The organism is Methylobacterium gossipiicola (assembly GCF_900113485.1).
Taxonomy (GTDB): Bacteria; Pseudomonadota; Alphaproteobacteria; order Rhizobiales; family Beijerinckiaceae; genus Methylobacterium; species Methylobacterium gossipiicola.
The window spans coordinates 1-92,655 of record NZ_FOPM01000017.1; the positions used below are offsets into that span (position 1 = coordinate 1).

Genomic DNA, 92,655 nt, shown 5'->3' on the forward strand with positions numbered 1-92,655 from the left:
TTGCCGACGCTGTAGCCGAGGTTGGACACCAGGGCGGTGGCGGTGGAGCCGTTGCCGAGGGTGATGCCGGTGCTCGAATCGGCGGCCGTGAAGTTGAACTTCCGGTTCGTCGCGTCGAACGTGGCCGAGACCGTGCCGTTGGTGGCGACGGTGACCTTCTGGGCGAGCGAGGTCAGGGTCTCGCCGGCGGCCACGCTCACCGACTGGCCGTTCACCGTGAAGCTGTCGCCGGCGGTGAAGCCGAGGGAGATCGCCAGGGTGGTGTCCGTCGGGTGGAAGGTTCCGGGGCTGTTGGAGATAAGGTTGGCGAAGCCGGCCTGGTTGCCCGTGCCGCTCCTGAGGGTGAGTTTACCGCCGTCGGCGGGGCCCGTCAGGCGGATGCTGTTACCGGCATTCGTCGCCGTGACGCCGGTGATCGAGGTGTAAGCGTTGATGGCGGCCATGGCCTGGGCCATGGTCGAGCCGGTGGCGATGGCGATGTCGGTGCCGTTGATGGTGACGTTGGTGGAAGCGGCACCGGCGCCATTGTCCGTGAGGTTCGTCGCGGGGTTGAAGCCCGTCTCAGTGCTGGAGGCGCTGTAGGTGAACTGAGCGCCGTCGTTGCCGCCCGTCAGGGTGATCCTGTTGCCGGCGTACGATGCGGTCACGCCGGTGATGGCGCTCTGCTGGTTGATCTTGCCCACGGCCACGTCGATCGTATCCCCGCCGGCGAGGTTGATGACCTTGCCGTTGAGCGTCACCGTCCGGTCGACTGTCAGGGTTGTGAAGGTGCCCGGAGCGGTCGCACTCGCAACGCCATTGCCATAAGCGGGGCCGGCCTGGGCTACCGCGGCGACGGCGGTCCCGGCGACGCCGAGAGCGGTGTCGGAAACGGCCTGGGTCGGGCCGGTGGAGAGCAGGTTGGAGGCGGTGGCGCCGGTCAGGGCGACGGAGGTGTTGGTCGCCTTGGTGGAGAAGGCGTTCGCGGAGGACAGGGCCTGCTGGGCGACGGACTTCAGCTGGTCGGTGAGACCCTGCAGCTTGGTCAGGCCGGTGTTGGCGGTCTGGATCGCCTGGATGCCGTTGGAGATGCCGTCGAGCAGCTTCGAGAGGCCGGCCGAGCGGCTCGACAGGCTGTCGGCCGTAAAGAAGTTGGTCGGGTTGTCGAGGGCCGAGTTGACCTTCTTGTTGGTGGCGAGGCGGTTCTGGGTCGTGGCGAGGAGGTCGGCCGTGCCCTGCAGCGAGAGCAGGTTCGCGCGGGTGGCGGCCGAGAGGGTGATGCCGGTGGACATAGTGCTCGATCCGTTCTGATCGTTACGCTCCGTTTTTGGAGCGCACGGACATTACACGTCGTTCAGTCAAGAAAAAGTTAGACGGAATGTCCGACTTGGCGGCTGTTGCTTTAATCTATATCCCAATTTGGGACAGAGAATCCTTCGCGTCTCTTGTTGTTGGCTGTCATAGATTTGTTATGATTGCAGTTTCCAGTCTCAATCGTGTGTTATGCGCCTCGAGGGTTGGTAAAAATAGGCTTTAAGTTATGATTTCGGCGTGCTTTCTCGTGACAGGATTTCACTATTCTGAAGAGATCTACGTTCTGGATTGGATAGGCTAGTCCGCCTTTCGCGGGATGCCGATCTGCGGCGAGCGGCTCATGCAATCGCCTCGTCTTCCCAGAGAAAGGGCCGGACTTGCGACGGGCTGCCCCGATCCACGGCGTCCGCTTGATGAAGGCGGGCACTGGATCAGCCCGCGCGGCGCATGCGCGAAGCCGAACGCCGCCATTCCGAAAGCATCAAACGAAGTTCGGATGCGAGCCTCGCGACTGCGACCGGTGCCGTTTCGGCTTCCCAGCGCGCGGAACGGTCGATCCCCCCTTCGCATCCCCGTGCCGCGGCGGTGGATCGACCGTTCGCAGGCCCCGATTCGGACCCGGCCTCACACGTCCTTCGGCATCGCCGACTGGATCAGGCGATCGGAGGACAGGTCCTCCTCGTCGTAGCCCAGGAGCTCGGCCAAGCGCCCGCGAGCGCGGCTGACGCGGCTCTTCACCGTGCCGACCTTGCAGCCCATGATGGAGGCGGCCTCCTCGTAGGACACCCCCTCGGCGCCCACGAGGATCAGGGCCTCGCGCTGGTCCGGCGGGAGCTTGGCCAGAGCCGTCTGCAAATCCTCGACGTCGAGGCGGTCGCCCTGATGCGGGGCCGTGGCGAGGCGGGCGGCATAGGAGCCGTCCTGGTCCTCGACCTCGCGCACGCGCTTGCGGTGGTCCGAGTAGAAGATGTTGCGCAGGATCGTGAACAGCCACGCATTGAGGTTGGTGCCCGGCTGGAACCGGGCGCGGTGCTGCCAGCCCTTCAGCAGCGTATCCTGCACCAGATCGTCGGAACGGGCCGGATTGCTCGTCAGGGATAGGGCGAAGGCGCGCAGGGACGGCACGGCGGCCAGCAGACCGTTGCGGAACTCGGGCTCGATGGCCTCGCCGCGCGCCTTCAGGGCCGCTTCGAGTTGCGCGATGAGTTCGGCGAAGCGGCTCGGCTGCTCCTCCGTGGGCAGGCGGTCGTAGACCGTGCGCAGGTGCTCGCCCAGATGCGTCCGGATGTTGGACGACAGGTTGGGCCTCGCATCCGCCGGTGCGTCGAGGGTGGGGGCAGTCTCGGTCGCGTCGCGGGTCATGGCTCTCGGTGGTCTGATCGATCGCGGGGGGGCATCCGGCGCGGGGCGGCGCGCGACACCCATCTTGGTCCGCCTTGTAGCGCATCCCGACCGGGCACGCATCCCGGCCCAGGTTTCCGTAAGGATTTCGTGAAACGATCCCAAGAAAACGGGCCTCGAACGGCGGGCCTTGGAGAGGATGCCGGGCGCCGCCCGCCCCCCGCCGAAGGAAACCCCTCGGAATCCCGGATCAGCCCTCGCAGGGAGGCGCCACCTTCCGGCCGGTGGGCGTGAGGACGTGCACGGCGCCGTCCCGCAGGACCAGGACGTGCCCGCGCTCCACGTCGGTCCAGCACTCGTCGCGGGTCAGCGCCTTGGTGGCGATCACCGTCACCACGTCGTCGGCGCCCGTCTCCTGGGCGAAATCCACCCGCCAATCCTCGTCCACCAGGGTGGCGGTGCCGAAGGGCGCGCGGCGGGTGAGGTAGCACAGGCGCTTACCGCAATGGGCGTAGAGGGTGCGGCTGTCCGAGAGCAGCATGTTGAACACCCCCAGGGTGTTGAGTTCGGCGCACAGATCCGCCACCGCCCGGTCGAGGCGGGTCGGGCTCGGCAGGTCGCGCCAGCGCTCCTGCAACTGGTCGAGCATCCAGCAGAAGGCGTGCTCGCTGTCCGTGGAGCCCACCGGCTTGAACCAGGCCAGCGGCCACTTCTTCACGCCCTTGAGTTGGCCATTGTGCGCGAAGGTCCAGCGCCGGCCCCACAATTCCCGGCTGAACGGGTGGGTGTTCTCGAGGTTGACCCGGCCGCGATTGGCCTTGCGCACATGCGCGATGACGATGCGGCTCTTGATCGGCATCCGCCGCAGGAGACGGGCCAGCTCCGACTGGGCGCTCGGCTCCGGCTCGTGGAAGGCGCGCGCGCCCCGGCCCTCGTAGAAGGCGATGCCCCAGCCGTCGGCGTGCGGGCCGGTCTCGCCGCCGCGCCGCGCCAGGGCGGCGAAGGAGAACCGGATGTCGGTGGGCACGTTCGCGCTCATGCCGAGCAGTTCGCACATGGATGTTTTGGGCTTCTTGCGGACGGGGTGGGCGGGAAACCCGTCGTGGCGCGAACCGGTTGCGCGGTCCAGCCCCTTTCGGTCGGCACGGGCTTTGCCGGTGGCTTCCCGAATGGCAGAACCGGGGTTTCCCATCCCGCGCGCACGGACCCCTGTAACGGACCCTCGGAACGGACCCTTGGCATGACGGTGTCGAACGACGACGACTTGGCGGCCCTGAAGCGCATCGGCCGCATCGTCGCCGAAACCCTGGAGGCCATGGGCCGGGCCATCGAGCCCGGCATGACCACCCGCGAACTCGACGGGATCGGCCGCGCCCACCTCGATGCCGCCGGGGCCCGCCCGGCCCCGGAACTCGCCTACAATTTTCCCGGCGCCACCTGCATCAGCATCAACGAGGAGATCGCCCACGGAATTCCGGGGGACCGCCGCATCCGGCCCGGCGACCTCGTCAACATCGACGTCTCGGCCGAGAAGGACGGGTTCTTCTCCGATACCGGCGCGTCGTTTCCCGTGCCGCCGGTGACGCGGGCCGTGGCGCGCCTGTGCCGCGACGGGCGCCGCGCCCTGTGGGTGGGCCTGCGCGAGGTCGGCGCGGACCGGCCGCTCTCCGGCATCGGCCGGGCGGTGGGCGCCTTCGCGAAAAAGAACGGCTACACCCTCGTGCGCAACCTCGCGAGCCACGGCGTCGGCCTGTCCCTGCACGAGGAGCCGAAGGAGATCGCCACCTGGCCCGACGCCTCCGAGCGCCGGATCATGCGGGAGGGGCTGGTCTTCACCGTCGAGCCGTTCCTGTCGCTCGGCGCCGATTTCGCCGACGACGGCGACGACCCCTGGACCCTCTACAGCCGCCCCCGCGCCCTCACGGTGCAGTACGAGCACACCATCGTGGCCACCCGCAACGGCCCCCTGATTCTCTCGACGGCGGGGTGAGGGCAAGACCTCCAGAAGAAGACCTCCGGATCCAGGGGCGAATGCCCCTATTGCGGCCCCAATGCCGTGCGATACCCATGACCACGCTCGCACTCGCACGGCATCCGCGCCGGACGGGGTGCCCTTTCCAGGCCCGCATGGTCTCGTCCCTCCGCACCCACCTCCTGGCCGTTCTCCTCGCGGGCGGCCTCGCCGCGCCCGTGCGCGCCGAGGCGGGCAAGGCCCTCGCGCCGATCCCGGCCGCCACCCTGGCCCTGATGCACGCCAAGGGCACCACGGCCGCGGCACCGGTGCTGTTTCGCGCCTACAAGAAGGAGAGCGAGATCGAGGTGTGGAAGCGGGCCGCCTCCGGCCGCTTCGTCCACGTGAAGACGTTCCCGATCTGCCGCTGGTCGGGCCAGCTCGGGCCGAAGAAGAAGACCGGCGACCGCCAGACCCCGGAGGGATTCTACACCGTCGCCCGGCGGCAGATGAACCCGAATTCGAGCTATTACCTCTCGTTCGACGTCGGCTACCCCAACGCCTACGACCGCGCCCACGGCTCCACCGGCTCGGCCGTGATGGTGCACGGCGTGTGCTCGTCCATGGGCTGCTTCGCCATGACCGATGCCGTGGTGGGCGAGATCTACGCCATCGCCCGTGAGGCCTTCGCCGGGGGGCAGGCGGCGTTCCAGTTCCAATCCTACCCGTTCCGGATGACGGCTCAGAACATGGCCCGCCACCGCACCGACCCGAACATCGACTTCTGGCGCCAGTTGAAAGCCGGCTCCGACCGGTTCGAGGCGTTGGGCGAGGAGCCCGTGGTGAGCGTGGTCGCGGGCCGCTACAGTTTCGCGCCGGACAAGGACCCCGCCCGCGAGGCCCGCGTCGCCGCCTACCGGGCCGACGAGGAGGCCAAGATCGCGCAGGCGGTGGAGTACGGGAGTGCCGCCGTGCGCACCACCTATTCCGATGGCGGCCAGCACGCCTTCTGGGCCGCCTTCGCGGCCAAGGGCGGGTCGCTCGGCGAGGTCAGCCGGCCCGAGGCCCTGGCCTATGCGGGGCAGGAGGTGGTGGTAATTCCGGCCCGGCCCCGGCCGCTCCCCGTCGCCGAGGCCGTGTGGTCGCGCTGGGTCGGGCCGGAGCTACGCCTCGCCTTCGCGCGCTCGGCCCATCTGTCGCAGGCGCCCGACACCCGCTTCGCCCCGCTGCTGACCGCCTATGCCGACAGCCTGCCGCGCCTCGTCCGCGCCGAACTCACCCAGGCCCCGTCGCGCCTCCCCATCGGCGAGGAGCCGGCCTTGGCGGCGGAGGCCGGTCGTCTCGCCCATCGATGACCCGGGGACGGGACGCCCGGGGCCGTGACCACGCCGAGCGTTCCCACGAGACCATGTGCGGCCCCGCACATCGGTGGCGGGAGGGGCTGACTACCTCAGACTCGTTCAAGACAATTCCTGTCACACTGCCGGCCGCCGGTGCGACCGAAAGCGGATGCGCGCGGCGAGAGGCCCCGGACCCCACGGAGGCCGGGCCGATTGGTAAGCGAACCATGACACTCCCGATCCGGTCGCCCGATGCCCTCACCCTCCGCTTCTGGGGCGTGCGCGGCTCCACTCCGGTCAGCGGACCGGACTACGTCGAGTTCGGCGGCGCGACCCCCTGCATGGAAATCCGCTGCGGCGGACGGTTGTTCCTCCTCGATGCGGGCTCGGGCCTCAATGCCTGCGGCCGGCACCACCGGGAGGCTTCGCCCCAGGGGTGCCTCACCCAGGATGGCCTGCCCCAGGACATCGACCTGCTGCTGAGCCACCTCCACCTCGATCACACCGCCGGCCTGCCGTTCTTCAAACCCGTGGTGCTCGACCCCAAACGCACCATCAACACCTGGTGCGGCAACCTCGACGGGCAAAGCGCCGAAGCCGCCTTCGACCGATTGTTCTCGCCGCCCCTGTTTCCCGTCAGCCTCGACGTCCTGCCCTGCAGCCTCGTCCACCACGGCTTCCGGGCCGGCGAGACCCTGACCTTCGCCGACGGCGTGCGGGTCGACACCATCCTGCTCAATCACCCCCAGGGTTCGGTGGGCTACCGCTTCGACCATGCCGGCCGGCGCCTGTGCGTGATCAGCGACATCGAGCATTCCGATCCCTGGCCCGATCCGGCCCTCCGCGACTTCGTGCGCGGCGCCGACCTCATGGTCTATGACGGCATGTTCACGGAGGGCGAGTATCCGGTCTGCCGGGGCTGGGGCCACTCGACCTGGCAGAAGGGCGTGGAACTCGCCGAGGCCGCCGGCGTCGCCGCCCTGGCGATCACCCATCTCCATCCCTGCCACACGGACGACACCCTGCGCCGGATCGAGGGCGAGATGCAGGCGCGGATGCCGGCGGCCTACATCGCCCGCGAGCGCCAGGAGGTCGTCCTCGCCCCCCGCCCGGCCCGCGGCGGCCACGCCCGCACCGCGCCCCTTCCGGCCCTGGCCCTTCCCTGAACCCTCCGTCGCTTTGCCCGCAAAACTTGGCGCGCAAAACTTGGCGGAAAGGGGTTGCCAGCCCGAAACGGACCTTTTAGACACCTGCTCACGGCCGGCGCGTCTCACCGAGACATCCGGCCCGGCACGCGCCCGTAGCTCAGCTGGATAGAGCATCAGACTACGAATCTGAGGGTCAGAGGTTCGAATCCTTTCGGGCGCGCCATTCCAACCACCTCATCCGCCATCACAGGTGGGTCAGGTGTCATACATCCACGCCTGCATGGCGGTGGATCGGCGCCCGTAGCTCAGCTGGATAGAGCATCAGACTACGAATCTGAGGGTCAGAGGTTCGAATCCTTTCGGGCGCGCCATTCGGTTCAGGAAACCGACCCCTTCACCGGTCGCGGTGACGGTCCCCCCTTCGACATTTTCAGCGATATTGGCCCGCTTCGGCGGTCGTGAGGGCTTGTCCCCATCCTCGAATGCCTGCTGCGGCTCTTCGCCCCGAGTGTGGGCGAGCGGCCGATCTCAGGATCGGGGCGGACGCTTGTCGCCCGTCGCGTGGCGGGGGCGCGCCTTGGCGTGCTGCTTCGTCCGGATCGCGGGGGCGACGGCACCGCCGCGTTGCGTCCAGTAGTCGTTCCCCGTGAGGCCGAAGGACCCGCCCTGCACCACGCCGGGGGCGTCGGGGATGCCGCCGAAGAGATCGAGCGGTCCCGCCGAAGCGGCGGTCGCGGAGGAGAGCAGGACGGCAACGAGCAGGGAGCGCATGGGGCCAGTCTATCCGCCCCATGCTGGACGGAAGCTTAACGCCCCCGTGGCCCGTGCCGTCGCTCCGAGGCCGGGCCGGGCATTGGACCACCGCCACGAAGGCTCGCGGCGGCGGTCCCTGGCTTCTCACGCGCACCGATCCGGGGTGGGAGCCGTCGGGTCGGTGTGCGTGTCTCTCGCGAACCCCCCCCCGCCGCGCCGTCGTCTTCCGGGCGAGGGTCCTCCAGGGGCGGGGGGCGCGAGAGGCGCGCTTACTCCGGCAGGGCGAAGACGGTGAGCTGGCCGCCGAGGTTGGTGTATTGCGACAGGGCCGTGTAGCCGCCGACGGCGCCGAGACCGGCATTCGGGTCGGTCAGGCCGGCCGCGAGGCCGATGCCGGCCCAGCCGCCGACACCCGACAGGACGCCCACGTATTGCTTGCCCTTGTGCTGGTAGGTCATCACGTTGCCGATGATGCCCGACGGGGTCTTGAACTTGTAGAGTTCCTTGCCGGTCTTGGCATCGACGGCCTTCAGGTAACCTTCGAGGGTGCCGTAGAACACCACGTCGCCGGCGGTGGCCAGCGCCCCCGACCACACCGAGAACTGCTCGGGGTTCGACCAGACGATCTTGCCCTTGAGGTTGTCCCAGGCCGTGAACTGGCCCATGCCGCCGTGGCTGTAGGGGGCCGGGTACATGGCCAGGGTCGCGCCGACATAGGGCTGTCCCGTCGTGTAGGACACCCGGAACGGCTCGTAATCCATGCAGACGTGGTTGCCCGGGACATAGAACAGGCCGGTCCTCGGTGAGAACGCCGCAGGCTGCTGGTCCTTGCTGCCGAGGGAGGCCGGACAGATGCCCTTGGAGTTCGTGTCCTCGCCGTTCTGCTCGGTCGAATAGCGCTCGACGACCATCGGGCGACCGTAGGTCTTCGAGCCCTTGTCCATGTCGATCTTGGAGGCCCAGTTCACCACGGGATCGTACTTCTCGGCGACCAGAAGCTCGCCGGTGGCGCGATCGAGGGTGTAGGCGAAGCCGTTGCGGTCGAAGTGGGTCAGGAGCGCACGCTCCTTGCCGTCGACCTTCTGATCCGTGAGGATCATCTCGTTAATGCCGTCGTAATCCCACTCGTCGTGGGGGGTCATCTGGTAGACCCACTTGGCCATGCCGGTGTCGGGGTTACGCGCCCAGATGGTCATGGACCACTTGTTGTCGCCCGGCCGCTGAACCGGGTTCCAGGTCGAGGGGTTGCCCGAGCCGTAATACATCAGGTCGAGTTTGGGATCGTAGGAGAACCAGCCCCAGGTGCAGCCGCCACCGGTCTTCCACTGGTCGCCTTCCCAGGTCTTGATCGAGGAATCCTTGCCGATCGGCTTGCCGAGGGCCGTGGTCTGTTCCGGATCGACCAGCAGGTCCTTGTCGGGGCCGACGGAGTAGCCGCGCCACACCTTCTTGCCGGTCTTGGAATCGTAGGCGGTCACGTGGCAGCGGGCACCGTATTCGCCGCCCGCGACGCCGACGACGATCTTGTCCTTCACGGGCAGGACGGTGGCGGTGTTGGTCTCGCCCGCCTTGGGGTCGCCGTTGACGACGGACCAGTTCACCTTGCCCGACTTGGCGTCGAGGGAGACGACGGTGGTGTCGGCCTGGTGGAGGATGATGGCGCCGTCGGCATAGGCGAGGCCACGGTTGACCGTGTCGCAGCACATGACCGGGATCACCGACGGGTCCTGCTTCGGCTCGTACTTCCAGACGATCACGCCGTCCTTGTCGAGGTCGAGGGCGTAGACGATGTTCGGGAAGGGGGTGTGGACGTACATCATGTTGCCGACGACGAGGGGCGACCCCTCGTGACCGCGCAGAACGCCCGTCGAGAACGTCCAGGCCACCTGAAGCTGCTTGACGTTGCCGGCGTTGATCTGGTCCAGCTTGGAATAGCGGGTGTTGCCGTAATCGACGGTCTGGAGCACCTGCTCGGCCGGGTTGGCCGTGTGCTGCAGGACATCGTCATTGGCCTGGACGGCCGTCGGGCCGAGCAGGGACAGGCCCCCCATGATGGGACCAAGGACGTAGGCTGACTTCATCGCTCACTTCTCGCAGTCAGGTTGGGCGCCCGGAGCGTCGTCCAACCGAAGACAGCCTATGCTATCGGTCGATCCGTGAAGATATCCTCAATGAATATTTATAAAAAAGGAAATCAAGTACCTATTCGACCAAAAACCAACGACTAGTTCGAATGATGATTTGTATTATAATGCCTGACCGCCCCGATGATTGAATAAGGAGAGCGCCCCGGTGGTCGACCGGGCCGTTCCCGTCGTCACGGCAACGCCTCGTCCGGAGCCCCGGGCCGGCGCGCCCGGTGGTGGAGGAGGTTGAGGACGAGGGCGGTCCAGCCGGTCTGGTGCGAGGCGCCGAGACCCCGGCCGGTGTCGCCGTCGAAGAACTCGTGGAACAGCAGGGCGTCGTCCTCGCCCGGCGCCGTGGGGATCGGTTCGCGGGTCCCGAAGATCGGGCGGCGCCCATCCGCGTCCTTGGCGAACAGCCCGATGAGGCGGTCTTCCAGGGCATCGGCGATGGCCGCCAGCGTCAGGGAGGTGCCCGAACCCGTGGGATACTCCACCACGAAGTCGTCGCCGTAATAGGTGTGGAAGCGGCGAAGCGCCTCGACGATGAGGTAGTTCAGCGGCATCCACACGGGGCCGCGCCAGTTCGAATTGCCGCCGAACATGTTCGAGGTCGAATCCGCCGGGTCGTAGCGCACGGTGAACCGGGCGCCGAACTCGTCGAGCGCGTAGGGGTGCTCCAGATGCGCCCGGGACAGGGAGCGGATGCCGTGGTCGGAGAGGAACTCGGCCTCGTCGAGCATCCGCCGCAGCAGCGCCTTCATGCGGTGGCCGCGCAGGAGCGACAGGAGCTTGCGGTCGCCCACCCCGCCCTCGGTCCAGCGCGAGACGAGGCAGGCCAGATGCGGCCGGTGCTCCAGCACCCAGTTCATCCGCCGGGAGAAATCGGGCAGACGCTGGAGCACGGAGGGCTCGATCACCTCCACGGCGAAGAGCGGCACGAGGCCGACGACGGAGCGCACCCGTAACGGGAGCATGCCGCCGCCCGGAATATCGACCTCGTCGTAGTAGAACTCGTCCTCCTCGTCCCAGAGGCCGAAGCCCTCGCCGCCGCCCTCGCCGCCCATGTCGGTCATGGCCTCGGCGATGAGGAGGAAATGCTCGAAGAACTTCGAGGCGGTGCTCTCGTAGACGTCGTTGTGCAACGCCAGTTCGAGGGCGATGCGCATCATGTTGAGGGCGTACATCGCCATCCAGGCGGTGCCGTCGGCCTGGTGGATGCGGCCGAAGCCCGGGGGCGGGCGCGAGCGGTCGAACACCCCGACATTGTCGAGGCCGAGGAAGCCGCCCTGGAACACGTTGCGGCCGTCGGCGTCCTTGCGGTTCACCCACCAGGTGAAGTTGATGAGGAGCTTGTGAAACACGCCCTCCAGGAAGGCGAGGTCGCCGCGCCCGCCGCGCCGGTCGCGGTCGATCTCGAACACCCGGTAGGCCGCCCAGGCATGGACCGGCGGGTTGGCGTCGCCGAACTCCCACTCGTAGGCGGGCAGCTGGCCGTTGGGGTGCATGTACCATTCGCGGGTGAGCAGCAGCAGCTGGCGTTTCGCAAAATCCGGATCCAGGAGGGCGAGCGGCAGGCACTGGAACGCGAGATCCCAGGCGGCGAACCAGGGATATTCCCAGGTGTCCGGCATGGAGAGCACGTCGGCCGCCGCGAAGTGGCGCCATTGGGTGTTGCGGCCGCCGTCGCGCTCCCCCGGCGGCGTCGGCTGCAGGGGATCGCCCTTGAGCCACAGGCGCACGTCGTAGGTGTAGAGTTGCTTCGACCAGATCAGCCCGGCGGCGGCCTGCCGGAAGATCGACCGCGCGTCCGGATCGCGGATGCCGTCCTGGAGGCCGTCGTAGAAGGCGTTCGCCTCGGCGATGCGGCGGTGCAGGATGGCGCCCTCGCGGTCGACGGGGCGCGGGCGCCGGCCGGCGGCGAGGCGTAGGGAAACGCGGCGGGTCTCGCCGGGGGCGAGGCGGCAGGCATAGTGCAGGCCGAGCTTGGTGCCGCCGTCGCGCCGGATGGCGGATTCGTCGCCGTTCACGATGGCCGCGTGGAGACCGTCCTTGAACGGACCGGGCGCTTCGGGCTGCCAGCCGTGCAGGCGCAGATTGGTGTCGTTCTCGCAGAACAGCACCTCGGGCGCCCCGTCGAAGGTGAGGCGGTAGGGGCCGAGGCGCGGATGCGCGCAGGCGACGGCGCCGTCGTCGCCGATCTCCAGGCGCGGGCGCTCCGTCTCCTTCCACGACCAGGTGTTGCGGAACCAGAGTTGCGGCACGAGGTGGAGATCGGCCGCCTCGGGGCCGCGATTCACCGCCGTGATGGTGGCGTGGATGTCGTCGGCATCCTCCTTGGCGTATTCCACCGTGATGTCGAAGAACCGCATCCCGTCGAAGACGCCCGTGTCCTCGATCTCGTATTCGGGCTCGTCGCGGCCCCGGCGGCGGCCCTCCGCCACGAGCTCCGCATAGGGAAACGCCGCCTGCGGATAGCGGTAGAGCATCTTGAGGTAGGCGTGGCTCGGGACCGCGTCGAGGTAGTGGTAGACCTCCTTCACGTCCTCGCCGTGGTTGCCCTCCGCGTTGGTGAGGCCGAACAGGCGCTCCTTCAGGATGTGGTCGCGCCCGTTCCACAGGGCCAGCGACAGGCACAGGTGTCCGCGCTCGTCGCAGAGTCCGGCCAGCCCATCCTCGCCCCAGCGATAGGCGCGCGAGCGAGCCTCGTCATGGGGCAGGGAGCGCCACGCATCGCCGTCGCGGCTGTAATCCTCGCGCACGGTGCCCCATTGCCGCTCGGCGAGATACGGCCCCCACAGGGACCAGGGCCGCTCGCCCCGCGCCTGCTCGGCGAGGCGCCGGCGCTCGGCCCAGTCGTCGAGTTCGCTCACCGCTGCGCCCCGCATGGCGGGGTCGCCCCGCGCAGCGACATGGCCGTCCGGGCGGGGCGGCGGGGGGCCGGGCGGGTCGGGTGAGGATCGGTCATGGGCGGTGCGGACCGGCGATCGGGGAGCGGGTTGGGAAAGGATGCACGATCGGCGCCAAGCCGGGCCGTCCGCGACGGCCACGCTTGGTGCGGTCCCATGCGCTTCTCCCGAAATGGCGGGCGATTGCAAGGCGGGCCGCCGGGACGACACGCGCGCGCGCCGCGCATGGGTCGGGGCCGGGCCGCCGCCGTCAGGCGGCACCGAAACCTTGTTCCGGCTCAGTCCAAAAATATCGTCGGGAGCCGATGCATTCGGGCGACGTTCTCTGCCCGAACGGCCCGAGGAAGACGCTGGATGGAAAGACTTTCCGGCGCCGATCGCTCGGAAAATCACTCGATTTTCTTAACCTGTATTGGATTTTACGTTCCGTAAAATCTCTTGAAGACGAGGCGTGACCATGGCTGCCGAGACGAAGACGCTGAACGACGCCTTCTACGAGACCCTGAAGGACGTCTATTACGCCGAGAAGCAATCCGTGAAGGCTCTGAAAAAGGCGGCGAAATCCGCCGAGAACGACGAGTTGCGCCAGGCCTTCGAGACCCATGCGGAGGAGAGCGCCGGACAGGTCGAGCGCCTGACGCAGGTGTTCGAGATCATCGGCAAGCCGGCCCGGGCCAAGACCTGCGAGGCGATGCAGGGCATCGTGTCGGAGATGGAGGAGGATCTCGAGGACTTCGCCGGAAGCCCCGCCGCCGACGCGGTGCTCGCCGCCTGCGCCCAGGCCGTCGAGCATTACGAGATCGCCCGCTACGGCACCCTGAAGACCTGGGCCGGGCAGCTCGGCTACGAGGAGGCCGTGGCGCTCCTCGACGAGACCCTCGAAGAGGAGAAGAAGACCGACGCCCTGCTGTCGAAGATCGCCGAGACCCTCAATTCCGAGGCCGACCAGGCGGGCGAGGACGACGCGGACGCAGACGAGACGGACGAGGGCGACGACGCGGACGAGGGCAAGACCGCCTCGAAGGGGCGGACGGGCGCCAAGGCCAAGGGCACCCGCAAGGCCGCGTGAGAGGGGCTCCGGCCGCGTCTCGGATCGGTCGGACGCGACGGGTCCCCTCTTCGGATAGGGGAGGGGACCGGCTTTCGCCTCGAACCGGGAGGCTCGCGGATCAGGCCGCCTTCACCTCGGCGAGGAAGCGCCTCACCTCGTGGCCGAGGCTCTCGGAATGCCGCGCCAGTTCCTTGGCGGCGCCGAGCACCTGGGTGGCGGCGGCCCCCGTCGTTCCGGCCCCGGCGCGGAGATGCTCGATATTGCCCGTGACGCCGCGGGTGCCCGTGGCGGCCTCCTGGGTATTGCGGGCGATTTCCTGGGTCGCGGCGCTCTGCTCCTCCATGGCGGCGGCGATGCCGGAGGAGAAGGCGGACATCTCGGCGATGGTCTTGCCGATGCGGCCGATATCGCCGACGACCTCGCCGGTGACGGCCTGGATCTCGTCGATCTTGTGGCGGATGTCCTCGGTGGCCCGCGCCGTCTGGCCGGCCAGTTCCTTCACCTCGGTGGCGACGACGGCGAAGCCCCGGCCCGCCTCGCCGGCCCGCGCGGCCTCGATGGTGGCGTTGAGGGCGAGCAGGTTCGTCTGGCCCGCGATGGTCTGAATCATGCCGACCACCTCGGTGATGCTGTCGGCGACTTCGGAGAGCTTCTGGGCGGCGGTTTCCGTCCGCCGCGTGTCGTCGACGGCCCGGCTGGCGAAGGTGGAGGATTGGCCGACCTGGGAGACGATCTCCTGGATCGAGGCCGACATCTCTTCACTGGCGGCCGCCACCGTCTGGACGTTGCCGGAGGTTCGACCCGCCATCGCGGCCACGGACGTCACCTGCTGAATCGCCTGCTCGGCGGTGGCGGACATGGATTGGGCGGTGGCCTCCATCTCGGTCGCCGCGCCGGCCAGCCCCTGGGTCAGGGCCGAGACGTTGGATTCGAAGCGCCTGGTCAGGCCGTCGAGCACCTCGGCGCGGCGCATCTTGGCCTCGCTCTCCACCTGCTGCTCGGCGGCGAGGCGGCGGGCCGTCACGGCGTTGTCCCGGAACACCCGCAGGGAGCGGGCCAGCAGCCCCACCTCGTCCCGGCGCTCGATGCCCTCCGTGGGGATGTCGAGGTCGCCTCGCGCGAGGCGATCCATGGAGGTCGCCATGCGGGTGATCGGCCGCGCGACCCCGAGCACGACGATGGCGGCGGCGAGGGCCAGGGCGGCCAGGAGGCCAACGGTCGTCGCCACCATGAGGAGGGTGGTCGTCGAGGCCGCGAGGGCCTCGGCCTCGTCCGATGCCGTCTTGAGCTGCGCCTCGATGACGGCCGCCCGGCGTTCGGTCTCGGCACGCAGCTTCGCGCGGCGGGGGGCCGCCTGCTCCTGGGCGACTTTCATGGCCTCGACGGCTTCACCCTTCAGGCCGAGGGCGGTCGACCGTTCGGCGAGGCGGTAATACTCATCCAGGGCCGCCCGGATCTGTTGATTGGCCGCCGTCCGCTCGGCGGAATCCTCGAGGGCCACGAGACGGTCCAGCGCGGCGTAGCTCGCCTGGATCGCCTTGGCTTGCTTGGCCTGAAAGCCGCTCATCTTGGCGGGGTCGGTCTCGATCAGGATGTTGCGGTTCTGGACCGTGGCTTCCGTCACGGCGATCTGCAGGTTGAGGATGTGAGCCTGCCGCGCCGCCTGCTTCTGCGTGATCGCGCGGGTCCCGTGGGCGAGATCGGTCAGTGCCGACCGGGCGTAGGCGACGAGTCCGACGGACACCAGGGTCGTGACGATCAGCGGAATGGCGATCTTGACCAGTAGGCTGAGGTTGCCGAGGGCTTTCATGGAGGCGCCACTTTCCGGAGGACTGGAACTGGATTGTAACGAAATCATCACAAAATGATTATAGATTTACTAATCATGTTAAGACTTGATGCGGCACTGGAAAGCTCATCCGACGTCTGGTGCGATCTCCGTTCGATCGCCTTGGATCAGCGAGACGCAACCGGCTCTCGCTCCTGAGACGAGAGGGGCCCGCGCCTGCCGGAGACCGAATGAATCGGCCAGACATGGTTTGCCTTCGAGCGTCTCGATACGCGATCGAGATGTGGCGTTTCTTGATGTGATCTTGCGGATCTGTTCGATTGTTGCCGATGCTCTCAGGTCTGGATCGTCCGAAGACTGTCATCGGCGCGCTGATCCGGATGGCAAGTCCGGTGAGTGTCTTTGAAGTCCTGCCGTGCCGACGCGGCAGGGGCGGGCGCCGTCGGGCGCCGGCCTACCGATAATCCGTCGGCGTCAGGCCGTGGCGGGCGATCTTGTCGTAGAGGGTCTTGCGCGGGGTGCCGAGGGATTCGGCGGCCAGCCGCACGTCGCCGCCGGCCATGAACAGCTCCTCGCGGATGAGGCCGCGCTCGAACCGGTCGACCTGTTCGGCCAGGGTTCCGGCGGTGGCGGCTTCCGGTGGGGCGGACTCGGAGCGGGCAAAGCCGAGGGCGTGGCGTTCGGCGAAGTGGCCGAGTTCACGCACGTTGCCGGGCCAGTCGTGGCGGCGCAGGTGATCGCGCACGGCCGGGGTGATGGGGGGCGCCTCGCGGCCGAAGCGGGCGGCGGCCCGGGTCAGGAATTCCTGGAACAGCAGCATCACGTCCTCGCGCCGGTCCCGCAGGGGCGGGATCGGAATCGTGATGACGTTGAGGCGGTGATAGAGGTCGTCGCGAAACGTGCCCTGCGCCGATGCCTGACCGAGATCGACCTTGGTGGCCGCTACCACCCGCATGTCGATGGTGCGGATCTCGTTGGTGCCCAGGGGCTCGACGGAGCGCTCCTGCAACACGCGCAGGAACTTCACTTGAAGGGTGAGCGGCATGCTCTCGATCTCGTCGAGGAACAGGGTGCCGCCCTGGGCGTGCTCGATGCGCCCGACCCGGCGCTTGAGGGCGCCCGTGAAGGCCCCGGCCTCGTGGCCGAACAGCTCGCTCTCGACGACGCTGTCGGGCAGCGCCCCGCAATTCATGGCGACGAAGTTGCGTCGCGCCCGCCGGCTCCAGCGGTGCAGGGCGCTCGCCACCACCTCCTTACCCGACCCCGTCTCGCCGAACACCAGCACGTCGACATCCGCCTGCGCCACCTCGCGCACGAGGCCGCGCAGGCGCACCATCTCGGGCGAGACCCCGAGGAAGGCCGGGTCCTCCTCCACGGCCGCCGCGAGGGAGGCGCGCAGGGCGCGGTTCTCCAGGACGAGGCGGCGGCGCTCCAGGGCGCGCCGGGCCGAGGCCATGAGGCTTTCGGCCGGATAGGGCTTGGCGAGGAAGTCGTAGGCGCCGTCGCGCATGGCGCTCACCGCCATGCGGATGTCGCCATGGCCGGTGATGAGGATGACGGGCAGGTCCGGATCGAGGGCGCGCAGGCGCGCGAACAGGGCCACCCCGTCGAGGTCGGGCAGGCGCACGTCGGTGACGACGAGGCCGGGCGGATCGGCCATGATGGCGGCGAGGGCGGGACCCGCGGCCCCGAACGCCTCGACGGTGAAGCCGTCGAGTTCGAGGCTCTGGCAATTGGCCCGGCGGACCTCCTCCTCGTCGTCGATGAACACCACCCGTTCGGGCGAGGGCCGCCCGTCGTCCCGTTCGCTCACGCCTCTGCCTCCTCGTGCCCGGCCACCGCCGGGTGCCCGGCCGGGGCCGACCCGTTTTCCCGGGGGGCCTGGGCGAGGTCCAGCCGGAATTCCGCCCCGCCCGCCGGATCGTCCGCTGCCGTCAGGGTTCCCCCGCAATCCTCGACGATGCCGCGCGCGATGGCGAGGCCGAGGCCGAGGCCGTCCGCCTTCGTGGTGAAGAACGCATCGAACACCTGGGCCCGGATCGCCTCCGGCAGGCCGGGGCCGGTGTCCCGCACCGCGAGGATCACCCGGTCGCCCGCCCGCGCCACCTGCACGGTGACTTGCGCGTCGGGGCGGCCCGCCACGGCGTCGAGGGCGTTCTGCAGCAGGTTGACGAGCACCTGTTCGAGGCGCGGCCCGTCGCCGAGCACGTGGAGCCCCTCCGCCGCCTCGACGACGAGGGGGATGCCGGCGGCCCGTGCCCGGCCCTCGACCAGTTCGAGGCTGTTGCGCAGGATCGCGTCGAGGGCCACGGGTTCGCGCCGAACCGAGGCCCGCCGCGCGAAGCCCTTGAGCTGGCGGGTGAGGCCGCCGATGCGGTCCGTGAGGCGGCCGATGGCCACGGTGTTCTCGGCGGCCTCCGCGTTGCGCCCGCGCTGCATGAGGATCGCGGCGTTGTCGGCATAGGAGCGGATGGCGGCGAGCGGCTGGTTGATCTCGTGGGCCATGCTGGCGGCGAACTGGCCGAGCGCCGCGAGGCGCCCGGCCTGGGCGAGTTCGCGCCCGAGGCGCTCGCGCTCGGCTTCCGCCCGCTGGCGCTCGGCCTCCACGCGCTCGCGTTCCTCGATTTCGAGGCGCAGCAACCGGTTGGCGTCCGTGAGGGCGAGGGTCCGTTCCGCCACGCGGCCTTCGAGTTCGTTGCGGCGGGCCGCGGCCTCGGCGAGGCTCCTGCGCTGCTGCCGACGCCGTTCCACCAGGGTCGCGAGGCCGAGGCAGGCCGAGCCGGTGACGAGGGCGGCGATGATCCAGGCCTGCGCCCGCTCGCGCTCAACGGCGCCGCCCGTGGGCGTCAGGGTGTGGAGGCGCCATTCCGTGCCGGGGATCGGCGCGTCGAGGGCCAGCGCCGTGCGGGCCGGTATCGCCCCCCGGCCGACCCGCACGAGGTCGGCGGCGCCGGGAACGGGATGGAGCGGCATCTCCGTGAGGGGCGCCGCGCCGAATTCGAGGGCCTCGCGGATGCGCCGGCGCTCGGCCTCGTCGAGGGGCCGCAGGGTGGAAAACCGCCACGCCGGATCGCTCGCCACGAGGACGATGCCCCGGGCATCGGCCGCGAACACGCCGTCGCCCCCGGCCCGCCACGCGGCCTCGACGCCGTCGAACTCGATCTTGACCACCACGACGCCGCCGGTGCCGCCGATCCGCCGGGCGAGGTAGAGCCCGGCCCGGCCGCTGACGGTGCCCAGGGCGAATTGCGATCCCGACCCCGTCGCCACGGCCTGACGGAAATACGGGCGGAAGGCATAGTCGCGGCCGACGAAGCTGCGCTCCTCCTCCGCGTTGCTCGCCGCCACGGTGATACCGTCCGGGCGGATCACGTAGATCACCGCCGCCCCCGTATCCCGCGCCACTTCGGCCAGACGCCGGTTCACCCGCGCCACGAGGTCCTGCGACAGGGACAACCCCGCCACCGCCGCGATCTCGGGGTCCGCCGCGAGCGCCAGGGGGAGGGAAGCCTGCCGCTGCATCTCGGCATGGAGCGCCGAGACCTGGAGCGCCAGGGTGGCGCGGGCGGTGCGGCGCAGGTCGGCCAGCGCCCAGCGCTCGGCCATGCGCCCGGCGATCCAGGCGGCGAACAGCATGGCGACGAGGCTCAGGCCCCAGGCGAGGCCGCGCCGTCGCGCCGCCGCGCGTTCGATGGGATCGGGCCGCGTCACGGCCGGGCGCAACGGCGTGCGAAAACCCGCACGGCTTTGCCGAACCCCGTGCGGGTTTTCGGATCGGACTCCGGACGGCTCACGCGCGGCATCGAAAAAACAAGCCTCGAATCAACGTGTTAACGAAAGGTTCCCCGGCTTCCCACTCTGGCACGGCGGTTGCCATTCTCTTGGCGAAACACAGCCCTGCAGCCAATGCGGGGCTCGAGGCCGGGGTGTCCCTCCGGTCGAAATCAGAGCCGGACGGAGCGGGGCATCCCGCTCCCAACCGGCTTTTCTCAACGCTCAACCGGGAGAACGCCCATGGCCGCCGTACCGTCACCCCTCACCGCCCCGCACGCTCCGCCCAAGCCGAAGCCCATCTACCGCACCCTGTATTTCCAGGTTCTCGTGGCGGTGGCCATCGGCATCGCGCTCGGCCACTTCTATCCGCAGATCGGCGCGGACATGAAGCCGCTCGGCGACGCCTTCATCAAGCTCGTCAAGATGATCATCGCGCCGGTGATCTTCCTCACCGTGGTCTCCGGCATCGCCGGCATGACCAACCTCGAGAAGGTCGGCCGCGTCGGCGGCAAGGCGCTCCTCTACTTCCTCACCTTCTCGACCCTGGCGCTCATCGTCGGGTTGATCGTGGCGAACCTCGTGCAGCCGGGCTCGGGCATGCACATCGATCCGAAGTCCTTGGACCCGAAGGCGATCGCCCTCTACGCCGAGAAGGCGAAGACGCAGACGATCACCGACTTCCTCATGAACATCATCCCGTCGACGGCGGTGGGGGCGTTCGCGGGCGGCGAGATCCTGCAGGTGCTGTTCTTCTCGGTGCTGTTCGGCTTCGGCCTCGCCTTCCTGGGTGATCGCGGCAAGCCGGTGCTCGACTTCATCAAGATCCTGTCGGAAGCCGTGTTCGGCGTCGTCCACATCATCATGAAGGTCGCCCCCATCGGCGCCTTCGGCGCCATGGCCTTCACCATCGGCAAGTACGGCATCTCTTCGCTCGCCAACCTCGCCTACCTGGTGGGCGCCTTCTACCTCACCTCGGCGATCTTCGTGCTGGGCGTGCTCGGTCTCGTCGCCCGCTACAACGGCTTCTCGATCCTCAAGCTCATCCGCTACATCAAGGAGGAGCTGCTCCTCGTGCTCGGCACCTCGTCGTCCGAGTCCGCCCTGCCGTCGCTCCTCGAGAAGATGGAGCGTGCCGGCTGCTCGAAGCCCGTCGTCGGCCTCGTGGTCCCCACCGGCTACTCGTTCAACCTCGACGGCACCAACATCTACATGACCATGGCGGCCCTGTTCATCGCCCAGGCCACCGACACCCCGCTGACCTACGGCGAGCAGGCCCTGCTGCTCCTCGTGGCGATGCTGTCCTCGAAGGGCGCCGCCGGCGTCACGGGCTCGGGCTTCATCACCCTGGCGGCGACCCTCGCGGTGGTCCCCTCGGTGCCGGTGGTCGGCATGGCCCTCATCCTCGGCGTCGACCGCTTCATGTCTGAGTGCCGCGCGCTCACCAACTTCATCGGCAACGCCGTGGCCTGCATCGTCGTCGCCCGCTGGGAGGGCGAGGTCGACGAGGCCAAGCTCGCGGCGGCCTTGGGCGGCAACCCGATGCCGCTGGCCTCCGAGCTGCCGCTGGCGCCCACGATGCCGGTGATGCACGCGGCCGAATGAGGCGCCTTGCATAGCCTGACGACGAATCCCTCCGGTGTCCCACCGGAGGGTTTTTTGTGCCCGCCGCCCCGACGGAGCATCGGTTCAGAACCGCGTCGTCAGGGCCGTGAGCCAGTCGGGCGAAGCCGCGACCAGGGCCGTCTCCAGGGCCTTGTCGAGGCCCGTCAGGATGGCGAGGCCCGTCGCGGCGAGGATCAGCCCGAAGGCCGCCTTGAGTCCCCGGCCGAGGCGCATCATCCGATCGCGCCAACCCAGCAGCGTCGTCCGCGACAGGGCGCCGAGGAGGGCGAGCGGCAGGCCGGCGCCCAATCCGAACAGGATCATGGTGAGCGCCACCGTCGGGAGGTCCCGGCCCCGTGCGGCGAGGAGGGCGGCGGCTCCGAGGGTCGGGCCGACGCAGGGACTCCAGACGGCGCCGAGCAGCAGGCCGACGCCGAACTGGCCGCCGAGGCCGGCGGTGGAGAGGCCGCCGAACCGGGCCTGCGCCCGATCCGCCAGGGGGCCGGCGGCGGCGGCGAACCGGGTCTGCGCGGCGGGGATCAGCAGAACGAGGCCCAGCGCCACGAGAAGCAGGGCGGCGATTTTTCGAAACACATCGGTGTCGAGGCCGATGGAAAACCCGATGGTGGCGACGAACAGACCGATGGCCACGAAGGCCAGCGCGAGGCCCCCGGCGAGGGCCACCGGCCCGAACCGATGCTCGGAGACCGCCGCGCCCAGCACGAGGGGCAGCAGCGGCAGCACGCAGGGCGACAGCACCGACAGCAGCCCGGCGAGGAAGGCGAGGCCGAGGGAGGCGGCCACGGCGTCAGAGCGTCTTTTCGAGAAGCCCCTCGATCCATTCCGGCTGGGTCTCCCCCACGGAGCGACCCGTCTCGGCGGCGCCCTTGAAGGCGATGAGCGTGCTCTGCATGCGGGCGTCGAGGCGGCGCAGCACATCCTTGCGGCTGTCGAAATCGACGTCGAAGATCACGAGGTCCTTGAAGCGCGGCTCCGCCGCGAGCCGGGCCAGGATCGGCTTCTGCGTCTTGCAGATCGGACACCACGGGGCGCTGACCTCGACGAGGATCGGCCGCCCCGCCGCCTGCGCCGCCGCGAAGGCTTCGGCCTCGAACGGCACCACCTCCCCGGCGCGGGCGGGGGCCGTGAGAATGGGAGCGAGGATGGCGGCGAGGAGGAAGGAGCGGCGCAGCATACGGGACCCTCTGCCGGCGCCCCGTCCGGCCGGCACGACTCTGAAGCGGTCGTCATCCGGGCGCGGGAGGCCCGATCGACGCGATCTAGGGCGGTGGGGCGCCTTTGTCCGTAAGGCCCCGTGCCGCCCCCGAAAACGTGATCTTGCGGTCTGCCGCGATCCGGGTCGCTCGGGGGCGGGGTGTTTCCCGTGAAACACCCCGTTAACCGCGCTGGCGTTTTCAGAACGACAGCTTCATGCCGGCCACCACGGTGCGGGGCGCGCCCGCGTAGATCGAGCCCGTGACGTTGGCGAGGGACGCCGCCGTGGTGGGCAGACCCGTGGTGGCGCCGAGGCCGTTGGCGAGGTTCTGCACCGAGGCGGCGTAGGTCCGGTCGAACAGGTTGCGGCACTCGACATAGAGGTTGAGGCGCTTGGCATAGCCGCCCGGAAGGTCGGTGACGTAGTGGACGTTGGCGTTGACGAGGGCGTAGCCCGGCGCCTTCAGGCTGTTGGCGTTGTCGATGAAGAAGCCGTCCTGCGCCACCACCTCGACGAAGCCGCCGACACCGGACAGAGGACCGCCGACCTGCTCGTAGCCGAGGCGGGCGAGGAGTTGATGCGCGGGCACGCCCGGCAGCGCCTTGCCGGCCCGGTCGAACCGCGCGGTGAAGCGCCCGGCGCTCAGTTGCTCGACGTAGCGGGTGTAGACCTGATCGTCGAACGTATAGGCGAGCGTCGCGCGCCAGCCCGGGCCGAACGCCCAATCGGCCGCCACCTCGATGCCGCGATGCTCGGAGGCCGGGGCGTTGAAGGTGTAGGACGGGAGCCCGGCGCCGGGGCTCTGCGACACGAGCTCGTTGCGAAAGAACTCGTAGAAGCCGGTGACGGACAGGCGCAGAGTCTCCCACGGCGTCCAGTCGGTACCGAGGTCGAAGCCGAGATTCTCCTGGGTCCGCAGTTGGGTGTTGTTGCCCGGCACGCCCGCCGGGGTGACGAACAGGTTGCCGACGGCGGGCGTGGTGTAGCCCGTGGCCGCCCGGCCCCGGAACGCCCATTCGGTGTTCGGGCGATACACCAGGGCGAGTTCGGGCGCGACGTTGAGGAAGCTGCGGTCGGCCAGGGCCTGCGTGACCGTGCGGCCGGCGGCGGAATACGCGTAGGCGCGGTTCTCGCCCGTGATGGTGGTGTTCTCGGCGCTGATGCCGAGCACCCCGGTCCAGTCCGGCGACAGGGCGAGTTCGGTCCGGGCGCGGCCGCCGAGATTGGTCTGCACGGCGGTCTGATCGCCGATGAGGGCGCCCAGCGCCGGACCGGCCAGGGGCCGCAGGTTGAAGGTGGTGGCGTGGGCGTCGAGGGCGCTGAAGCTAAGGGCCGCGTAGCTCACCGCCGGCAGCCCGAAGATCTCCGAGCGGTGGGTGATGTCGCTGAGGACGTTGTAGGACGGCAGGCTGCCGCGCCCCGCGCTGGTGTAGAACGGCTGGTCGTAGTTGCGCTCGTCGAACCCGACTTGGCTACGCCAGGTGGTCCGGGCGTCGATGTCGTGCTCCCAGCGCAGGGCCACGATGGTGCGGCGGTCGTCCCGGCGCAGGCCGACTTCGCCCGCCGTCACGGGCGTCGTCGCCCCGAAGGCGCCGTTGTTGGCGAAGGTGTAGACGACGCAGCCGGGTGCCGCCGTGGCGGCCGAGGCGCAGCCGCGCTGGTAGGGGTTGATGCGGTACTGGTTCAGGGAGGCCCGCGCCGGGATGTTGGCCTGGAGGTCGTTGTTGATCACCTTGAGAGTGAAGCGATTGTCGGGGGTCGGCGTGTAGCTCGCCAGCAGGTTCACCGTCTGGGTGTTGTAGGACGAGTGGTCCTGGTAGCCGTTGGCGCGGACATCGCTCGCGAACAGGCTGATCTCCATGGGGCCGCTGACGCCGCCGACGGTGAAATAGTTGCTGAGGTAGCCGAAGCTGCCCGCGTCGGTGCCGATCTCGTACCCGTCGATCTCCCGGCCCATGCGGGTGCGGAAGGCGATCGCCCCGCCCGTCGCGTAATTGCCGAACAGGGCCGATTGCGGCCCCCGGAACACGTCGATGCGCGAATAGGCGCGCGGGTCGACGAGGTCGAACCGTGCCGCGCCGTCGGGCTGGGTCAGCACGAAGCCGTCCTCCAGCACGACGGTGTTCTTGGTCACGCCCGTGGAGCGGGCGTTGTTGCCGCGAATCGAGATGACGACGTCGCGCGCGCCGTTGCCCTGGCGCACGGTGACGCCGGGGGAATCGAGCAGCACGGAGCCGATGCTCGTCGCCGGGCGGTTGGCGATGGTGGTTTCGCGGCTGATCGGCGTGACGATCTGGCCGACCGGGTTCTCGATGACGCTCGGGGCCGAGCCGGGCGGTGATGTGACGCCGAAACCACCGCGACCGGGGGGGGCACCGGTGCCGTCGCCCACCACGGAGACCTCATCGAGGGTGACGGTGTTCTGGGCTTGGGCCGGAAGGCTCAGGCCGGGGAGGGTGAGGAGGGCGCCGAGGCGCAGGGTTCTGGAAACGGGAAGCATGACGGGTCCGATCGATCGGTGAGGGGCATGGGGTGGGATCGGACGCGACGGGGTGGGGCGCGGGGCTGGCCGGGCGGACGGGGCCGGCGCAGGGATCGGCACGGGGGCGGCGTCGCCCAGGCCACGGCGTGCCAGCGCGTGCGGCGGGGAAGCGCGGGGCCGGTCGGAACCAAGGGCGCGGTGGCGATGCCGGCGCAGAACGGGCAGGCGGGGCAGGCGGCCGGCGCCTCGTCCTCCGACGCGACGGCGCGGGCGTCCGTGTGGCCGCAGAGGATCGCCCCGGCGAGGGGGTCGGGCGCGAGCCGGGCGAGGGCCAGGCCCGGCGCCAGGGCCTGGAGCCATACGCCGAGGACGAGCAGGAGGGCGCCGAGGCGGTGCCTGAGGGAGGGGGAGAACACGGGCGCCGCGCCCGGAGGCCGCTTCGCTGTCAGGCTTTGCGCCGCGCCGCGACGGTGCGAACGCCGCCATCGACGAGGATCATCGCCAGGATCGCCGCCCCCGTCAGGGGAAACAGCACGCCGAGGCCGAGGACGAGGAGCGTCACCCCGGCGACGATGCGGGGCGCGCGCGGCCAGGGCGGGATGCCGAGGCTGCCGGAGGGGCGGCGCTTCCACCACATCACCCCGGCGGTGATGCTGAGGGCGATGCCGGCGAGGCAGAAGGCCAGCATCAGGAGCTGATTGAGGCGGCCGAAGAACTCGCCCTTGTGCAGGCCGATGCCGTACTGGATCGCCCGGCCGACGATGCCGATCTCGGCGAACCGCACATCGACGAGGAGGCGGCCGGTATATTGATCCAGCGAGATCATGCGCTGGCGGGCGACGTCGCGCGGGTAGGCCGCCGCCGCGTAGACGCCGGTTTCCCCGACCGGCAGAACGAGTTCGTAGCCGGCCGGCATCCCGCGTTCGGTGAGAATCGCCGCCGCCCGGTCGAGGCCGATGGGCGCGGTGGGCTTCGGGCGCGACAGGGGCACGGGCGCCTCCTCCAGGGCCCAGCCGGCGGTGGTCAGGGCCTGGCCCATGGGTACGGTCGAGACCGGTACGCTCGCCCACAGGGCGCTCGGCTGGCCGAGGCCGGCAGCGTTCGAGAGGGCGCGCAGCTGCTGGCCCCAGACGATGGACCAGGGCAGGCCGGTCAGCGCCAGGAACAGCAGGCCGCCCCCGGCGACGAAGCCCGTCACCGCATGGAGATCGCGCCACCACACCCGCCGGGCCGGATTGCCCCGCACGGTGACGACACCGCCGGTCTGTCCCCGCGGCCACCACAGGTAGGTGCCGGTGAGGACGAGGACGATGACAAAGCCCGCCACCACCTCGACGATCCCGTTCGCGATGGGGCCGAAATACGACAGGCTGTGCAAGCGCCGGATCACCCCCATCACGTCCGCATCCGCCGCGACGCGGCCGACGATGTCGCCGGTGCGCGGATCGAGGCTCACCAGGGTCTTGGCGCCGTCCTTGCCCATGGTGACCACCGCCGGGGCGGTGGGGCCGGCGGGGTCGAGGTAGGTCAGGGGTGTGGCGTCCGGCACCGCTTGGCTCGCGATGTAGACGAGGCGGTCCGGCCCGAGGGACGGGCTCTCGGAAGCCGCCACCACGAAGCGCCGGGGGAACAGGGCGGCGTTGAGCTCGTCCTTGAACAGGTAGAGCGCCCCCGTGGTCGAGAGCAGGATGAGGAACGGCAGGCAGATCAGCCCGGCATAGAAGTGCCAGCGCCAGACGGCGCGGTAGACGGCCTCGCGGATGAGGGGGGTCGGGCGGGCGGCGGCGTGGGACGGGGCTGCGCCGGTGACGGAGCGGGACATGGCTGACCAAAGGGGTGCGAGCACGCGGAGCCGCGCCCTCCGGCACGGCCGATCCATCGCCGTCCCGGGGACGGCGTTCGGGGATCGGGGCCCACACCGCTCGGGAGACGGCGGGGGCCCTCAGGCGACGGGCGGTGCTCGGGCGTGCGCTTGGGTCCGGGGCGGCGCCCGGGGCTGGGCCGCCGCGTGCGGGCGCCACGCGACGCGAACGGCGCGCGGCTCGGGGACGGCGAGGTCGGTCACCACGGCCGGGGGCAGGTCGAGGCCCGGCAGCGCCTGGGCCGCCGTGCAGCAGGCGAGGTGCACGTGGATGGGGGCCGGCGTTTCGGAGCCGGTATCGCCGGCCTCGTGCAGGCAGAGGCCGGTGTCCTGACCGGGAACCGGCAGGGGAAGGGCGGTGCCGAGGATCGCCTGGAGGCACAGGGCATAGAGCGCGATCACGGCGATGATCGCGCGGTGACGCGCTCCCAAGGGCCGGTGACCGTGCATGGGTTCCGATAGAGGCGACGCGCGGCGGCCCGTCAATGGCGCCCGGCCGTGCGCCGGGGAGGGCGCGACATTTTTCCAGTGCCCTGTGGCGCCCCGGCGGCGGCGGGCGCGGGACCAAATTCGCCCTGCGGCGTTGGGACCGGGATGACCCAGACCCCCAAAGCTTCCGACCTCAAGCCGTCCGCCCACGAGCCCGATGGTGGCCCCCGCCTCGGCTTCTGCTGCAAGTTCATCCTCGAAGCCCCGCCCGAGAGCTTCAAGACCCTGAAGGCCGCCCGCGAGGCGGCCCTGGAGATGAACCTCACCCATGTCACCATGGCGAACCTCGCGCGCCTCGCACCTGCGGCGCGCCGGGCGCGGCTGGAGGATCTGGCGCGCCACAACCTCGCCGCCCTGGAGCGGCAGATCGCCTGGGTCGCCGCCCGCCCGCCCATCGAGCGGCTGCTGCGCATGGCGAGCAACGTACTGCCGGGCTACACCCATGAGATCGCCCGCGACCTCTATGCCGAGCCGGGCTTTCGCAGCCTCATCGAGCCGGAACTCGCCCGGATCGGCGATCGCGCCCGGGCGGGGGGCGTGCGCCTGAGTTTCCATCCCGGCCAGTTCTGCGTCATCGCCTCGCGCAATCCGGGGGCGCAGGCCAACGGCATCGCCGAGTTCGAGTACCACGCCGAGATCATGGCCCTCATGGGGTACGGGTCCGGGTGGCACCCGCACGGCGCGCACATCAACATCCATGTCGGCGCCCGCGACCCCGGCGTGGAGGGCTTTCGCGCGAATCTGTCCAAGCTCTCGCGGACGGCGCGCGATCTCATCACCGTCGAGAACGACGAGAACCATTTCGGCCTCGACACGGTGCTGCGACTCGCCGACGTGGTGCCGGTGGTGCTCGATCTCCATCACCACTGGGTCGAGAGCGGCGGAGCCTATCTCGAGCCCGACGACCCGCGCATCGCGCGGGTGCGGGATTCGTGGCGCGGGGTCCGCCCCGTCGCGCATATCAGCGTCTCGCGCGAGGCCCTGTTGGAGGGGAGCGACCCCGATGTCGCCCCCGATTTCGCCGCCCTCGCGGCGGCCGGGCACAACCGGCGCGATCTCGCGGCCCATTCGGACATGATGTGGAACCGCGCCGTCAACGCTCTGGTGGGCCGCCACCTCGCCTGGGCGGATTTCGAGATCGAGGCCAAGGGCAAGAACCACGCGTCCGGGCAGATCGCCGGGCAAGTGAACGATGCGGTGGCGGCGGCTCTGGCCGCCGCCGCCCTGCGGGCCGCCTGACCGCGATGCCCCCCGATATCCGGAACGCGCCCGTCCTGCCCGGTGAGGCGACTCAGGACGAAGCGCGCATCGGCTGGCTGCGCCAACAGCTCTCCCGGCTGCGCAAGCGCCTGCCCCTGCGCCGCCGCTTCGTCGGCGGTGCGGCGCACGGGCTGATGTCGGCCTCCGCCGCCCTCATCGCCTACATCCCCACCCAGGCCCTGAGCCTGCGCGAGGGCTTCTGGAGCGCCATCACGGCCATCGCGGTGGTGCAGACGGAGTTCCGCGCCACCCGCAGCATGGCCCGCGACCAGTTCCTCGGCGCCGCCACGGGCGGCCTCATCGGCCTCGCCGTGCTCGGAAGCGTGGGCCAGGATCTCGTCGCCTACGCCCTGGCGGTGATCCTGTCGCTCACGGCCTGCTGGCTCCTCAACGTGGCGAGCGCCGGGCGGCTCGCGGGCATCACCGCCACCATCATCCTGCTCGTGCCCCATTACGGCACGGCCCAGCGGATGTTCGGCTCGCGCCTCCTCGAAGTCGGCTGGGGCGTCACCGTCGCGGTGGCGGTGGGCTGGGTGGCGACGCGCCTGATGCACGGGGCCGAGGACGGCGACTGATCGGCCGAGATCGGCGATCTTCGGCAAGGGTTGGTTTACCATTCCGGCACAGGATCGCGCCGAGCCGGCCCCGTTGCGGCCGGCGGCCCGTGGCGTCTCCGTCGAGCGTCGGGCCCCCCAGGAGAGCGCCCCCCATGATGTCCCGCGCGGAACGCACGCCTCTCACCGATTGGTGGTGGACCGTCGATCGCGGTCTGCTGGCGGGCCTCTGCGCCCTGATGGTGGCCGGCCTCGTCTTCCTCATGGGTGGCGGCCCGCCGGTGGCCGAGAAGATCGGCCTGCCGACCTTCCACTTCCTCAACCGGCAGGCGCTCTACCTCGCGCCGACCCTGCTCATCATCGTCGCCGTCTCGTTCCTATCCCTGCGCCACATCCGGCGCGTCGCCCTGGCGACTTGGCTCTCCGGCGTCGCCCTCTGCATCCTCGCGGGCAAGTTCGGCCCCGAGATCAAGGGCGCCCATCGCTGGATCCAGTTCGGCCCCTTCGGCCTGCAGCCCTCGGAATTCGTGAAGCCCGCCTTCGTGGTGGTGGCCGCCTGGGCATTCTCGGAAGGCGCCCAGCGCCGCGACATGCCGGGCGGCTTCCTCGCCATCCTGCTCCTGCCCGTCACCATCGTGCCTCTCGTGCTCCAACCAGATTTCGGCCAGACCATGCTCATCACCATCGTGTGGTGCGCGCTGTTCTTCGTGGCCGGCCTGCACTGGTTCTGGGTCGCGGGCCTCGGCGTCGCGGGACTCCTCGGCGTCGGCGTCGCCTACAAGTTCCTCTATCACGTGCGCGAGCGCATCGACCGGTTCCTGAATTCGGATTCGGGCGACAACTTCCAGGGCTTCTGGGCGCACGAATCGTTCAATGCCGGCGGCTGGTTCGGCGTTGGTCCCGGCGAGGGGCTGGCCAAGCGCCACTTGCCCGACGCGCATACGGACTTCCTGTTCTCCGTCGTCGGCGAGGAATTCGGCGTCCTTGTCTGCCTCGGCCTCGTGTCCCTGTTCGCCTATCTGGTGATGCGCGGCCTCAAGCTCGCGCGGCGGACGGACGACACCTTTTCCCGGTTGGCGATCACGGGTCTCGTCACCCTGTTCGGGATGCAGGCCTGCATCAACATGGCGGTGAACGTGCAGCTGATGCCGGCCAAGGGCATGACCCTGCCGTTCGTCTCCTATGGTGGCTCGTCGATGCTGTCCCTGGCGCTCGGCATGGGCTTCCTCGTGGCCTTGACCCGCAAGCGTCCGCGCACCACCACCCTTGCCCAGAAGCCGCCGGGCACCGCCCCGGCGACCGTCGCCGGAGTGATGCGTTGACCGTCGCCACCGCTACGATCCTGCTCTGCGCCGGAGGCACGGGCGGGCACCTGTTCCCGGCCGAGAGCCTCGCCCACGTCCTGCGGGCGCGGGGCTTGCGCGTGGTGCTCGCCACCGACGCGCGGGTCGATTCCATCGCCACGGGATTCCCGGCCTCCGAGATCGTCACCATCGCGTCGGCGACGCCCTCGGGGCGCTCGCCGCTCCAGCGGGGTCTCGCCGTCCTCACCCTTGGGCGCGGCTTCGGCGTCGCCGCCCGGCAGATCCGCCGCATCGATCCCGCCGCCATCGTGGGCTTCGGCGGATATCCCACCGTGCCGCCGATGCTGGCCGGGCAGATCCTGCGGGTGCCGACCGTCCTGCACGAGCAGAACGCCGTCATGGGCCGGGCCAACGCCTTCCTGGCGCGCGGGGCGCGGGCCATCGCCACGGGCTTCAAGGACGTGCGCGGCGTGCCGGCCAAGGCGCTCGCCCCCCGCACCCACACGGGCAATCCCCTGCGCCCGGCGGTGATCCAGGCGGCGGCGACCCCCTATCCCGCCCTCGCGCCGGGCGCCCCCCTCCACCTCCTCGTGTTCGGCGGCAGCCAGGGCGCGCGGGTGATGGGCGAGGTGGTGCCGAAAGCCGTGGCCAACCTGCCGGCGGATCTGCGCGCCCGCCTCCACCTCGTGCAGCAGGTGCGGGCGGAGGACCTCACGGCGGTGCAGAACCTCTATCTCGGCCTCGGTCTCGGCGGATTCGAGGCGGCGCCCTTCTTCAAGGACCTGCCGGCCAGGATGGCCGCCGCCCACCTCGTCGTCGGGCGGTCCGGCGCCTCCACGGTATCGGAACTCGCCGCCCTCGGCCGTCCCTCGATCCTCGTGCCCCTGCCGGGCGCCCTCGATCAGGACCAGGCCGCCAACGCCGCGACGCTGGCCGCCATCGGCGCCGCCCTGGCGATTCCCCAGGCCGCGTTCACGCCCGACCGTCTCGCCGCCGAACTCGTGGACCGCTTCACGGCGCCCGAAAAATTGACCGCGGCGGCGGCAGCGGCCAAAAGCGCCGGCATCCACGACGCCGCCGAGCGCCTCGCCGACCTCGTCGTCGCCACGGCCGCCCGTACCTGATTCCTCCGTTTCACGGGCGCCGCCTCGGACGGCTCCCGCCTTGGACTGGTCAATCCCATGAAGCTGCCCGACAAGCTCGGTCCCATCCACTTCATCGGCATCGGCGGCATCGGCATGTCCGGCATCGCCGAGGTGATGATGAACCTCGGCTACACCGTGCAGGGGTCGGACGCCTCCGACAACGCCAACGTCCGGCGCCTCGCCGAGAAGGGCATCCGCACCTTCGTGGGCCACGCCGCCCAGAACGTGGAGGACGCCGCCCTGGTGGTGGTCTCCACCGCGATCCGGCGCGACAACCCCGAACTCGTCGCCGCCCGCGAGCGGCGCCTGCCCGTGGTGCGCCGGGCCGAGATGCTCGCCGAACTCATGCGCTTCAAGTCGTGCGTCGCCATCGCGGGCACCCACGGCAAGACCACCACGACCTCCCTCGTGGCGACCCTCCTCGATGCCGGCAACATGGACCCCACCGTCATCAACGGCGGCATCATCAACGCCTACGGCACCAACGCCCGCATGGGCGAGGGCGAGTGGATGGTGGTGGAGGCCGACGAATCCGACGGCACCTTCCTGAAGCTGCCGGCCGATGTGGCCATCGTCACCAACATCGACCCCGAGCACCTCGACCATTTCGGCTCGTTCGACGCCGTGAAGGACGCGTTCCGGCGCTTCATCGACAACATCCCGTTCTACGGCTTCGCGGTGATGTGCATCGACCACCCGGTGGTGCAGGATCTCGTCGGCCACATCGAGGACCGCCGCATCATCACCTACGGCGAGAACCCGCAGGCGGATGTGCGCCTCATCGACATCGACCTGCGCGGCGGCCAGAGCCGCTTCCGGGTGATGATCCGCGACCGGCGTCCGGGCTTCCGCCTGGAGATGGAGGACCTGATCCTGCCGATGCCGGGCAAGCACAACGCCCTGAACGCCACGGCGGCGTTGGCCGTCGCCCACGAACTCGGCGTCGAGCCGGAGGCGATCCGCAAGGCGCTCGCCGGGTTCGGCGGGGTCAAGCGCCGCTTCACCCGGACGGGCGAGTGGAACGGCGCCCTCATCTTCGACGATTACGGACACCACCCCGTGGAGATCAAGGCGGTGCTCAAAGCCGCCCGCGCCTCGACGGAGGGCAACGTCGTCGCCATCGTGCAGCCGCACCGCTACACCCGGCTCGCCTCCCTGTTCGACGATTTCTGCACCTGCTTCAACGACGCCGACACGGTCATCGTCGCCCCCGTCTACGCGGCCGGGGAGGCGCCCATCGAGGGCATGGACCGCGACGGCCTCGTGGCGGGCCTCAAATCCCGCGGCCACCGCGACGCCATCGCCCTCGACCGCTCGGAAGACCTCGCCGGCATCGTCGCTGGGCGCGCCAAGCCGGGCGACTACGTGGTGTGCTTAGGCGCCGGCAACATCACCCAATGGGCCTACGCCCTGCCGGGCGAGCTGGCGGCTTTGGATGGGGTGAAGGGGTGAGGGGGTGAGGGGCGGATGCGTGGGCCGACCCCGTCGCGCACACGCTTTCGCCGGGCGCTCCGGCATGCGGAAACGGATGCCGAGCGTCGGCTCTGGTCCCGCCTGAGGGACAGGCGCCTCGCCGGCTTCAAGTTCGTCCGTCAGGAGCAGATCGGACCCTACGTGGCAGATTTCGTCGGTCGTGAGGCACGGTTGGTGATCGAGGCCGATGGTAGGCACCATGCCGACAGCGAATACGATCGGAGCCGGGATGCCGTGTTGCGGGCACGCAACGATCGCGTCCTGCGCTTCTGGAATTCCGATATCATGATCCGGACCGATTCCGTCGTCGCGACGATTCTCGCCGCCCTCTCCCCCTCTCCCCGCCCGCGGGGAGAGGACACCGACCCCCTTGCCGGGGTCGGTGTGAGCCCGAAGGGCGAAGGTGAGGGGGCGCTTCCGGAGGAGCTTCAACCGAAGTCGCCCCCTCACCCTCGAGTCGATCCCATCGGGATCGATGCGCCGCCTCGCTTTGCCGACGACAGGGTCGGTAAAGCCCTCTCCCCGCAAGCGGGGAGAGGAGGAGAACCCACATGACCGCCTTCCCCGACATCACCCCCGCCATCCGGGACCGCGCGCCCGCCCTGCGCGGGCGGCTCATCGCGAACCAGCCCCTGTCCGACCTCACGTGGTTCCGCGTCGGCGGGCCGGCGCAGGTGCTGTTCACGCCCGCCGACACGGAGGATCTGGCGGCTCTGCTGGCCGCCCTCGATCCGGAGGTTCCCGTCACGGTGATCGGGCTCGGCTCGAACCTCATCGTGCGCGACGGCGGGGTGCCGGGCGTGGTGGTGCGGCTGGGCGGCAAGGCGTTCGGGTCCATCGCGGTCGAGGCCGAGGATCTGCGGGTCGGCACGGCGGTGCCCGACATGCGCCTCGCCAAGGCGGCGGCGGAAGCCGGCCTCGACGGCCTCGCGTTCTTCCGGGGCATCCCCGGCTCCATCGGCGGGGCGCTCCGCATGAATGCCGGGGCGCATGGCGGCGAGACCACGGACGTGCTCGTCTGTGCCGAGGGGGTCGACCGGGCGGGCAACCTGCGCCGCTTCACCCAGGCCGAGATGGGCTTCACCTATCGCCACAGCGCCGCGCCCGACGACGTGATCTTTACCAGTGCCCTGTTCCGGGGCCGCCCCGGCGACCGCGCGGCCATCGAGGCCGAGATGGAACGGGTCACGGCGGCCCGCGAGGCGGCCCAGCCCATCCGCGAGCGCACGGGCGGCTCGACCTTCAAGAATCCGCCCGGGGCCAAGGCGTGGCAGCTCGTGGACGCCGCCGGCTGCCGGGGCCTCACGCTCGGCGGCGCCCAGGTCTCGGAGATGCACTGCAACTTCCTCATCAACCGCGACGGCGCCACGGCGGCCGACATCGAGGGCCTGGGCGAGGAGGTGCGCCGCCGCGTGCGGGAGACGAGCGGCGTCGAGCTGCACTGGGAGATCAAGCGCATCGGGCTCGACGCCCCGGCGGTAAGCCGGTAAGCCGTAAGACAGCGTGGGAGGCTGCCATGGCCGATGTCGTTCGAACCGCCTATTCGAAAGTTTCCGTAAAAAGCCAGACCGTCTTGCCCGCCGAGGTTCGCGCGGAACTCGGAATCGCGCCCGGAGACCGTCTTCGCTATGTGCTGACGGCCGATGGGATCCGAATTGAAAAGGCTCAGCCGGAGGTCGAGGACCCCTTCGTGACCTTCACGGAATGGGCGAGCCCAATCGACGACGAAGATTATGCGAACCTCTGACCCTTCGGCGCCGGCCGCCGGCACCGTCGTGGTGGTGCCGTTTCCATACTCCGATCGTCTCGCAGAGAAGCGACGCCCGGCCGTCGTCATCTCCGGTCCCGCCGTGGCCGAGGCCGGTTTCGTCTGGATCGCCATGATCACCAGCGCACGCCATGAGATCAGGGGCGGGGATCTGCCGATTCCGGATCTTGAAGCCGCCGGACTGGATGTCGCTTCGATGGTCCGCCCGTCCAAGATCGCCTGCATCGAGCCGTCGCGCATCCTGCGCCGGATCGGTGCATTGTCGGTCCCTGCCGCCGAGGCGGTCTTCGAAGCCGTCCGCAGCCGGATCGGTCCCGCCTGACCCTTCGTCCCGTCCGCATCCCGCCTTTGCCTTCGGAGCCTCCCATGTCCAAGCACGTCGCCGTCCTCATGGGCGGATGGTCCTCCGAGCGGTCGGTCTCCCTGAATTCGGGGACGGCCTGCGCCGACGCCCTGGAGGGGCAGGGCTATCGCGTCACCCGTGTCGATGTCGGGCCCGACATCGCCACCGTCCTGACCGACCTCAAGCCCGACGTCGCCTTCAACGCCCTGCACGGGCCGGCGGGCGAGGACGGCACGATCCAGGGCCTGCTGGAACTGTTGAGAATTCCCTACACCCATTCGGGCGTGCTCGCCTCGGCGCTGGCCATGCACAAGGAGCGGGCCAAGGTGGTCATGCGCGCCGCCGGTGTCAGCGTCCCCGAGGGCCGCGTCGTTAACCGTCACGAGGCGGCGGCATCGCACGTCCTGACGCCCCCCTATGTCCTCAAGCCCGTGGCCGAGGGCTCCTCCATGGGGGTCATCATCGTGCGGGATTCGAACACCCCGCCGCCCGCCGAGGTGGGTCGGGCCGATTGGGGCTACGGCGATGAAATCCTTGCCGAAACCTACGTCGCCGGGCGCGAGCTGACCTGCGCGGTGATGGGCGACCGGGCGCTGGGCGTCATCGAGATCAAGACCGCGTCGGGAGACTGGTACGACTACGACGCGAAGTACGCCGAAGGGGGGTCGATCCACGTCCTCCCGGCAGAAATTAAACCAAATCTTTACCAGCGTGTCCAAGAGTTGTCGTTAACGGCGCATCAAGCACTCGGGTGCCGGGGCATCAGCCGTGCGGACCTCCGCTTCGACGACACACCGGGTGGAACCGGTGCCCTCGTCGTCCTGGAGGTCAACACGCAACCCGGCATGACGAAGACGAGCCTTGTGCCGGAAATCGCAGCCCACGCTGGTTTTCGTTTCGGTGAGCTCGTTCAATGGATGGTGGAGGACGCAACGTTGGGCCGCTGAGCGCTCCGGGTCACCCCGGCGGCGCAGGCTTCGCCCGCGCCCTGCGCGATGCCGTGGTCGCCGGCCTGCCGCGCTGGGCCGCTCCGCTCGCGTCCGGCCGCCGCTCGCGCCTCGCCCTGCCCATCGAGCGGCGGGTTCCCCGCCACGTCGGCACCCTGGCCCTGTCGACGGCCTTCGCCGTCCTGGCGCTGGGCGGCTTCGTCGCCAGCGGCCGCTACGCGCGCTTCGTCCTCGAACACGGCCAGCCCTTCGACCTCGCGGCGCGTCTCGCCGGCTTCGGCGTCGAGCGGGTCACCATTTCAGGGATCGCCCGGCTCTACGAGCGTGAGGTGCTCCAGGCCGCCGGTATCGACGCCCACTCCTCGGTGGTGTTCCTCGACGTCAACGAGGTCCGCGACCGGCTGATGCGGGTGCCCCTCATCGCCAGCGTCTCCGTGCGCAAGGTCTACCCCAACGAGATCGTCATCAACCAGGTCGAGCGCGAGCCCGCCGCCCTGTGGCAGCGCAACGGCGTCATCTCGGTCATCGCCGCCGACGGCACGGTGATCGACGAGATGCGCGACGACCGTTACGCCGCGCTCCCCCTCGTGGTGGGGGAGGGCGCCAACGAGCGCCTGAAGGATTACCTCGCGCTCATCGAGGCGGCCGGCTCCCTCGCCGAGCGCGTGAAGGCCGGCACCTACGTGTCGGGCCGGCGCTGGACGCTCAAGCTCGACGGCGTCGACATCCGCCTGCCCGAGACCGGGGCGGCCGAAGCCCTGGCCCGCCTCGTGCGCCTCGAGCGCGACAACCGCCTCCTCGAGAAGGACATCATCGCGGTGGACCTTCGCATGCCCGACCGGGTGGTGGTCCGCCTCACCGAGGAGGCCGCGGCCGCGCGCGCCGAATCCCAGAAGAAGCCGAAGGCCAAGGGGACGGCGACATGAGCCCGCCCCTGAACCGCACGATCCGTCCGGCGTGTCCCGCCGCCCGTTCCGTTCCCGCAGCCCCGGCCCGGTAGACCGATGCACGCCCAACACGGCCTCACGCCACGGTTGAAACCCCTCTCCGCCCGCCGGAGCACCACCCTGTCGGTGCTCGACATCGGAACGAGCAAGGTGGTCTGCCTCATCGCCGAGCTCCAGCCGGCCGAGGCCCTCTCGACCCTGCGCGGGCGGACCCATTTCGCCCGCATCATCGGCATCGGCCATCAGCGCTCGCAGGGGCTGAAGGGCGGCGCCATCGTGGATCTCGAAGCCGCCGAGGGGGCCATCCGTCAGGCGGTCCACGCCGCCGAGCGCATGGCCAAGGTCGAGGTGCAGTCGGTCATCGTCAACATGTCGGGCGGCCGCATCGGCTCCCAGCATTTCGAGGCCCGCATCAACACCCGCACCGGCACCGTCACGGGCGCGGACGTGGAGCGGGTGCTGGAGACGGCCTCCGCTCACGGCGTCAGCCCCGGCCGGGCCGTGCTCCATGCGCTGCCCACGGGCTACGCCATCGACGGCCAGGGCGCGGTCATCGATCCCTCCGGCATGATGGGCGATGCGCTCGGCGTCGATCTCCACGTGGTCACGGGCGAGGCGGCCGCCGCGCGCAACCTCATGCTGGCGGTGGAGCATTGCCACCTCGGCGTCGAGGCGGTCATCGCCACCCCCTACGCCGCCGGCCTGTCGGCCCTGGTCGACGACGAGGCCGAGATGGGCGTCTGCGTCGTCGACATGGGCGGCGGCACCACCAGCGTCGGCGTGTTCTCCGGCGGCCACCTCGTCCACGTCGATGCCATCGCGGTGGGGGGGCATCACGTCACCATGGACATCGCGCGCGGCCTCTCCACCCGGGTCGCGGCGGCCGAGCGCCTCAAGACCCTCTATGGCTCGGCCATCGCCACCGCCTCCGACGACCGCGACATGATCGCCGTCCACGGTGTGGGCGAGGACGAGGGCGACGCCCCGACCCACGTGCCGCGCTCGCAGCTCGTGCGGATCATCCGCCCGCGCGTCGAGGAGGTCGTCGAACTCGTGCGCGACCGCCTGCGCGCCGCCGGCTTCTCGGCCCAGGCCGGGCGCCGGGTGGTGCTCACCGGCGGGGCGAGCCAGCTCGTCGGCCTGCCGGAGGTCGCCCGCCGGGTGATGGAGGGTCAGGTCCGCATCGGCCGCCCCCTGGGAATCCGCGGCCTGCCGGAAGCCGCCAAGGGTCCCGCCTTCTCGGCGGCGGTGGGGCTCCTCGTCTACCCGCAGGTGGCGCATGCGGAGCATTTCGAACCGCGCGGGCACGGCGCTTTCGCGAGCACCGGAACGGACGGCTACTTTTCGCGGGTCGGACGCTGGATCCGCGAAAGCTTCTGAGGGCGCAGGCCTTCCGAGGTGAAAGCCTCGCAGGAACGACCGCCGCCGCGCCCGAAACCCCACGAACCGGGGTGGGCGCGAACGGCCAGACGGAATCGGCGCTCCATCCCTTCGGGGCGTCAAACGAAACGTGAGAGGCAAGAGGCTCGACACCCATGGCCATCAGTCTGCAGGCACCCGACATCCGGGAACTGAAGCCCCGCATCACCGTCTTCGGCGTCGGTGGAGCCGGCGGCAACGCCGTCAACAACATGATCGAATCCGGCCTCCTCGGCTGCGAGTTCGTGGTGGCCAACACCGACGCCCAGGCCCTGACCTCCTCCAAGGCCGAGCGCGTCATCCAGATGGGCCTCGGCGTGACCCAGGGCCTCGGCGCCGGCTCGCACCCGGAGGTCGGCTCGGCCGCCGCCGACGAGGTCATCGACGAGATCCGTGACCAGCTCTCCGGCGCCCACATGTGCTTCATCACCGCCGGCATGGGCGGCGGCACCGGCACGGGGGCGGCCCCCGTCATCGCCCGCGCGGCGCGGGACATGGGCATCCTCACCGTGGGCGTCGTCACGAAGCCGTTCCAGTTCGAGGGCGTGCGCCGCATGCGCACGGCCGAGGCCGGCATCCAGGAGCTCCAGGCCGCCGTCGACACCCTCATCGTGATCCCGAACCAGAATCTGTTCCGGGTCGCCAACGAGAAGACCACCTTCGCCGACGCCTTCGCGATGGCCGATCAGGTGCTCTACTCGGGGGTCGCCTGCATCACCGACCTCATGGTGAAGGAGGGGCTCATCAACCTCGACTTCGCCGACGTGCGCGCCATCATGCGCGGCATGGGCAAGGCGATGATGGGCACGGGCGAAGCGTCCGGCGAGAACCGCGCCAACCGCGCGGCGGAAGCGGCCATCGCCAACCCGCTCCTCGACGACGTGTCGATGAAGGGCGCGCGCGGCCTCCTCATCTCCATCACGGGCGGCAACGACCTGACGCTCTACGAACTGGACGAAGCCGCCACCCGCATCCGCGAAGAGGTGGATTCGGATGCCAACATCATCCTGGGCGCCACCTTCGACGAGAGTCTCGACGGCATCATCCGTGTCTCCGTGGTCGCCACCGGCATCGAGCCGGCCCTGATCACGGCGCATTCGCAGAACAACCCCGAGATCGTGCAGACGGAGCAGCGCATCGCGGAAGTGGCCGAGCGGCTCCGGGCGGAAGCGAGGGCCCGGGCGGCGCAGCCCGCCCCGACGTTTCGCAGCCCCGCCCAAGAGCAGCCCCTGACCGCCGCTCCGGTCGCCCCGTCCGTCGCCCCCGTCGCCCAGGCGCCGGTCCAGGCCCCCCGCGCGGCGCTTCCGGAAGCCCCCGCCGCCATCGAGCCCATGCGGATGGAGCCGGCCCCCGTCATCCGTGACGAGGTCGTGCTGACGCAGACCCAGCCCCGCGCCGCCATGGCGTACGAGCCGGCCCCCCTGCCGCAGCCCGAGCCGGCCCCGGTGCCCGCCGCAGGCCCGTTCGTGCCGCCGCGTCCGGCCGTGGCCGTCGCCCGCGCCCCGCGCATGCCGCAGATTCAGGACCTGCCGATGCCCGGCCAGGCCCAGATCCGCGCCAGCCGCGGCGAGGAGGCGGCGGAGCCCGCCGCCGACACGAAGCGCATGACCCTCCTGCGCCGCCTCGCCACCGTCGGCTTCGGCGGACGCCGCGAGGAGGCCGAGGCCGCCCCGGCCCCCGTGCGGGCCCCCGTCGCCGCGCCGGCTCCGATGCCGCAGGCTCCGGTCCCGGCCGATTACGCCAAGCGGACGGCCCCGGCCGCCGCCCAGGGCTACCGCCCGGCACAGGGCCATCTCGACGCCCAGGGCCGCGTGGCGGCTCCGGCCTCCCGGATGATGGATGACGACCAGCTCGAAATCCCGGCCTTCCTGCGCCGGCAGGCCAACTGAAACGCGCCGGGCGGGGGTCATCCCCGCCCGGTCCGATGTATTTCTGCAACGCACCGGAGGTCTTGTGGCCTCGGGTGCGACAAGTTGTTAAGTCATTGATCGCACGTGGTTTTTTCTGTCTGTCCACCGGTGTTGCACTGTAACAGACCGTAAGAATCCGTGATTTGGTCCCGGTTTGGGGCGGGGCTATACGAAATTTGGAACGAAAAGCGCGGCGGTTTCGCCGTCGGCGCTCGCGGGGCTTCAAGCAGCGGACGGATCACCGGAACGACGTTCCTCCCTCGAAGGAGGTCTGCGTTCGATCACGGCCGAGGGCTATGGAATGCTAACGAACCAGCAGACGACCCTCAAGGCGCCGGCCACCCTCAGGGGGATCGGGGTGCATTCCGGGAACCCGGCGGAGATCACCCTCCACCCCGCGCCGGCGAACCACGGTATCGCTTTCCTCCGCACCGGAATGCCCAACGGCAACGACCGTCTGATCAAGGCCCATCACGCCTGCGTCTCCGCCACCGAACTCTGCACCGTCATCGGCGATGTCCAGACCGGCGCCGTGGCCACCATCGAGCACCTCATGTCGGCGCTCTACGGCCTCGGGATCGACAACGTCCTCGTCGAGATCGACGGACCCGAGATGCCGATCCTCGACGGCAGCGCCCGTCCCTTCGTGCAGGCCATCGACGGGGTCGGCCTCACCACCTGCGGCGCCCCCCGGCGCTGGATCAAGATCCTTCGCCCCGTGCGCATCGAGGCGGACCGCGCCTTCGCCGAGCTCCGCCCCATCGACCGGGGCTTTCGCCTCGACGTCGAGATCGATTTCGAGAACCCGGTGATCGGCCGCAGCCGCAAGGCCATGGACCTCACCCCCTCCGCCTACCGCCGCGAGATCGCGGGCGCCCGCACCTTCGGGATGATGCGCGACGTGGAGCGCTACTGGAAGGCGGGCTTTGCCCTCGGCGCCTCCCTCGAGAACACCGTGGCGGTGGGCGAGACCGCCGTCGTCAACCCCGAGGGCCTGCGCTACGCCGACGAGTTCGTCCGCCACAAGTTCCTCGATGCCGTCGGCGACCTGGCGCTCGCCGGCCTGCCGATCCAGGGGGCCTATCGCTCCTATTGCGGCGGCCACCGCATGAATGTCGGCGTCCTCACCGCCCTGTTCGCCGACCGGGCCAACTACACCATCGTCGAAGCCGCCACGCCCCGCCGCGAGACCACGCTGGCCGAGTTCGGCTCGAGCCTCGGCCTCGCCGCCTTCGCGAGCGATCTCTGATCCCGCCGATTGGTGCGCGGCGGCAACAGCTTCACACTTCGTAAACCTGCGCGGTGCGCGCTCGATGGGCCGCCGCTTTCACGCCCAAATCGCACGTCACGGTGAATCGTCCGTGAAACGGAGCGAGGTCCGCTGGGCAAGGCCGCCGGACCGTGGCATCACGCCGTCAGCCACGCGACCACACCTGTGATGGCTTGACGACGCGGTCCCGAGCGGGCCCGTCTGTTGGGGGAAGTACCGGAATGCGCCTGATTCATCCGAACCGCGGTGCGATGGCGGCCGTGCTTCTCGCGCTCTGCGGCGTGGGCCTCGGCGGCTGCGACGCCCTCGATTCGATCAATCCCTTCGCCGAGAAGTACAAGCCGGAAGTCGTGCCGGACGTTCCCGCCGACAAGCTCTACAGCGAGGGCTTGGCGCGGATGGAGGACAAGGACTACGAGGGCGCCGCCAAGAAGTTCGGCGAACTCGACAAGGCCTACAGCTATTCCGACTGGTCGCGCCGCGCCCTGCTCATGACGGCCTACTCGAATTACGAGGGGCAGAAGTACGACGACGCCATCTCGGCCTCGAAGCGCTACCTCCAGCGCCACCCGGCGAGCAAGGACGCGGCCTACGCCCAGTACCTGATGGCGATGTCGCACTACAAGCAGATCCCCGACGTGACCCGCGATCAGGACCGTTCCGAGAAGGCGCTCGCCGGCCTGCAGGAACTCGTCCAGAAGTATCCGACCTCCGAATACGCCGCCGACGCCAAGGCCAAGATCCAGATCACCCGCGACCAGCTCGCCGGCAAGGAAATGGAGGTCGGCCGCTTCTACCTCGAGCGCCGCAACTTCCCCGCCGCCATCAATCGGTTCCGCGATGTGGTGAGCAAGTACCAGACGACCCGCCACGCGGAAGAAGCCCTGGAGCGCCTCGTCGAGGCCTACATGGCGCTCGGCATCACCGCCGAGGCGCAGACCGCCGCCGCCGTGCTCGGCCACAACTTCCCCGACAGCCCCTGGTACAAGGACGCCTTCGCGCTCCTGCAGAACGGCGGCCTGGAGCCCCGCGAGGAGAAGACCTCCTGGCTGAGCAAGGTCTATCGCGGCGTCATCGGCCGCACGGCCGAGGCGCAGTGATCCGGCTGGCGCCGGTGCGTCCCCTCGGCGCCGGTCTCGGCGTTTCGTCCGGGTCGGAATCCCGCTAAGAGACGCCCCATGACGCCCCCGCGCGGTTCCCGCCGGGGGAGGGCGCCCACGGGCGTTTGATGAGGGGCCGACCGACGTGGCCATCGTTTCCAACAGGGCCGAACCCGCGGCATGCTGAGCCAGCTCGCGATCCGCGACATCGTCCTCATCGACAAGCTCGATCTCAACTTCCGCGAGGGTCTCAGCGTCCTGACGGGCGAGACGGGCGCGGGCAAGTCGATCCTGCTCGATGCCTTCGCGTTGGCGCTGGGCGGGCGCGGCGACGGGCGGCTCGTGCGCCACGGCGAGTCCCAGGGCGCCGTGACGGCGGTGTTCGACATCGGCCTCGACCATCCCGCGCGGGCGCTCGCCGCCCAGGCCGACCTCGACACCGAGGGCGACCTTATCCTGCGGCGCATCCAGATGGCGGACGGGCGCACCCGTGCCTTCGTCAACGACCAGCCCGTGGGCGTGCAGGTGCTGCGCGCCATTGGCGCCGCCCTCGTGGAGATCCACGGCCAGCACGACGACCGGGCGCTCGCCGATCCGGGCACCCACCGGGCGATCCTCGACGCCTTCGGCGGCCTCAACGGCCCCCTCGCGCAGGTCGGCGAGGCGGCCAAGCGCGTGCGCGCCGCCCGCACCAATCTCGCCGAGCACCGCGCCCGCGTCGAGGCCGCGCGCAAGGAGGTCGATTTCCTCCGCCACGCCGTCGACGAACTCGAAGCCCTCGATCCGAAGCCCGGCGAGGAAACGGCCTTGGCCGAGCGCCGCACCACCATGCAGCAGGGCGAGAAGGTCGCCCGTGAGCTCAACGAGGCCCTCGAGGCGTCGGGGGGCGCCGGCGTCGCCCATCTCTCCGCCGCCCTGCGCAAGCTCGAACGCCGGGCCGGGCAATTGCCCGCCCTCGTCGACCCCTGTGTCGCCGCCCTGCACGCCGCCCTGACGGCCCTCGACGAGGCCCACGCCGTCCTCGACGCGGCCCTGCGCGAGGCCGAATTCGATCCGCGCGAGTTGGAGCGGGTGGAGGAGCGGCTGTTCGCCCTGCGCGCCGCCGCACGCAAATACGACGTGGCCGTGGACGACCTCGCCGCCTTGCGCGAGCGCTATGCCTCCGATGTCGCCGCCATCGATGCCGGCGAGGAAGCCCTGGGCGGCCTCGAAAAGACCCTGGCCACCGCCGAAGCCGCCTACGCCAAGGCGGCGACGAAGCTGACGGAAGGACGGCGCAAGGCGGCCAAGGCCCTCGACGCGGCGGTGAAGGAGGAATTGCCCCCGCTCAAGCTCGAACGCGCCCGTTTCATCACGGAGATCGCCACGGACCCGGACGCGCGGGACGCCGCCGGTTACGACCGCGTCGAGTTCTGGGCCCAGACCAATCCGGGCACCCGGCCGGGGCCGATGATGAAGGTCGCGTCGGGCGGCGAGCTCTCGCGGTTCATGCTCGCCCTCAAGGTCGTGCTGGCCGACAAGGGCTCGGCCCCGACCCTGATCTTCGACGAGATCGATACCGGCGTCGGCGGTGCCGTGGCCGATGCCATCGGTGCCCGGCTCGGGCGCCTCTCCACCCGGGTGCAGGTGGTAGCCGTCACCCACGCCCCCCAGGTCGCGGCCCGGGCCGAGACGCATTTCCTCATCGCCAAGGACCCGGTGAAGGGCAGCGACCGTGTCGCCACCCGGGTCGCCTCCCTCACCGCCCCGGCGCGTCGCGAAGAAATCGCCCGGATGCTCGCGGGAGCCACGGTGACGGACGAGGCCCGCGCGGCCGCCGCCCGGCTGCTTCTCGCGGCGGACGCCTGATCCGGCCTGCGTCGGCGCGAAGCCCGAGACCGCTGGGCTTGGGAATTGAGACGGTCTTCGTCTCGGTCCCGCGCGGCGTTAAGGGTTTGTTTACCACGATCGAAGAGTCTTGGACCCTAACGGGCACGCCCAGATTCGGCGTCGGCGTTGACCATCGCTCGAGACGAGGGACTGAGACGTTGGACCAGAGAGTCACGGAGATCGAAAGGCTCGGGGCACACGACGACGCTCACCCGACCCTGACGGATGACACCCGCTACCGCCTCGGGACCGCCCTGCGGTCCATCTACGAGGAAACCTGCGACACCCAGCCGATCCCCGACAGCCAGGTCGATCTGCTCCTGCGCCTGCGCCACAAGGAGCGCGACCGCCGCCGGATGGATTGAGGCGAGGGGCCGCTTCGACCCCGCGGGAATCGGCCGACGCGATCGGCCGAGAACCGTATCGTCCCTCCGGCGGGTATCGGATTTCGGCCCGCTAAGCCCCTGAGGAAGACCCCTTTTTTCTACCAGCGCCGCGCGCCCGGCTGACGGCGGTATTCCGCCGCCCGGATCCGGGTGAGCACTCGATCGAGGTCGCCCAAGGCCACGCGTTCCTCCTCTGCCGCCCGCGCGACATCGGCCGCATCCGTGCCGAATCGCTGGCGCTGTTGGGTGAGGAGGAGCCTGCGCTCCAGGGCCTCGCGCTCGGCATGCAGATCGACGAGGGCATCCGCTTCCCCCGCGTCCGCCGGCATCGTTCCGTTGATCGCCTCGTTCGCCACGTTGCCCCCGACCATCCCGTGTCGCTCCGACCCGGCCGGGCCCACGTCCTCCCCAACGCGCGAGGTCGCAAGACCGTGCCCTCCCGGGGGAGGGCGCCGGCGCTGTCATGGATGTGTCATGAGACAGTCATAGAGCCGCTACCATAGGACGGCTAACGCGTCGGGGCGGATCGAAGACGCGCGGGTCGCGCGGGCTCAGGTCCCCGGATGCTGCGTCGATCCTGCCCGACAGACACGGAGAGCCACGTGAAACCCTTCGCCTATGCGCTTGCCCTCGGGCTCGCGACCGCCCAGCTCGCCAGCGCCGCCCTCGCCGCCGACATCACGGGCGCCGGCGCGACCTTCCCGTTCCCGGTCTATTCCAAGTGGGCGGAAGCCTATCGCAAGGAAAGCGGCCTCGGCCTCAACTACCAGTCCATCGGCTCCGGCGGCGGCGTGAAGCAGATCCTGGCCAAGACCGTGGATTTCGGCGCCACCGACGCGCCGCTGAAGGGACCCGCCCTTGAGAAGGACGGCCTCGTGCAGTTCCCCACCGTCATGGGCGGTGTCGTCACCGTGGTGAACATTGCGGGCGTCGAGCCGGGCAAGCTGAAGCTCACCGGCGAGATCGTCGCCGACATCTATGCCGGCAAGATCGCCAAGTGGTCGGATGCCCGCATCGCCAAGCTCAACGAGGGCGTGAAGCTCCCCGACGCCAACATCACCCCGGTCTACCGTTCGGACGCCTCGGGCACGACCAACATCTTCACCACCTACCTCTCCCAGGTCTCCGAGAGCTGGAAGAAGGAATTCGGCGCCGCCACCACGGTGAGCTGGCCGGCCGGCCAGGGCGGCAAGGGCAACGAGGGCGTCACCGCCACCGTCAAGCAGGTGCCCAACGCCATCGGCTACGTCGAGTCGGCCTATGCCAAGCAGAACAAGCTGAGCCACACCCTGCTCCAGAACAAGGCCGGCAAGTTCCCGCAGCCCGACGACAAGGCGTTCCAGGCCGCCGCCGCCAGCGCCGACTGGAAGTCCGCCCCCGGCTTCGGCATCTCGCTGACCAACCAGGCCGGCGAGGACGCCTGGCCGATCACCGCCGCGACCTTCATCCTCGTCTACAAGGAGCCCGCCGATCCGGCCAAGACCGCCGACGTGCTGAAGTTCTTCGACTGGGCCTACAAGAACGGCGACAAGCTCGCCACCGAACTCGATTACGTGCCCCTGCCCGACAAGGTCGTCGATCTGATCCACACGGAGTGGAAAGAGATCAAGGGCAAGGACGGCAAGGTCGTCTTCGGCAAGTAAGCCATCGGCGGCAATCTCCATCGACGGGCCCGGCGTTCGCGTCGGGCCCGTCTCTTGGAAAATGACGGCCGGTCGGCTCGCGTTTCGCGACGCAGGGTTGTAGAGGCCGCGGGGTGAAGAGATTTCGGATGGGCGCCTTGACTGAACAGATTTCCCTGACGCGCACGGCCTCGCCGGCCCGTCGCAAGCCCGGGGGGCTCGGCGACGGGTTGTTCCGCGCCGCCTCCTACGCCTCGGCGCTCCTCGTCCTCCTGGTTCTCTTCGGCATCCTCGCCTCCATCGCGTATGGCGGCTGGCCGGCCTTCGCCGAGTTCGGCCCCGGCTTCATCACCTCCAGCGCCTGGAACATCGGCCAGGAGCAGTACGGCGCCCTCGTGGCCATCGTCGGCACCCTGGCCTCGGCGGTGCTGGCCCTCCTCATCGGCGTGCCCCTGTCGCTGGGCATCGCCATCTACCTCACGCAGCTCTGCCCCGGCTGGGCGCGCAAGCCCGTGTCGATGACCATCGAGCTCCTCGCCTCGGTGCCGAGCATCATCTACGGCATGTGGGGTCTGTTCATCTTCGCGCCGCTCTTCGCCCGCTTCGTCCAGATGCCGGTGTCGAACCTGGTGGAGGGGATGCCCGTCGTCGGCACCCTGTTCTATGCCCGCGTGCCCTCGGGCGTCGGCATCCTCACGGCCGGCATCATCCTGGCCATCATGATCGTGCCGTTCGTGGCCTCGATCACCCGCGACATGCTCGACCAGATCCCCACGGTGCTGCGCGAGAGCGCCTACGGCATCGGCTGCACCACCTGGGAGGTGGTGCGCCACGTCCTCGTGCCCCAGGCCTCCGTGTCGATCATCGGCGCGATCATGCTCGGCCTCGGCCGGGCGCTCGGCGAGACCATGGCGGTGACCTTCGTCATCGGCAACGCCAACCGTCTCTCGGCCTCGGTGTTCGATCCCGGCTCCACCATCGCGTCGCGCATCGCCAACGAGTTCAACGAGGCCGACGGCCTGCAGCTGAACTCCCTCATGGCCCTCGGCTGCATCCTCTTCGTCATCACCTTCGTCGTTCTCATCATCGCCCGCCTGCTCGTCCGGCGCGTGAAGGTCGCCTGAGGGAGCCTTGAAAGCCATGGACGCGACCAACACCCTCATCCCCGCCGCGCCGCCCCTGCGGGCGAGCCGGGTCCGCCCGAGCCGCCGGGTCGCCGACAAGCTGCTCGTCGGCGCCAGCACGGCCGCCACCCTCGTCGGCATCGTCGTGCTCGGCTCGATCCTGGCCATGCTCATCATCGAGGGCGTGAAGGGCTTTTCGCCCCTGCTCTTCACGGAGCCGACGCCGGGCCCCGGATCGGACGGCGGCGGCATCGCCAACGCGATCCTCGGCAGCCTCGTGATGACGGTGCTGGGCATCCTCGTCGCCACGCCCATCGGCGTCATGGCGGGAACCTACCTCGCCGAGTACGGCCGCCACTCGAAGCTCGCCGACCTCATCCGCTTCCTCAACGACATCCTGCTCTCGGCGCCCTCGATCCTCATCGGCCTGTTCGTCTACACCCTGATGGTTCGACCCATGGGCAGCTATTCCGGCTGGGCCGGCGCGGTCGCGCTCGCCATCATCGCCACGCCGGTGATCGTGCGGACCACCGAGGACATGCTGCGCCTCGTGCCCGCCACCCTGCGCGAGGCCGGCGCGGCCCTCGGCGCTCCGCCCTCGAAGGTCATCACCGCCATCACGTGGCGCGGGGCGTCCGCCGGCATCGTCACCGGCATCATCCTGGCGCTGGCCCGCATCGCCGGCGAGACCGCGCCGCTCCTGTTCACGGCGCTCAACAACAACAGCTGGTTCTCGTCCAACCTCATGGGCGGCGTGCCGAACCTGCCGGTGATGATCTACCAGTTCGCCCTCTCGCCCTACGCCAACTGGCAGCAGCTCGCCTGGGCCGGGGCGCTTCTCATCACCGTCACGATCCTCGCCCTGTCGATCGTCGCCCGCTTCGTCATCAAGCCCCAACGGGCGCGCTGATCCCCCGCCACGCCCCACGGCCTCCCCTGTTCGACCGAAGGACTCGCCACCGATGAACGCCGCCAACGGGATCACCTCCGCGCAGCTCACCGGACGCCACAAGGCGGACGAGAATGCCCCCGTCCGCATCGCCGTGAAGGACCTCAACTTCTATTACGGCAGCTTCCACGGCCTGAAGAACGTGAACCTCGACTTCCACGACCGGCAGGTGACGGCCCTCATCGGCCCCTCGGGCTGCGGGAAATCGACCCTGCTGCGCACCTTCAACCGGATCTACAGCCTGTATCCGGACCAGCGCGCCGAGGGGCAGATCCTCCTCGACGGTCAGAACGTCCTCGATGCCAAGGTCGATCTCAACGAACTGCGCTCGCGCATCGGCATGGTGTTCCAGAAGCCGACCCCGTTCCCCATGTCGATCTACGACAACGTCGCCTTCGGCCTGCGCCTCTACGAGAAGCTGCCGAAAGCCGACCTCGACGTGCGGGTGGAGGAGTCGCTCCGCAAGTCCGCCCTGTGGGACGAGGTGAAGGACAAGCTCAAGCAATCCGGCATGGGCCTCTCGGGCGGTCAGCAGCAGCGCCTGTGCATCGCCCGCACCGTGGCCCAGCGCCCGGAAGTGATCCTGTTCGACGAGCCGACCTCGGCCCTCGATCCGATCTCGACGGGCCGCATCGAGGAGCTCATCGAGCAGCTGCGCTCGGAGTTCACCATCGTCATCGTGACCCACAACATGCAGCAGGCCGCGCGCATCTCGCAATTCACCGCGTTCATGTATCTCGGCGAGCTCGTGGAGTTCGGTCCGACCACGCGGATCTTCATGAACCCCGAGAAGCGCCAGACCCAGGACTACATCACCGGCCGCTTCGGCTGATCCTTTCGGAGGAGGGGGCGCGTCGCCCCCTCGATTTCGCCCTCGTGCCTCCCACGAAACGCCCGCTGTGCCGTCGGCATCGGAACGAGAACCGTCCGGGACCGTGGCGTTTCACGAGGCACCCTCACCGCCCTGTGGCAGGTTTCCCGGACGAGACCTGACCGAGGAGTGCGACATGCCCGACCACATCGTCAGTTCCTACGACACCGACCTCGAAGACCTGCGCCGCTCCATCTCGGAGATGGGCGGGATCGCCGAGAAGATGATGACCGACGCGAGCAACGCCCTCGTGCGGCGCGACGTGCCCCTCGCCCAGGCGGTCATCGCCGCCGACCGGCGCCTCGACACCCTGCAGCGCGAGATCGAGGAGCGGGCGATCCTGCTCATCGCCCGGCGCCAGCCCATGGCCATCGACCTGCGCGAGACGGTCTCGGCCATCCGGGTCTCGAACGACCTCGAGCGCATCGGCGATCTCGCCAAGAACGTCGCCAAGCGCGTCGTCGCCATCGCCGAGCAGATCCAGCCGCAGAAGATCGTCATCGGCGTCCAGCACATGAGCGACCTCGTGCAGGAGCAGCTGAAGGACGTCCTCGACGCCTATGGCAGCCGCGACACCAAGGCGGCTTTGGACGTGTGGGAGCGCGACGACGCCATCGACGCCCTCTACAACTCCCTGTTCCGCGAACTCCTGACCTACATGATGGAGGACCCGCGCAACATTTCGTTCTGCACGCACTTGCTCTTCTGCGCCAAGAACATCGAGCGCATCGGCGACCACACCACCAACATCGCGGAGACGATCGACTACCTCGTCACCGGCGTCAACAGCCTCGCCGAGAGCGACCGCCCGAAGAACGACGCCTCGAACTACGCCACCGTCGACCTGCCGCTCCCCGGCGCCAGCGCCTGAGCGGAGCGATCGACATGGCCGCCGCGTCATCGATCCTCCGGGATCGGCGGGGCATGACGGGCTCCCTCTCCCGACGGGAGGGGGGACCCGAGGCCGAACGGATCGGCCGGAGACGGACGCATCGGTCGGAGGCGGGAAACCGGCTCCGATCCTGCCAAACCAGCGCGACGGGGCCTGGCCGCGTCGCCGCATGAGCGGACGGTTGTGATGAGTACGCGGATCCTCATCGTCGAGGACGAGGAGGCCCTGACCCTCCTGTTGCGCTACAACCTCGAAGCCGAGGGCTTCGTGGTCGATTCCGCCGCGCGCGGCGACGAGGCGGACCTGCGGATGCAGGAGCAGACCCCCGACCTCGTGCTCCTCGACTGGATGCTGCCGGGCCTGTCGGGGATCGAGCTCTGCCGCCGCATCCGGGCGCGCCGCGAGACCGAGCGCCTGCCGGTCATCATGCTCACGGCCCGGGGCGAGGAGGGCGACCGCATCCGCGGCCTCGGCACCGGCGCCGACGACTACATCGTCAAGCCGTTCTCCGTGCCCGAACTCCTCGCCCGCGTGCGCGCCCTCCTGCGCCGGGCCAAGCCCGCCCACGTGGCGAACCTCCTGGTGGCCGGCGACATCGAGCTCGACCGCCTCAGCCACCGCATCCGCCGCGAGGGTCGCGAGATCCACCTCGGGCCGACGGAGTTCAAGCTCCTCGAATTCCTGATGCAGAGCCCCGGCCGGGTGTTCTCGCGCGAGCAATTGCTCGACGGGGTCTGGGGGCACGACGTCTACATCGACGAGCGCACGGTCGACGTCCATGTCGGGCGCCTGCGCAAGGCCCTCAACCGGGCGCGCCAGAGCGACCCGATCCGCACGGTGCGGGGCTCGGGCTACTCGTTCGACGAGATGTTCGCGGGCACCGAATAGGCTCGATCCGGCCGGGCGGAAGCCCGGCCCGCCGGCCTCAGCGGAAGCCGCCGACGCGGCGGTCGCGCTTGCGCTCGGCCGCCGGCTGATAGGCGATCTGGGCGTGGCAGGGGCAATAGGGCAGGCCGGTGATGGCCCGCTCGCCGCAATAATGGAAATCCGGTTTGGTCGGGTCGCCGAGGGGCCAGCGGCACATGGATTCGCGCAGATCCATGATCGTCACCCGGCGCGAGGTGGTCAGGGCCAGGGGCTCCGGCTCGGCCGCCGAGACCGGCGCCTCGGGGGCCGGGGGCTGGGCCGGTTGCAGTTGCACGACCGTACCGGTTTCCCGGATCGCCGTCGCGGCGGGGCTCGTCTCGGTCACCGCCGCCGGGGCCTCGACGGCGCGGGCGGCCTTGCGCACCTCGTCGCCCGCCGGGGCCTCCACGCCCTTGGCGCCGCGTCCGGACAGGCCGAGGCGATGGATCTTGCCGATGACGGCGTTGCGGCTCACCCCGCCGAGCTGCGTGGCGATCCGGCTCGCGCTCAAGCCCTCCTGCCACAGGCGACGCAGGAGATCGACGCGCTCGTCCGACCAGCTCGGAACCGTTTCCGTCATCGCCCCCTCCGCCATCGTCCACAGATCACCCCCGATTCGCGGGCACGAACAACCGGCGACGGAAGACCGTGGCCGGGGCGTTCGGGTCCGGATGGGTGACGTTCGCCTCGGGCTCTCTTCGGCGATGGGCGAACCGTACAGGAGCGTCCGAGTCGGAGGCAAGAGCGGCCTCGGACCCGGAGGGATGCGCCGTCGAATTTCCACCACGGATCCGCCCATCGTCGGATTTTCGCGGAGCGGCGGCGTTCGGTTGCCCGCGCGCCGGGGCACGGCGGGGCGCCGCGACGTTGCCGCTGGCCGGGGCGCGGCCTATCTGGTGGCAAGCCCGCGCGGCGCCGGTCCGCGCCGCCCCCGTTGGAGACTCCATGCGTCTGTCCCGCGCCACGGCTTGCCTGATCGTCGGTCTCACCGGACTCTCGGCCACCGGGGCGGTTGCCGCCGAGCCCGTGCGCCTCGCCAGCCACCGGGCGATCTACGACCTTTCCCTGGCCCAGAGCGGCGGCACCCGGGCGGTGGAGAGCGCGCGCGGGCGCATCGTCATCGAATTCTCGGGCGATGCCTGCAAGGGCTACAGCATGCAGACCCGGCAGGTGACGGTGCTGGAGAGCGGCGAGACCGGCAGCCGCACGTCCGATCTGCGCAACACCACCTTCGAGGGCGCCGACGGGCGCAGCTACCGCTTCAAGGTCGGCACCCTCCTCAACGGGGCGCCCGGCCAGTCCGTGGACGGCACCGCCGAGGTCACGGCCGAGGCCCTGAAGGTGCGCCTGAAGGAACCCAAGCGCGAGGTGTTCGAGGCGAAGGGCGAGGTGCTGTTCCCCACGGCCCACATGCGCCGCCTCATCGAGGCCGCGCGGGGAGGCACCACCACCCTCTCGGTCAAGGTCTACGACGGCACCGACGACGGTCGGAAGGTCTACGACACCCTGGCGGTGATCGGGCACGCGGCGCCGGCCAAGGCGGACGCTTCCAAGGCGGACGCTTCCAAGGCGGACCCTTCCAAGGCAGACGTGTCCCAGGCCGAGGGCGACCGCGACAAGCCCCTGCGCGAGGGGGACATGGCGGGAATGACCCACTGGCCGGTGACCTTGAGCTACTTCACCGCCGGTTCCGGCGAGCGGACGCCGATCTACGTCCTCACCTTCGACCTCTACGAGAACGGGGTGAGCGGCAACCTGCGCCTCGATTACGGCGAGTTCGCCGTGGCGGGCAACCTCACCCGCCTCGACAAGTTGCCGGCCGCGACGGACTGCAAGTCCTGAGGTCTCGGCCGCGCGGAACGCGCCTCAGAAATCCTCGCTGCCCGGGGTGGGCTCCGCAAACCCGTCGTCGAACTCCGTGGGCGAGAGCCGGCGCCAGGCCGCCGCGATCCGCTCGGGCGGCACCGCTAGGGCTTCCGACGCCGCCATGAGGGTGGATTCGTCGCCCATGACGTGATCGAGGAGGCCGGCGAGGAAGCCGGGCTCCGCGGCGCTGGCCCGCAACGTGTCGGGGGTCACGCCGGTGGCGTTGAGGAAGGGATAGAGGCGTTCGTCGTCCGTCGCCATCCAGGCGAGGATCGCGAGGGCGAGGCGTTCGGCCGAATCGCGACCGTCGTCGGGTTTGCGTTTCGTCAACATGTATCCGCTATTCCTCCTCTGGCCGGCCATGCTTTCCAGAGACGAATGCGCCGCTCGAACGCCGGGAACAATGGGCCATGACAAAGACCGTGCTCATCGTCGAGGACAACGAGCTCAACATGAAGCTCTTCAACGACCTGTTGGAGGGGCATGGCTACGCGACGCTCAAGACCGCCAACGGGATCGAGGCCATCGAACTCGCCCGCGCCCACCGCCCCGACCTCATCCTCATGGACATCCAGCTCCCCGAGGTGTCCGGCCTCGAAGTGACGAAGTGGCTCAAGGAGGACGACGAGCTGAAGGCGATTCCCGTCATCGCCATCACGGCCTTCGCCATGAAGGGCGACGAGGAACGCATCCGCGAGGGCGGCTGCGAAGCCTACCTGTCGAAGCCGATCTCCGTGGCCCGTTTCCTCGCCACCGTCCGCCAGTACCTCGGCGACGGCCGAGCCTCCTGAGCCCGTCCGTCCGCCCGCGTGGGCGGTGCCTTCGACCCCCAAGCGCGAGGACCGATGTCGGCCCGAATCCTCATCGTCGACGACCTCTTTCCCAACGTGAAGCTCCTCGAGACCAAGCTCACGATGGAGTATTTCGACGTTCTGGCCGCCATGAACGGGCCGGACGCCCTGGCGATCTGCGCCAAGGGCCTGTGCGACCTCGTGCTCCTCGACGTGATGATGCCCGGCATGGACGGGTTCGAGGTCTGCCGCCGGCTCAAGAACGACCCCAACACCGCCCACCTGCCCGTGGTGATGGTGACGGCCCTCGACCAGCCGTCCGACCGCCTGCGCGGCCTCGATGCCGGGGCCGACGATTTCCTCACCAAACCCATCGACGATATCGCCCTGTTCGCCCGGGTGCGCAGCCTGGTGCGCCTGAAGGCCGTGACGGACGAACTCCGCTGCCGCGCCCTCGCGTCGCGGGATTTCGGCATGGGCGATCCCCTGGCGCTGGCCACCGCCGAGACGGGGCTCAACGCCTCGCTCCTCGTGGTGGAGGACCGCGCGAGCGCGGCCGACCGCCTGTCCTCGGCCCTGGGCCAGCACTACGCCGTCACCGTCGAGGCCGATCCGCACAAGGCCCTGGTGCTGGCCACGGACGGGGCTTTCGACCTCGCCCTGGTGAGCCTCGATCTTCAGGACTTCGATGGCCTGCGCCTGTGTAGCCAGCTGCGCTCCCTCGACCGGACGCGGGCCATGCCGGTGGTGATGATCGCCGAGCCGCACGACAAGGCACGGGTGGTGCGCGGCCTCGATTTCGGGGTGCACGATTACCTCATGCGGCCCGTGGACCGGAACGAACTCGTGGCCCGTGTGCGCACGCAAGTGCGGCGTCGCCGGTTCTCCGACACCCTGCGGGGCGCCGTGCAAGCCTCCATGGAACTCGCGATCATGGACGGGCTCACGGGCCTGCACAACCGGCGTTACCTCGACAGCCACCTGGGTGCCCTGTTCGAGGAAGCCGTCCAGCGCGGGCGCCCCGTGGCGGCCCTCATGCTCGACATCGACCGGTTCAAGGCCATCAACGACACCTGGGGCCACGAGGCCGGCGACGAGGTGCTGCGCGCCTTCGCCGACCGCATCCGCACCCATACGCGCGGCATCGACATCGTCTCCCGCTACGGCGGCGAGGAGGTGGTGATCATCCTGCCCGATGCCGAGGCGACGGAAGCCCACGCCATCGCCGAGCGTATCCGCGAGCGGGTCGAAGCCCTGCCGTTCGCGATCCAGCGCGACACCCTCAAGATCGCCGTCACGGTTTCCATCGGCGTGTCGTGGCGTCGACCCGAGGATACGAGCCCCGGCGACATGCTCAAGCGCGCCGACCGCGCCCTGTACCGGGCGAAGCATGCCGGCCGCAACCGTGTCGAGGCGGCGGCGGCCTGACGGTTCAGGCCGCGTCGCTCCAGCCCTCGCGCAGCCAGGTCACGGCGGCGCCGAGGCCCGCCACCCACCAGCCCTGCCAGGCGCCGTGCTCGACGAACGCGACGGCGATCGCGGCCCCGACGAGGCCCAGGGCCGTCACGGCCTGGAACCGGGGCAGGGCCGCGAGGGTGCGGAGCAGGAGGAACAGCAGCGCCGCCAGCAGGCCGGCGCCGACGATCCCGAGTTCGGCCCAGACCTGAAGGAAGCTGTTGTGCGGGTGGCCCACGGCCAGCATCCCGCGCCAGTCCGGCGCGATGGTGTCGGTCACGGGCGTGTGGGCGAAGCGCCCGGCGGTGCCGTAGCCGGCGCCCCGCCACGGATCGGCCGCCACCGCCGCGCCGAAGCTGCGGGCGATGGCGACCCGCGCCCGCGAACTGCTCTGGACCAGCCGCTCATGCGCCGCCTCCGGCATCAGCCGGTGCAGCAGATCGCCCTCCACGGGGGCGAGGATCACCGCGAGGGCCAGGGCCGACCCGGCGAGGCCGAGGCCGGCGCGCCGAGGCAGGAGCCAGGCGGCGAGGGCCAGGGCCGTCCCGGCGAGGAACCCGAGGGTCGCGGCGCCGCTCACCGAACACAGGATCGCGGCGACGCCGAGAATGCTGGTGAGACCGGCGGCGAGGCGGTGGCCGCGCCGCACCAGCAGGGCGACCAGGGGGCCGACGACGAGCAGGATCGTCAGGACCGGGCGGTTGAAGATGAAATACGCGACCCGCGCCCCGATGGCCTTCTGGACGGGGAGATCCGCCGCGAGGTCGGCCACGATGTAGAGCCCGGCGAGCCCCAGCATCCAGGCGGCGGCGAGGGCGGTTCCGGGCGGCATCCGCCCCGGCGCCAGCCGGGCCACGAGGTAGGCGGCGAACAGGGTGGGGCCGAACTCGCCGGCCGTTCGCAGGCTCAGGGCCGGGAACGGACTCCACGCCAGGGACAGGCCGCACCAGCCGAGGAACGCGAGGGCGACGAGGCCCGTCGCCGTGCGCAGCGGAGCCACGAGGGTGGCGAGGGCCGCGCCCCGGTCCTCGACCAGGGCGGCGGCGAGGAACAGCACCGCGCTGAGGGCCATCACGGCCGGGCTCGAGCGGTTGGCCGCCGCCATCGCCAGGGGGAGGGCGGCCAGGGTCAGGGCGCCGGCGCCGCGCAGGCGTTCCGGGGCGTTCATGGCGGCCGGGTCGGTCGGCCACACTTACTGCATCTGGTGGCCGCGCTTGGCCATTTCGGCCCGGACCCGGACCATGACGTATTCCGACACTTCCTGCGTCCAGCCCTGCATGGCCTGGACGATGCCGTCGAGCACCTGCGGCTGGGTCTCGACGTAGCGCTTGCCGGCGGGCGAGCGGAAGAAGGCGGCGATGTCGGCGAGCTCGGCTTCCGTGAGGCGCGCGGCGTAGATGCGCGCCGCCGTGGTGATCATCGCCTGCTTCTGCAATTCCATCTCGGGCTGAAGGCCGTTCAGGACCTCGTCGAGATCCTTGGTGAGTTCCGGCCGGGTCACGGCGTTCTGGCGGATCTGCTCGCTGAAGGCCGGAATGATGGAATCGAACGAGCGGGCGATCCCCGAGCCCAGCATCACCTCCCGCGCCAGGGCGAGGTGCGACGGGGTGATGGACGGGGCCGTGTTCGCGGCGGGGGTCGGGGCCGGTGTCGCGGCCTGGGGCGCGGCCTTGGGCGGTGCGGCCTTCTGCGCCAGGGCCGGCGACACCGATGCGGCGGGGGCGGCCAGCAGCGTCAACGCCACGGCGGCGCGCAGGGCGCGCGGGCGGATCGGAAGGCGGAACATGGGGAGCACTCCGGAAACTTCTTTCGATGCGGATCATACGAACGCCGGTCGATCCCTTCGGGATGGCGGCGTTCGGCTTCGCTCAGGCGCCGCGCGGGCCTCGTCTCAGACGGCGCCGAGGCAGGTGACGTGCGCCGCCCCGTCCCGCGCCTCGGCCAGGATCGCCCCGGTGGCGAGGCCGAGGAACAGGCCGTGCTCGACCACGCCCGGCACCGCCCACAGGCCGGCCGAGAGGGCCTCGGGGTCGGGAATCCGCCCGAGATGCGCATCGAGGATATGGTGGCCGCCATCGGTACGTAGGGGCTCGCTGCCCGCATTCCGGCGCAGGACGACCCGGCCCGTGCAGCCGGCGGCGGCGACGGCGGCCTCGACGGCGCGGTGGGTGGCGCCGAGGCCGAACGGGTTGACTTCGATGGGCAGCGGGAAGGCGCCGAGGGTCTCGACGTACTTCGCCGCATCTGCGATCACCACCATGCGGCGGCTCGCGAAGGCGACGATCTTTTCGCGCAGAAGCGCGGCGCCGCCGCCCTTGATGAGGCGCATGGCCCCGTCGATCTCGTCGGCGCCGTCGACGGTGAGGTCGAGCTCCGGCAGCTCTTCCAGGGTGGCGAGGCGGATGCCGGCGGCCTCGGCGGCCACCCGCGTCGCCTCCGAGGTCGGCACGCCCACGACGTCGAGGCCGTCCCGGACCCGGGCGCCGAGCAGGGCGATGAAGACGTTGGCGGTGCTGCCGGTGCCGATTCCGAGGCGCATCCCGTCGGTGACGAGGGCGACGGCGCGCTCGGCGGCAGCGCGGCGCAGATCGGGCCCGCTCACGCCGCGCACCGGGCGGCGGACAGACGGATCGAAGCGGCAGGAGGCATGGCGGGGCTCGGATGGCGGTGGTGGGTTGGCCCTAGCACGGCTGGCACCGCCGTCCAACGCGCGGCGATGCCGGTCTCGAATCAGGGGCGCGGCGCGGCGCCTTGCGGCGGCGTCACGCTCGGGCTCGCCCGGCCGGGGGCGGGGCTCACCACCTCCTCGGGGCCGGCGGGGTTGGCCTGGGCGGTGCAGACCACGGCTTCCTTCTGGAGCTGGACGTAGCAGATGCTCATCTCGCCCGTGCGGTAATTCACCCGGAACACCCCCGCCTCGCGGGTGTGGCGGGAGGCGACGAGGCCGTATTCGGACGGCGCCTGGGCGCTCGCGCCCTCGCCGGCGCCGTAGCAGACGGTGACGCCGACGCTGCCGACGGCGCCCTCGCGCAGGCCGTACTGGCACGAGGTGACCTCGCCCGTGACCTTGTCGACCCGGTACACTCGGTTGAGGTCGATCTGCGGCGCGGGCACGAATTCGTAGGAACTCGCCGAGGCCAGGCCCGTGCTGAGGGCGAGGACGACGCCCGCGCCGAGGAGGTGTGAGGTCCGCTGTGTCAGACGCATGGTCGCCCTGGGGTCCCGTTCTCGAAAGGTCGTGCGCGCCCCTAGCGCCGCCTTGCGGCACAACCGTGACCCGCCGCCATGCGGCTTGCCCGGGGGGCGAGGCCTCGCTAGCGCTGGGGCACCGTTTCGCGCCCCGCCCGGTCCGGGCGCTCCCCCGTCGGAAAAGCCCGCCCATGTCTTCAGTTGAAACCTCGCCGGCCCGTTCCCCGTCCGGCCTGCCGCCCATCGCGGTGTTCGACCTCGACGGCACCCTCGCCGAGACGGCGGGCGACCTCGTCGGCACCCTCAACGCCATTCTGGCGCAGGAGGGCTTGAAGACCCTCGACCTCGCCCAGGCCCGCGACATGATCGGCGCCGGGGCCAAGGCGCTGATCCGGCGCGGTTTCGAGGCGGCGGGCGAACCCCTCGACGATTCCCGCCTGGAGACCCTGTTCGTCGCCTTCCTGGATCATTACGGCCGCCACCTCTGCGACCATTCCCACCTGTTCGCGGGGGTGACGGAAGCCCTGGACGCCCTGGCGCGGCGCGGCTTCGCCCTCGCCGTCTGCACCAACAAGGTCGAGGCCCATGCCCTGGCGCTCCTCGAACGGCTCGGCGTCGCGGGGCGGTTTTCCGCCATCTGTGGCCGGGACACCTTCGCGCATTACAAGCCCGACCCGCGCCACATCACCCTCACCATCGAACGGGCCGGCGGTGACCCCGCCCGCGCCGTGATGGTGGGCGATTCGCGGGCCGACATCGACGCCGCCAAGGCCGCCGGCATTCCGGTGATCGCCGTGCCGTTCGGCTACACCGACCTGCCGGTGGAGGCCCTGGGACCCGACCGGGTGATCGCGCATTTCGACGATCTGGCGGCGGCGGTGGACGCCCTGGTGCCGGCGGCGCGGGGCTGACGGCACCGCGCCGGCTTCATCCGCACGCCGCGCGACGCATTCGGGACGCCGCGCGACGCATTCAGGACGCCGCGCGGGCTGGTCGCTCCAGCGGCCGCCCATCGAGGGAACGCCGCATCACCCCCGCGCGCCTGCCCGGATCACGGCGCGGCGCAGGGCGCGGGAGAGGTCTTCCACCGAATAGGGCTTTCTCAGGAACGGGAAGCCGTGGGTGCCCTGCTCGGCGAGCACGTGGCTGTAGCCCGAGGCCAGGACCACCGGCAGGGCGGCATGGCGGTGGCGGATCTCCCGGGCGAGGTCGATGCCGTTCATCCCCGGCATCACCACGTCGGAGAACACCACGTCGAAGCGCGGCGGTTGCTCCAGGCGGGTCAGGGCGTCTTCGGCGTTGAGGACCCAGGCGGTGTCGTAGCCGAGTTCGCGCAGGGCCTGCGTCGCGAAGGCGCCGACCTCCTCGTTGTCCTCCACCACGAGGACGCGGGTGCCGTGGCCGTCGGCGAGGGGCTCGGGCTCCGCCTCCGACTCCGCCGCCACGGCGCGCCCGACCTCGCGGGGCAGGTACAGGGTGAAGGTGGTGCCCTGTCCGGGCGCGCTCTCCACCAGCACCTCGCCGCCCGATTGCTTGGCGAAGCCGAACACCTGGGAGAGGCCGAGGCCCGTGCCCTGACCGACCCCCTTGGTGGTGAAGAACGGCTCGAAGATCCGGTCGAGATCCTCCTCGGGGATGCCCGTGCCGGTGTCGCGCACGGACACGGCGACGAAATCCCCCGACACAAGCGGATGGGCCCGCACGGACGGGATGGCGGCGGTGCTGCGCACCCCGATATCGAGACAGCCCTCGCCCTCCATGGCGTCGCGGGCGTTGATCGCCATGTTCACCAGGGCGGTGTCGAACTGGCTCGGATCGGCATTGACGAGGTAGGGCACGTCCCGTCCGCTCCGGTCCCGGCTCGGCGCCACCTCCGTGGTGACCCGGATGCGCGCCCCCGTGAGGGTGCCGACCATGTCGGCCACGGCGGCGACACTCTGGCCGACATCGAACACCGCCGGGGTCAGGGCCTGGCGCCGGGCGAAGGCGAGGAGCTGGCCCGTGAGCTTGGCCGCCCGCGTCACCGTATCGGAGATGGCGCCGATGTAGCGCTGGCGGCGCTCCTCGGGCAGGTCCGGACGCTTGAGCAGGTCGGTGGAGGAGCGGATCACCGTGAGGAGATTGTTGAAGTCGTGCGCGACGCCGCCCGTGAGCTGGCCCACGGCTTCGAGCTTCTGCGACTGGCGCAGCTGCTCCTCCAGGGTCCGCCGCTCGGTGACGTCGCGGCCCGCCGCGTAGAAGTGGTCGCCCTGCGGAATCGCGTTCCAGGAGATCCACCGCTCGCCGCCGCCCGCCATCCGCATCCGCACGTCGAGATTGTCGAGGACCCCACCGGTCCGCAGGCGCGCGAAGGCTTCCTCCGTCCCCGCCACGTCGTCGGGATGGATGCGCGCGCGGAACGACGCCCCGACGAGGCTGGCTTCCGGCCAGCCGAGCATCTCGGTCCAGGCCGGGTTCACGGCCCGGCAGAGGCCGTCGAAGCCGCAGACCACGAGGAGGTCGCGGCTCGCCCGCCACACGAGGTCGCGCTCCGTGGTGCGCTCGCGGGCGGTGTCGCGCAGGATGCCTTCGGCCCGGCGCCGGTCGGTGACGTCGTTGAACAGCAGGGCCACCCGGTGCTGGGCCGGTTCGCCGATCCGCAGGGCCTGCACCTCGAACCAGCGCTCCGGCGCCACGGTGCCGCTCTCGAAGCGCACGGCCCGGCCCGACAGGGCGACGGATCCGTAGGTGTCGAGCCAGCTCCGATCGAGGTCGGGCCGGACTTCGCTCATCCAGCGGCCGACGACGTCGCGCAGGCCCGTCTGCTGCGTGAAGGCCGGGTTGGCCTCGATGAACCGGTAATCGACGGCGTGGCTGCCCGCGTCGAACCGCATCTCGATGACGCAGAAGCCGGCGTCCAGGGCGTTGAACAGGGTCCGGTAGCGCGCCTCGCTCTCGGCGAGCATGCCCTCCTCGGTCCGGAACCGGGTGACGTCGAGCTGGCTGGCGAAGTAGTAACGCAGGTGGCCCCGGGCCGTGAAAACCGGGCTGACGTAGAGTTCGTTGCGGAAGGTCGATCCGTCGCGGCGATAGTTCAGGAGTTCGACGACCACGTCGCGCCGCGCCGCGATGGCGTCCCGCACGCGGGCGACGTCGGCGGGGTCCGTGTCCGGCCCCTGGAGGAAGCGGCAGTTGTGGCCGATGAGTTCCTCGGCCGAATAGCCGCAGAGTTCCTGGAATGCCCGGTTGGCGAATACGATGGGGTTGTCGGGCAGGTTCGGGTCGGTGACGATCTGCGGCATGCGGGTCTTCTCCGCCGCCGTGAACAGGAGGTCGCACGCGATGTCGGGTCCGTTGCCGCCCGGCGCGCAGGCCGACGCGGCGCCCTCCGCCCGCAACCGCACGATCTCGGCCACAAGATCCCGGTTTTCCCGCCGCAACCGCTCGATCTCGGTGTCCATCCCGCTCGCTTTCATGGGGCGGCGACCATCCCGCCCCTGCGCAAACGATCCGCAACGCCGTTGGGTCCCGCGCGGCGCACGGAAGGGCGGTCCGATCGCCCCGGCGGGGGCGCCTCACATCCGCGCGGTGATCGTCGCCAGCACCGTGAATGGCGCCCCCGGCTGGTTGTTGAATGTGTTGAACGGCTGCTCGATGTAGCGGGCATCCGTCAGGTTGCGCAGGTTCAGGGCGAAGCGGTAGCGCTCGTAATCGTAGAACACAGCCGCATCGAGGCGGGTATAGGCCCCGACCTTGTAGCTGTTGTTGAGGTCGCCGAACCGGGCGCCGACATAGGTCGCGCCGAAGCCGACCCCGAGGCCGCGCCATTCGCCGTCCGGGATCTGATAGGTCGACCACACGCTTCCGCTGAACGCGGGCACGCCGACGAGGCGGTTGCCCACCGCGAAGGTGGTGTCCCTGGTGATCCTGGCATCGAGGTAGCCCAAGCCGCCGATGATCTTCCAGCCCGGCAGGATCTCGCCGGCGAGATCGACCTCGATGCCCTCGGAGCGCTGTTCGCCGGTGATCACCGAGAAGCCGGTGTTGACCGGGTCGTTGGCCGAGACGTTCTGGCGGGTGATGCTGAAGGCTGCGGCACTCAGGGTCAGGCGGTCGGGCACGAGGTCGTAGCGGGCGCCGACCTCGTATTGCACGCCGGTCTCGGGCGGCGGGTTGTTGACGCCCAGCACGTTGTCGGTCTGCGGTTTGAACGAGTTGGTGTAGCTCGCATAGAACGTCAGCGGCTCGATGGGCCGGTAGACGAGGCCGACGCGCGGCGAGAAACCGAAGAGCTCCTGCTCGGGGGGAACGGTGCGCGAGGTCGGCGTCCGGTTGAAATAGAACTGCGTGCCGAAATCCATCCGCGTGCCGAGGAGGATTTGCAGCCCGGCCCCGAGGTCGATCTGATCCTGAAGGTAGACGCCGTAGAGATCGTTCCGCTGCCGGATGTCGCTCTGGAGCGTGAAGGCGCCGAAATTGATGCGCGGCACCGGATTGAGGAAGCTCGTGGTCGTGGTCGCGACCGTCTGGAGCGAATACGGGTTCCGGTAGCCGTTGGTGTATTCGAACCCGGCCAGGAAGGTGTTGCGAAGCCCGAACGTGTCGAACTTCGCCACGATTTCGGATTGCGTGTCGAGGGACGCGAAGTTCGATTCCACGGACGAGCCCCGGCGCGTCACCAGGGTGCCGGCCGGGTTCACCGCCGTGGCGCGGGCGGCGAACACGTCGAACCCGCCCGACTGGACGTTGACGATCTGGCGCAGGGTCACGTCGGGGGTGAGGTCGTGCTCGATCCGCAGGGTCGCGAAGTTCGAGGCCCCCGAATACCGGGAGTTCGTGGTGCCGTAGAAGCGGGCGATGTCGTCCAGCGGCACCCGGCCCCGGCGGGCGATGAGGCCCTCGTCGTACTGCGAATCCTGCCGGGTGATCTCGGCCAGGAACTCGACGCGGGTGTCGGCGGTGGGCGTCCAGGTGAAGGCGGGGGCGACGAAGAAGCGGGAATTGCTGCGACCGTCGCCGTAATTGCGGAACGTCGGGTCGTCCTGGGCGGCGAAGCTGACGCGGCCGGCAAAGCCCTCCGTGCCGGGCAGCGCCCCCGAGACCGAGCCCTGGAGCCGAGCGAAGCCGAAGCTGCCGCCCTGCACCGTCAGGTCGCCGGAGGGCGTCAGGGTCGGGCGGCGGGTGACGATGTTGACGAGGCCGCCGGGATCGCCCCGGCCGTAGAGCACGGAGGCCGGGCCTTTGAGCACCTCGATGCGCTCGACATCGGCGAGGTCGCGCTGGGTCGAGAGGAAGTTGTTGGCCTGGTTCAGGAGCACGCCGTCGATGGCGTAGGCCTGGGTGCGGAAACCCCGGATCACGAAGGTGTCCGAGCGCCCCTGGAGGGTGCCGCCGGGCTGGACGTTGCTGACGTTCTGCAGGGCATCGGAGAGGCGGACGTCCTGGCGGTCCTCCAGCACCTCGCGGGGCACCACCTGGACGGATTGCGGCGTGTCCCGCAGCGCCGTGTCGGTGCGGGTCGCCGTGGCGGAGCGTCCCGCCCGGTAGCCGATGACGGGGCTGGTGGCGCTCTCGCCCACCCCGATCCCCGAACCGGCGACCGACAGTTCCGACAGGGCGACCTCCTGCGGCACCCCGGCGGGCTGGGCGGCGGCGGCGAGGGGCGCCAATCCGCCGAGCACGGCCGCCAGACGCAATGCGCCGTTTCCATCCACCCTCGCCATCGCGACCACTCCCGAGCCCGAGCGGGCGCATCGGCGCACCGTCAACGGTGCCGTTGAGCGCGCATCACGGGAGTGTGACAAGGTGGCGCCCGACGGAAAAGCGTGGCTTTTCGTCGAGCAGGATCAGCCGTGACGATAAATCAACATAAGTTGAATGGAATAATTAAAAGGTAGTCCCGCCCCTGATCGATCCCCGCAGCCTTCACCCGGCGCGGATCACCACGCCCGAGAGGCGGTGGGGCTCACATATCCGGGCGGCAACGCCTGACCCAACCGATCCCGAAAGGCGATATCGGCAAAGCGCGATGATGCCCCTCCCCTCGCCCGCATTCTGAGGCGGCGGAGCGAAGCGGAGCCCTCGAAGGATGAGGGGACTGGGCGGGCTGCGCCGCACGGGCCTCGCCGTCGGCCCGTGCCCCATGCGATGGTGTGGACCGTGGACGGAAGGGGAACGTATCGGTAACCGTTCGGGCTTACCCCGGAGGGATAACTCCAACACAGGTCCGAGACCCGATCGATGACGAGAGACCAGCTCGCCGCCGAACTGAACCGCATCGCCAAGCTGCAACTCAGCGACATCACCCGGGCGGTCAAGAACGGCGAGAAATCCATCGCCCTCAACGAAGTGGCGGATCTGGCCCGCCGCCTGAACCTCCTGTCCGAGGTCATCGCGGGCCGTCCGGCCCCCGTCGCCGCCCCCGCCCCGGCCGCCGCCGCCCATCCGTGAGCGGAGCGGACGGGGATCACGCCGCGCCGGCCGGGTCCGAACCATCGGGCTCGTCTTGGCGCGACAGCCGCAACGCCAAGTCGCGGGCGCGCCTGGAGCGGGCCCTGCCGGCGATCTTTCCCGCCCCGGTCCTGCGGCACGCCCTGGCGCGGCCGCTGCTGCCGCCGACGCCGCGCCTCGCCGTGGAGAGCTACTGGCGCGCCCATATCCTGCGGGCCGACCGCCTCGCCCGGGCGCTGGCCGCCCGCTCCGGCGCCCCCGAGGGCTGGACCTGGCGCCTCGGCACGGAGCCCGGCCTCGCGAACACGTTCCGCCTGCCGCCCTCGCCCTACCGGGAGCCCGCCCATAGCCGCGGCCGGGGCCATTGCTGCATCTGCGGCCAGCCGGTGTTCCGCTTCGGCTGGCACCGGGACCTGTGGGGCGCCGGCACGCCCAACAAGAACGCGGCGTGGCATTCGGCCTGCGTCACCGCCTGGAAATTCTGGTGCGCGCCCGCCGAGCAGGTGACGGTGCTCAAGCGCCACCAGGGCCACCGCTGCCGGGAATCGGGCAAGCGCCTGTTCAAGACCGCCGAGGTCGATCACCGGGTGCCGCTCTACCGGGTGTGGCGCGAGCACCGCGAGGCGCCCTGGCCCGAACTCCTCGGTTATTGGGGCGCGCCGAACCTCCAGGTGGTCAACCGCGTCGTCCACGTGGCGAAATGCGGGGCCGAGGCCGGCGAGCGCGCCGCCCGACGCCGGGCCGAGGCCGCGCCGCCCGACGACCCGTTCGTCGTCACGCCCGCCCCAGAAGCGTGAGCCACAGCACGGTGGTGACCGGTGCCAGCAGGGTCGAGACCAGGACGGAAGCCGCGACGAGGCCGGTCTCGGCCCGGTAGCGCACGGCGAGCAGGTAGGCGTTGATTCCCACGGGCATGGCGGCGAACAGGGTGGCGACGCCCGCATAGGCCGGCGGCATGGTGAACAGCTTCGTGGCGAGGAGCCACACGGCGAGGGGATGCACCACGAGCTTCAGGCCGGCGATCACCAGCGCCCCCGGAAGATCGAACAGCACCTTGTAGCGGGTGAGGCCGGCGCCCAGCGCCACCAGGGCGCAGGTGGACGCCGTGGACCCGAACCCGTCGATGAGGGAGCGGGCGACGCCCGTCGGCACGACGCCGGCCAGGCGCAGGGCCATGCCGATGCCGAGGGCCACGAAGATCGGGTTCTTCGCCAGCACGCGGCCGAGGCCGCGCAGCCGTTGCACGAGGCTGCGCCCGCCCTCGGCCTCGATGAGGAAGGTGGCGCAGCCCATCATCAGGGGCAGGTGCACGGCGAGCAGCAGGAACAGGGGAAACGCCCCGGCCTCGCCATAGGCCTGGAGGATCGTCGGCACCCCGACGAAGATGGTGTTCGATTGGCTCGCGGCGAAGCCGTGCAGCACCGCCCCCTGACGGCTGATGCCGGCGCGCCGGGTGGCGATGAGCGAGCCGGCGAGCCACGACAGCCCGGCCCCGCCGAAATAGGCGAGCCAGTACGACCACGTCACCTCGCCCGTCAGCCCGGGCCGCGTCAGGGTGCCGATGATGAGGGCCGGCACCGCGATGGCGAAGACGTATTCCGACAGCCCGTCGCTCACCCGCTCGGACAGGAGCCCGGTCAGCGCCGCCGCCCAACCGATCACGATGATCCCGAAGACCGGGGCGATGATGCTGACGGCGGTCACGGGGGCTCGGGGCTCGGTGGCGGAGGGAAGCGGGCCAGGGTTAACCGAATGCTAACGATTTATCACCCGCGCCGCCCGGCTGTTCCCATAATGCCACAGCGCCGCCACAAGTCCCCGCGGGTGCCTTTTTTTGCCTCAAAAATAGGCACTTGCATAAAGGATGACTTTGGCGTTCGGCGCTTTCTTTGAGACTCTTCAGTCTACGGAACGAACCAACACGAAGAGACCTGATTATGGCCCGCCGCAACGCGCTCCTTGGACTGACGACCCTTCTCCTGTCGTCGACGTATCTTCACGCCGCGGATCTGCCGAGCAAGGTAGTGGCTCCGGTGGTGCCGGCTTCCTGCAAGGTCGAGATCACGTTCCCGTCCTACGGCGGTATCATCAAGCAGAACCCCAATCCGGCCTGCCTCACCATCGGCGGCCTCGGCGAAATCTACGTCGGCGGCGCGGTCTCGGGGTATTTCTATACCCAGAACAACCAGTTCCCCGCGGCCTTCGCGCCCCCCGGCATCAACGCCGACCGCGCCGCCCGGGCCGACTTCTCGAACCTGATGGGCTTCATCCAGAAGGCCGACGGTCCGCTGCAATTCTACGCCGCCTTCGGCGCCTACACGATCCCGGGCCTCGGGGCGCCGATCTACAGCGCCATCGAGCAGAACGATCTCCTTTACTCGCCGGTGCCGATCGTGTTCGGCAAGTACGTGTTCAACGACAATTTCTCGATCCAGGGCGGCCGCATGCCGACCCTCATCGGCTCGGAGCTGCCCTTCACCTTCCAGAACCTGAACATCTCGCGCGGCCTGCTGTTCAACCAGGAGAACGTCATCAACCAGGGCGTCCAGGTGAACTACAGCGACGGTCCGTGGTCGGCCTCGTTCGCCGCCACGGACGGGTTCTACTCGGGTGAGATCAACTGGATCACGGGTGCCATCGTCTACAAGATCGACGCCGCCAACACGGTGGGCATCAACGGCGGCACGCATTTCAGCAGCACCACCAACTTCGATTCGGTCACTCGGCGCGGCCTGCGCTACCAGTTCGCCACGCCGCAGACGCTGCAGAACAGCTCCATCGTCAGCGCGAACTACACCTACGCCAACGGCCCGGTGATCATCTCGCCGTACATCCAGTACACCAACGTCGAGCGCAACGACTTCCTCGGTCTGGCCGGGGCCGAGACCTTCGGCGCCGCCGTGCTGGCCAGCTACGCCTTCACCGACAACTTCGCCGTCGCCGGCCGCGTCGAGTACATCACCCAGAGCGGCAACCGCGCCAACTTCCCCGTCCAGACCTCGGTCCTGTACGGCCCCGGCAGCTCAGCGCTGTCGTTCACCATCACCCCGACCTTCACCTTCGACCGCTACTTCCTGCGCGGCGAGTTCTCGACGGTGCAGCTCTACGACATCACCCGCGGCGACCTCGCGTTCGGCACCCTCGGCACCGGCTTCGGTCGCACGGGCAACCGCACCTCGCAGGAGCGCTACATGATCGAGACCGGCATCACCTTCTGATCGCCCGGACCCCGAATCGACGCAGCAAGCCCCCTCTCCCGAGGGGGCTTTTTTCGTTGGCGCCGCCCATGACGCCGGTCGAAACCGGGCCGCCGCCTGTCAAGCCGAACCTCTCGCTCAGCCGGCGAAAAAACCCCGCGAAACCGGCTGGACAGGGCGCCGAACGCTCTCTATACCCCGGCTCCAACAGGCGGCGCCGCTCACGCGAACCGCCCGTTGGCCCAGGTAGCTCAGTTGGTAGAGCATGCGACTGAAAATCGCAGTGTCGGCGGTTCGATCCCGTCTCTGGGCACCATTTCTTTCCCCAGCATCGCCAGCGACTTAGCAGCGATCACGCAGGCATCGGCTGAAGCCCTTAGCATCGGTTAGACAGAGCGGTTAGACATTTGTCTGACCGCTTTTCGCTTTTGTGCCCAGCGGATCGAGCCGGTCCATGGCGTCCTTGGTGGCCACCTCCTTCTTCGCGCGCTCGCTGTAGAGCTGCGCCATCGTGAGGGTCTTCTGGCCCAGCACGCGCCGGATCGTGTCGAGATCGCAGCCGGCGTCAGCCAGCAGCCCGCCGAGGGTGTGGCGCAGCCCGTGGATCGTCAGCCCGGGACCGATCCTGCCCTCGTCCTCCAGCTTGCCCTTGAACTTGATCCAGACGGCGTTGAACCCGGTCACGGTCCACGTCGTGCCGCGCGACGTCGCGGCGATCGTCGGCGCTGCGTGGGCCGGGACGCTCGCCAGGATCTCGGCCAGTTCGGGGTGGATGCGGATGAACACCTCCTCGCCGGTCTTCGACGTGGCGATGACGGCTCCCCTCACCGCGTCCTTGCGCATCTTGAGGGCGTCGCCCTTCCGCACGCCGGTGAACATGGCCAGGGCCAGGGGCACCTTCAGGTGCGGCGGCGCTGCCTTGAGGACGGCCTGGCGCTCGGCGAGGGTCCAGGGGCGGTTCGCCTTCGGCTTGCTCTTGTCGCGCTTCGTCCGCTTCACCACCAGGACGGGGTTGGCGGTGACGTATTTCCGCTCGATGGCGAAGCCGAACAGCACCGACAGGACGGACAGCATGTAGTTGGCCGTGCGCCGGCCGCGCTTCATCGCGACCTTATCGCGGATCACGGCGAGCCCGGCGGAATCGATGCTCTTGATCGGGACGGCGTGGAGGGGAGCCGCCACGTCGAAGTAGCGCTCGTAGCCCGAGCGGGTCGCCATCGCGAGGTCGGCGAAGGCCGGTGTGGCCTTGTACTCGTCCATCACCCCTTTGAGGGTGCCGTCGGCGACCGGCGGCGGTCGCTTCACGAGGCCGTTGAGCTCGTTGACCTCGGCGGCGAAGGCGGCGGTGCCGAACTCGGCGAGGATCGGCTTGCCGGTGGCCCGGTGATAGTTGCGCCAGCGGCCGTGCCGATCCCGATAGCGCTTCACGCCGGGAATGCGGAGCTTGGTGACCACGTGTCAGAACTCCGCGATGGCATCCGCCATCGACTTGAGCCCGCTCTTCGCCGGAGCCTTCCGGGCCTCGATCCAGTTGTCGAGGTCGAACCGATCGTAGCGCTCCAGGCGCTTGTCGCCGAACGCCATGGGCCGGACCTCGCATTGGCGCTCGAAGATGCCCGGTGAGAAGCCGCAATAGGCGGCGGCCTCGGCCTTGGTCATGAGGCGGGGGACGATGTGGGGGCGCGCCATGGTCAGGCGGCTCCCACGCGGCGTAAGGGCATGATGGTCACGGGCTGGCCTCGCAGAACAGGTCGAGGGTGCCTTCGCCGAGGCGGCGGGCACGGGTGGCGATGGCGGATCGGGTGCGGGCGGTCTGGTCCCAGCGGTTGTGGCAGAGCTGGCAGAGGGCGCGCAGGTTCTCCGCACCGTGGTCGACGAGATCCTGGTCCATGTGCGCGATGGTCAGGACGACGCGCGATCCGGTCTCCGGATGCGGCTGGCCGTTCTCCGCCCGGCAATGAGGCCGCTGGGGCGTGCCCTCGCAGCAATTGCCCGCCCGCGCGAGAATCGGCCGGCGGACGCCGTCGCGCCAGGCTTTCGAGCGGATCGATCCGCCGGGATAGAGGGCGAGCTTTTCACGGGGTATCGGCATCCGCCCGATCCTCCCGCCGCAAGCGCCAGGTCTGTGAAAAGGCAGGACCGAACAATCCATCCCCGGCTGGCACCACGAGGTCGGCGCCGATCGCGGCCTCCGCGAGGCGGGCGGTCACGGCACGCCCCGACGGGGAGAGGCAGAAGAGCCGGCCGGAGAGCGCCGTCATGGTGACCAGCAGGACCTCGCCAGCCGCCAGCCGCGCGAGGAGTGTCCGCGCCCCGGTGCTCACGCGTCCCCCGCCGGCTTGGCGGTGCCGATCTTGGCGATCTCCCGAACGATGGTGAGGGCCCTGCGGCGGTCCTCGGCGCTCGCGATGGCGGCGTAGAGGCGGAGCAGTTCGGTGGCGCCGGGCTCGTTCAGGACGGCCAAGGCCTCGTCCCCGCCGCCCACCGCCTCATCGCCGTAGAGATCGGACAGGGACACGCCGAGGAAGCGGGCGATGGTCCCCAGGCGGCCCGCGCCGATGCGGTTCACGCCCTTCTCGTATTTCTGGACCTGCTGGAAGGTGACGCCGAGGGCCTCGCCCAGGGCGGCCTGTGTGAGGCCCTTGGTCTTCCGGATCGCGCTGACGCGCAGGCCGAGGATGCGGTCCTCGTCCGTCACGCCCTTGCCCTGGATGGTTCTGGCCGTGCCGATGGACGAGGCTGAGACGGGGGCGGTCATGGCTGCTCCGGTGAGGCTGGCTTGGCGTCGAGGGCGGCGTGAAGGGGCTCAGCGGGCGCACCAGTCCGGTGCGGCCTCGGGCGGCGGGTCGGCGTATTCGAGGCTGTCGGGGTCGCAACTCACGGGCGGGAACTGCCCGTCGAAATGGACGCGCAGGCCGGGGTCGCCCGGGCGGGGCGGCAGGAGGGTTCCGGTGCGGCCGGAAGCGGCTTCACGCACGCGGGCGCCGACGGCGCAGGGCGCGTGCGGGTGGCGCTGGCGGATCGCGTCATAGGCCATCGGTGGCCTCCGCCGGCACGCGGACCGCCATGCGCGGGTCGAGGCGCAGGGTCGATTTCGGTTCGCCCGCCGCGTCGACGAGGCGTTCGAGGGCCGTCAGCGCCGCCCGGAACAGCACGTCGTCGTGGCTCGAGGGATGGCGCGGGTGCTCGGCCGGGATCAGCGCCACGGCCGGGCAGGCGTCGGGGTCGCGGGCGATGTCCGCGCCTCCGACCGGCATGCCGATGGCCTGATGGAAGGGATCGATGTCCTCCTTCGGGAGGGTCACGGTGGCGGCGACGAGGCGGGTTTTGTGCGCGATTCCGCGCCGGGTCTTCTCCACCGGGCCGAAGGCCGTGAGGTTGCCGACGAAACCGGCGGCGGGACAGCGCCGGCTCATGACCGCACGACCTGAGCGTCGGCGGGCTTGGGGCCGATTGTGTCAGGCTCCCCCATCAGGATCGCGGGGATCTTGGGGCTCGGGGCGTCGGTGCCGTTCTCCCATTCCCACAGCAGGGTCGCGCGGACCCGCTCGACATGGGCGGCCCAGATCAGGCTCGGCCCCTGCACCCAGTCCTGATCGAAGATCCAGTGGATGAGCAGGCCGACATCCGCCTCGGCCTCGGCGTGGGTCTGCACGGGCCGGCGGAGGCCGAGGCCCGACGGCGTGGGCCATCCGTTGAAGGCCAGACCTTCGAGGCGTGGGTCCGACGGATCGAACGCCTGGCCAAAGAAGGACCGGAGGGGATGATCGAAGCCGAGGACGACCTGAAGGTTGGGCCGGTCGATGACGATGTGGCGGCTCATGCGAGCGCCTCGATTCGCGCCGGGCCGTTGAATGGGCCGTGTAGCGCGGTTGCGCCTCCTTCTGATCGAGGACGGAAACTATCGTGAATATGCACGCGCTGGCTCCACCGCGACCTGCGATGGAGCTTAATCTGCGCAATGCAGATTTCAAGTCAATTGCAAAATGCAGATTATTTCGCGCTTGGCGGGATTGCCCAGCGCTTCGTTGAATGGCGGCTCCTCAACCGAAAATCACAGACCCACAATCATTCAACCATAGAGAGGGCCGGCTTTGGGGTGCTTCCAGAAGATAAACTCCATAAATTGCGATTGGGAATTATTGCAAGAACCTCTTCTGCCCACTCGATTTCAGCACGCTTGATATTCGGATAACCAAAGCATTCGAGATCAAACAATCCGCTTGATTCGTCAATATTAGCAATTGCAAGTCGTGTATTTTCATTTTTAATTGAGACTATAACAAGTTTCTGATTTATATCGAAATGATCGCTCTGCCTGTAGCCGCACACCAAAAGATATCCCCAATTATACCAGGGGATCATATCATGACTCATTATGGCATATGCGCAGGCAGCTTCGGCAATAATAGATTCTATGATTACAAACTGCTGGTTGGGATTTTCAAATATATTGTCTATCGGACTCACAACGCCGCCGCGCTCAATTTTTCCCAATAAAGGTTTAAGCTTCATCTCTTGGCTGCTTCCTGTACCGAACAGGAGCCAATCCAGCCTCACGCGGAAGAACCGAGCATACCTTGCGGCTTCTTCATTGCTGAATCCACGGGAGCCCGATTCGTGGCCCGAGTATGTCCCGTAAGGACTGCCCAGAGCCTCGGCGGCCTCCTTTGCGGTTCGATAGTGCCTCTGCCGTGCGTCTTTCAGCCGGCCATGTTTATCGTCGCGCTTTAGCATTCCTGCAATTTGCAGCCTTTCAGTCTGCATGTCTGAGATTGCCCTATTGACTCCCGCCATGCATGTCGCAGATTATCTGCGACATGCAGACTCTCGGCGAGGTGATTGATGCGTTCGGCTATGCCGAACTCGCTGCCATCCTGGGTAAGCCACCAGGTACGGTCAGTTCATGGAAATCTCGAAATCAACTCCCCTCCGAATTCTGGAAAACTGTTTTGGAAGCAGCGGCAAGGAGGGGAATGACGGATATAACAGCAGACTTGCTCATTCGTTTGGATGCCAATCGTGCCTGCTCAACCAATAATAAAGCTCTAGGCAAATCCACTTTACATTCTGCAGTGAGGGCATCGCGATGACTCCCTCCTTCCCGGCCTCACGGCCAAGCCGATCCTGCGCGGCAGCACCATGGCTTCCGTCGAAGCCATCGAGAGCCCGCGCCGCGGCTGCGCGCGGTCGTTTCCCATGCCTGCCCGAGGGAGCCGGGCGGGCCGTCCTGGCGGTGGTTCCGGCCGCGGCCATCGACGGGACGGGGCGGGGGCGGCGCGCATGACGCGCACCGCCCCCGTTCTCTCTCACACGCCCCTGTGCTTCCCGGCCCTGGCGCGTGACCCTCATCCGCTCTCTCAGAACCTCACTCCATGCTCGGACGCCCCATCCAAGCACGGAGGCGATCTCGGATGTCGGAAAATGCGTGGGAGAGTCGTGTGAGCACGGTCGCCCTTCACCTTCACCGCTCGGCCAAAGCCGCCGAGGGCCTGAGCCGGATCGTGGCCGCCCTTGCGCCTGGCGATTCGATCAAGGGCAAGGTTCGCAAGGCGCACGAGCTGACCGGGCTCTCCTACAGCCGCACGCGCGAGATCTGGTACGGGCGCGCGCGCCGCATCGACGAGTCCGAACTGAAGGCGATCGAGGCCGCCATCCCGCCCGACATGGAGTCCGACCTTGCGTACCTCAGGTCCCTCGAAACCCGGGTCGCCGCCATGCGGCAAGAGTTGGAGGGCCTCCGTTCGCGAATGGAGGGCGCGGCGCTTGATCGCCCGTAGCATCCTCATTCTTCAGAACGCGGAAGCGAAGGCGCGGAACCTCAAGGCCCGCGCGCACGCGCTCGCGCCATGGCTGGTCGGCGAGCCCGTCGCCAAGCGGCGGCCGGCCGAGGATCGGCCGCAGGACGGGGGCCGGCCCTGATGGCACCGAAGCTCATGGGACCTCCCAGCGCCCAAGCCTCCACGCGTCCGGTCTATTATTGCGCTTGCGGCTGCGGCGCCTATGCCAGCCGGGGCTTCCCCAACGACATCTGGTACGCGACGGCGCACGTGCCGCCGACCATGCGATTCCCGTGGGAACGCGGCTACGAGCCGCCCCCCGCCGAGGCGCCGGTTCCGCCGCGTGAGACCGTGCCCGATTCGCCGTTCCTGCCCGGGCTGTCGCCCAGGTGACGGACCGGCGCGCCCTCCCGCGCGCCACGCCCACTCGTACTCCGACTCCTCCTCAGGCGAGTTCCATGCGTCCCGGGTCCAGAGAGCTGCCGTGGAGCGATGTCGAGTTGATGACCCGGCCCTTGCTCGAGCGGGAACGCGAGCGCGCGCGCGAACGCGTCCGCAAGGCTGGGAAGGGTGTGAAAGTTTCACAGCCTTCCCGCGCCATGGCGATCGTCGCCCGCCAAGTCGGGATCTCCTACGGGCAGCTCTACAAGATCCAGGCGATCGTCCGCGCGGCCGAGGCCGATCCGGTGCGGTTCGGCCCGCTCCGCGATGAGATGGACGCGAAGGGCAAGCTCGACGGACCCTACACCAAGCTGAAGCGGGCCCATGACGAGGCGCGGGTGCTCGGCCTCGTGCCGGCTGTCGGCCGGTTCCGCACCCTGGTGTGCGACCCGCCCTGGGCCGAGGACAATATTTCGGAATCGGCGGGGCACGACTACGCCCTGATGTCCCTGGCCGAGATCGAGGCCGTGCCCATCGCCGAATGGGCCGAGGAGCATTGCCACCTCTACCTCTGGGTGACGAACAACACGATTCTGCTCGCCCCGCAACTGCTCGCCGCCTGGGGATTTCAGCACAAGACCGTACACACCTGGACCAAACCGCGCCTTGGGCGCGGCCGCTACTTCCGGAACACAACGGAGCACGTGATCTTCGCCGTGCGCGGCGACCTGCGGACACGGGCGCCCGCGCGCGCCACCCGCACCAACCACGCTTGGCCCGTGGGCGAGAACAGCGTGAAGCCCGAGGGCTTCTACGACCTCGTGCGCGCCTGCAGCTATCCGCCCTACGGCGAAGCGTTCCAGCGGACCGCGCGGCCCGACTTCGCGAATCTCTATCAGCCGGCGCCGATGATCGAGGCGGCGGAATGAGCGCGTGCCTGGATCCACGCGTGACGCGACCAGCGTCCCCAGGCCCGGGAGCCTGAGATGATCCCCGGAGCGCCGCCCTTCCGCGACGACTCCCTCCACACTCGGACTCGGACTCCGTTCCTAAATAGGCGCACTGTCCAGATCGCCGCCGGATCATCCGGCTGGGTCGCTCTTCTCCCCTCGCTTCTCGCTTCGCGTCGACGCTGGCCGCCCATCCGCGCGCCACCAGACCGCCCCCCTCAATCGGACACCTGTGCGCGCCGCGTGATCGGCTGACTCAGCCTGACCTCCGCGACCGCCCCCGCTCGCCCCGCGCCGAAAGCCCCCTTTCGGCGTGACCGGCGAAGCTTTGTCCGACGCGCTTCCTCTCCCCATCCGTCCCGGCCGCCGCTCGCCCTCCCGAGTCCGGCGACGGGTTTTCGCGTGCCCGAGGCCGGACCGGCTTCGCGGCCGAGCGCTCCCCCTTTGCCCGGAGTCCGCCCTAGGCGCCCGCTATGTCGATCGAAGCCATTTCCTGGGTCATCAAACAAGACATCCCCGACGGCGTCGCCAAGCTCGTCGCCATGGTGCTGGCCGACTATGCCGACCGGCACACGGGCGAGGCGCATCCGAAGATCCGGCAGCTGGCGCAGGCCTGCTCGCAATCCGAGCGTTCGGTGCAGCGCAAGCTTCGGGTGCTGCAGGATCTCGACGTCCTCACCATCCAGCTGGGGCACTGCCCGAAATCGGGTCGGCAGCGAGCCAACTCCTACATCCTGCATCTGCCCGGCGTGGAGCGGCCGGAGCGCCTCGAGCCTTTGCCGAGGGGTGACCAGCCCGGCGCAGGATCGGTCGATGATGGGCCGAGGGGTGACTCTGGGGCACCCCATGCCGGTGGCGAGGGGTGCCCGTCCGTCACCCGGGAGGGTGACAAGGCTGTCACCGGGGAGGGTGACTCCCCTGTCACCCCCATAGGGAATCCGTCAGATTCAACCGTCAGAAGAGATTCCCCCCAACCCCCCGTTGCCGGGGGGCAGGCGCAGGCTGCAAATCCAGTTTTCGGGCAGGACCGGGCCGCGGATCGCGCCGGCGATGCGCCCCGTTCGCGACCGGGCCGACGTGGGGCGCCGCCCCCGAGCCTGTCGACCGAGGCCGAGGCGCGCTACCGGCAACTCACGGCGGCGTATCCCGCCGACGGGGTGCGCAGCGCGCGCCTCACCGACGCCCAGGCGGCGTTCGCCGACCTCACCCCGGCCGAGCAGGCCCATGCCGTCCGCGAAGCGGCGGCCTATGCCGAGCTGTGCCGGCGCCGCGAGCAGCGTCCGAAGGCTCTGCAGACCTGGCTGCGCCACGGATTCGACCGGGCCGGCGCGCGGCCGGACGGGACGCCGGCCCCGGTCCAAGACCTCGCGGCCATCCGCAACGCCGAGGGAATGCGCCAGGCCGAGCGGGGGAGCTGGCCCACGGGGTGTTCGATCCTCGTACTCGCCGATTCTGCCGAGGGCGCGGCGTGGGAAGCGTACTTTCTACCGCTCGGGGTGAAGCCGCGCTGGATGCAGCTCTCGGCTGGGCTGGGGGCCTACCTGCCGAGCAAGAGCCCGCCGGTGCCGGGCGTGGCGTGAAGCGCCGAGCGGAGACAGGCTTGAACTCGCCAAATCGCTACTGCTTGCTTGCCCCGCCTTTGAGGATCGCCCACCGTGATGGCCCCTTGGACCCACAAGGATGTTGAGACTTGGATGGTCCAGGCCGAGCGCGCAGATCCGCGAATCCGCAACGCGGGCGAGACGCGGCCCCTGACTTGGCCCGATCGACATGTCAGCGATCCAGAGGCGCGCAAGGCCCTCAAGCTCTGGATCTGGTGCGAGGCGCGGGGCTACGCGTTCTTCGACCTCTGCACACGCCGAGGCATTCCCTACACCACGGCCCTGCGGCGAAAGAATTTGGCGGTCGACCGGATCGTCATGCTGCTCAACCTCGAAGCATCGTTGGCAGACGATCACCTTGTCGCGGATGCCGGGCGAACTTCACCAAAACTCGGAGATTTGGATGCGCCATAATTTTCCGTGTTTGAGCTGCCGACGACCGTCCGCTGAACCTCGCTGATCCCGGCGCTTGGCCCGAATCGGTAAGCCTCAGCGCGAGACTGATGATTAGGGCTTGTCTTTCCAAGGCCCCCCGAGTCATCTTTGATCAGTCTCACCGAGGGGAAATCAGATGTCGGGCAAACGTGATGACGGCAATCCTACCTCGTACCAGGCTTTCGCGGGAGACGGGGATCCCTTTCCACATCTGCGTGCCAAACCTCAGGGACTTACCCTAAATGCGGTTACCCCTGGTGAGTTTTTGGGTACCGGTGAATATCGCGCGCAGCAGGCGGAAGGCTCAGTCACGTTGACTGCGACGGGTGGAGCTCCGGTCAACGTCGTAGTGAAACTCGTTCAGTCGCTTACGGGATTGTTCCCGCCGATGTTCGCCCTAGTTTTTGTACTTCCGGACAGTGACCTTCTCGAGCAAAAATCTTTCATTACGACCGCGAAGTTCACGGCCGCAGAGCCGGTGGATACAGTGCGAGTTAAAGATGCGGATGGTTGGCACGAAGTACCTGTCGAACAGGTCGCTGGGCAAAACGCAGGATCCGATCACGGGAATTCGTAGGTGATCCTCCTCAAATTCCGGCGCCCTCTGAGGACAAGCGAAACTCATCGTATTTCATAGCGCTGCTACAAGGGGCTTGCGTCCCCCACTCCGCACTGATCTCGAGCATAAGTCGAGATCAGTGTATTTTCTGCCCTGGCAGTTGACAGTGGTTAATGGGAGCCAGACCACAAGCAACATCGGACACATCGGTGGGGCAGGGCCGTGGCACGACGCAGAGGTAAGAAGGTCGTTTCCTTGGCCGTGGTGCGCGCCTTGAACGCGATCCCGACCACCACGCTGGACGGTGAGAACGATCCGACCCCGGAGCGCCTGATGCAGGCCGGCGTCACGGTGGCTATGCAACTCGGGACAGGGCGTGTCCAGATCATCGGTACCGGCCCGGTCGTCCTCGGGGGCGACAGGGTGGTGCGGCTCAGCGAAGCCCCGCTCGATCGGCTATTCTCCCGCACCAGGCTCGACCCGGTGGATCACGACCACAACCGCCAGCTCTACGAGGCCGGCGACAAGCTGCGCACGCACCATCATTATGCCGGGCTGTCCGGGATCGCCGCCAACGACCCGAACCATTCCGGCGGCGGCAGCGCGGCGCACCGCACGCCGATCTCCGAGACCATGGAGCGCCACCGGCGGGCGCTGCGGATCGCGGAATCGGCGATGGATGCCGGGGATTGGCGTGTCGTCGTCGACGTCGTTGGGCTGGAGGTGACGCTGGCGGCGGCTGGACGGGCCGTGGGGTTCGGGAACGATGAGGCCGCCGCGGCTGTGGCGTTGGATCGGTTGCGACGCGGGCTCGGTTTCTTAGCAGAGTTGTGGGGATTTAATTAAAATCTTGATTGCCGCAAGTAATTGATCTTTTCCTCGATCACGTGAGACTGAAATCTTCGCAGTCATTTGGTTTATGACATTTGGCGACGGTGCGTTTCCTAGGAATCGAAAACCCACACGAAGCTCGATCCCTACCCTTGCGTTTGAGGGGGAAAATTTACATGGTTCCTGTAGAAACCTGCGGTTCCGCGGGGAGGACCCCTGATGCTCATCGAATTTTCGGCCACCAATTTTCGGTCGATTAAAACTCGCCAGACCCTCTCGCTGGTCGCGGGCTCATCAAACATCGTTCGGCAAACAAAGAGCTTCAAAACGGGTCTCCGTCCCGCTCCGTATCTTCTCAGAGCAGCTGCTATTTACGGCGCCAACGGCGCAGGCAAGACATCTCTGATCAAAGCTATAGCTTTTCTACAAAGGTTTATTATCACATCATCGCGTGACCGCGAACCCAATACGGATATAAGTGGCGTCATCCCTTACTTGTTTTCCTCGTCAACCCGAGATGAGCCCAGCGAATTCGAAATATCTTTTATTACAGAGGATAAAATATATCAATACGGTTTTATTATAGATAAGCATCGAGTTTATAAAGAATGGCTGTATCAAACTCAAAAAGGAGCCAGGTCGGTCCGATTAATAGATCGATCATACAATTCTTCTTCCAAAGAGTATGAAATATATGTAAATCCCTCTTTAGAAGGAGCAAAATCAGCCTGGAAAACTAGTACTCGCCCCGACGCTTTGCTATTCAGCACGGCAGTAAGCTTGAATTCATCAGGTCTAAAGATCCCTTACGATTGGATAAGCAAAAAACTCAGGGTGATACAGAGCGACGACAGGGTATCACCCAGCTTCACCACCAAAATGTGCAACAAAAACAAAGACGAAAGGGTAATGAAGTTTATCAATGACGTCGGACTCGATGTTGTTGATCTTTACTTAGAAGAGGTCGATGTAACAAAACAGAAAGGCTTCCGGCATCTTCCGCAAGAAATTGCAGAATTTGTTTTGAAGAATTCTTCAAATAAAAAGGTCGAGGAGATTCATTGCGCTCACATTGATGAAGAGGGAGAACAAGTCCTGCTTCCGTTTGACCAGGAGTCAGATGGTACGCGGGCGCTTGTATCTCTTGCAGGTCCGTGGATTGATACTGCGGACAGCGGAATCACCTTATTTGTAGATGAGCTGCACAACAGCCTCCATCCATTTGCCCTGAAATATCTGATCGAAAACTATTTTACCAATGCGATAGGCAATGGTGGGGGACAGCTTATATTTACAACGCACGATATATTCCCGATGGAGGATGTTGCACTTCATAGAGACCAAATTTGGTTTGTCGAAAAACCAGTTAGTGGCGGGACGCAACTAGTTCCACTCTCAGACTATAAAGTCCGGAGCGGAGAATCATATAAAACAGGGTACATCAAAGGAAGATATGGAGGCGTTCCAATCACTAAATCACGATCTGTGATCATCCCAAGTTAGGGTTCCTAAAGATTTATAACTTTGATGGTATGGATACAGATCGATAGAGATTAGGCATGTCGCAAGCCAAAACTGATTTTTCGAGAAAAAAGGCATCCCGAAAATCAAGGGACACTGTCCTAATCGTTTGTGAAGGAAAGAAAACTGAACCACAGTACTTTAGGGATATGATTGCCGATTTGGGGTTGAGCAGTGCAGATGTGCGTATTTGCGGCGGAGAGTGTGGAACAGACCCTCTATCGGTAATAAATTATGCAATCAAAATTCTCAAAGATTCCCCGAGAGGCTTCGACTATACTTATTGCGTCATTGATCGAGATACGCACGCAAATTTCGACGCCGCATTGTCACAAGCCATCTCTCAAAAATCCCGAAAAACTAATAGTTTTGAGGTAACTTGGTCGGATCCCTGCTTCGAATATTGGATTTTACTGCATTTTGGGTATTCAGCGAAGCCTTATATGCGTGCAGGACGCTTGAGTAGCTGCGATGCAGTTATTAAGGACCTTAAATCACATCTGGGGGATTATGAAAAAAACAATCTGGGTTTATACAAATCGCTAAAAACAAGTTATAATACTGCAAGATTACATGCGGTGAGGCGAAATGAGGAATGCAAAGACCAGGGTGGAACAAACCCATCTACATTGATCCATATTGTATGCAGCAAACTCCACGAAATTTCTGAGGATGCGAAGCCCAAGAACTAGGTCCATTCTGGTGCTATAGAATTTTCCAGTGCCGGAAACGCCCGCTACAAACCTTCAGTCTGTTGACAGCCCCGGGGCCGAACCTGTACAGTCAGGATGAATGACGCACTGCGCCCCGCACCGAACACGGTGGCGGGGCGCAGTTGTTTCCACTCCCATTTTCAGGCCCGCCATGCCCTTCCTCGCCCAATGCGCCGGGGAGCTGGACGCGCTCGTCCGGAAGGGACGCACCATCTCGCTCGGCGACCGCAACCCGGAACAGCCCTACGCCGATCTCGATGCGCTGCTCTTCGAAATGGGGCAGCTTGCCGAGCGGATCCGGTCCGGACTGACGGCCCCCCCGGTTCACCTCGCGAACGATCGCGGCGCCTGGCACGGGCCGAGCGTCGTCGTAGTCACAGGCCGGGAGCAGATCCTGTGCGCGCCTGGTCGGAGCCCGCGCCGATGAGCCGGGCCCCTACCGCCTTCGCGGCCGAGCTTCGCACAGACGCGCGCAGGCTTCGGGAGATGGCGGACACCCTGGAGCGCCGCGCGATCGCACAGGATCGACTTGCCGGGACCGCGCCAGGCGAGGACACATCATTAGGCATTCCCTCGGCTTCTGTCGTGAACAGGGCTGACGCCTATCGCGTCGTCAGGGTGGAGCGGATCCCCCAACTGGTGGCCCGAGGTCGATTGGCGATCGACGAGGAGCATTGCGCGTTCGGGCTCCGCTCCGTCGGATCCGCGCTGGCACCGACCCACGCCGACACCTAACCCGGCGCCCCCACCGCGTCCGGGCCGTCCATATTTGGGAAGCGCCCATGTCGCAGTTGCCGGTGCCGGTCGCACCGGCCGACATGGTCGTCGACGAACCCCGCGATCCCACGCCCGCCTTCCTGGCGGCGCTGGGGAGCGCGCGGGCTTACGCCGAGGTGTCCAAGGCCACCCGGACGGTGGAGGCCTACCGCCAGGCCTTCGACGCGTTCCGGGATTGGTGCGCCGGCATGGGCGAGGAGCCCCTGCCGGCGTCAGCGGCGACCACGGCGAGCTATCTCGCCGGCCTCGCCGACCGGGGGCTGAAGGCCTCCAGCATCGATCTGCACGCGGCAGCCATCGCGTTCATGCATCGCAAGGCCGGCCGGGAGCCGCCGACCAACGCCGAGTTGGTCAAGGAGGTGGTTCGCGGGATCCGGCGCAGCATCGGCACGAAGGTGACCCGCAAGGCACCGGCCACGGCCGAGGCGCTGAAGACAATGCTCCGGAGGATCCCGGACACGCTGATCGGGAAGCGCGATCGCGCGCTGCTCCTCATCGGCTTCGCGGCGGCCCTGCGCCGCTCCGAGCTGGTGGCCCTGCAGGTGTCCGACCTCGAGCGGTCGCCCGAGGGCATCGTCATCCACATCGTCCGGTCGAAGACCGACCAGGAGGGCGCCGGCCACACGGTGCCGGTGCCGGCGGGCTCGAAGCTGAAGCCGGTCCAGGCCCTGGACGCCTGGCTCGCCGGCGCGTCGATCGTCTCCGGCCCCGTGTTCCGGCCCATCGCCAAGGGCGGTCGGGTCGGGCTCAACGCCCTGTCGGACCGGGCCGTCGCGCAGATCGTCAAGGATCGCGCGGCTGCGGCCGGGCTCGATGCCACGCTGTTCGCCGGCCACTCCCTGCGGGCCGGCTTCGTCACCTCCGCCCTCGAGGCGGGCGCCGACGTGCTGAAGGTGATGCAGATCACCCGCCACACCCAAACCAGCACGCTGCAAGCCTACGACCGGCGCGCTCAGGCTTTCAAGAACCACGCCGGCAGCAAGTTCCTATGAGCGCCATTGATGTGTCCGCCGCGCCGGTGGAGCCACCCGATTTCGTGCGGCGGCCCGCGTTGGCCGGCGCTCTGATCGATGCGGGGGAGGAGATCCTGGCGCGCCGCCGGGTGCCCTGCCTCTGCCCCGAGCAGGTGCGCGGCGCCTGTGGCCGCACCACCGGGTACGCGACAACCGGCGGCCGGATCCGCGAGCGGGTTGCGTGCGAGCGCTGCCCCCGGACCTGGACGCGCATAAATTGCTGAGGCCCCGATGATCGCAGCCCCGCCGAAGGCGCCGGAGGAAAGCGCCAGGGCCTATGCGGCTCGCAAGCACCGCGCCGCCCTCGACTATCGTGAGCGGCATCCCGGCCGACCGGCCCAGATCGTCGTCGATTGCGCTCGCGAGGCCTTCGAGCAGGCCGCACGTTGGGCTGCCCATCACGGCGGCCGATCCTGACCTATCCCCGCCGCCCGCTTGCGGCCTCTCTCGGAAGCCCCGCCCCATGACCACGGACATCCGCTCGCAGCTCGCCCGGCAGCTCTTGGAGAAGATCGCGGCGGCGCAGGCGCAGAACGACGAGATCGACGCCCTGAAGACGCGTCTGCGCGAACTGGGTGTGGCCGGAAGCTTCACCGAGCGCTTCCCCGACCTCGGCACCGTCGAGGTGAAGGCCGCGAAGGCCGCGAGCTTCAAGGGCCTGATGCCGACCCTGGTGCCGGAGCTGTTCCTGGCGATGACCGAGGCCGAGCGCACCGCCCTGCAGGAGAGCGGCGTGGTGACCATGAGCGAGCAGTGGGGGAACCCGTTCCATGGCTCGATCACCCCGAAGCTGCTGGCGGCATCGGCCTGACGCATTGCCCCTCGCCTTCATGCGGCGGGTCCAGTAGGCTGTCCCGGCTCTGAAAAGAGGCGGGAGCCGAGGTGCTGCAATCACCTCGAACCGCGTGGATGGGACCACGCATGACCGTTGCCGGCCGGACTTCCGGTCACCCCGCCACCCCTCGAGGGGCGGGCGCACCCTGCATCAGGTTATGCCCAAACACCATTCCGAGGCCGTGAAAAACCGGCCCCCTTCGACCGCACCAGCTCCCGGTGCGGACCCGCTCCCCGCGCCGGCACTCGCCCGGCGCGGGGATGTCTGGCTCCTCGACCCCCACCGCCTCGTGTGCGGGGACGCGACCGACCCGGCCGTCGCCGCCGCCGCGCTCGATGGGGCGGTGCCGCACCTCATGGTGACGGATCCGCCCTATGGGGTGAGCTACGACCCCGGATGGCGGGCCAAGGTGCTGCCGGGCCATAGCAACCGCGCTGTCGGGGCCGTGGCCAACGACGATTGTGCCGATTGGCGCGCCGCGTGGGCGCTGTTCCCCGGCGATGTCGTCTACGTCTGGCACTCCGCCCTTCACGCCAGCGAGGTCGAGACGAGCCTGCGCGTCGCGGGCTTCCTACCCCGGTCGCAGATCGTCTGGGACAAGGGCCGGCTGATCATCAGCCGGGGCCACTACCATTGGCGGCACGAGCCGTGCTGGTACGCGGTCCGGAAGGGCCGCACCGCCCGCTGGGCCGGCGACCGGAAGCAGACCACGGTGTGGCTGATCCCGCATCGTCGCTCCGAGACCGGGCATTCGACGCAGAAGCCTCTCGAGGCGATGCGCCGGCCGATCCTGAACCATACGGTGCCGGGCGACCGGGTCTATGACCCGTTCGTTGGCTCCGGGACTACGATCCTGGCGGCCGAGGAGCTTGGCCGCATCTGCCACGCCATTGAGCTCGATCCGGCCTATGTCGACACCGCCGTGCGGCGCTGGGAGGCGGCGACGGGTCGCCGTGCCATCCTCGTTCGCAGCGGGCTCGCGACGGCGGCCTGATCGGGTCGATCCGCCCTGCGGTTGGCCGCTGCTAACTCCCCTTGTCGGAAGTAAAATCGGGCGTTTGGAGCGGCATGGACCGCGCCGCAGCGGGCGAGCATCAAGGGTCGGCGACGATCTCGTTCGCATCAACCACGCGTCCCAGGGCTGCGGCAGGGTCCGCCGCAGCCACCCGCTGCCGCCCCCCGGGGCGCCCCCCGCCTCAGGGCGGGGGACCCTGGGGGCGGCAGCCCTATACGGGTGGTCGGGGCCCCCGGGTTCACTAGCGCCAGCCCTCCAAAACCCGTGAACGGTGAACAGTGAACGCTGGCAGTGAACGCCCGGCGACGGGCATGACCCAGGCCGAGTTCGCCCGCCATCGCGGGGTGTCGAAGGCGATCGTCACGAAGTGGAAGGGGCAAGGGCTCCTCACCCTCATGGAGGACGGTAAGGTCGACGTCGAGGCGAGCGAGTGGAACCTCGATCAGCGCCCGGCGAACTATCGTGGCGGCACCACCCACCGGCCGGTGCGGACCGTTCCGAAGGCCGAGCCGGATCCGCGCGAGATCCCGGCCGGGCGGCCAAAGCCCGAGGTCGTGAGGGCGGACCCCGTGGCGCCCCGCCCCGCCGGGGACAGGCCGGTCCGCGATTTCGATCCGGACGATCCCGACCTCGAGCTTCCGGAGGCGCTGCGGCGCAAGGAGAACTTCCTCGGGCTGCAGCGCAAGCAGGCCTACGAGATCGAGCAGGGCCGACTCGTCAATCGGGAAGCGGCGGAGAAGCTGTTTTTCGACACCGCCCGCGACCTGCGCGACGCCTGGGCCACCTGGCCCTCCCGCATCGCGACGATCATGGCGGACGAGTTGGGGGTCGATGCGCGCAGGCTCAACACGGTTCTGACCGCGCATGTCCAGCAGCATCTCGACCAGCTCGGAGAGCCGGAAGCAACCCTATCTCGACCTTGAGAGCCTGAGCCGATCCTGGCGGGCCGGGACCAAGCCGGCGCCGCAGGTGAACGTGGTCGAATGGGCCGAGGCGTTCCGGAAGCTCAGCAAGGAATCGTCGAACGGGGGCAAATTCATCACCGCCCGCGTCGAGGTCGCCCGCGGCCCGATGCTCGCGGCCACGGAGCCGGGGGTGCGCAAGCTCACCCTGATGGCGTGCACCCAGCTCCTCAAGACCACGGTGATCGAGAACATCCTCGGGCGGTTCATCCACGTCGATCCGTGCCCGATCCTGGCGGTTCTGCCGAAGGACGACGCGGCCGAGACCTTCTCGAAGGACCGGCTGGCGCCGATGATCCGCGACACCAAGGTGTTGCGCGAGCTGTTCGGTGCGGCGAAGGCGACGGACGCCGCCGCCACCCTCACGCATAAGCAGTTCCCCGGCGGGCACATCACCCTCGTCGGTTCGAACAGCCCGACCAACCTCGCCATGCGGCCGATCCGGCTGCTGGTCTGCGACGAGATCGACAAGTACCCGCTCTCCGCCGGCGGCGAGGGGCCACCCATCGATCTGGCCGAGGAGCGCCAGGCCGAGTTCATCACCAACAGCCTCACGGTGCTGGCCTGCTCACCGACCATCGCCGGCCGCAGCGCCATCGAGGCGTCCTACGAGGAGAGCGACCAGCGCCGGGCCTTCGTGCAGTGCCCGCATTGCGAGGGCTGGCATTCCCTCGAATGGGAGCAGGTTCGCTTCGAGAAGGACGAGGCCGGCAAGATCCGCCTGGAGACGGCGCACTATCACTGCGCCGGCTGCGGCACGGCCTGGACGGAGTCGCAGCGCCTCGTCGCCCTGCGCCGGATCGAGTGGCGGCAGACGCGGGCCTTCACCTGCTGCGGCGAGCATCAGGTGCCGGAGCGCTGGGCGCCCGAGGCGCACGGCGTGCGCCGGGCCGTGTGCCGGGATTGCGGCAGCCTGGCGGTGCCGAACGAGCATGCCGGGTTCATCGGCTCGAAGCTCTACGCGCCGAAGCAGTCGATCCGCGAGACGGTGGCGAAGTACGCCCGCGCGATGCGGCGCGGGCCCGAGGCGCTGCGGGCGTTCTACAACACCCAGCTGGCGCGAACCTGGAAAGAGGGCGTCGACGCTCCCGAGTGGCAGGACGTCTACGCCCGGCGGGACCGGGCCTACCTGTCAGGCACAATCCCCCTCGGCGCCCTGATCCTGTTTGCCGGCGTGGACGTGCAGAAGGACCGGCTCGAGGTTGGCATCTGGGCCTTCGGACGCAACCGCGAGCGCTGGCTGATCGAGCACCGGGTGCTGCCGGGCGAGACCAACCGCCCGGAGGTCTGGAAAAGCCTCGAGGCGATGTTCGACGAGACCTGGGAGCACGCGGGCGGCGCCGAGATGGGTGTCCGCGACTGGGGCATCGATTCCAGCGGCTTCACCGCCGAGGTCTATGCCTTCGTCCGGCGGCAGGCCGGGCGCGGCAACGTCCACGCGGTCGACGGCCAGGACAGCGTCCAGAGCGCGTTCCTCGGCGTCGGCGCCAAGGACACGACCCCGGCGGGGAAGAAGCTCCGCCGGGGCCTGAAGACGCTCCGGATCGGCGCCTCGTTCTGCAAGCAGGAACTCATGGGCTGCCTCGCGCTGCAACGGCCGGCGCAGGGCGAGGCCTTCCCGGCCGGGTTCATCCACCTGCCCGAGGACGTGAGCGAGGATCAGGTCAAGCAGCTCACGGCCGAGGAACTCGTGACGCACGTCACCCGTGGCCGAACCCGGCGCCAGTGGGTGCCGATCGGCGGACGGCGCAACGAGGTCCTGGACTGCGCCAACTATGCCCGCGGCGTCGCGGCGATGCGTGGGCGGGACCGCTGGCGCGAGACGCAGTGGCGCGACCTCGAGCACGCCCTCGGCATCGCGCGCGTCCGAACGGTGCCGGAGCCCGACGAGCCGCCACCGGCCACCGTCGCCCCCGGTTCCCTCGCGGCGCGCAACCTCCATCGCGCCACCATCCGCCGCAGCAAGGTCCGAAGCCGGACGAGGTGACCATGGCCGTGACCATCGACAAGCAGATCGCGGCCCTCGAGACCGCCATGGCCTCCGGTGCCCTGCGCGTCGAGGCACCGGACGCGGCGACCATCACCTATCGCAGCTACGACGAGATGCGGCGGGCGTTGGGCGACCTGCGCCTGCGCAAGGCGGCCCAGGAGACCGCTGCCGGTCAGATCAGGCCCCGTCGTACGCGCCAGATCGCCCTGACGGGCCGGAGCGGATGGTGATGGACCTGTCCGGAGAAGAGGCCTCGACGGCCCGGGAGGCCCAGCCCTACGACGTCGCCAACGGCGGCGGCCGGCGCTCGCGATCCTGGCGGGTCGGCAGCTACGGCCCGAACACCGCGATCGTCTATGCCCTGGACGAGCTGCGCCGGAAGTCGCGGGATCAGGCCCGGAAAAACCCCTACGCGGGTGCCGCCGTCGACCGTCTGGTCACGAACATCGTCGGCACCGGGATCGTGCCGCGCTCCGTGGCGGCCCGCTCCTACGAGGGCCTGACCAAGCCGCAGGCGAAGAAGCGGAAGGCCGAGGACGCCGCGTTCCGCGCCCAACTCCAGCGGCTGTTCCTCGGCTGGACGGACGAGGCCGACAGCGTCGGCGCCCACGATTTCTACGGCCTGACGGCGCTTGCCGTACGCGGCATGGTCGAGGGCGGTGAGAGCTTCATCCGGATGCGGACCCGCCGGCCCGAGGACGGGCTCACGGTTCCGCTGCAGCTGCAGCTCCTCGAGGGCGATCACTGCCCCCACCTCAAGACCGACGTCGCGGCGCGGATCCGGCAGGGCATCCAGTACGACGCCATCGGCAAGCGGATCGGATACTGGCTGTATCGCGAACACCCCGGTGACGGCCTGATCGTCTCGGGTGCCATCGAGCAGGCCCTGGTGCCGGCCACCGACGTCTGTCACCTCTACCGCGCCATGCGGCCCGGCCAGGATCGCGGCGAGCCGTGGTTGGCCCGGGCCCTGCGCACCCTTTACGACCTCGACGGCTATCTCGACGCCGAGCTGATCCGGAAGAAGAACGCCGCCCGCCTCGTCGGCTTCGTGAAACGGGTAATCACGGGCGAGCGCGACGAGCCGCTCGACGTCGACCCGGCCGACGCCGACGGGGTCGCCACCCTCGAGTTCGAGCCCGGCACCATCCAGGTCCTGGCCGACGGCGAGGAAATCGAGTTCAGCGACCCGAAGGATGTCGGCCCGAACTTCGAGGCCTTCGTGCGCGAGGCGAAACGGGGTGTCGCGGCAGCCTGCGGGCTGCTCTACGAGGTTCTGAGTGGCGACTACAGCCAGCTCAACGATCGCACCCTGCGCGCGGCCCTCAACGATTTCCGCCGCGCCGTCGAGCAGTGGCAGCACCACCTCGTGGTGTTCCAGTTCTGCCGGCCGATCTGGATCCGGTTCATCGACCTCGCGCTGTTGTCGGGCGCCCTGCGGTTGCCGGCCGGGATGACCCGGCAGGACGCCTACGCGGTGAACTGGATCCCGCAGGCCTGGCCGTACATCCACCCGGTACAGGACGTGCAGGGCAAGACCATGGAGATCCAGGCGGGTCTCTCCACCCGGACGCGCAAGGTCGCCGAGGGCGGATACGATGCCGAGGCGGTCGACGCCGAGCAGGCGGGCGACAACGAGCGCGCCGATGCGCTCGGCCTCTCCTACACCAGCGACGGGCGCCAGAAAGCCAGGCCCGACGCGGCGGCATCGCCCGACGATACCCCGGCGACCGGGCCGGCCGAACCCGCCGACTGAGCGGCCCCACTATCCATTCACGGAGGAACCATGGCCGCGCGGGTCGATGGCAACGAGATCGTCCTGTCGGGGACGGTCGGCGATCTCTACTGGGATGACAGTTTCAGCGCCTCGGACGTGATCCTCGCCCTGGCCCAGGTCGGCCGCGACGAGGACGTCACCATCCGGCTGAACAGCGGCGGCGGCATCGCCACCGAGGGCGCGGCGATCCACGCGGCCATCGCCGCGCATCGGGGCCGCAAGACCATCGTGGTCGAGGGCATCGCCGCGTCGGCCGCCTCCGTCATCGCCATGGCCGGCGACGAGGTGGTGATGTCCCTCGGGGCCCTGATGATGGTGCACGACCCGTCGGGCTTCACCTTCGGCACCGTCGACGACCACGAACTGCAGATCAAGGCGCTCACCGCCCTCGCGACGGCGATGGCGGGGATCTACGCGGGCAAGACTGGCAAGACCGTCGCGGCGGCCCGGGCCGATATGCAGGCCGAGATCTGGATGACCCCGGACGAGGCCGTGGCCGCCGGCTACGCCGACCGCACCCTGGCGCGCATGGCGGACGACGAGGCCGCGCCCGAGCCGACGGCCTTCGACTACCGCCTGTTCGAGCATCCGCCCGAGCGCCTCGTCGCCCTCGCCGATCAGCGGGCGTGGACGCAGCGCGTCCGCCCCACGACAGCGGCCGTTCCCCCCCGCCCGAAGGACAAACCCATGGCGACTGCACCGGCGGGCTCCGAGCCCGTCATCCCCCCGAACCCGAGTGCCCCCCCGACCGCGACCGTGGAGGGCGCCAAGCCTGCCGCCACTGCGGCCAAGCCTGCCGCCACCGCCGCCACGATGGCGCGCGCCGACGCCGCCGAGATCGTCACCCTCTGCGTCGCGGGTGGCGTGCCGGCCATGGCCGCGAGCCTCATCGCCGAGGGCGTGAGCGTCCCGGAGGCCAAGGACCGCATCGGCGCGGCCGGCGAGGTCCGGAACCTCGTCGCTCTCGCGCGCCGCAAGGATCCGACCCTTCCGGAGGGGCTCGACGCCATCATGCTCGCCGAGGGCAAGACCGTCGAGCAGGCCCGCGCCGCGCTCTTCGACAAGCTTGTGGCCTCCGAGGCCCAGACGTCGATCTCGTCCCACCCCCCCGCCGCGCTCGGCAATGCCGGCGCCTCCGCCTCCGCCACCAGCATGCAGCGTGAGCTGAAGCGGGCCGGCCTCACCAAGGGAGCCTGATCATGGCCCTGCTCGAAACCGCCCCCGTCGCCTCCGACTGGCTGAAGTCGGAGGACGGCAGCTTCCGCAGCCGCGACACCGCGATCATCGCCGCCGGTGCCGGCAAGCTGAAGACCGGCACCGTGCTCGCCCTGGTGGCCGCCACCGGCAAGTACGTCCCGGCCGCCTCCTCCGGCAACGACGGCTCGCAGACCGCCGTGGCGGTGCTGTTCACCCCGGTCGACGCCACCAGCGCCGACCAGAAGGCCGTGATCGTCTCGCGACAAGCCATCGCGAGCCATGCCGGCCTCACCTACGGCCCCACCATCAACGATGCGACGAAGCGCGCGGCGGCCAACGGCCAGCTGAAGGCCGTCGGCATCATCGTCCGCGAAGGAGCGTAAGCCGATGGCCACCATCCTCGACATCTTCAACCAGGACGCGTTCTCGGCCGCGGCGCTCACCGGCAGCATCACCCTGGTGCCGAACAGCTACGGCCGGATCAACGAGCTCGGGCTGTTCGCGGCCGAGCCGGTCCCGACCACCTCCGTCATCGTGCTCATCGAGAACGGGGTGCTCAACCTGCTGCCGACCCGCCCGCGCGGCGGCCCCGCCAGCTTCGGCACTCGCGGGAGGCAGAAGCCCGTGTCCTTCGTGGTGCCGCACATCCCGCACGAGGACAGCGTGCTGGCCACCGACGTGCAGAACATGCTGGCGCGCACCGCCGGTGGCGATGCCGGCCTGGAGACCGTGCTGGGCTTCCTCAACCGCAAGCTCATCACCATGCGGCGCAAGCACGCCATCACCCTGGAGAGCCTCCGGATGGGGGCCATGAAGGGCGTCATCCGTGACTCCGACGGCAGCGTGTTGCTCGACCTGTTCGCGGCCTTCGGCGTCACCGAAAAGGTGATCGACTTCGTGCTCGGCACCGGCAGCACCGACGTGCTGGGCAAGTGCCAGGACGTCACCGCCCACATGGAGGACAACCTCCTGGGCGAGACGATGACGGGCGTGCATGCGCTCGCCTCGCCCGAGTGGTTCCGGAAATTCGTCGCCCATGCCAGCGTGAAGGAGGCGTTCAAGTACTACCAGTCCGGCCCCCAGATCCTGCGCGAGGACGTGCGCAAGGGCTTCACCTTCGGCGGGATCACCTTCGAGGAGTACCGCGGCTCGGCCTCCTACATGCAGGAGGACGGGACGACCACGGCGCCGCAGCGCTTCATCCCGGCCGGCGACGTGCGGTTCTTCCCCCTCGGCACCACCGACACCTTCACCAACTACTGGGCGCCCCCGGACTTCTGGGGCAGCGTGAACCAGGCCCCCAACGGTGCCGACGCCGAGGTGTTCGTGGCCCCCCTCGAGCCGAAGAAATTCGGCAAGGGCATGGATATCTACACCGAGTCGAACCCGCTCCCGCTCGTGAAGCGCCCCGCGCTCCTCGTGCGCGGCACCACCTCGAACTGACGGGGGCGACCATGCGGTTGCGCGAGAAGGACAAGAAGGACGCCGAGGTCGTCACGCTGGGCTGGGACGAGGCGCAGGCCGCGCTCCAAGCCGGCACCCACGTCGTCGTGAACGACGACGTGGGCGAGGTGACCGCCAGCGAAGAGGATCGGGAGCCCAAGGCACCGGCATGAACCCCTTCGCCCTGGCTGTCGACGCCATGTTCGACGATCCCAACATGGCCGAGGACGCGATCTGGCGCGCGGGCGGCGGCGCCGGAGGCCTGCCCGTGCGCATCCGGTACCGCTCGCCCGAGGCCATCGTCGGATTGGACGGAAACCGGTTCGACCTCGCCGCCACCCTGATCGAGGTGCGGCTGTCCGAAGTGGCCGAGCCGGCCGAGGGCGATCAGGTCGACGTCCTCGACGACGACGGCGCCGTGCGGGAAACCGTCGAGGTCACCGCCCTCTCGCGGATCGACGCGCGCAAGCTCGTCCGGACCTGCGGAGTGGCGCGGCTCGCCCGGAACGACGATCCGTGAAGTTCTCGGCCGCGGTGCCGGACCTGTGCGAATTGATGGCCGGCACGGAGGTGCAGATCGCCAAGTCCGTGACCGCCGGTATGCGCGACGTCACGGACGGACTGAAGCAGGACCTGCGCGCCGACGTGGTGCGGGCAGGTCTGGGCCAACGGCTCGCGAACACCTGGCGCGGGCAGACCTTCCCGAAGACCGGCGAGAGCGTCGAGGCCGCCGCCTACCTCAGCACCAACGCCCCCAAGCTCATCGA

General features: G+C 69.0%; 97 protein-coding genes and 3 tRNA genes. 66 read left to right on the forward strand and 34 right to left on the reverse strand.

Features of this window, described 5'->3' with window-relative positions; genetic code table 11:
- The 3 genes from BM249_RS22155 to BM249_RS14545 form a co-directional block, all read right to left on the reverse strand.
- On the reverse strand, positions 1 to 1,271 hold a 1,271-nt coding region (locus BM249_RS22155), incomplete at its 3' end, for a flagellin hook IN motif-containing protein (protein ID WP_280142681.1).
- A 646-nt stretch (positions 1,272 to 1,917) separates the two neighbouring features.
- Positions 1,918 to 2,655: a NepR family anti-sigma factor gene (locus BM249_RS14540; protein ID WP_091973055.1), complete on the reverse strand. Its 738-nt coding sequence runs from the start codon at positions 2,653 to 2,655 to the stop codon at positions 1,918 to 1,920.
- A gap of 229 nt (positions 2,656 to 2,884) precedes the next feature.
- Positions 2,885 to 3,691 (reverse strand): class II glutamine amidotransferase, encoded by an 807-nt coding sequence (locus tag BM249_RS14545; protein WP_091973058.1) that lies wholly within the window; start codon positions 3,689 to 3,691, stop codon positions 2,885 to 2,887.
- 183 nt (positions 3,692 to 3,874) lie between these two features.
- On the opposite strand from BM249_RS14545, the gene map reads away from it, so the two are divergent.
- The 5 genes from map (at position 3,875) to BM249_RS14570 (ending at position 7,444) form a co-directional block, all read left to right on the forward strand.
- The gene (map, locus tag BM249_RS14550) at positions 3,875 to 4,624 is read left to right on the forward strand and encodes a type I methionyl aminopeptidase (RefSeq protein ID WP_091973061.1); all 750 of its coding nucleotides are present in this window, start codon (positions 3,875 to 3,877) and stop codon (positions 4,622 to 4,624) included.
- 137 nt (positions 4,625 to 4,761) lie between these two features.
- Complete coding sequence (locus tag BM249_RS14555; RefSeq protein ID WP_091973064.1) at positions 4,762 to 5,940, forward strand: L,D-transpeptidase family protein; 1,179 nt, start codon at positions 4,762 to 4,764, stop codon at positions 5,938 to 5,940.
- Between the two features lie 212 nt (positions 5,941 to 6,152).
- Positions 6,153 to 7,091, forward strand: coding sequence for an MBL fold metallo-hydrolase (locus BM249_RS14560; RefSeq protein ID WP_091973067.1), 939 nt, complete (start codon positions 6,153 to 6,155; stop codon positions 7,089 to 7,091).
- Between the two features lie 128 nt (positions 7,092 to 7,219).
- Positions 7,220 to 7,296 (forward strand) — tRNA-Arg (locus BM249_RS14565).
- 71 nt (positions 7,297 to 7,367) lie between these two features.
- A tRNA-Arg gene (locus tag BM249_RS14570) sits at positions 7,368 to 7,444 on the forward strand.
- A 157-nt stretch (positions 7,445 to 7,601) separates the two neighbouring features.
- On the opposite strand, the gene BM249_RS14575 is transcribed toward BM249_RS14570, so the two are convergent.
- The 3 genes from BM249_RS14575 to BM249_RS14585 all read right to left on the reverse strand — a co-directional run bounded on the left by BM249_RS14575 (position 7,602) and on the right by BM249_RS14585 (position 12,837).
- Entirely contained in the window at positions 7,602 to 7,844 is a 243-nt protein-coding gene (locus tag BM249_RS14575; RefSeq protein WP_091973070.1) for a hypothetical protein, read from the reverse strand.
- A 251-nt stretch (positions 7,845 to 8,095) separates the two neighbouring features.
- Positions 8,096 to 9,907 (reverse strand): methanol/ethanol family PQQ-dependent dehydrogenase, encoded by a 1,812-nt coding sequence (locus tag BM249_RS14580; protein WP_091973073.1) that lies wholly within the window; start codon positions 9,905 to 9,907, stop codon positions 8,096 to 8,098.
- A 236-nt stretch (positions 9,908 to 10,143) separates the two neighbouring features.
- On the reverse strand, positions 10,144 to 12,837 hold the full coding sequence (locus BM249_RS14585) for an MGH1-like glycoside hydrolase domain-containing protein (protein WP_177232425.1): 2,694 nt from the start codon (positions 12,835 to 12,837) through the stop codon (positions 10,144 to 10,146).
- A gap of 478 nt (positions 12,838 to 13,315) precedes the next feature.
- Between BM249_RS14585 and BM249_RS14590 the strand changes: the two genes are divergently transcribed.
- The gene (locus BM249_RS14590) at positions 13,316 to 13,927 is read left to right on the forward strand and encodes a YciE/YciF ferroxidase family protein (RefSeq protein ID WP_091973076.1); all 612 of its coding nucleotides are present in this window, start codon (positions 13,316 to 13,318) and stop codon (positions 13,925 to 13,927) included.
- Between the two features lie 100 nt (positions 13,928 to 14,027).
- Here BM249_RS14590 and BM249_RS14595 read toward each other — a convergent pair whose 3' ends face one another.
- From BM249_RS14595 to BM249_RS14605, 3 genes are all read right to left on the reverse strand, one after another.
- Positions 14,028 to 15,719, reverse strand: a complete 1,692-nt coding sequence (locus tag BM249_RS14595; protein WP_091973079.1) for a methyl-accepting chemotaxis protein — start codon at positions 15,717 to 15,719, stop codon at positions 14,028 to 14,030.
- Between the two features lie 433 nt (positions 15,720 to 16,152).
- Positions 16,153 to 17,511, reverse strand: a complete 1,359-nt coding sequence (locus BM249_RS14600; RefSeq protein WP_091973082.1) for a sigma-54-dependent transcriptional regulator — start codon at positions 17,509 to 17,511, stop codon at positions 16,153 to 16,155.
- Entirely contained in the window at positions 17,508 to 19,409 is a 1,902-nt protein-coding gene (locus tag BM249_RS14605) for an ATP-binding protein (protein ID WP_425284832.1), read from the reverse strand. Before BM249_RS14605 ends, BM249_RS14600 begins: the two co-directional genes overlap by 4 nt.
- Before the next feature lie 303 nt (positions 19,410 to 19,712).
- On the opposite strand from BM249_RS14605, the gene BM249_RS14610 reads away from it, so the two are divergent.
- Positions 19,713 to 21,074: a dicarboxylate/amino acid:cation symporter gene (locus BM249_RS14610; protein ID WP_091973085.1), complete on the forward strand. Its 1,362-nt coding sequence runs from the start codon at positions 19,713 to 19,715 to the stop codon at positions 21,072 to 21,074.
- An 84-nt stretch (positions 21,075 to 21,158) separates the two neighbouring features.
- Here the strand turns inward: BM249_RS14610 and BM249_RS14615 are convergent, their stop codons facing one another.
- From BM249_RS14615 to BM249_RS14640, 6 genes are all read right to left on the reverse strand, one after another.
- Positions 21,159 to 21,878, reverse strand: coding sequence for a cytochrome c biogenesis protein CcdA (locus BM249_RS14615; protein WP_091973088.1), 720 nt, complete (start codon positions 21,876 to 21,878; stop codon positions 21,159 to 21,161).
- Positions 21,879 to 21,882: 4 nt separating this feature from the next.
- The gene (locus BM249_RS14620) at positions 21,883 to 22,269 is read right to left on the reverse strand and encodes a thioredoxin family protein (protein ID WP_091973091.1); all 387 of its coding nucleotides are present in this window, start codon (positions 22,267 to 22,269) and stop codon (positions 21,883 to 21,885) included.
- 220 nt (positions 22,270 to 22,489) lie between these two features.
- Positions 22,490 to 24,790 (reverse strand): TonB-dependent receptor family protein, encoded by a 2,301-nt coding sequence (locus tag BM249_RS14625; protein ID WP_091973094.1) that lies wholly within the window; start codon positions 24,788 to 24,790, stop codon positions 22,490 to 22,492.
- On the reverse strand, positions 24,733 to 25,188 hold the full coding sequence (locus BM249_RS14630; protein WP_091973097.1) for a hypothetical protein: 456 nt from the start codon (positions 25,186 to 25,188) through the stop codon (positions 24,733 to 24,735). The genes BM249_RS14625 and BM249_RS14630 overlap by 58 nt, the downstream gene beginning before the upstream one ends.
- Positions 25,189 to 25,217: 29 nt before the next feature.
- Positions 25,218 to 26,594, reverse strand: a complete 1,377-nt coding sequence (locus BM249_RS14635) for a PepSY-associated TM helix domain-containing protein (protein WP_091973276.1) — start codon at positions 26,592 to 26,594, stop codon at positions 25,218 to 25,220.
- Between the two features lie 120 nt (positions 26,595 to 26,714).
- A complete protein-coding gene (locus BM249_RS14640) occupies positions 26,715 to 27,035 on the reverse strand; it encodes a hypothetical protein (RefSeq protein WP_244528765.1) in 321 nt (106 codons plus the stop codon).
- 192 nt (positions 27,036 to 27,227) lie between these two features.
- On the opposite strand from BM249_RS14640, the gene BM249_RS14645 reads away from it, so the two are divergent.
- The 17 genes from BM249_RS14645 to BM249_RS14725 all read left to right on the forward strand — a co-directional run bounded on the left by BM249_RS14645 (position 27,228) and on the right by BM249_RS14725 (position 44,796).
- Complete coding sequence (locus BM249_RS14645) at positions 27,228 to 28,361, forward strand: apurinic/apyrimidinic endonuclease family protein (protein WP_091973102.1); 1,134 nt, start codon at positions 27,228 to 27,230, stop codon at positions 28,359 to 28,361.
- A gap of 5 nt (positions 28,362 to 28,366) precedes the next feature.
- Complete coding sequence (locus BM249_RS14650; RefSeq protein ID WP_091973105.1) at positions 28,367 to 28,957, forward strand: FUSC family protein; 591 nt, start codon at positions 28,367 to 28,369, stop codon at positions 28,955 to 28,957.
- A gap of 134 nt (positions 28,958 to 29,091) precedes the next feature.
- A complete protein-coding gene (locus BM249_RS14655; protein WP_091973107.1) occupies positions 29,092 to 30,258 on the forward strand; it encodes an FtsW/RodA/SpoVE family cell cycle protein in 1,167 nt (388 codons plus the stop codon).
- Positions 30,255 to 31,364, forward strand: a complete 1,110-nt coding sequence (locus BM249_RS14660) for a UDP-N-acetylglucosamine--N-acetylmuramyl-(pentapeptide) pyrophosphoryl-undecaprenol N-acetylglucosamine transferase (protein ID WP_091973110.1) — start codon at positions 30,255 to 30,257, stop codon at positions 31,362 to 31,364. Before BM249_RS14655 ends, BM249_RS14660 begins: the two co-directional genes overlap by 4 nt.
- Positions 31,365 to 31,421: 57 nt before the next feature.
- Entirely contained in the window at positions 31,422 to 32,837 is a 1,416-nt protein-coding gene (gene murC, locus BM249_RS14665; protein WP_091973113.1) for a UDP-N-acetylmuramate--L-alanine ligase, read from the forward strand.
- Between the two features lie 15 nt (positions 32,838 to 32,852).
- A complete protein-coding gene (locus BM249_RS14670; protein ID WP_091973116.1) occupies positions 32,853 to 33,413 on the forward strand; it encodes an endonuclease domain-containing protein in 561 nt (186 codons plus the stop codon).
- Entirely contained in the window at positions 33,410 to 34,348 is a 939-nt protein-coding gene (gene murB, locus BM249_RS14675; protein WP_091973119.1) for a UDP-N-acetylmuramate dehydrogenase, read from the forward strand. The genes BM249_RS14670 and murB overlap by 4 nt, the downstream gene beginning before the upstream one ends.
- A gap of 26 nt (positions 34,349 to 34,374) precedes the next feature.
- Entirely contained in the window at positions 34,375 to 34,605 is a 231-nt protein-coding gene (locus tag BM249_RS14680; RefSeq protein ID WP_091973122.1) for an AbrB/MazE/SpoVT family DNA-binding domain-containing protein, read from the forward strand.
- Complete coding sequence (locus BM249_RS14685) at positions 34,592 to 34,948, forward strand: type II toxin-antitoxin system PemK/MazF family toxin (RefSeq protein ID WP_091973125.1); 357 nt, start codon at positions 34,592 to 34,594, stop codon at positions 34,946 to 34,948. The genes BM249_RS14680 and BM249_RS14685 overlap by 14 nt, the downstream gene beginning before the upstream one ends.
- A 44-nt stretch (positions 34,949 to 34,992) precedes the next feature.
- Positions 34,993 to 35,916 carry a D-alanine--D-alanine ligase gene (locus BM249_RS14690; protein WP_091973128.1) on the forward strand — a complete coding sequence of 308 codons (924 nt, stop codon included), beginning with the start codon at positions 34,993 to 34,995 and terminating at the stop codon, positions 35,914 to 35,916.
- Entirely contained in the window at positions 35,883 to 36,842 is a 960-nt protein-coding gene (locus BM249_RS14695) for a cell division protein FtsQ/DivIB (protein ID WP_091973131.1), read from the forward strand. Before BM249_RS14690 ends, BM249_RS14695 begins: the two co-directional genes overlap by 34 nt.
- 78 nt (positions 36,843 to 36,920) lie before the next feature.
- Positions 36,921 to 38,243, forward strand: a complete 1,323-nt coding sequence (ftsA, locus tag BM249_RS14700; RefSeq protein ID WP_091973134.1) for a cell division protein FtsA — start codon at positions 36,921 to 36,923, stop codon at positions 38,241 to 38,243.
- A 155-nt stretch (positions 38,244 to 38,398) separates the two neighbouring features.
- A complete protein-coding gene (ftsZ, locus tag BM249_RS14705) occupies positions 38,399 to 40,171 on the forward strand; it encodes a cell division protein FtsZ (RefSeq protein ID WP_091973138.1) in 1,773 nt (590 codons plus the stop codon).
- A gap of 322 nt (positions 40,172 to 40,493) precedes the next feature.
- On the forward strand, positions 40,494 to 41,441 hold the full coding sequence (gene lpxC, locus BM249_RS14710) for a UDP-3-O-acyl-N-acetylglucosamine deacetylase (protein ID WP_091973141.1): 948 nt from the start codon (positions 40,494 to 40,496) through the stop codon (positions 41,439 to 41,441).
- A gap of 242 nt (positions 41,442 to 41,683) precedes the next feature.
- Positions 41,684 to 42,562 (forward strand): outer membrane protein assembly factor BamD, encoded by an 879-nt coding sequence (locus BM249_RS14715; RefSeq protein ID WP_091973143.1) that lies wholly within the window; start codon positions 41,684 to 41,686, stop codon positions 42,560 to 42,562.
- Positions 42,563 to 42,742: 180 nt separating this feature from the next.
- Entirely contained in the window at positions 42,743 to 44,410 is a 1,668-nt protein-coding gene (gene recN / locus BM249_RS14720; RefSeq protein WP_091973146.1) for a DNA repair protein RecN, read from the forward strand.
- 179 nt (positions 44,411 to 44,589) lie between these two features.
- Positions 44,590 to 44,796 (forward strand): hypothetical protein, encoded by a 207-nt coding sequence (locus BM249_RS14725; RefSeq protein WP_091973279.1) that lies wholly within the window; start codon positions 44,590 to 44,592, stop codon positions 44,794 to 44,796.
- Positions 44,797 to 44,915: 119 nt separating this feature from the next.
- Here the strand turns inward: BM249_RS14725 and BM249_RS14730 are convergent, their stop codons facing one another.
- Positions 44,916 to 45,188, reverse strand: coding sequence for a hypothetical protein (locus BM249_RS14730; RefSeq protein WP_244528766.1), 273 nt, complete (start codon positions 45,186 to 45,188; stop codon positions 44,916 to 44,918).
- Between the two features lie 231 nt (positions 45,189 to 45,419).
- Here BM249_RS14730 and pstS point away from each other — a divergent pair, with 231 nt between their 5' ends.
- From pstS to phoB, 6 genes are all read left to right on the forward strand, one after another.
- Positions 45,420 to 46,460: a phosphate ABC transporter substrate-binding protein PstS gene (gene pstS, locus BM249_RS14735; protein ID WP_091973149.1), complete on the forward strand. Its 1,041-nt coding sequence runs from the start codon at positions 45,420 to 45,422 to the stop codon at positions 46,458 to 46,460.
- A 128-nt stretch (positions 46,461 to 46,588) separates the two neighbouring features.
- Entirely contained in the window at positions 46,589 to 47,563 is a 975-nt protein-coding gene (gene pstC / locus BM249_RS14740; RefSeq protein ID WP_091973151.1) for a phosphate ABC transporter permease subunit PstC, read from the forward strand.
- 16 nt (positions 47,564 to 47,579) lie between these two features.
- Positions 47,580 to 48,473 (forward strand): phosphate ABC transporter permease PstA, encoded by an 894-nt coding sequence (gene pstA, locus BM249_RS14745; RefSeq protein WP_091973154.1) that lies wholly within the window; start codon positions 47,580 to 47,582, stop codon positions 48,471 to 48,473.
- 52 nt (positions 48,474 to 48,525) lie between these two features.
- Entirely contained in the window at positions 48,526 to 49,344 is an 819-nt protein-coding gene (gene pstB, locus BM249_RS14750; RefSeq protein WP_091973157.1) for a phosphate ABC transporter ATP-binding protein PstB, read from the forward strand.
- Between the two features lie 175 nt (positions 49,345 to 49,519).
- Complete coding sequence (gene phoU, locus BM249_RS14755) at positions 49,520 to 50,254, forward strand: phosphate signaling complex protein PhoU (protein WP_091973160.1); 735 nt, start codon at positions 49,520 to 49,522, stop codon at positions 50,252 to 50,254.
- A gap of 207 nt (positions 50,255 to 50,461) precedes the next feature.
- Positions 50,462 to 51,163, forward strand: coding sequence for a phosphate regulon transcriptional regulator PhoB (gene phoB, locus BM249_RS14760; RefSeq protein ID WP_091973163.1), 702 nt, complete (start codon positions 50,462 to 50,464; stop codon positions 51,161 to 51,163).
- A gap of 37 nt (positions 51,164 to 51,200) precedes the next feature.
- On the opposite strand, the gene BM249_RS14765 is transcribed toward phoB, so the two are convergent.
- Positions 51,201 to 51,761, reverse strand: coding sequence for a GcrA family cell cycle regulator (locus BM249_RS14765; RefSeq protein ID WP_091973284.1), 561 nt, complete (start codon positions 51,759 to 51,761; stop codon positions 51,201 to 51,203).
- Positions 51,762 to 52,126: 365 nt separating this feature from the next.
- On the opposite strand from BM249_RS14765, the gene BM249_RS14770 reads away from it, so the two are divergent.
- Positions 52,127 to 53,023 carry a cell envelope integrity EipB family protein gene (locus tag BM249_RS14770; protein ID WP_091973165.1) on the forward strand — a complete coding sequence of 299 codons (897 nt, stop codon included), beginning with the start codon at positions 52,127 to 52,129 and terminating at the stop codon, positions 53,021 to 53,023.
- A 24-nt stretch (positions 53,024 to 53,047) separates the two neighbouring features.
- Here the strand turns inward: BM249_RS14770 and BM249_RS14775 are convergent, their stop codons facing one another.
- Complete coding sequence (locus tag BM249_RS14775) at positions 53,048 to 53,380, reverse strand: DUF3572 domain-containing protein (protein ID WP_091973168.1); 333 nt, start codon at positions 53,378 to 53,380, stop codon at positions 53,048 to 53,050.
- Between the two features lie 77 nt (positions 53,381 to 53,457).
- Here BM249_RS14775 and BM249_RS14780 point away from each other — a divergent pair, with 77 nt between their 5' ends.
- On the forward strand, positions 53,458 to 53,838 hold the full coding sequence (locus tag BM249_RS14780) for a response regulator (RefSeq protein WP_091973171.1): 381 nt from the start codon (positions 53,458 to 53,460) through the stop codon (positions 53,836 to 53,838).
- Positions 53,839 to 53,892: 54 nt separating this feature from the next.
- Complete coding sequence (locus BM249_RS14785; protein ID WP_091973174.1) at positions 53,893 to 55,266, forward strand: PleD family two-component system response regulator; 1,374 nt, start codon at positions 53,893 to 53,895, stop codon at positions 55,264 to 55,266.
- Positions 55,267 to 55,270: 4 nt separating this feature from the next.
- Here BM249_RS14785 and BM249_RS14790 read toward each other — a convergent pair whose 3' ends face one another.
- The 4 genes from BM249_RS14790 to BM249_RS14805 form a co-directional block, all read right to left on the reverse strand.
- Positions 55,271 to 56,461, reverse strand: a complete 1,191-nt coding sequence (locus BM249_RS14790) for an O-antigen ligase family protein (RefSeq protein ID WP_091973287.1) — start codon at positions 56,459 to 56,461, stop codon at positions 55,271 to 55,273.
- 24 nt (positions 56,462 to 56,485) lie between these two features.
- Entirely contained in the window at positions 56,486 to 57,079 is a 594-nt protein-coding gene (locus BM249_RS14795) for a DUF2059 domain-containing protein (protein ID WP_091973177.1), read from the reverse strand.
- A 105-nt stretch (positions 57,080 to 57,184) separates the two neighbouring features.
- Entirely contained in the window at positions 57,185 to 57,895 is a 711-nt protein-coding gene (gene rpiA, locus BM249_RS14800; protein ID WP_091973289.1) for a ribose-5-phosphate isomerase RpiA, read from the reverse strand.
- A 128-nt stretch (positions 57,896 to 58,023) separates the two neighbouring features.
- Positions 58,024 to 58,500, reverse strand: a complete 477-nt coding sequence (locus BM249_RS14805; RefSeq protein ID WP_244528767.1) for a hypothetical protein — start codon at positions 58,498 to 58,500, stop codon at positions 58,024 to 58,026.
- 173 nt (positions 58,501 to 58,673) lie between these two features.
- Between BM249_RS14805 and BM249_RS14810 the strand changes: the two genes are divergently transcribed.
- Entirely contained in the window at positions 58,674 to 59,393 is a 720-nt protein-coding gene (locus BM249_RS14810; RefSeq protein ID WP_091973180.1) for an HAD family hydrolase, read from the forward strand.
- 117 nt (positions 59,394 to 59,510) lie between these two features.
- Here the strand turns inward: BM249_RS14810 and BM249_RS14815 are convergent, their stop codons facing one another.
- A complete protein-coding gene (locus BM249_RS14815; RefSeq protein WP_425284834.1) occupies positions 59,511 to 61,937 on the reverse strand; it encodes a PAS domain S-box protein in 2,427 nt (808 codons plus the stop codon).
- Positions 61,938 to 62,036: 99 nt separating this feature from the next.
- Positions 62,037 to 64,184: a TonB-dependent siderophore receptor gene (locus tag BM249_RS14820; RefSeq protein WP_091973184.1), complete on the reverse strand. Its 2,148-nt coding sequence runs from the start codon at positions 64,182 to 64,184 to the stop codon at positions 62,037 to 62,039.
- 517 nt (positions 64,185 to 64,701) lie between these two features.
- Between BM249_RS14820 and BM249_RS14825 the strand changes: the two genes are divergently transcribed.
- Entirely contained in the window at positions 64,702 to 64,911 is a 210-nt protein-coding gene (locus tag BM249_RS14825; RefSeq protein ID WP_091973186.1) for a hypothetical protein, read from the forward strand.
- Complete coding sequence (locus BM249_RS14830; RefSeq protein WP_091973188.1) at positions 64,908 to 65,708, forward strand: hypothetical protein; 801 nt, start codon at positions 64,908 to 64,910, stop codon at positions 65,706 to 65,708. The genes BM249_RS14825 and BM249_RS14830 overlap by 4 nt, the downstream gene beginning before the upstream one ends.
- On the opposite strand, the gene BM249_RS14835 is transcribed toward BM249_RS14830, so the two are convergent.
- Complete coding sequence (locus tag BM249_RS14835; protein WP_091973190.1) at positions 65,686 to 66,615, reverse strand: AEC family transporter; 930 nt, start codon at positions 66,613 to 66,615, stop codon at positions 65,686 to 65,688. The genes BM249_RS14830 and BM249_RS14835 overlap by 23 nt on opposite strands.
- A gap of 233 nt (positions 66,616 to 66,848) precedes the next feature.
- On the opposite strand from BM249_RS14835, the gene BM249_RS14840 reads away from it, so the two are divergent.
- Both BM249_RS14840 and BM249_RS14845 read left to right on the forward strand, forming a co-directional pair.
- Positions 66,849 to 68,129 carry an outer membrane beta-barrel protein gene (locus BM249_RS14840; protein ID WP_091973192.1) on the forward strand — a complete coding sequence of 427 codons (1,281 nt, stop codon included), beginning with the start codon at positions 66,849 to 66,851 and terminating at the stop codon, positions 68,127 to 68,129.
- Positions 68,130 to 68,348: 219 nt separating this feature from the next.
- Positions 68,349 to 68,424: transfer RNA gene (locus tag BM249_RS14845), tRNA-Phe, on the forward strand.
- 83 nt (positions 68,425 to 68,507) lie between these two features.
- Here the strand turns inward: BM249_RS14845 and BM249_RS14850 are convergent.
- The 9 genes from BM249_RS14850 to BM249_RS14890 form a co-directional block, all read right to left on the reverse strand.
- Complete coding sequence (locus BM249_RS14850; protein WP_091973194.1) at positions 68,508 to 69,563, reverse strand: tyrosine-type recombinase/integrase; 1,056 nt, start codon at positions 69,561 to 69,563, stop codon at positions 68,508 to 68,510.
- A 3-nt stretch (positions 69,564 to 69,566) separates the two neighbouring features.
- A complete protein-coding gene (locus tag BM249_RS14855) occupies positions 69,567 to 69,797 on the reverse strand; it encodes a hypothetical protein (RefSeq protein ID WP_091973196.1) in 231 nt (76 codons plus the stop codon).
- A gap of 37 nt (positions 69,798 to 69,834) precedes the next feature.
- The gene (locus tag BM249_RS14860) at positions 69,835 to 70,200 is read right to left on the reverse strand and encodes a hypothetical protein (RefSeq protein ID WP_091973198.1); all 366 of its coding nucleotides are present in this window, start codon (positions 70,198 to 70,200) and stop codon (positions 69,835 to 69,837) included.
- A complete protein-coding gene (locus BM249_RS14865; protein WP_091973201.1) occupies positions 70,184 to 70,432 on the reverse strand; it encodes a hypothetical protein in 249 nt (82 codons plus the stop codon). Before BM249_RS14865 ends, BM249_RS14860 begins: the two co-directional genes overlap by 17 nt.
- On the reverse strand, positions 70,429 to 70,866 hold the full coding sequence (locus BM249_RS14870) for a helix-turn-helix domain-containing protein (RefSeq protein WP_091973204.1): 438 nt from the start codon (positions 70,864 to 70,866) through the stop codon (positions 70,429 to 70,431). Before BM249_RS14870 ends, BM249_RS14865 begins: the two co-directional genes overlap by 4 nt.
- A 48-nt stretch (positions 70,867 to 70,914) precedes the next feature.
- Positions 70,915 to 71,145, reverse strand: coding sequence for a hypothetical protein (locus BM249_RS14875; RefSeq protein ID WP_091973207.1), 231 nt, complete (start codon positions 71,143 to 71,145; stop codon positions 70,915 to 70,917).
- Positions 71,135 to 71,524, reverse strand: a complete 390-nt coding sequence (locus tag BM249_RS14880; RefSeq protein WP_091973209.1) for a hypothetical protein — start codon at positions 71,522 to 71,524, stop codon at positions 71,135 to 71,137. The genes BM249_RS14875 and BM249_RS14880 overlap by 11 nt, the downstream gene beginning before the upstream one ends.
- A complete protein-coding gene (locus tag BM249_RS14885) occupies positions 71,521 to 71,931 on the reverse strand; it encodes a hypothetical protein (protein ID WP_091973212.1) in 411 nt (136 codons plus the stop codon). Before BM249_RS14885 ends, BM249_RS14880 begins: the two co-directional genes overlap by 4 nt.
- A gap of 245 nt (positions 71,932 to 72,176) precedes the next feature.
- Positions 72,177 to 72,905, reverse strand: a complete 729-nt coding sequence (locus BM249_RS14890; RefSeq protein WP_091973214.1) for a helix-turn-helix domain-containing protein — start codon at positions 72,903 to 72,905, stop codon at positions 72,177 to 72,179.
- A 2-nt stretch (positions 72,906 to 72,907) separates the two neighbouring features.
- On the opposite strand from BM249_RS14890, the gene BM249_RS21365 reads away from it, so the two are divergent.
- The 28 genes from BM249_RS21365 to BM249_RS15010 form a co-directional block, all read left to right on the forward strand.
- Entirely contained in the window at positions 72,908 to 73,201 is a 294-nt protein-coding gene (locus BM249_RS21365) for a ribbon-helix-helix domain-containing protein (protein ID WP_143103774.1), read from the forward strand.
- 348 nt (positions 73,202 to 73,549) lie between these two features.
- Positions 73,550 to 73,888 carry a hypothetical protein gene (locus tag BM249_RS14895; RefSeq protein ID WP_091973217.1) on the forward strand — a complete coding sequence of 113 codons (339 nt, stop codon included), beginning with the start codon at positions 73,550 to 73,552 and terminating at the stop codon, positions 73,886 to 73,888.
- Complete coding sequence (locus BM249_RS21750; protein WP_177232426.1) at positions 73,875 to 74,030, forward strand: hypothetical protein; 156 nt, start codon at positions 73,875 to 73,877, stop codon at positions 74,028 to 74,030. Before BM249_RS14895 ends, BM249_RS21750 begins: the two co-directional genes overlap by 14 nt.
- Positions 74,030 to 74,281 (forward strand): hypothetical protein, encoded by a 252-nt coding sequence (locus tag BM249_RS14900; RefSeq protein ID WP_091973221.1) that lies wholly within the window; start codon positions 74,030 to 74,032, stop codon positions 74,279 to 74,281. Before BM249_RS21750 ends, BM249_RS14900 begins: the two co-directional genes overlap by 1 nt.
- A 206-nt stretch (positions 74,282 to 74,487) precedes the next feature.
- Positions 74,488 to 75,198, forward strand: coding sequence for an MT-A70 family methyltransferase (locus BM249_RS14905; protein WP_244528768.1), 711 nt, complete (start codon positions 74,488 to 74,490; stop codon positions 75,196 to 75,198).
- Positions 75,199 to 75,692: 494 nt separating this feature from the next.
- Positions 75,693 to 76,799 carry a helix-turn-helix domain-containing protein gene (locus BM249_RS14910; RefSeq protein WP_091973223.1) on the forward strand — a complete coding sequence of 369 codons (1,107 nt, stop codon included), beginning with the start codon at positions 75,693 to 75,695 and terminating at the stop codon, positions 76,797 to 76,799.
- A gap of 114 nt (positions 76,800 to 76,913) precedes the next feature.
- Positions 76,914 to 77,234 carry a hypothetical protein gene (locus BM249_RS14915; protein ID WP_091973225.1) on the forward strand — a complete coding sequence of 107 codons (321 nt, stop codon included), beginning with the start codon at positions 76,914 to 76,916 and terminating at the stop codon, positions 77,232 to 77,234.
- A 157-nt stretch (positions 77,235 to 77,391) separates the two neighbouring features.
- Positions 77,392 to 77,832 carry a hypothetical protein gene (locus tag BM249_RS21370; protein WP_143103776.1) on the forward strand — a complete coding sequence of 147 codons (441 nt, stop codon included), beginning with the start codon at positions 77,392 to 77,394 and terminating at the stop codon, positions 77,830 to 77,832.
- Between the two features lie 237 nt (positions 77,833 to 78,069).
- Positions 78,070 to 78,660, forward strand: coding sequence for a hypothetical protein (locus BM249_RS14920; RefSeq protein ID WP_091973227.1), 591 nt, complete (start codon positions 78,070 to 78,072; stop codon positions 78,658 to 78,660).
- 204 nt (positions 78,661 to 78,864) lie between these two features.
- Positions 78,865 to 80,148: an AAA family ATPase gene (locus BM249_RS14925; RefSeq protein WP_091973229.1), complete on the forward strand. Its 1,284-nt coding sequence runs from the start codon at positions 78,865 to 78,867 to the stop codon at positions 80,146 to 80,148.
- A gap of 56 nt (positions 80,149 to 80,204) precedes the next feature.
- The gene (locus tag BM249_RS14930; protein WP_091973231.1) at positions 80,205 to 80,858 is read left to right on the forward strand and encodes an RloB family protein; all 654 of its coding nucleotides are present in this window, start codon (positions 80,205 to 80,207) and stop codon (positions 80,856 to 80,858) included.
- A 172-nt stretch (positions 80,859 to 81,030) separates the two neighbouring features.
- Entirely contained in the window at positions 81,031 to 81,306 is a 276-nt protein-coding gene (locus BM249_RS14935) for a hypothetical protein (protein ID WP_143103777.1), read from the forward strand.
- Positions 81,307 to 81,365: 59 nt separating this feature from the next.
- A complete protein-coding gene (locus BM249_RS14940; protein WP_143103778.1) occupies positions 81,366 to 81,614 on the forward strand; it encodes a hypothetical protein in 249 nt (82 codons plus the stop codon).
- A 47-nt stretch (positions 81,615 to 81,661) separates the two neighbouring features.
- The gene (locus BM249_RS14945) at positions 81,662 to 82,648 is read left to right on the forward strand and encodes a site-specific integrase (RefSeq protein ID WP_244528769.1); all 987 of its coding nucleotides are present in this window, start codon (positions 81,662 to 81,664) and stop codon (positions 82,646 to 82,648) included.
- Positions 82,645 to 82,893, forward strand: coding sequence for a hypothetical protein (locus tag BM249_RS14950; protein WP_091973237.1), 249 nt, complete (start codon positions 82,645 to 82,647; stop codon positions 82,891 to 82,893). The genes BM249_RS14945 and BM249_RS14950 overlap by 4 nt, the downstream gene beginning before the upstream one ends.
- 7 nt (positions 82,894 to 82,900) lie before the next feature.
- Positions 82,901 to 83,086 (forward strand): hypothetical protein, encoded by a 186-nt coding sequence (locus tag BM249_RS14955; protein ID WP_091973239.1) that lies wholly within the window; start codon positions 82,901 to 82,903, stop codon positions 83,084 to 83,086.
- 46 nt (positions 83,087 to 83,132) lie between these two features.
- The gene (locus tag BM249_RS14960) at positions 83,133 to 83,480 is read left to right on the forward strand and encodes a hypothetical protein (RefSeq protein WP_091973242.1); all 348 of its coding nucleotides are present in this window, start codon (positions 83,133 to 83,135) and stop codon (positions 83,478 to 83,480) included.
- 313 nt (positions 83,481 to 83,793) lie between these two features.
- Positions 83,794 to 84,498 (forward strand): DNA-methyltransferase, encoded by a 705-nt coding sequence (locus BM249_RS14965; RefSeq protein WP_244528771.1) that lies wholly within the window; start codon positions 83,794 to 83,796, stop codon positions 84,496 to 84,498.
- 332 nt (positions 84,499 to 84,830) lie between these two features.
- A complete protein-coding gene (locus tag BM249_RS14970; RefSeq protein ID WP_091973248.1) occupies positions 84,831 to 85,442 on the forward strand; it encodes a hypothetical protein in 612 nt (203 codons plus the stop codon).
- Positions 85,384 to 87,468, forward strand: a complete 2,085-nt coding sequence (locus tag BM249_RS14975) for a phage terminase large subunit family protein (protein WP_091973251.1) — start codon at positions 85,384 to 85,386, stop codon at positions 87,466 to 87,468. Before BM249_RS14970 ends, BM249_RS14975 begins: the two co-directional genes overlap by 59 nt.
- Positions 87,469 to 87,470: 2 nt before the next feature.
- Complete coding sequence (locus BM249_RS14980; RefSeq protein ID WP_091973254.1) at positions 87,471 to 87,701, forward strand: phage head-tail joining protein; 231 nt, start codon at positions 87,471 to 87,473, stop codon at positions 87,699 to 87,701.
- A complete protein-coding gene (locus BM249_RS14985) occupies positions 87,701 to 89,227 on the forward strand; it encodes a phage portal protein (protein ID WP_091973256.1) in 1,527 nt (508 codons plus the stop codon). Before BM249_RS14980 ends, BM249_RS14985 begins: the two co-directional genes overlap by 1 nt.
- A 30-nt stretch (positions 89,228 to 89,257) precedes the next feature.
- Positions 89,258 to 90,445 (forward strand): head maturation protease, ClpP-related, encoded by a 1,188-nt coding sequence (locus BM249_RS14990; protein ID WP_091973259.1) that lies wholly within the window; start codon positions 89,258 to 89,260, stop codon positions 90,443 to 90,445.
- A 2-nt stretch (positions 90,446 to 90,447) separates the two neighbouring features.
- Complete coding sequence (locus BM249_RS14995) at positions 90,448 to 90,828, forward strand: head decoration protein (protein ID WP_091973261.1); 381 nt, start codon at positions 90,448 to 90,450, stop codon at positions 90,826 to 90,828.
- Positions 90,829 to 90,832: 4 nt separating this feature from the next.
- Positions 90,833 to 91,888 carry a major capsid protein gene (locus BM249_RS15000; RefSeq protein WP_091973264.1) on the forward strand — a complete coding sequence of 352 codons (1,056 nt, stop codon included), beginning with the start codon at positions 90,833 to 90,835 and terminating at the stop codon, positions 91,886 to 91,888.
- Positions 91,889 to 91,899: 11 nt separating this feature from the next.
- Positions 91,900 to 92,061: a hypothetical protein gene (locus tag BM249_RS21755; RefSeq protein WP_177232424.1), complete on the forward strand. Its 162-nt coding sequence runs from the start codon at positions 91,900 to 91,902 to the stop codon at positions 92,059 to 92,061.
- Positions 92,058 to 92,408, forward strand: coding sequence for a head-tail joining protein (locus tag BM249_RS15005; protein ID WP_091973266.1), 351 nt, complete (start codon positions 92,058 to 92,060; stop codon positions 92,406 to 92,408). Before BM249_RS21755 ends, BM249_RS15005 begins: the two co-directional genes overlap by 4 nt.
- On the forward strand, positions 92,405 to 92,655 hold a 251-nt coding region (locus BM249_RS15010; RefSeq protein WP_244528772.1), incomplete at its 3' end, for a DUF6441 family protein. The genes BM249_RS15005 and BM249_RS15010, both read left to right, overlap by 4 nt.

What these genes read in the sequence shown, in the direction of transcription:
- BM249_RS14540 (WP_091973055.1), bottom strand. Translation starts at nt 2,655, where the DNA reads ATGACCCGCGACGCGACCGAGACTGCCCCCACCCTCGACGCACCGGCG.
- BM249_RS14545 (WP_091973058.1), bottom strand. Translation starts at nt 3,691, where the DNA reads ATGTGCGAACTGCTCGGCATGAGCGCGAACGTGCCCACCGACATCCGG.
- map (WP_091973061.1), top strand. Translation starts at nt 3,875, where the DNA reads ATGACGGTGTCGAACGACGACGACTTGGCGGCCCTGAAGCGCATCGGC.
- BM249_RS14555 (WP_091973064.1), top strand. Translation starts at nt 4,762, where the DNA reads ATGGTCTCGTCCCTCCGCACCCACCTCCTGGCCGTTCTCCTCGCGGGC.
- BM249_RS14560 (WP_091973067.1), top strand. Translation starts at nt 6,153, where the DNA reads ATGACACTCCCGATCCGGTCGCCCGATGCCCTCACCCTCCGCTTCTGG.
- BM249_RS14575 (WP_091973070.1), bottom strand. Translation starts at nt 7,844, where the DNA reads ATGCGCTCCCTGCTCGTTGCCGTCCTGCTCTCCTCCGCGACCGCCGCT.
- BM249_RS14580 (WP_091973073.1), bottom strand. Translation starts at nt 9,907, where the DNA reads ATGAAGTCAGCCTACGTCCTTGGTCCCATCATGGGGGGCCTGTCCCTG.
- BM249_RS14585 (WP_177232425.1), bottom strand. Translation starts at nt 12,837, where the DNA reads ATGCGGGGCGCAGCGGTGAGCGAACTCGACGACTGGGCCGAGCGCCGG.
- BM249_RS14590 (WP_091973076.1), top strand. Translation starts at nt 13,316, where the DNA reads ATGGCTGCCGAGACGAAGACGCTGAACGACGCCTTCTACGAGACCCTG.
- BM249_RS14595 (WP_091973079.1), bottom strand. Translation starts at nt 15,719, where the DNA reads ATGAAAGCCCTCGGCAACCTCAGCCTACTGGTCAAGATCGCCATTCCG.
- BM249_RS14610 (WP_091973085.1), top strand. Translation starts at nt 19,713, where the DNA reads ATGGCCGCCGTACCGTCACCCCTCACCGCCCCGCACGCTCCGCCCAAG.
- BM249_RS14620 (WP_091973091.1), bottom strand. Translation starts at nt 22,269, where the DNA reads ATGCTGCGCCGCTCCTTCCTCCTCGCCGCCATCCTCGCTCCCATTCTC.
- BM249_RS14625 (WP_091973094.1), bottom strand. Translation starts at nt 24,790, where the DNA reads ATGCTTCCCGTTTCCAGAACCCTGCGCCTCGGCGCCCTCCTCACCCTC.
- BM249_RS14635 (WP_091973276.1), bottom strand. Translation starts at nt 26,594, where the DNA reads ATGTCCCGCTCCGTCACCGGCGCAGCCCCGTCCCACGCCGCCGCCCGC.
- BM249_RS14645 (WP_091973102.1), top strand. Translation starts at nt 27,228, where the DNA reads ATGACCCAGACCCCCAAAGCTTCCGACCTCAAGCCGTCCGCCCACGAG.
- BM249_RS14650 (WP_091973105.1), top strand. Translation starts at nt 28,367, where the DNA reads ATGCCCCCCGATATCCGGAACGCGCCCGTCCTGCCCGGTGAGGCGACT.
- BM249_RS14655 (WP_091973107.1), top strand. Translation starts at nt 29,092, where the DNA reads ATGATGTCCCGCGCGGAACGCACGCCTCTCACCGATTGGTGGTGGACC.
- murC (WP_091973113.1), top strand. Translation starts at nt 31,422, where the DNA reads ATGAAGCTGCCCGACAAGCTCGGTCCCATCCACTTCATCGGCATCGGC.
- BM249_RS14670 (WP_091973116.1), top strand. Translation starts at nt 32,853, where the DNA reads ATGCGTGGGCCGACCCCGTCGCGCACACGCTTTCGCCGGGCGCTCCGG.
- murB (WP_091973119.1), top strand. Translation starts at nt 33,410, where the DNA reads ATGACCGCCTTCCCCGACATCACCCCCGCCATCCGGGACCGCGCGCCC.
- BM249_RS14680 (WP_091973122.1), top strand. Translation starts at nt 34,375, where the DNA reads ATGGCCGATGTCGTTCGAACCGCCTATTCGAAAGTTTCCGTAAAAAGC.
- BM249_RS14685 (WP_091973125.1), top strand. Translation starts at nt 34,592, where the DNA reads ATGCGAACCTCTGACCCTTCGGCGCCGGCCGCCGGCACCGTCGTGGTG.
- BM249_RS14690 (WP_091973128.1), top strand. Translation starts at nt 34,993, where the DNA reads ATGTCCAAGCACGTCGCCGTCCTCATGGGCGGATGGTCCTCCGAGCGG.
- BM249_RS14695 (WP_091973131.1), top strand. Translation starts at nt 35,883, where the DNA reads ATGGATGGTGGAGGACGCAACGTTGGGCCGCTGAGCGCTCCGGGTCAC.
- ftsA (WP_091973134.1), top strand. Translation starts at nt 36,921, where the DNA reads ATGCACGCCCAACACGGCCTCACGCCACGGTTGAAACCCCTCTCCGCC.
- ftsZ (WP_091973138.1), top strand. Translation starts at nt 38,399, where the DNA reads ATGGCCATCAGTCTGCAGGCACCCGACATCCGGGAACTGAAGCCCCGC.
- lpxC (WP_091973141.1), top strand. Translation starts at nt 40,494, where the DNA reads ATGCTAACGAACCAGCAGACGACCCTCAAGGCGCCGGCCACCCTCAGG.
- BM249_RS14715 (WP_091973143.1), top strand. Translation starts at nt 41,684, where the DNA reads ATGCGCCTGATTCATCCGAACCGCGGTGCGATGGCGGCCGTGCTTCTC.
- recN (WP_091973146.1), top strand. Translation starts at nt 42,743, where the DNA reads ATGCTGAGCCAGCTCGCGATCCGCGACATCGTCCTCATCGACAAGCTC.
- BM249_RS14730 (WP_244528766.1), bottom strand. Translation starts at nt 45,188, where the DNA reads ATGGTCGGGGGCAACGTGGCGAACGAGGCGATCAACGGAACGATGCCG.
- pstC (WP_091973151.1), top strand. Translation starts at nt 46,589, where the DNA reads ATGGGCGCCTTGACTGAACAGATTTCCCTGACGCGCACGGCCTCGCCG.
- pstA (WP_091973154.1), top strand. Translation starts at nt 47,580, where the DNA reads ATGGACGCGACCAACACCCTCATCCCCGCCGCGCCGCCCCTGCGGGCG.
- pstB (WP_091973157.1), top strand. Translation starts at nt 48,526, where the DNA reads ATGAACGCCGCCAACGGGATCACCTCCGCGCAGCTCACCGGACGCCAC.
- phoU (WP_091973160.1), top strand. Translation starts at nt 49,520, where the DNA reads ATGCCCGACCACATCGTCAGTTCCTACGACACCGACCTCGAAGACCTG.
- phoB (WP_091973163.1), top strand. Translation starts at nt 50,462, where the DNA reads ATGAGTACGCGGATCCTCATCGTCGAGGACGAGGAGGCCCTGACCCTC.
- BM249_RS14765 (WP_091973284.1), bottom strand. Translation starts at nt 51,761, where the DNA reads ATGACGGAAACGGTTCCGAGCTGGTCGGACGAGCGCGTCGATCTCCTG.
- BM249_RS14770 (WP_091973165.1), top strand. Translation starts at nt 52,127, where the DNA reads ATGCGTCTGTCCCGCGCCACGGCTTGCCTGATCGTCGGTCTCACCGGA.
- BM249_RS14775 (WP_091973168.1), bottom strand. Translation starts at nt 53,380, where the DNA reads ATGTTGACGAAACGCAAACCCGACGACGGTCGCGATTCGGCCGAACGC.
- BM249_RS14780 (WP_091973171.1), top strand. Translation starts at nt 53,458, where the DNA reads ATGACAAAGACCGTGCTCATCGTCGAGGACAACGAGCTCAACATGAAG.
- BM249_RS14785 (WP_091973174.1), top strand. Translation starts at nt 53,893, where the DNA reads ATGTCGGCCCGAATCCTCATCGTCGACGACCTCTTTCCCAACGTGAAG.
- BM249_RS14790 (WP_091973287.1), bottom strand. Translation starts at nt 56,461, where the DNA reads ATGAACGCCCCGGAACGCCTGCGCGGCGCCGGCGCCCTGACCCTGGCC.
- BM249_RS14795 (WP_091973177.1), bottom strand. Translation starts at nt 57,079, where the DNA reads ATGTTCCGCCTTCCGATCCGCCCGCGCGCCCTGCGCGCCGCCGTGGCG.
- BM249_RS14805 (WP_244528767.1), bottom strand. Translation starts at nt 58,500, where the DNA reads ATGCGTCTGACACAGCGGACCTCACACCTCCTCGGCGCGGGCGTCGTC.
- BM249_RS14810 (WP_091973180.1), top strand. Translation starts at nt 58,674, where the DNA reads ATGTCTTCAGTTGAAACCTCGCCGGCCCGTTCCCCGTCCGGCCTGCCG.
- BM249_RS14815 (WP_425284834.1), bottom strand. Translation starts at nt 61,937, where the DNA reads ATGAAAGCGAGCGGGATGGACACCGAGATCGAGCGGTTGCGGCGGGAA.
- BM249_RS14820 (WP_091973184.1), bottom strand. Translation starts at nt 64,184, where the DNA reads ATGGCGAGGGTGGATGGAAACGGCGCATTGCGTCTGGCGGCCGTGCTC.
- BM249_RS14825 (WP_091973186.1), top strand. Translation starts at nt 64,702, where the DNA reads ATGACGAGAGACCAGCTCGCCGCCGAACTGAACCGCATCGCCAAGCTG.
- BM249_RS14840 (WP_091973192.1), top strand. Translation starts at nt 66,849, where the DNA reads ATGGCCCGCCGCAACGCGCTCCTTGGACTGACGACCCTTCTCCTGTCG.
- BM249_RS14855 (WP_091973196.1), bottom strand. Translation starts at nt 69,797, where the DNA reads ATGGCGCGCCCCCACATCGTCCCCCGCCTCATGACCAAGGCCGAGGCC.
- BM249_RS14860 (WP_091973198.1), bottom strand. Translation starts at nt 70,200, where the DNA reads ATGCCGATACCCCGTGAAAAGCTCGCCCTCTATCCCGGCGGATCGATC.
- BM249_RS14870 (WP_091973204.1), bottom strand. Translation starts at nt 70,866, where the DNA reads ATGACCGCCCCCGTCTCAGCCTCGTCCATCGGCACGGCCAGAACCATC.
- BM249_RS14875 (WP_091973207.1), bottom strand. Translation starts at nt 71,145, where the DNA reads ATGGCCTATGACGCGATCCGCCAGCGCCACCCGCACGCGCCCTGCGCC.
- BM249_RS14880 (WP_091973209.1), bottom strand. Translation starts at nt 71,524, where the DNA reads ATGAGCCGGCGCTGTCCCGCCGCCGGTTTCGTCGGCAACCTCACGGCC.
- BM249_RS14885 (WP_091973212.1), bottom strand. Translation starts at nt 71,931, where the DNA reads ATGAGCCGCCACATCGTCATCGACCGGCCCAACCTTCAGGTCGTCCTC.
- BM249_RS14890 (WP_091973214.1), bottom strand. Translation starts at nt 72,905, where the DNA reads ATGGCGGGAGTCAATAGGGCAATCTCAGACATGCAGACTGAAAGGCTG.
- BM249_RS21365 (WP_143103774.1), top strand. Translation starts at nt 72,908, where the DNA reads ATGTCGCAGATTATCTGCGACATGCAGACTCTCGGCGAGGTGATTGAT.
- BM249_RS14900 (WP_091973221.1), top strand. Translation starts at nt 74,030, where the DNA reads ATGGCACCGAAGCTCATGGGACCTCCCAGCGCCCAAGCCTCCACGCGT.
- BM249_RS14905 (WP_244528768.1), top strand. Translation starts at nt 74,488, where the DNA reads ATGGCGATCGTCGCCCGCCAAGTCGGGATCTCCTACGGGCAGCTCTAC.
- BM249_RS14910 (WP_091973223.1), top strand. Translation starts at nt 75,693, where the DNA reads ATGTCGATCGAAGCCATTTCCTGGGTCATCAAACAAGACATCCCCGAC.
- BM249_RS14915 (WP_091973225.1), top strand. Translation starts at nt 76,914, where the DNA reads ATGGTCCAGGCCGAGCGCGCAGATCCGCGAATCCGCAACGCGGGCGAG.
- BM249_RS21370 (WP_143103776.1), top strand. Translation starts at nt 77,392, where the DNA reads ATGTCGGGCAAACGTGATGACGGCAATCCTACCTCGTACCAGGCTTTC.
- BM249_RS14925 (WP_091973229.1), top strand. Translation starts at nt 78,865, where the DNA reads ATGCTCATCGAATTTTCGGCCACCAATTTTCGGTCGATTAAAACTCGC.
- BM249_RS14930 (WP_091973231.1), top strand. Translation starts at nt 80,205, where the DNA reads ATGTCGCAAGCCAAAACTGATTTTTCGAGAAAAAAGGCATCCCGAAAA.
- BM249_RS14935 (WP_143103777.1), top strand. Translation starts at nt 81,031, where the DNA reads ATGCCCTTCCTCGCCCAATGCGCCGGGGAGCTGGACGCGCTCGTCCGG.
- BM249_RS14940 (WP_143103778.1), top strand. Translation starts at nt 81,366, where the DNA reads ATGGCGGACACCCTGGAGCGCCGCGCGATCGCACAGGATCGACTTGCC.
- BM249_RS14945 (WP_244528769.1), top strand. Translation starts at nt 81,662, where the DNA reads ATGTCGCAGTTGCCGGTGCCGGTCGCACCGGCCGACATGGTCGTCGAC.
- BM249_RS14950 (WP_091973237.1), top strand. Translation starts at nt 82,645, where the DNA reads ATGAGCGCCATTGATGTGTCCGCCGCGCCGGTGGAGCCACCCGATTTC.
- BM249_RS14955 (WP_091973239.1), top strand. Translation starts at nt 82,901, where the DNA reads ATGATCGCAGCCCCGCCGAAGGCGCCGGAGGAAAGCGCCAGGGCCTAT.
- BM249_RS14960 (WP_091973242.1), top strand. Translation starts at nt 83,133, where the DNA reads ATGACCACGGACATCCGCTCGCAGCTCGCCCGGCAGCTCTTGGAGAAG.
- BM249_RS14970 (WP_091973248.1), top strand. Translation starts at nt 84,831, where the DNA reads ATGACCCAGGCCGAGTTCGCCCGCCATCGCGGGGTGTCGAAGGCGATC.
- BM249_RS14975 (WP_091973251.1), top strand. Translation starts at nt 85,384, where the DNA reads ATGTCCAGCAGCATCTCGACCAGCTCGGAGAGCCGGAAGCAACCCTAT.
- BM249_RS14980 (WP_091973254.1), top strand. Translation starts at nt 87,471, where the DNA reads ATGGCCGTGACCATCGACAAGCAGATCGCGGCCCTCGAGACCGCCATG.
- BM249_RS14985 (WP_091973256.1), top strand. Translation starts at nt 87,701, where the DNA reads ATGGACCTGTCCGGAGAAGAGGCCTCGACGGCCCGGGAGGCCCAGCCC.
- BM249_RS14990 (WP_091973259.1), top strand. Translation starts at nt 89,258, where the DNA reads ATGGCCGCGCGGGTCGATGGCAACGAGATCGTCCTGTCGGGGACGGTC.
- BM249_RS14995 (WP_091973261.1), top strand. Translation starts at nt 90,448, where the DNA reads ATGGCCCTGCTCGAAACCGCCCCCGTCGCCTCCGACTGGCTGAAGTCG.
- BM249_RS15000 (WP_091973264.1), top strand. Translation starts at nt 90,833, where the DNA reads ATGGCCACCATCCTCGACATCTTCAACCAGGACGCGTTCTCGGCCGCG.
- BM249_RS21755 (WP_177232424.1), top strand. Translation starts at nt 91,900, where the DNA reads ATGCGGTTGCGCGAGAAGGACAAGAAGGACGCCGAGGTCGTCACGCTG.
- BM249_RS15005 (WP_091973266.1), top strand. Translation starts at nt 92,058, where the DNA reads ATGAACCCCTTCGCCCTGGCTGTCGACGCCATGTTCGACGATCCCAAC.